The organism is Devosia sp. (genome assembly GCF_965229025.1).
Taxonomy (GTDB): Bacteria; Pseudomonadota; Alphaproteobacteria; order Rhizobiales; family Devosiaceae; genus Devosia_A.
In genome coordinates this window covers 344,905-460,247 of the sequence record NZ_OZ245853.1, presented here as the reverse complement: position 1 = coordinate 460,247, position 115,343 = coordinate 344,905, and the positions used below count along the sequence as shown (strand labels likewise).

Genomic DNA, 115,343 nt, shown 5'->3' with positions numbered 1-115,343 from the left:
CAGACCTGGCCACCCCGCGACCCCGCCAATCTGTTTCCACCCGAACTCTGGCGCCTCGATCCGGTCACCGGAACGCTCTGGCCCGGACCCGAGACCTATTGCTTCGATATCGATTTCCGCCACGCAGAAGGGCGCCGCGGCGACGTCAAATATGTGTGGGAACTCAACCGCCTGCAGCTACTGCAGCCACTTGCCGCGCATGCGCTGCTCACCGGCGACACCTCCAGCCTCACCGCCATCGAAGCCGCAATCGCCAGCTGGCACGCCGCCAACCCGCCCTATGGCGGTGTCGGCTGGGCCTCCGGCATCGAGGTCGCCCTCCGCGCCATAAGCCTACTCGTCGTCACCAGCCTCGTGGGCGACCGGTTCAGCGCTGAAACGCACCGCCGCATCAGCGAAGTCCTCGCCGCCAGCGCCTTCTGGCTCGCCCGGTACCCGTCCAACTTTTCGTCCGCCAACAATCACCTGGTTGCCGAACTGGGAGGCGAATTCCTCATCGCCGAAGCGCTGGGCCGGCCGAACGAGAGCTTCAGAGACGCGCTGATCGCCGAAATTGACCACCAGATCCTCCCTGATGGTAGCGGCGCCGAACAGACCCCCACCTACGCCGCCTTCACCGTCGAGCTGGCGCTCCTGGCTGCGGCAGTGGCTAAGACCCCTTTACCCGAACGCTTCAACGCCCGCCTCGCGGCCTTCGCTGAGCATGTTCACTGGCTCGGCGGCGCCGCTCCCACGCCGGCGCTGGGGGACAATGACGAAGGCCGCGTCCTCACTCTGCTCGAGCATGAGGCGGACTATCCCCGCTCGGTCGCCGCCGCCATTGCGGGGCACCTCAAGCTCGCGGCCCCCGTCACAACGCCAGACTTTCGCGGCCTCATCCTCGGCCGCCCGACGACTCACGCCGCGTCCCCTGAGGGCCTCCGCACCTTCCCCGCCGGTGGTCTGTCCGTCTGGCACGGCACCCTCGCCGATCACACCATCGACCTGAGCTTCGATCACGGCCCGCTCGGCTACCTCTCGATCGCCGCCCACGGTCACGCCGATGCGCTGGCAATCACCCTCGCCATCGACGGCCGGCCGGTGCTCGTCGATCCCGGCACCTATCTCTACGGCTCAGGCGGCGCCTGGCGCCGCTGGTTCCGCGGCACGCCCGCGCACAACACGCTGAACCTCGACGGACTGAACCAGAGCATCATCGCGGGCCCCTTCAACTGGTCGCACAAGGCGCAAGCGCAGTTGGATGGCGCCACCGCCGGCCCGAACTGGAGCCTCAGCGCCAGTCATGACGGCTACCTCCAGCGCTTCGGCGTCCGCCACCGCCGCACCATCTCGCGGAATGGTGACGCCCTCTCGATCGCCGACAGCCTCGACGGCGCCGCCCCCCGCCAGGCCGAAATCGTCTTCCAGCTCGCGCCCGATCTCACCACCAGCATGACCGGAGCGATCGTCACAGTCTTCCGCGACGCCCAGCCGGTGCTACACGTGCAATTCCCCTCATCCGACGTCACCATCAGTGCCGGCACGACCACGCCAGAGTCCGGCGGTTGGGTCTCCTCGCGTTTCGGCAGCAAGCATCCGGCCCAGCGGATTGCCTGGCACGGCCTCGTTGGCACCGCGCCGATATTCACCCTACTACGCCTCCCCGCGTCAGCCCCGCTTGACACCCCCCGCCCCGAAACCTAAGAAGACGCCGCGCCCCCAAAGCGCAGCCACCGGCTAAACCCTGCGGCACCCTTGGGGCGGAGTAGCTCAGTTGGTTAGAGCAGCGGAATCATAATCCGTTTGTCGGGGGTTCAACTCCCTCCTCCGCTACCATCGTACCCCTAGAAAACCTCCGGGATCAGCCCATTGGCCCCCCAATGGCGCCCATGGAGGACTCCTCGTCAAGCTCTTTGCGGTGCCTAGGACCGACCTCTAGCTGTGAACAGGGTGTGACGCGTGGTCAGTTCCCGAGGGGCGCCGAAGGGGCCGAGGGGGGAACCGGGGGCGTGGCGCTACGTGATGGGCTGAGAGAGATTTTTCTCGGTTTAGGCTGGCCACACACGGTGAGGTTGTCTGTTCTGTGAGGGCTTCGTCAGCGAACTGACCATCGTGGGCTGGCCCCACGCGTGTCCTACAAGCCTGCCCTGAGAACTCTGCTCGCCAGGCGAACTCAGTGTCTTCTGCATAGTGCAGCTGATTGATCCGAGGCGCGCGGCGGCGGCCGCCGCCGCTCCTTGGCGAACGCTGGCATTCCTTGCTGGGTTCAAGCACCCGCCCTAGCCGCATCCGTAACTACTTTTCGAAGGGTAGCGCACCAGCACAGAGCGACCCTGAACGACGCTGGTGCTCAGATGCCTTGGTCGATCTGGTCACTGGGTCGAAAAAGCTAAAATTCGGGAAAAGTGCCAACTTAAGGGGCACAACGCGTTACACAGCTCTGAAAACCGTTTCAGAGCTGCGTTACATTTGGTGTTTCGCCGTGGGTTGCCGAGACCTGCTTTTTGGGCAATCTGGAAGCGAGTGAGGCACTTTTGACGCCAAATGGGGCACTGTGCCTCAGTTGTGCGACGGCCTTTGCGTTCACTCGGCGGGCGGTCCTTGGCGGGCTCACGCCCCTATGTCGCGGCGATCAACCGTGAACCGTCCTGACAATGGCGCCATAACAGGGTGGTCGCGCTTCTCGATCTGAACCTCAAGCAAGGCGGTGTTCTCTAGGCCCTTCCCAGGATCAGATCCGCCGCGCGCTCGGCGATCATCACTACTGGAGAAGCGGTATTTCCCGAAACGATGCGTGGCATGACCGAGGCGTCGACGACGCGAAGGCCCTCCATTCCGTGCACCTTCAGGGTGCAGTCGACGACCGCACGCTCGTCTGTTCCCATGCGGCAAGTCCCTACCGGGTGAAAGATCGTCGTCGCGATGTCGCCGACCTTGGCCGCGAGAGCTTCGTCCGTCTGAAAGCCGGGCCCAGGCAACCATTCTTCCGGGGAATAGCGCTCGAGCGCTTGCGCGGTCATGATCCTTCGCGCCTGGCGGATCGAGGTCACGGCCACCCGGCGGTCTTCTTCGGTGCTCAGGTAGTTCAGGCGTATCTCGGGTTGTATCTCGGGCCGGCGGGTGGTGGCGTGCACATGGCCGACCGACGTTGGGCGAAGGTTGCATACCGACACCGTGATGGCAGAGAAAGGATGCAACGGATCGCCAAGACGGTCGGTGGACAACGGTTGGACGTGGTACTCAAGGTCAGGCGTTTCACGGTCCGGGCTTGATTTCGTGAACATCCCGAACTGGCTGGGTGCCATCGACATCGGGCCGCTGCGGCTAAGTGCATACTCCAGTGCAATGCGAGCCTTGCCACGGAAGCTTCCAACCAGGTCGTTCAGGGTGCTGGCGCCCCGCACCTTGAACACAGTCCGGATCTGCAGATGATCCTGCAGGTTTTCCCCGACACCTGGCAGCGAATGGACAGGTACCAGCCCAAGGTCAGCAATGCGGTCCGGCTGACCTATTCCGGAAAGCTCAAGCAGTTTTGGGCTGTTAATCGCTCCCGCCGCAAGGATGACCTCCGCCCCGGCAGAGGCTGCGTACGGCAGATTGTCCAAAAGCCATTCAACCCCGGTCGCACGTCGCCCTTCGCTGCGGATGCGCGTCACAAGCGCGTGCGTCACTACCCGCAGATTGCCACGTCGAAGTGCTGGGCGCAGAAAGCCCCGCGCGCTGCTCCAACGGACGCCACGGGCCTGATTCACGTCAAAGAACCCTGATCCCTCATTTGAGCCGTCGTTGAAGTCGTCGCGCGGCAGGATGCCGAACTGCTTTGCCCCCTCCTGCACTGCATTGAGGATGTCCCAGTTCAGCCGCTGGCGTTCGACCCGCCATTCGCCGCCCGCGCCGTGCATCGCGGACGCGCCGCCCCAGTGATCCTCGGATTTGCGGAAATAGGGCAGAACGTCGTCCCAGCCCCAGCCGATATTGCCCAGTTGGCGCCAGTGGTCATAGTCGGCGGCCTGGCCGCGCATGTAGATCATGCCGTTGACGGAGGTGCAGCCGCCCAGGACCTTGCCGCGCGGGTACGTGAGGCTTCGCCCGTTCAATCCGGGCTCGGCGGCCGTTTTCATCATCCAGTCGGTGCGCGGATTTCCAATGCAGTAAAGATACCCCACGGGAATCTGTACCCAGTGATAGCGATCCGATCCTCCTGCTTCGAGCAGCAGGACGCGAGTGCGTCCATCTGCGGTCAGCCGGTTGGCAAGCACGCAGCCGGCTGTTCCTGCGCCGATGATGATAAAGTCATAGCGCTCGTCGACTATCTTGCATCTCCCGCGAAAGACTCCATCGCCGCCGTCGGCCGCGACCAGGCGGCAAATCGGCGGTCGAGTGCATTGGGCAACAATAAACACTTCTGAGGAGACCGCGACAGCCTCTGGCGCTGTTGGATACGCTCAGCTGCTCGCCTGTTGGTCACGGGTTTTGAACCAATTGCTGTTACCAATACGCAATCTATGTCGCAGCCGGTCGGTGACGTCCGACCCACAGGGGAGCGCTAGAGACGCAATGAATGCACTGGCGGCGCGGGCAGCGCTCGAAGAGCACAAGCTCGCCGAAATCCGGTTTATCGGGGACTTGATGGGTAGCTACGTGCTGCTCAACGCCGCCAAGGTCGACGACCATATCCAGGTATTCGCCTGCCGCGCACGCAGCATCTCGTCGCGCGAGGCGGTGGTGAATGCCCCGGTTTCCGGCTCAGTTGGCGACCCGCTCACGGTGAATTTTCAGGGCATCGGGCTGCTTAAGGGAGAGATCGCCCGGCTGCTCGATGGTGGTTTTCTGATCCGGTTCTCGGCAAGTGAAGACCAGAGTAAGATGCTGGCGGCACGGATCGACTGGCTCAAGCAGCGCAAGCTCAAGACTGTGGTTGAGCGGCGCCGACACAAGCGCGTGTTGCCGCGCGAAACTCGCGCTACCCTGGTGCTGGGCGTGGGCAGCTATGTGAGCTGTATGCTGATCGACATGTCGCAATCTGGCGTCGCGGTATCAGCGGTGGAAACGCCGAGGATCGGAGCACTGGTCGCGGTCGGATCGGTCCCCGGGCAGGTGGTGCGGCACTTCGACTGCGGTTTCGCTGTGCAGTTTATCGAGGAACAAAGACTCGAAGAACTCGAAGCGCTCCTGACGCTCAAAACCGACCATCACCGCACCTTGGCGAAACAGGCGATCAGGAAGATCGAGGCCTAGCCTAATGTCCGTTGCTGGCAGGTCCAGAAGCGTCGTCGCCGTAAGGAGTTCGCGCGTCGGGCCCTGGAGGTTAGCTTTGTCGAAAAGCCGATAGCCCTCCTTCGCCGATTGGCAGTAGTCGAAGTAACGCGCTCAGGAGTGACGGTAGGCGGAACCTGTTCCGCGGTGCATCGCAAACGATGCGCTTACCCCGCCTAGCTGAACACTCGAAAGCGGCCATTGCCCCCTGCAGCGCGCGGCTCCAAACTACCGATTGGGCTGGGTCGCGCCCGGAAGAAATGGCAGTGCCATGCTTGTGACGGCCTCCCTGACAAGACGCATATCCACCTTTGCAGCCAGTTGGTCCGCGACGCCCAGATTGCCCGTCGGCGTAAGGGAACCAATTCGTGGATCACCAACAACAGCGAATTCCTGGGTACAGTTGGGGCAATAGGCAAGATCTCCGATTTTGACGTCGCAATGCACAGCAATGATAGGGCCACACGCCGGACATTCGTGCATCGGGATACCGTCGTGACTATGCCCCCTTATGGATTCGAACCGTCCTGCACGACCCATGCCCACAAACAGCAGCACCAGTTTTTCATCGAACTGTGTACCAGAGCCCTCCTCAAGAATTCCAAGGGCCCGCTCCAACTGCATAGGACTGCGGTAGGGCCTCGCGCTGGTTAGGGCGTCAAATGTGTCGCATATCCCGATGATGCGAGCATCCAATGGCAATGCGGATCCCTTCAGGCCCTGAGGATATCCCTTGCCATCCGGACGTTCGTGATGACTTGCGATAGCGCTTTCAACCAGTGAAGCGAATGGGTGCGCGGCAACCATGCGGAGGCCGACTATTGGATGGGTCTTGATAATGGCGAACTCTTCTTCAGAGAGACGATCTGGCTTTCGAAGGATGGCGTCCGGTGTACCGATCTTTCCGAGGTCGTGAAGAAACCCGCCCAGCGTGATCCTTGCAATCTCTGACCGGTCGAGACCGACAGCCGAAGCAAGCAGGTTGGCATAGCGAGAGACGCGCCAGAGATGGCCCCCTGTATAGGGGTCCTTGGCCTCGACTAACCAGGCCATCACCACGAGGCTCGTCATCAATGCCTGAGTGTGTCGCTCCTCAACACCATCAACTGGATTGGCGCGCTTCTTCCAAGATGACCAGATGCTCAATTTCTGCCTCACGCCTCGAATGGTGTCGCCTAAGGTAGAGCGCCGGGCGCTAAAAGGCGGTGAACGAGTTCAGTGCTTGCGCCGCTGATGAACCCGACAGCAGTGAACAAAAGTTCTGCATCTGCCACCGGGGCCATTGCGAGTGCGATTTCTCTCTCATGCTCACATCGTGCGCAGCCAGTCGCCGCATGCTGGCTGGAGTGGACTAAGTCTTTAGCTTGGCACCGCCCTTTTTCTCAAGAAGCGCTTCCAGTTCTGCGATACGCGCATCTCGCGAGGCAAGAGCGCGACTTACGTATTCGGCCTCGAAGCGCTGGGGGATGTGCTGGGGGCAGTTGGAGTCCCAGGCTTCGAGCTTAAAGATCATCACCTGATCGGGCCTGGCGCTGTAGTCCGCCGGCATGAGGCTCGCGAGAAGCGTGGGGTCGTCTTCCACGATCTCGGCGCGGCCCCAGAGCTTGATGCGCCGACGATGCGCATAGTCGATCAGGAAGATGAATGTTTTCGGGTTTTCCTCAAGGTTGCCCTGGGTGATGAATTGCCGGTTGCCCTTGAAATCGGCGAAGGCCAGGGTCTTTTCGTCCAGCACTTTGAGAAAGCCCGGAGGGCCGCCGCGGTGCTGGATATAGGGCTGGCCTTCGCTATTGGCCGTCGCGATGAAGAAGCTGCGCACTTCAGAGACAAAGGCTGCAAGGTCAGGGGGAATCGTCGTTTCCCAGCCGCCAGCCGCTTCCATTCTCGCGTAAGCGGTGCGCGAGCCTTTGCGGCTCTGGATGGTCTTGACGCTCGGCGTGAACGCGATGTCGCTTGAGGGGGCGGTTAGCATGCGCGCCTCACAAGCCAAGTTCTGCCAATCCGGGATGGTCATCCGGACGGCGGCCGAGCGGCCAGTGGAACATCCTTTGGCCTGGCGCGATTGCCAGATCGTTGATCGAGGCGATACGCCGGCTCATCAGGCCGCTGGGGTCGAACTCCCAGTTTTCATTACCGTAGCTGCGGAACCACTGTCCGGCCGCGTCTTGCCACTCGTAGGCAAAGCGGACGGCGATGCGATTATGCTCGAACGCCCAAACCTCCTTGGCCAGACGATACTCGGCCTCGCGCGCCCACTTCTGCGTCAGGAAGGCGATGATCGCCGGGCGGCCCATTACAAACTCCGCACGGTTCCGCCATGCGCTGTCTGGCGTATATGCCAGCGCGACGCGTTGCGGGTCGCGGCTGTTCCAAGCGTCTTCGGCCAGTCTGGCCTTCTGGGCAGCACTGACCGCCGTGAATGGCGGCAAAGGCGGGCGCACTTCATCTGTGTGGATCATGACTTGTCCTCCCTATGGGCAGGGGGAGAGGCGCCGCGAGGCGCCCCTCTCTATGCGATCGTCAGGCAGCGAGCATCACGGGCACGACGGGGAAATCGACTTCGGTCTGGAACACCTCGTTGATGTAGTTGGTGAGGGTGTTCAGCGCGACATGGGCGACGATCTCGACGATCTCGGCGTCAGAGTATCCGGCGGCGCGTACCAGGCTGAAGTCTGCGTCGGTGATCGCGCCGCGATCCTTGGCCACAGCGACGGCGAAGGCCACGGCTGCGTTTGCCTTGGGATCTTCGGACCGGCCGCTGCGATTGGCGATGAGCTCTGCGTCACTCAGCCTGGCGACGTTGCTGCCGATATAGGAGTGCGCGGCAAGGCAATAGCCGCAGCCATTGATCTGCGCGACGGCGAGGGCAATCCGCTCGCTGGTGGCAGCGTTCAGTGCGCCCTTCGCCAGCGCGCCGTTGAGGCCGAGATAGCCTTCAAGCGCGGCCGGGCTGGTGGCCGTGATGCGGAACAGGTTGGGGGCCGAGCCGATCTGCTTCTTGACGGCTTCGAGGAACGGCTGAGCCGCTGCGGGGGCTGCGGCAATGGTCGGCGGGGTAGGGATACGGGGCATTGGGGTGAACTCCTGAGGGCGCTTGGCACTTGCCGCGCTGACAGGTCGTAATCTGGTCGCTTCCTCTATTAATGATAATATGCCAACAATGGCACTTACTATTGCAACAATCGGGACAATGATATGGATCGCTTTGATGCGATGGCTGCCTTCATCGCGGTGACCGACCTCAACGGGTTTGCACCGGCGGCACGCAAGCTGGGGCTCTCGACATCGGCGGTCACGCGGCACGTTGCGGCGCTGGAGGACCGGCTGGGCGTGCGCCTCCTCAATCGCACCACGCGTGCGGTGAGCCTTACCGATGCGGGACTGCGCTACCTCGAACGAAGCCGGCGGATCCTTGCCGATCTCGATGATGCCGATCAGATGGCGGGGAGCGAGCAGGGCGAGCCCATGGGTCGATTGGTGGTGTCTGCCCCGCAGGTCTTTGGGCGACTGCACGTCGCGCCGCTGGTCTGCGCGTTCATGACCCGCCACCCCAGGATCACGGCCGAGCTGCTGCTTTCAGATCGCATGGTCAACCTGGTCGAAGACGGCGTCGACTTGGCCATACGCATCGGCAATCTCACCGACTCGAGCGATATTGCGCGCAAGGTCGGCGCGGTGCGGCGTGTCCTCGTTGCGTCGCCTGACTATCTCGCGGCTCAGGGCGTGCCCCAGTCGCCCGCGGAGCTGAGCGAGCATCACTTGATCGCCTTTACCGCGCTCGCACGGCCGGATCGCTGGAGTTTCTGGAATGGTGACACGCAGCATGAGGTGCAAGTGCGGCCGCGGCTGGTCACAAACAGTGCGGATGCCGCGATCTGGCACGCCTCGCAAGGCGGGGGACTGACGCTGGCGCTGAGCTATCAGGTCGCCGAGCAGGTGCGAGAGGGCAGACTGAGTGCGGTTCTGGAGGATTTCGAGCCTCAACCCTATCCCGTCCAGATCGTCTACCCGACCTCCCGCCTGCTCTCGCTCAAGGTCCGCGCGTTTCTGGAGCAGGCGGTGGCGACGCGAGACTGGAACTTCCTCGATCTCGCCACGGCTGCCTAGTTCCGCTACTCGGCGAAGTAGGGTTCGACTTCCACTGGACGGGCCTGGACACTGCGGTGGCAATGCAATGTCTTCGGTCAGCGATAGCTACTAGCGCATAGCGGTCTTCAGCGAGCGGCTGCTGCTGGCCCAAGGCGACCACAGGCGGAATAGTGTACCAGCTACGTTTCTGATGTTTGTCCCGACCAACTACGCACCAACAAATGATGCTGGTCCACGTATGATCAGGCAACCGCCCCTACAGGCACGGCACCTGTCATGATCGCCACGGCTTCCTGCATGCTGCTTGATTTGGGATTGAGCAGAGCGATCCGCCGCCCCAGCCGATGCACATGGATGCGATCAGCGACCTCGAACACATGCGGCATGTTGTGGGAGATCAGGATGATCGGGATGCCGCGGTTGCGCACTTCGAGGATCAACTCCAGAACCCGGCGGCTCTCCTTTACGCCAAGCGCGGCGGTAGGCTCGTCGAGGATTACCACTTTCGAGCCGAATGCAACGGCGCGCGCCACGGCAACGCCTTGGCGTTGACCGCCGGACAGAGTTTCCACAGACTGGCCGATGTTCTGGATGGTCATAAGTCCGAGTTCGCTCAGTTTTTCACGCGCGATCTTTTGCATCAGGCGCTTGTCCAGCTTTTTGAACACACTTCCATATAGACCGGGCTTGTGCAGCTCGCGCCCTAAAAACATGTTGTCGGCGATCGACAGCGCGGGAGACAATGCGAGGTTCTGGTACACAGTCTCGATACCAGCCTGGCGCGCCTCGATCGGGGAGCCAAACTGCACCTGCCGACCTTCGAGGCGGATTTCGCCGCCATCGAGGCGGATGGCACCTGAGAGGGCCTTGATCAACGAGGACTTGCCTGCGCCATTGTCGCCGATGACCGCGAGGATCTCACCCGGCAGGAGCTCGAAATCGGCGCCGTCGAGTGCCACCACGCGGCCATAGCGCTTGATCAGTCCCTTTGCCGACAGCACGGGCTCGATCATGTCGCAACCTTTCTAATCCATTGGTCCATGCCGACGGCGAGAATGATGAGCCAGCCGATAGCGAAGACTTGCCAGAGCACGTCGACCCCCGCGATCCTCAGGCCCGACTGGAACACACCGACGATCAACGCTCCAACCAACGGCCCGGCGATTGAGCCGCGACCACCGAACAGCGAAATGCCTCCAATCACTACCGCGGTGATTGAGGAAAGATTGGCGTCGTAAAAACTTTGCGGCGAGACCGAGCCCACGCGGCCAATTGAGGCCCAGGCGGCCAGCCCAGCGATCAGCCCGGCAACCACGTATACCGAGCGGATCACCCGATTGGTGCGGATACCGGCGAGCTCGGCGGCCTCCTTGTCGTCGCCGACGGCGTAGACGTGGCGACCCCAGGCGGTGTGGTTGAGCACATACCAGAGCAGTGCAAACAGCGTGACGGTCAGGAGCGAGCCGAAGGTGAATGTGGCGCCAGCGATATCGAAGCGCTCACCCCAGAATTTCAGGAGCGGAGCATACTTGTCGAGATCCTGGCTGCGAATCGACTGCGCGCCGGAAAAGAGCAGGTTGAGCGCGAAGAAGACGTTCCAGGTGCCAAGCGTGACAATGAAGGGCGGCATTCGCCACAGTGTGATCAACATGCCATTTAGCCAGCCACAGGCCAATCCAGCGGCAAAGCCTAGCACCACCGCCACAGGCGCTGGCAGGCCAAAGCTCACCGCCAGCTTGCCCGAAATCACCGACGCCAGCACCATGATGGCGGCGACCGACAGATCGATGCCGGCGGTCAGCACCACAAGGCTTTGCGCGGCGGCAAGCAGGCCGATGATCGACACCTGCTGAACCACCAAGGACAGGTTGTTGGCGGCGAAGAATTTATCTCCGGCGAACAGGCCAAAGGCAACGACACTGAGCAGCAGGATCAAGACCGGTACGATGGTAGGATAGTCGTGCAACAGATGGCGCAGCCGTTCGAGTGCGGTGGCTGGCGCACTGTCGAAATGTGCTGGTTCGACAGCCGGCGCGAGCGGTTGAGGCTCGCGCAGCGGTTCGGCGTATGACATCAATCCCTCCGGACTTGAAGAAAAGGGCGGCTCATGCCGCCCTTCCTGGACGAGTTTGCGCGGTTTGGCGCGGCAGGCCTAGCCCCAGCAGAGCTCAAGGCCTTTCTTGGTGTCGATCGAGTCGACGCCTGGTGCCGGCTTGTCGGTGACCAGCGTCACGCCGGTGTTGAAAAAGCTGAGGCCAGGAGTTGGCTCGGGCTTCTTACCGGTCTCGACAAAAGTCTTGATCGCCTCAACGCCGAGCGCCGCCATTTGCAGGGGGTATTGTTGGGCGGTGGCACCCAGTGAACCATCGGCGATGTTCTGGACGCCCGGGCAGCCACCATCGACCGAAACCATCAGGATGTCCTTCTCTTTGCCGGCGGCCTTGATGGCCTCCCAGGCACCGGCCGCAGCCGGTTCGTTGATGGTATAGACGAGGTTGATCCCGGGTTCCTTCTGAAGCAGCGATTCCATCGCTGTACGGCCGCCCTCTTCGGCAGCGCCGCTGGCCTCCTGACCGACAATGCGCGGATCGGTCTCGTCGCCATACTTGTTGGGATCGGCGAGGTCGATGCCAAAGCCCTGAAGGAAGCCCTGATTACGCAAAACATCAACGAGTGGCTGGGCCGGGCCGAAGTTCAGGGTAGCGATCTTGGCTGTGGCAGCGCCCTCACCCATGGCCGACTTGGCCCAAGCGCCCACCAGCTTGCCAGCGGTGAAATTGTCCGTGGCAAAGGTAGCATCGGCGGCATCGGCGGGTTCAAGCGGGGTGTCCAGAGCAATGACCAGGATGCCCTTCTTCTTGGCTTCTTCAACCAGTGGCGTCAGCGCCTTGGAATCGGAGGCATTGAGCAGGATGCCGTTGACGCCTTCGGTCATGCAGCTTTCCATGGCCGCGGCCTGCGTTTCGACATCGCCGATGACCTTGCCGGCATAGGTCGAGAGCTTGATCCCGAGCTCATTTGCTTTAGCGATAGCCCCTTCTTTCATCTTGACGAAAAATGGATTGATATCAGTTGCAGTGATCAGGCAGGCGCTGATATCGGCGGCCTGTGCCGGCGCGGTCGCGAGGCCCAGCGTGAGCAGAACGCCGAATGTCGGCGCTAAGTGAATTGGCTTCATAGTTTCCTCCCATGAGCGCCACCCGGCGGGCGGCGACGTTTCTCGCGTCGCGGTTGTGGCGACTGCGGATGCGTTTCGACGGTGCCGTGGCTCCCCCCGGCGATCTGTCGCGATCTTTATCTCACCGCCCTCCAAACTGAGTCAATAATTTTTTCCAGTGGATTTACTTAGTCGACCAGAGTCGCTCTCGAAGGCTCCGCAGACGCGTTTTCTTTGGTGGCGACTTTGCGGAGCGCGTCGTCACCCGGCGGAGACGGGTAAGCGCTATAGCCGCATCAGACGAGCAGCATACCCTGTATGGTTTTGGCCAGCGCCAAGCCGAGGGCCCGGTGTGCATCGCTGTCGAGATGGATGCCGTCTATTGCGCTAACTTCAATAATCTCGCCAGCATCGAAATACGGCAGGCCGTTTCGGTGTGCCATTTCGGCCAGCAGTGGCGGCAGTCTCCGCGACTTTTCTGCGCCTTCGAAGAACATGTCTGCCAGCCGCCCAATTTCCTGAATCGGCGGTGGGATGACCAATAGGACGGCCGGCTGGGCGCCGCTAGGTCCGGCGTCGCTTTTGCGGATGGCGTTGACCAAAATCTCAAACGAATCAACGATATCGCCAGTCGTGACGGAGAAACGATGTTTGAAGTCGTTGGTCCCGAGCATAACAATCACCAGATCTACCGGCATATGCGTTTCAAGGCAGATCGGCAGGGCCTTGAGGCCGTTCTTGTGGGGGCCGTCGATCGGATCGTCATGCACGGTGGTGCGGCCGGGGTGGCCTTCCTCTACCACGTTCCAGCTTTCGCCGAGCTGCCGCTGAAGCACACCTGGCCAGCGCCGGTCCGGCGCGTACCGGTGCCCGCCGCCGCGCGCCAGAGTGGGGACCACACCGTAGGTGTTGGAGTCACCAAAACACAGTATCGTCTGTCTCTTTGCCACTTTTCCCCCACTCCCCAAACAAGGTGCCTGCCCACGGCCGCACACCGACGGCTCGCTTACCACGCGGAGCCTCCATGCACTACCTAATTCCAGTGGACTTACGAAACGGTTGATTGACTGACGCTACGTTGCTATTGCTCAATGGCGTTCCGGACTCCGGGCGCCGGAGGACGGTTTGACCGGCAATAGTTACTACAGCCTTGAAAAGGATGCCGAGGCACGGAGCGGCGGCACAACGCAGGCGGAAACACGCGTCTACAACGAGCGGTTGATCCTGTCGCTGATCCGACGGCGCGGACAATTGTCAAAGGTCGAGTTGACACGTCTCACGGGACTGTCGGCACAGACCATCACCACCATCGTCAACCGGGCGGCGGACAACGGACTTCTGGTCCGACTGGAGCCTCTACGGGGTCGGCTGGGGCAACCTTCGGTGCCATATGCACTTGATCCGCAAGGGGTCTACTCTTTCGGGCTGAAGATCGACCGGCGCAGCGCCGATATGGCGCTGATCAACTTTCTCGGTGAGGTTGTGGCGTTTGATCGAACCACGTTCAACTACCCGACACCCGACGAAGTGATGACATTTGGGCGGGCGGCGATCGCGAAAATGCTACGCAAAAACCGAGATATAGCAACCAACCGCATTGCTGGATTGGGGATCGCCTCACCCTTCCACCTGTGGAACTGGAGCGAAGAGATCGGCGCACCGCCTGGCAGTCTCGCGGCTTGGAAGCAGATTGATATCCGGGCAGAGCTTGATCGCGAATACGAGTGGCCGGTCTACCTGTTCAACGACGCAATGGTTTCTGCAGGGGCGGAGCTGATGTTCGGCTCCGGTGCCGGGCGGGCTGATTTCCTCTACGCCTATATCGGTTATTTCATCGGCGGCGGGCTAGTACTCGACCACCACCTGTTCCCAGGCCGCAACAAGCGCGCGGGCTCGCTTGGTGACATGCCCGTGCCGGCACCCAAGGGATCCGGTACCGACACCGTCCCGCTGCTACAGACTGCGTCACTGTTCACGCTAGCCAAGAAGCTCAATGGTCACGGCGCAGATATTTGGGCCTCACCAGATGAATGGGGCGATCTAGGCCGACCTCTCGGAGAGTGGATCGATGAAGTATCGGACGGGCTCGCCTTCGCCATCAAGGGCGCGGTGGCGCTGATCGACGTCGATAACGTGGTGATTGACGGCGCCATCCCGGCTTCAGTGCGCAAGGATATTGCTCGGCAGACTCGGCTGAAGCTAGCGCGACTGCTCGCTGACCGCCCCGAGCCGTTTTCCGTGCTGGAGGGCACCTACGGTCATATGGGCCCCGCCATTGGCGGTGCCACGATCCCGCTCCTTGTCAACTATTCCAACGACAAGGACGTCCTGTTCAAAGACTAACTGCTTGGGGAGGTTTGGCGCGTTGGCGTTCCAATGCTCGGTAGCTTGCCATATCTCGTTGCCGTCGTCGGAGTGCGATGAGTTCGCTGCGATCAGGAACTTGATCGAACGCGTGACCGTCACGCCGGCTCCCGGAGCCTCGAGCCCTCTGGCCGAAGTCGCAGGCGATCTCGCACGCTTCCTGAGGACCTCTCAGGGCTCGTCGGGGGACTGGCGGCAACGGACATTCGATACCAAAAACTATATGCAAATCAATATGTTATAGTGGATTGGCCCGTAGGTGTTCCTTGAGGTCATTTGGAGTGGCAGCGGTGGACTGGGTGTCTTCGCGCTGGGTCCGAGTCGGCGCCAATTCAGGGTTGGTCTCCGTGACAAATGATGCGGCGAGATCTGCGAGGCGATTCACGTCACTGGCGGAGAACGCTCGGCCGGCCTGGTCAAAGACCAGCAGCGCGCCAGATTTCCTGCCGTCAATGATCACCGGCACACCGGCCGCGGCTCCAAATCCATTCTCCACCATGAACGGGTTCTCCATCAGCGCGCGCCAGGCTCCCGCGTCGGCTGCTGTCGCACCATTCTCAAGAATGTAGTCCCTCAACGGCGCAAGCTCATGCTGGCTGGCAGTCTTGTCGCCGTCCGAATCCGCCATCACCACCATGGCGATGGGGACCGTGAGTTCGGTGGAAACCTTGGTGGCAAAGTCCGCCAGCTGTGCGCTCGGCCGGGCCAGCCTATGCAACGGTTCGCTGGGGCCAGGCGTGTGGCCAGCTGAAAACTGTTCCGGCGCCTGCGACTTGATAAACTCCTGGACGCTGGCGATCGAATGGCAGAGCTGAGCAACCCCCTGCGGCGTTTCGATGGGCTCATCGCTTTCTGACAGCAGGCAGCCGACAACCGCGACTGCTGGCGAACGACGATGAATGTGCCGCGCCGCATTTTTCAGGTATGCCGCTGCCGCCGCATCCAGGTAGGCGATGCAAACCACATCGACATGGTCGAGTTCGAGCTGCCCTATCCCCTGGCGCCGCAATGATACCGGCGGCAGCAGCCGCACGGTCACACCCGAAGCCGACAGACTCTGGGCGATCATGCTGGCGGCCGCTCCATCCAGTTCCGTTCGCCCGCCGATGCAGAGCACCGACAGGGCAGCAGGATTTTCAGTGGTCTCAGGCCAGAGGTTGGCGAGTTCCTGGACTACTGCGTCCATGCTCTCTGCCACGAGCCTCCGCTCTGCCAGATCGCCGCCGTCACGCGCCCTGTCGGTCTCGGCAAACCGGAGGGCAGGAATGGCCACGCTGTCGTAGAACTCCTGCGGCGAGCCGCTCTTGTCGACATATTGCTCGGCGAGATCTATGGCCTCCTCGGCATTGCCGGAAACCAGGCGCTGGTAGAGCTGTTCATCAGGAGCCAGAACCGGCTCGCTTCCGAGCATGGTTTCGAGGAACGCCAGTTGCGGAACGTAGCGGCCCAGGACGACGAGGCACACCGTCAGCGGTGTCGCAAGGATAAGCCCGATCGGCCCCCAGAGCGTTGCCCAGAACATCGCAGCCACGAGCACTGCCAGTGCAGAGAGCCCGGTACTTGAACCGTAAAGTCGGGGTTCGACCGCGTTCGTGATGGTCATCTCGAGCGCCACGAACAGTCCGACGACGGCCACCAGCTTGCTCCACTGCGGATCAATAGCAAACGACAGCGCCAATGGGATGACCGCGGCGATGATGGTTCCGACGAACGGAATGTAACGGAACAACCCCGCCAGCAATCCCCACAGCAGCGCGTCGGGGATACCGATGAAGAACAGGCCCAGCCCGAACAATGTGCCATAGCTGGCGTTGACTACGAACTGCACCAAAAGATAGCGGCTGACCCTCCGGCCGGCATCAGTCATCGCCCGCGTCGTGGTCCGAAGATCACCGCTGCTGACGAGCTTGAGGAACCGGTCCCGGAAGTTCTCCCGCTCGACCAGCAGAAAGATGACAAACAGGGTGACGATGGCGCTGGTCGCAAGCGGACCCAGTACAGATCCGAGGAAGGCTTGGCCAAAGCCAAGCGGGCCTACCGCCGGATCGACGATCCGCACCGGCACGGGCGCCGTGGCGCCCTCAGGGTCGGGGAGCGCTGCGAGGATATTCTGCAGGGCGCCGACGACGCGTTCGACGACATCACCCGAAGTCGTCGATTTCTGCAGGGCCAACAACTTGTTGGCGACGACTTGCTGATATTTCGGGATTTCCGTGGCGAGGTGCGCAACCTCCGTCACCACCAGAAACGACAGGCCCGCAAGCACTGCGCCTGCAGTTGCGACAGTCATCAGCGCGGCCAGCACGTGCGGTACACCGATACGCTGCAGCGCCCTCACCACTGGCGACAGCGCGAACGTCAGCAGCACCGCGAGCACGAGGGGCACAAAGATGCTTGAGCCGAGGTACAGCGCTGCCACGGCGATGACGCCGACAAACAGGGTATTCATGCCACCTCCGGACGCGCGTCGCGACGGACGCCTGGAGCTTTGGCTGTCTCTCGAAATCATGACGTCGTGCCCTCGACCCATCGGACATGAATTCACGGGCTGGAAAATCCATGGATGGGCTAACGCGAGCTAACGCACACGCGCCGCAAAGGTTGCGCGGTACGTCTCGGTATTTGCCGCAGAGCTATCCTCGATCGCTGTATTGAACGCCGCGCCCAGAACGAGGATCTGCGCTGAATTATAGATCCATAACAGCAACACCACCGCCGCCGTGATGGAGCCGAATGTGGCCTGATAGTTCGCAAAGTTCTCGACATAAATGGAGAACACAACACCCGCCACAATCCACAACACGGACGCGAGGAGTGCACCCGGCCAGATGTAACGCCATCGCCTGGGGTGCCGGTCAGGTCCCCACCGAAACAGCGCAGAAATGACGAGGACCGAAAGAAACAGCAGAACCGGCCAGCGGAGCGCCAGAACCAGCCAGTCGCTCCCCGTCGGAAACGGGAGCAAGGCCGGCAGCCCAGCGATCGTAACCAGCGCCACCGTAAGGAACACTGCACCGCCCACGGTGAGCCCTATAGCCATCATGAGCGCCTTCAAGAAACTCCTTCGCTCCGGCTCCTCCCGGACGCGCGACATTGCATAGATCAAGGCGCTCACCCCGCGTGAACCGCTCCAAAGCGCCAGCAGCACTGAGATCAGGAGCCCGATGCCGAGCGTGGAGTTGGGCTGGGCGATGAGAATTCGAAGCTGTTCGTGGAGGACCGAGAGCACCGCTGACGGCAATACATACTGCAGCGCATCCAGCGTGGACTCCATGGTGCTTCGATCGGCAATCAGCCCGTAGGTGGTTGCGACGATGCCAATGGCGGGAAACAGCGACATGAAGCTGAAAAACGCCGTCCCCGCGCAGCGCAGGGAGGTGTCCGGGTCCGCAAACGCACGGAAGGTGGCCACGACCACGCGCCGCCATCTCCCAGGGGAAAACGACGAACCCTGAAGACGATCGCGCATTGGCCTGCACCTGTTGGTTGTGGTGGGTGTTAACCCGTGCCGGGCATTTCAGTTGCGTTCGAGGTGCGCCTTCCCCGTTCCGACGCAGTGACCCTGTCCTTGAGCCGGAGACGAATGCGATCTCGATGAGAACGTCGCTGCCGGATTGACAGCCGCGATGTCGGCAGCTTATTTGCAGTTTGTGCAAGCTATGTAGAAACTGCAAAGGTGCTGAATGCCCGCTTCTGTCCGCCTCGCCCCCCGGTATCGGACCATTCCGATGCTGAGCACCTTCGTGCTTCTCGCCGGCTGCTCCTCCCTCGGCATTCAGTACACACAGCCGGACACCAAGCTGCTGTCGTCATACGCCACCGCCGGCCAGTCGGGCACCGCGGTCACCGCTGAGACCAAGTGGTGGACAGCGTTTGGCGACAAATTGCTCAACCAGTTGATGGACGCAGGTCTCGCCCAGAACCTGACGGTCCTCCAGGCCATGGAGCGGGTGGAGGCAGCGCGCGCGACCGCACGGATCAACGGCGTCTCCTACCAGCCATCGCTGACCGGAACGGCATCGCTCACCGAGTCGGGCACCATTTCCGATGGCTCGAGCACCAATGTCACCAGCAAATCGGCCGGAATTGACGCCAGCTGGGAGTTGGATCTCTTCGGCGCCGGCAAGCGCAATCGCGAAAAGCAGGCGGCTAACGTCGAGGCCGCACAAGAGGTGGTCAACGGCGCGCGCCTCACCCTCATCGGGGACATCGCCAGCGCCTATGTGAACGTACGCACCTATCAGCGCCGCCTGGTCCTCGCCCGCGCCGCCCTCGAAACCCAGCGCGCCACGACCGACGTGGTGAAAAAGCAGCTCGACGCCGGCAGCGCCACCGAACTGGCGCTGTCGCAAGCCCAGGGCCAGCAGCAGAACACCGCCGCCGCCATCCCGAGCCTCGAAAGCGCGGTGCAGCAGTCGATCAACGCTCTCGCGGTCCTCCTGGGACAGGAACCCAAGGCCGTCGAAGGCCGCTTCGCCGCCACCGGACGCATCCCGCGCGCCAAGGGCGAAATCGGCAAGGGCGTCCCGGCCGACCTCATCCGTGTCCGCCCCGATATCCGCCAGGCCGAGCGCGAACTTGCTGCGGCCGTTGCCGATATCGGCATCAAGCAAGCCGATCTCTATCCCAGCCTGACCCTCAGCGGCGCGCTTTCGACCAATGGCACGACCGGCTCCTGGAACCTCGGACCGACCATCACCCTGCCGCTCTTCAATCGTGATCAGCTGAAGGCCAATGTCGATCTCGCCCAATCCACGGCCCGCGAACAATACCTCGCCTACCGTCAGACAGTGCTGGCTGCGGTGCGCGATGTCGAAGACGCGCTTGTCGCCTACAACCGGGAAAAATCGCGCCGCGCTGCCCTCTCCGCGAGCGTCCAGGCCTACAGCCGCGCCTCGGAGCTTTCCAAGAGCCTCTATGAGGGCGGCAGCGCCACCTACAGTGAATTGCTGACCGCGCAGGCCGCGCAGCAGTCGGCTGAGGACGCCCTCATCCAGTCGGAAGCAGCAGTGGCATCGGACTATATCGCCCTCGCCAAGGCGCTTGGCGGCGGGTGGTCGCTCTCAGCAAAGTAGGCCGCTTCACTTGACGCCGTACGCAAACTTTGCAGCTTATGCAAAAAAGTTAGGTGTGAGCATGGATCTAAGGCAACGGCGCAAACTGGAAACGACCAAACTAATTCGCGAAGCCGCCATAGGGCTGGCCCGAGACAACGGCGTGCAAACCGTAACAGTCGAGGCCATCTGCGAAGCAGCGGGCATCAGCCAGCGGACCTTCTTTAACTACTTCCCGTTCAAGGAAGCCGCCTTGGTACTCCCTCCTCCGCCCTTGCCCCCCGAGGCGGTGGCGCGCTTTGTGTCAGGAAACGCTGATCTGGTAGCGGACCTGATCGATCTCATGGTCGCCCAGGTCACCGAGATGAACGGCTCCCGCTGGATCGGCAAGCTGATGCGCGAGGTCACTCAGGCCTACCCGCTTCTGATCCCGCTGCAAATGGCCGAGTTCCATAAATTCGAGCTTCAGCTCCAGGCCCTCGTCGCAGGGCGGTTGCGGGTGAGCCCCGACAATGTCCGATGCCTGGCGCTCGCCGGGGCCGTTATAGGCGCGGTTCGCGCCACATTCGATCGCTGGCGCGACGACGATCAGGCTGACTTGCCTCTCCTGGTACGTGAGAGCCTTGAGAGCCTCGTCGAAACCATTCGCTTCCCCAGTCTGAAGAGCTAGTCGCCGGCGTGGCACTTCCCAATCACTCGCGGGTGCCCCTCCCGCCATTGCCCAGAGGTTGAAATGAACAGAATGATCGGCGCGGCCCTTGCGGTGGCCACCCTGACGGTGCTGACGCAATCGGCTCTCGCTCAGCCCGCGGGCGCCCCCCCACCCGGCATGAGCATGGGCGGCCCCGCCGCTGCAACCCCGGTGGGCATCGTCGTTCTGCAGCCGCAGTCGGTTCCCCTGACCACGACGCTGCCGGGACGCGTCACCGCGTCGGCAACGGCGCAGGTTCGTCCCCAGGTGGGCGGCATCATCACCGCGGTCGCGGTTAAAGAGGGGCAGCCGGTGAAAGCCGGTGACCTGCTCTTCACCATCGACGACAAGAATTATCAAGCGGAAGTCGCGGCCGCCGAAGCCAACCTCGCCAGCGCCAACGCGCAACTCCCCTCCGCCGAAGCCAAAGTCACCCGCTACGAAACCCTGGTCGGCTCGGGCGGCGTATCGCAGTCCGATCTCGATACCGCCAAGGTCGAACTGGCCCAGGCCAAGGCCTCCGTGCAAAGCGCCGAAGCCCAGCTCGCGGGCAAGCAGATCACGCTCGACCAGACCAAAATCACCGCACCCATCTCCGGCATGCTCGGCACATTGAATGCCGAAATCGGCTCGCTGGTCACCGCCAGCCAGGCCGATGCATTGGCAACCATCCGCACCGTCGATCCAAGCTACATCGAGCTTGTCGAGAGCTCCGTCAACATCCTCGCCCTGCGCTCTGATGGCGACGCGGACCCGGCAAAAACGCGGCCTCCCCTTCCCAAGGTCAACCTGACCCTGGAAGACGGCCGCCTTTATGACCAGGAAGGCACGATCTCGAGCTCTGATCTCGTCGTCAGCGAGACCACAGGCACCGTCACCATGCGCGCCACTATCCCCAACCCTGAACGCATTCTGCTGCCCGGCATGTTTGTGCGCGCCCACATCGCCATCGGCGAGCAGGAAAACGCCTTCCTCGTGCCGCAGCGCGCCGTGACCTTCAACTCGCGCGGTGAACCGACGGCGTACTTCGTGACCGCCGACAACAAGGCCGAGCAGCGCGTGCTGACCGCCACGCGCGACATGAACAATGCCTGGGTCGTCACTGCCGGTGTCACCGCTGGCGACAAGCTCATTGTCGATGGTCTGCAAAAGATCAGCGATGGCTCCGCCGTCGCGCCGCTCGAAGTCACGATCTCGGAAGACGGCGTCATCGCCCAGGACATGAGTGCGATCGCAGCGCCTGCTGCTGCTGCCGCTGACGCAATGGCACCCGCAGGTGCCACGGCGCCGGACGACGCTGCAGCTACCACCACGGAGACCGCGAAATGAGCGTGACTTCCGCTCCCGCCCCCGCCTCCTCGATTCCGACACGCAAGTCGATCGCCAGCTTCTTCATCGGCCGGCCGATCTTTGCCATCGTGCTGGCGATCGTCGTCTGCCTTGCTGGTGTGTATTCCATTTTCACCCTGCCGATCTCCCAGTATCCGGAGATCGCCCCTGTCACCATCAACATCAATGCCAGCTATCCTGGCGCCAGCGCCGAGGCAGTGCAGAACTCGGTGACAACGGTGATTGAAGATGCCATCACCGGCTTCTCCGATCTCCTCTATATGGAGAGCACCTCATCGAGCGGCTCGGCCAGCATCAGCCTGACCTTCGGGTCCGGCGTCGACGCCGACATCGTTCAGGTGCAGGTGCAGAACAAGCTGTCGCCCATTGAGGCCCAGCTACCCCAGACGGTTCAGGATGCCGGCGTGACGGTGACCCGCTCAGGTAGCTCCATCCTGATGGTCGGCAACATCGTCTCCAACGATGGCAAGATGACCTCGTCGCAGCTGTCCGACATCATGGCCAGCACCATCGAGCCGGCTGTTCGTCAGGTTGATGGTGTCGGCAGCATCCTGTCGTTCGGCTCGGGCTATGCCATGCGCATCTGGCTCGATCCGCTGGCGCTCGCCCAGTACAAGCTGACTCCATCTGACGTGACGGCTGCCATCAAGCAGCAGAACACCGAAGTCGCGGTCGGCGAAATCGGCGGCTCCCCAACCAGCAAGGGCCAGCAGTTGCGCGTGACGGTCAAAGCGCAAACCCAGCTGAAGACGGTTGCCGAGTTCGAGAACATCCGCCTGGTCTCGGCCGAAGATGGCTCCACCGTGCGCCTCAAGGACGTCGCAAGGGTGGAACTCGGCCTCGAATCCTATGGTTCGAGCTCAACCTTCAACGGCAAGCCCGCCGGCGGGTTCGGCGTGCAGATGTCGAGCGGCGCCAACGCCATCAACACCGCTCTGGGCGTACATGCTGCGCTCGATGCCCTCAAGGGCGCCCTGCCCGAAGGCGTGTCGATCGAATACTCGTACGAAACGACACTCTTCGTCGAACTGTCGATCGAAAAGGTGGTCTCCACCCTGGTCGAGGCCATTGTCCTCGTCTTCTTCGTGCTCCTGATCTTCCTCCAGAACTGGCGCGCGACGATCATTCCGATGATCGCCGTACCCGTCGTCATGCTCGGCACCTTCGGTGTACTGGCCGTGCTGGGCTATTCGATCAACACCCTCACCATGTTTGCCATGGTGCTGGCGATCGGCCTCCTCGTCGACGACGCCATCGTGGTGGTCGAAAACGTCGAACGCATCATGACCGAGGAAAAGCTCTCGGCTCGCGAAGCGACCGAGAAATCGATGGGTGAAATCACCGGGGCGCTGATCGGCATCGCCGCGGTGCTGACCGCCGTGTTCATCCCGATGGCCTTCTTTTCAGGCTCCGTCGGGGTGATCTACCGGCAGTTCTCGATCACCATCGCCAGCGCCATGATCCTGTCGGCTGCAGTTGCCATCATCCTCACCCCCGCGCTTTGCGTGTTGCTATTTCGCACCCACCATTCGGGCGAAACGCGGTTTCCTCCCTTCCGCTGGTTCAACAAGAGCTTTTCGGCCCTCACCAACGGCTATGTCGGCACCGTCGGCTTCGTCGTCGGTCGCCCGCTCCGCTTCCTCGTCGTCTTCGCAGCCCTGATCGCCGGCGCCTACTGGACCTACACCCAGTTGCCGACGTCCTTCATCCCCGAGGAAGACCAGGGCGTGCTGATGACCATCATCACCCTGCCCGACGGCGCCAACGCAGCGCGGACCCAGGCCGTGCTCGATATCGTCGATAACTACTACCTCACGCAGGAAAAGGACGCCGTGGAGAGCGTCTTCGCCACCGTCGGCTTCTCGCTCAGCGGCAGTGGCGAAAACAGCGCTATGGCCTTCGTCAAACTGCGCGATTTCGCCGAGCGCACCAAGCCCGAGCTCTCGGCCTCTGCCGTTTCCGGCCGTGCCTCGATGTACTTCTCCAAGGTCCGCGACGCGCAGATTTTCGCCCTGGCGCCTCCTGTCATCCAGGGGCTCGGCAGCTCGAACGGCTTCGAAATGGTGCTGCTCGACAACGCCAACAAGGGCGCCGACGCTCTCGGCCGGGCCAGCAACCAGTTAGTCGAAAACGCCGGTCAGGCAAAAGAGGTCGCCAATCTCCGCGGCAATGCCGGGGAGATGGAAAGCCGCCTGAAGATCGTCATCGATCAGGAAAAGGCAGGTGCTCTCGGCGTCGATCTCTCCGGCGCCAACACCCTGCTCGGCATTGCGCTGGCGGGCACCGAGGTCAACGACTTCGATCTCAATGGCGAACTGAAGCCGGTGATCGTAAAGGGCGACGCCGAGTACCGCATGCAGCCTGACGATCTCAAGGGCTGGTATGCCCGCAACAACAAGGGCGAAATGGTGCCCTTCTCCGCCTTCACCCAGACCGAATGGGTGCAGGGCTCGGCGTCGCTGTCGCGCTACAATGGCACGGCCTCGATCACCCTCAGCGGCTCCAATGCAACGGGCGTCAGCTCGGGTGTCGCCATGGACAAGATGGAGACGCTCGTCTCCGAACTCGACGGCGGCTACGGTACCGGCTGGACCGGCCTCTCCTACCAGGAGCGGCTCTCGGGCTCGCAGGCGCTGATACTCTACGCAGCATCGCTGATCGTCGTCTTCCTCTGCCTCGCCGCGCTTTACGAAAGCTGGACCATCCCCCTGTCGGTGCTCCTCGCGGTGCCGGTCGGCATCTTCGGCGCCATGCTGGCGGCCTACCTGTTCGGGCAATCGAACGACGTCTACTTCAAGGTAGGACTGCTGACGACCATGGGGCTCACGGCAAAGAACGCCATCCTCATCGTGGAGTTCGCCCGCGACCTCCGCGCAGCGGGGAGAACCTTGGTCGAGGCGGTGCTCGAAGCCGCCCGGGTCCGCCTGCGTCCCATCGCCATGACCTCGATCGCCTTCCTCCTCGGCGTGCTGCCGCTCGCCCTCGCCACTGGCGCAGGTTCAGGCGCGCAGAACTCGGTCGGCGTCGGCGTCGTCGGCGGCACCATCGCCGGCACCCTGATGGGCATCTTCTTCGTGCCCCTCTTCTTCGTCCTCGTCAGCGGCGGCTGGCCCCGCCGCAAAAAGAAAGTGGCCGCTTAGGCGGCCACAAACTGCAAAAGCTGATCGTTGGCGGCTGACCGGAACTTCCGGTCAGCCCTTAGCGCCGCCGGAACACCGGCGCGCGCTTTTCCTTGAACGCTGCCCGGCCTTCCTTGGCGTCGTCGGTTGCAAAGCAGATGGTCTGCAGATCGCGCTCGTAGCCGATCGCGTCGGCGATCGACATTTCCCAGGCCGCCCTCAAATTGAGCTTGGCCGTCTCGGCCGCGATCGGCGCCCGCGACGCAATCGTCCGCGCGATCCGCTTGGCCTCAGCGAGCAATTCCGCCTGCGGCACCACGCGGCTCACCAACCCCCAGCGCTCAGCCATTGCCGCATCGATCGCATCGCCTGTCATGATCATCATCGCCGCATTCGAAGGTCCGATGGCATGCGCTAGGTTCACTGCCATGCCACCGCCACCGATCCAGCCCAGCTTGACCTCCGGTGCCGCAAAGCTGGCATTCGTTGCCGCAATGCGGATATCGCACGTCATCGCCGTCTCGAGCCCGCCACCAAAGGCATAGCCGTTGACCGCCGCGATCGAGGGCTTCAAGAGCGCCCGGATCGCGTCGCAATAGTCCGGCCGGTTGCGAAACGCCCAGGGCGTTTCATAGCTGTCGAGCGTGCCGATATCGGAGCCCGCGCAGAACGCCTTCTCCCCTGCCCCGGTCAGGATCACGCAGCGGATGCCGTCGTCAGTGTTGAAGTCATTGACCGCCGCGACCAGCGCCCCCGCCATCTCCGGCGTTATCGCATTAAGCTTTTCGGGCCGGTTGATGGTGATGATGCCGACAAAACCGTCGCGTTCGACCTTGATGTTTTCTGTCATAGCGCCCCCTCCACCGCCTTCGGCGGTTCCCCTCCCCCGCTGCGCGGGTGAGGATCACCAGCGGCACGATCTCGCCTTGATCCTCCCCCGTTTACGGGGGAGGATGACCAGCGAAGCTGATGGAGCGGGCACTCAGCACTCGACTTGTGAGCCATCACACTTCCCCCTCCGCCACCGCGCCCGAAGCGATCAGCTTTTCGATCGTCGCCTCGTCGTACCCAGCTTCCCGCAACACGTCGCGCGAGTGCTCACCGGTAACAGGCGCGCCGCGCTCCACCACCGACGGCGTCTTCGAAAAACGGATCGGAAAGCCCGGCGTCTTCACGTGGCCTTCGGTAGGATGGTCATACTCGACGAACGTGCCGTTGTGCTTGATCTGCTCATCCTCCACGAGGTCAGCATAGCCATAGACCGGCCCGCACCAGATGTCGGCAGCGCGCAGCAGTTCCAGCCACTCGGCGCTGGTCTTGGTCTTCAGCCGCTCACGGGTCTTCGCAAAAATCTCGTCGCGCTTGGTCCAGGTTTCGACCTCGTCGTCCATGGTGAGAAAGCTCGGCTCACCAATCGTCGCCCCGAGATTCGCGAGCTTGGGAAACGCCACGATGATGAAGCCATCGGAGGTCGCGAACGCCCCGTAGGGTGCGCGGATATAAACATGCGCATGCGGCTCGGCCGACCGCGTCTGCGGCTTGTGGCCCACAGTAAACACCGAGAGTTCCTGCATCTGGATCGTGGTGATCGCGTCGAGCATGTTGACCTGCACCAACTGCCCCTCCCCGGTCCGCTCGCGGTGCAAGAGCGCTGCCAGTGCGCCCTCGAACGCGGTGTAAGCCGTAATCCCGTCGACCAGGTACTGCCCCGCCGCATTGGGCGGCTCGCCCGCGCGCCCCGCCGAGAGCATCGCGCCGGACATCCCCTGCAGCACCAGGTCCTGGCCCGGCCGGTTGAGATACGGCCCGTCCTCGCCATAGCCGGAGATCGACACGTAGATCAGCCTGGGGTTGATCTTGCTCAGCGTGTCGTAATCCACCCCAAGGCGCTTCGCCACGCCCGGCCTGTAGTTCTGCAGGAACACGTCGGCGGTCTTCACCAGCTCCAGCAGAACGGCCTTGCCATCGGGGTCCTTGAGGTCCACCGCGAGCGAGCGCTTGTTGCGATTGAGCGACAGGAACGACACATTGACCTTGTTGCCCCGCGCCCCGCCCGCCGCCGTGTGGCGCTGCCACTCACCGGTCACAGGCTCAACCTTCACCACATCGGCCCCCAGATCCCCCAGCCGCTGCGCCGCAAACGGCCCCGCCATGGCAATGGAACAATCAAGGACGCGATAGCCGGAAAGAATGCCCATATGGATTCAGTACCCTGTGTGAGAGTGGATGCGCCGTGGCACGATCTCGCGGTGATCCTCCCCTGCGAAGCGGGGGAGGGGGACCGCCGTAGGCGGTGGAGGGGGCGGCCACAAGCTCGACATCTCAGTGCATCACCCAGCCGCCATCGACATTGATGGTCTGGCCGGTAATGAACGATGCGGCGTCGGACGCCAGAAACATCAGGATATTGGCAATGTCGGCAGGCGCGCCGCGCCGCTGGATCGCCTGGTGATCGTAGATGCGCCGCTCATATGCAGCGAAATCAGCGTGGATCTTCTCGGCGTCAGTCGGAAACGCCCCCGGCGACACGGCATTGACTGTGATCCCATGCCGACCGAACTCGCGCGCCCATGAGCGCGTCAGCCCGAGTAGCGCGCCTTTCGACTGCACATAGGGCGTCAGGTCCGCCCAGCCGCCAGACAACGTCACCGAGGTGATGTTGATGATCCGCCCGCGCTCCGCCGCCTTCATGTGCGGCAGCGCCACCTGCACCGCAACGATCCCCGCATCGACATTGATGCGTTGCACCAGCTGCATCTCTTCGATCGTATAGGCCTCGAACGGCTTGCTCGGGTAAATCGCGGCATTGTTGATCACCACGTCGAACCCACCGACCTCCGCCGAGACCTGCTCCAGCCCGGCCCGCAGTCCCGTGAGGTCGGAAAGATCGAGCCGCGCCACCGTCAACCCGTCGAGCCCTGCAGCCGCCGCCTCGAGCGCCGCAATCTTCCGCTCGTCGATATCAACCGCCACCACCTTGGCGCCGGTCCTCAGCATGCGCACCGCGCTCTCCAGCCCTAACCCGCCGGCTGCCCCGGTATAGAGAATGGTCTTGCCCGCGATCGAGCCGAACTGGTCCGCGCTCATTGCCGCCCCGCAATCGGCAGATGGTTATTGGATAGCGCCGGATAGTCCGTCTCCGGCTGCCCAGACACCGCCCGGATCCTCGCCTCCGATGCAGCGATCGCCCCAGCCCCATCTAGCACCCGGAACACGGTATCGTATCGCCGCTCGTCACCGTGATTGAGCCAGATCATCTCGCCCCGGTCCCGCGCCGCCTGGTTGCCCAGCACATGGTGGGTCGAGGGTTCGATCCCCAGCGCATATTGCCCGGCCTGGAGGTTCTGCCACTCATACTGGCAGGGGAACTGGCTCTTCAGCGTCGTCACCTCAAGCCCCAGCCCGACCCGGTCATTGACCAGCGCCACCGGCACTTCGCCAGCCTTGCTCGCCGCCATCTCGTGCTGCCAGACCTGCTCATGAAAATCGAGCTTCGGCGCCGGGAGCTGCCGATAGCCGACGCCCTGCCTCTGGTACGCATCCCCGGCATGCGCCGCCCACACTACATCGGCGATCGGCGCGAGATAACGCGCGGCCTCGTCCAGCACCGGGTGCCCCACATTGATGTGGTAGCAGTACATGTGCGGCGTCTTGTAGAACCCGTGGTTCACCACCCGGTCCGTGAGCCGGATCTCGTTGCCCCCCACATCCGCCTCGATCCGGCGGATGAGGTGCAGATCCTCCCCAAACACGGCAGACTGCTGCACCACACCCTCGGCCCAGAGCGTGCAGGTGTCACCATTCCAGCTTTCGCCATAGCCCGTCAGTCGCGCCGGAATCGTCCCCACCCGCCCGTGCAGCGAGTGCTTCACCGTCTGCTTGGGGCTGTAGACGTAAGTCTCCGCCGAGACCTCGTTCATGAACAGGATGTGGTCGAGCCCGCAGGTCACCAGCAGCCCCGAGAACGATCGCGCCCAGGCGAGCCCGCCCTCGCCTTCATATTCATGCAGCCCCGGATTGCGGAACCCCGCCGGCGAGTGCCATCCGATGGCGCGGCCATTGTGCTCGCACTCGGCAATATCCATCGCCCGGTCAACCAGCACCGTGAACCTGAGGCCCGAGCCCGTGCGAAACTCCAGCATACGGATACCGCGCTCGACGCCGTCGCCCAGCGTCACCAGCCGCACCCCGGCAAACTGCGACAGCATCCCCGAGCGCTCTGCCACCTGCCGGCGCGTCAGGCTCTCTCCAAACAGCTCAACCACGCTGCGTCCTCCCTAAGTCCCGTCAGTCGAGATGGTACACTTCCGGCATCGTCGACCACCATTCCCCCTCGGCCGCCGTCTTCAGCGGCATCTGGCAGGGGGCGGTCAGGGCAAGCCAGCGCTTGGTCACCGCCAACTCGCCCAGAACCTTCATGTCCGCGGCATAGTCGGAACCGATATATTCCCAGTATCCGAACAGCAGGTTTTCCGGCTCACGCAGGTAAATCGAGTAATTGCGGATATTGGCGGCGCTCAGCGCCGCGTCCATATCGGGCCAGGGCTCGGCGTGCAGCCTCTTGTACTCGGCCAACTTCTCGGGCTTCACCCCGATGACCATTCCCATCCGCTGTGGCTTGCTGCTCATTCCTTGGTCCCCCCGGCCGTCATTCCGGTCACGAGGAACCGCTGCGAGAACAGAAACACGATCAGCACCGGCGCAATCGCAATCAGCGTCGCCAACGCCAACGCCGACAGCGAGATCGTCGTCGATCCCGCATTGGTCGGATTGAACGCCGGCACGTTCGACAACAGCTCCGCCAAGCCCACCTGGATCGGCGACTTCCGCCCAGGCAGCGTCACGTAAGGCAAAAAGTAGTTGTTCCAGTTGCCGGTGAAATTAAAGAACCCCACCAGCGCGATCACCGGGGTGGCGAGTGGCATGGCGATCTTCCAGAACACCTGGAACTCGTTGGCCCCATCGATCCGCGCCGCATCGAGCAGGTCGCGCGACACCGCCGTCGAAAAGTAGATGTAGGTAAGATAGACGCCGAACGGGAAGAACGAGAACGGCAGGATCACCGCCAGCGGGTTGCCGATCAGCTTCATGGCGCTGAGCTCGAGAAAGATCGGCAGCACCAGCGCCGTGCTCGGCACCAGCATCACGATCAGCGTCACCGCCAAGAGCGTCTTCCGCCCGCGGAACTCGGTCAGCGCCATGGCGTAGCCGGCCGGGATCGAGATCACCAGCGTGATCACCAGCGCCGCCCCGCAATAGAACGCCGAATTGCCAATCCAGGTCCACAGCAGCCCGTTCTGGAACGTCACAAGGCTGTTCCAGTTGGCCGCCAGCGTCGAGAGGTCACCGAAGGCGAACGGGTTCTCCAGCAGCAGCTGGCGGTCGGTCTTCGTCGGCGCGATCAAGAGCCAGATCAGCGGCACCAGAAAGAACAGGGCAAATATAGTGAGCAGCAGCACCGCAAAGACGCGGCCCAGCCACTCACCCGGGGTCATCGCCGCCTGCGGGCGCCCCAAAACGTTACTAGGCGCGCTCAAACAAACCACCACGGAAAACGAAGAACACACTCAAGGCCAGCGCCACCACCAGCAGCACCAGAGAGATCGCCGCCGAGCCGTTGAAGTCGCTCTGCTTGAAGGCATAGAGGAAGGCCAACTGGTTCAGCGAATAGTCCTGCGACACCACACCTCGGCTGGCCTGCGACAAGACGCGTGGCTCCACAAACAGCTGCGTGCCGCTCGCGAACGACAGGACGACCATATAAGCGATCCATTTGCGCATCAGCGGGATCTGGATTGACCACGCCGTCCGGATCGGCCCCGCACCATCGACGCGCGCCGCCTCCAGCACTTCGCGGCTGATATTGTTGAGCGCGCCGTACATGACGACGATCCAGCCGCCCGCACCCGTCCAGAACGCAATCATCGCGAGGACGAACGGCAGGCTGTCCGCCTGCACCGCCTGCACCAGCGAGTTCAGGCCTATCGCACGCAGCAGGAACGACACCGGGCTCACCGTCGGATCGAGCACAAACAGCCAGACCACGACGCTCGAAGCGCCAGCGAGCGCACCGGGGATGTAGTAGACAAACCGCATGCTGGTGGAGAGCCACTTGGCCCCGATTGAGTGGACGACCAGCGCCAGCAGCACCACGAGGATCACGAGGCTGACCAGCCACACCACGAGGTAGATGCCCACATGCTCCACTGCGGGCAGGAAGCGGTAATCCTTGAAGACCTTGATGAAATTATCAAAACCCACAAACGCACCGCGTTTGCTGAACGCCAGGTAGATCGCATAGATTGAGGGGAAGACGCCGAACACCAGGAGAAACAGCGTGTAGAGGCCGACAAACACCAGTCCGATCCGGCCCTGTGACCGCTCCACGCTGCGGCGGCTCGATCGTCCGCGGGCCGGAGTAGCAGAGATTTGCTCGATCGTGGTCACGCGGGGCAGCTCCAGGCACTACAATTGTTTACGAAAGCGAAGGCGGGAATATCCGGTCCACCGGCTGTCATCCCTGCGAAGGCAGGGACCCAAGTCACAGCCGGCACCAGAGGATAGCTGGGTCCCTGCTTTCGCAGGGATGACACCGAGGCAAGACTTCGCCCCGGCGTCCCCATCCAACCAGATCGGGGGCACAGGCTGCGCCCCGACATTCATCTCAGGCTAGAGGTCACTCGACCGTGTAGCCAACAACCTGAGCTTCGTTCTTCATTTCCTGCTGCCAGTCGGCCGCGAGGTCGTTCATGGTCTTGCCGGCAGCAAGGCCCGGCGTGATCACCTTTGCCCACGAGGTTTCAGGCGAGAAGTTCGGGTAGCCCCAGCCGTTCCAGACACTGCCCGCAGCGGTCGAAATCGCACCCGGGAAGTCGCCAGCATAGAACCCGCTGGCCGCCTGCGCTGCGAGCCACGTATCGGCAGCCGCCTTATAGGCCGGCAGGCCACCGGTACCCGCGGTCTTTTCGTCAGAAACGATGAACTTGAGGAAGGTCTTGACGTCTTCGGCGTTGGCCGTGTGGCTCGACGCGTACCAGACACCGCCGCCGACATTGCCCGTCACCGCATCGCCATCAGCCCACTTGAGCGGCGGCGCAGCGACCCAGTCACCGGCCTTGGCATTGACGCCACCCGGGTTCTGGAACAGGGCGCCCGAATACCATGCAGCGCCCGGAATGGCGACCAGCTTGCTGGCGCTCGCCACGAACGACGCGCCGAACAGGCTGTCGAGCGTCAGCGTCTTGTTGGCAACCATATGGTCGATCAGGTCGCTGACCTTCTTCGAATTGGGAGCCGAAGTGTCGGACTTGAAGGCATCGCCTTCGACCTGGAAGATCGGCGCCTGGCCGCTCCAGTAGTAGACATAGGGGCCTTCAAAGCTGTCGCCGATGGCGCCGAGGAAATAGCCCGGGTGCTCAGCCGCCAGCTTGTCGCCCAGCGCCTGATAGTCTTCCCAGGTGGTCGGAGCCGTGTAGCCGAAGCTGTCGAGCAGCGTCTTGTTGTACCAGAACAGCACCGGCGCGAGGTCGTTACGGAGGCCGTAGACCTTGCCGTCGATGGTCACCGGATCAAGCGCACCCGGCGTAAAGCCATCAAGGAACGCCTGGTCAAGGAAGCCGTCGTTCAGCACCTGCGCGAAAGCCTGGACGCCATTGGTCTCCTTGGAGGTCCATGCGGCGTCGTTGTTCTGGGTCGAAAACACCACGTCCGGCCAGCCTTCGCCAGCCTGATCGGCAAGGCCGATCTTGGTCTGGAAGGTACCCGAAGCGCCCGACGAACCATCGTCGACGACAAGGTTCACTTTGACGTCCGGATGCGCCGCCTGGAACGCCTCGACGGCGGGCTGGCGGGTGGCATCGGCCCAGACGGTGATTTCGCCGGCCATCGAAACAGCCGGGCTGGCAGCCATTAGGGCTGAAAGCGCGACCAGTGTGCTCTTCAATCTCATTTTGTCTCCTCCAGACAAGTGTGCAGAAGCAGCAGGCGTGCGCCCGCCACGATTTAGCGCGCGTTCTTGACGCGCGGGTTGAAAGGGGCATCGCCGAGTTCGGCTCTCGGCAGCAGTTTTGGCCGCGCCCACTCCCGGCGCGCCGTCTCGTTCAGCACCAGGCCGTGACCCGGCCGGTCGGGCGCATAAGCCCAACCGTCGGCAATACGGATTGGTTCGTCGACAAGGTGGTCGAAATTCTGGAACGAATACTCGAGCCACTGCACTTCAGGCAGCGCCGCCGCCATGTGCACGCCAATCTCGAGGAAGGTGTTCCCCAGCGAAACCGGAATGCCCATTTCGGCGGCGAGCCAGCCGATCCGCATCACATCCGTCACCTGGCCGTGCACGTTGAGAATGTCGGTGCCGCCCGCCTGCATCAGCTGGCGCTTGCCCGAGGCATCGAGATATTCGCCCGAATTGATCATCGTCCAGCTGCAGCTTTCGCGCAGCAGGCGCAGGCCCTCGAAATCGTTGCGCAGGATCGGGTCTTCCACCCAGAGCAGATCGTACCCTGCCCTGCGGATCACCTCGAGCTTGGTCACCGCCTCTTTGGCGCCCCAGGCTTCGTTGGCATCGATCATCAGCAGCGCGCCCGGCCGCACCGCCTTGGCCACCAGCTTCAGCCGGTTCAGATCCCACTCGAAGTCCTTGTGGCCCACCTTGATCTTGAAGGCCCGGTAGCCAATCGAGTCCGCATGACCGAAGAATTCGCTGAAGTCGTGGTCCGAGAGGTGGAAATCGAGCCCGCTCGCATAGGCCTCAACCTTGTCGCGGCGGCTGCCCAGGAGCTTATGCAGCGGCAGATCGACTTCCTTGGCCGCCAGATCCCACAGCGCCACCTGCAGCGCCTCATGGAAAGGCAGCGTATAGGCGCGCTGGTTGCCGCCGCGCGGCCGGCCCAACCGATGCGCCAGCGCCGCCGGCGGCTGACCTTCGATATTGGGCCAGACTTCGGAGACAAACACCCGCTCGATCTCGGCCAGATCGGGCAGCGGGAAAAACAAGGTCTGGATAAACCCCAAGCCGACCGCTCCGGTATCGGCAATCAGCTCGAGCGCCGCTACATTCGCGTCGTCCGCGCGCACCTGGCTGTCACCAATCACGCGCTCGCGGGCAAACTGGAAGCGGGTAATGCGGAACTCGACAATGCGCATGCTATCCGACCTAATAGACTAACCGTTGCGCCTGATATATCAGACGACGGGTGTAATAGACCAGAGACCGAAAGGCCGCAAGTGGCTACGCGCAACAGTTCGTCAGAAGTGCCGGAGTTGGTCCATAGCGGGCGGCTGAGCGATCTCGCCTATACCCGCATCCTCGAAACCCTGTTCGAGCGAAAGATCCCGGCCGGCGCCTTCGTCTCGCAGAACGATCTTGTGCAACTGCTCGGCATTCCTGTCGGCCCGCTGCGTGATGCGCTCAAGGTGCTCGAAACCGAGGGCGTCCTCACCATCCACCCGCGCTCCGGCATCCAGTTCGTCAAGCCGGGGCTGGAACTCACCCGCTCGACCTACCAGTTCCGCGGCATTCTCGAACGCGCCGCCGTCGCCATCTATTCTGAAACAGCCGACGATGCCGAACTCGCTGAAGTCGAACGCCGCCACCGTCAGGCCATGGCCGATCTCGACAGCGAGGGACTCACCGACCGGGTCCGGGCCGAACTTGAGCAGCTCGAACTGGTCCTCCACAACGGCATCATCGGCAGCCTCAACAACCCGCTGATCGAAACCAGCTACAAGCGCATGCACAATTACCTCAAGCTCGTGCGCCTCGACCGCAAGATCACCATTCCCCTCGCCCAGCGGTCGTTGCGCGAGCACATGGACATCATCGTCGCCTGCAAGGCCCGCGACCCCGAAAGGGCCGTCGCCGCCCTCTCCGCCCACTTTAACGCTGCCCTCCAGCGCCACATGGGCATGTTCTAACATCACCTTCGGCCTCTCAGTCGTCTCCCTCCCCCTTGTGGGGAGGGATCTAGGGTGAGGGTGAGGAGCCCCTGAACGGTCGGATTGCCCCCCAACACCCGCGCGCAGCCTGTTGCATTCAGCATTCGCCGATGACAAACAATTTGCAGTGACGCGGGCCGTTTGGCTGGCGGGCTCATCGGAGCCAGGCGGGGACTCACATGCGCAGGCCATTGACGACCAAGACCATCCGCAAGCGCCCGCCCATCGCCGGCGACGGCACCCAGCCGCAACTGCTGGCCGAACCGCGCCGCATGAAGATCCTCGAATGGCTACAGGAAGAAGGCAGCGCCCGCGTCCGCGACCTCTCCACCGCCTTCGCTGTCTCTGAAGCCACCATCCGCCAGGATCTCGAGCGCCTCGATACCGAAGGCCACATCACCCGCGAGCACGGCGGCGCATATCTCCGCTCGGTTCCCCAGCAGGTCCGCTCGATGTCGCTGCAGCATGTGCAGAACATGGACATCAAGCAAAAGATTGGCATGGCGGCTGCGGCGCTGGTCGCCGACCACGACACGTTGATCATCGATTCCGGCACCACCACCACCCAGTTCGCCGAAAACCTGCGCACCCGGAGCGACCTCAACATCATCACCAACGCGCTCAACATCGCGCTAATCCTCGGTGCCATCCCGACCAACACCGTCCACATGCCGGCCGGCCAATTCAAGGCCCCCACGCTGTCGCTCAGTGGCGAAAAATCCGCCGATTTCTTCGTCGGCATCTATGCCGAAAAGCTCTTCCTCGCCACCGCAGGCATCTCGTTCGAAGCGGGTCTCACCTACCCCGCGATCGGCGACATCTATGTCAAGCGCGCCATGGTCAAAGCCGCCTCTAAGGTCTACCTCCTCGCCGATTCCACCAAGATCGGCCGCGTCTCGTTCTCAGCCCTCGGCGGCGTCGAGATGGTGCATACCCTCATCACCGATGACGGCATCACCGACGCCGACCGCAGCGAATTCGAACGCCGCGGCGTCTCCGTGATCATCGCCGGCTGAGGCAGCCGCGCACCTCTCAGATGCTCGCTCAGAGCCAACCGGCGCGGGCCACTGCATTTTCAGCAGTCCACGCCCTCCCCCAATCGTCGTACCACGGCGTCTCACAACCCGTGAAATGCTAACATGCTAGTCCCCTTGACAGGCCATTCGGCGGGAAATAGCCTGAACTGGTCCTACAAATGCAGGACGAGGGGTTTCACAATCTTTGTCGAGGGGACAGTCCGGCGATGTCGGCTGAGGGCAATGTCGTGCGGCTGAGAGAGCCCATCACGCAGCAGAAGCGCCTGCGCATGCCCGATTCCGCGGTCGAAACGCTCGTCGGCCAGATCAAGCATCTCATCGACACCCGCAACCTCGGCGTCGGCGATCCGCTGCCCTCCGAGCGCGAACTGGGCGACATGTTCATGTCCAGCCGCACCACGGTGCGCGAGGCCATGCGCATCCTCAAGACCTATGGCGTCGTCGATGTCCGCCCCAAGGTCGGCGCCATCATCACAGACCGCCGCACCGACGCTGTCTTCGACCTCTACTCGTTCACCACGCTCGAATTGAGCCGCCAGACCTATGTCGATACCCAGGCGTTTCGTCGCCTTATCGAGGTCGGTTCGGTCGATACCCTGTTCGAGCGCTGCACAACTGCCGATATCGCCAATCTCCGCGCCATCAACACCCGCATGCGCGCCGAAACCATCGACCACGTCATCGCCCAGCTCGATTTCGGCTTTCATGCCGAACTCGTCGCCATCCTCGGCAACGAGCAGATTTCGCAGATCTACCGCATCATGAAGCCCGTCATGCTCAAGATCATGGAAAACGGGCTCGCGCAGCGCCACGCGCAACTGCCCAATTTCGACGAGCACGCTGCCATCGTCGATGCACTCGAGAGCCGCAACCGGCTCGCCTACCAGTATCGTGTCAGCCAGCACCTCGAGGCCGGCCTCGCAGTGTTCACGGAGTAGCCAATTTATGAAATTTGGCGCCACCCCAAGGGGCGCGCCGGATAGGGGCAAAGCCCCGAAAAAGAGCGGCAATCCCCGTTGAGGGACGGGGCCCGCTCTTACGGAGAGAGAAACCTTCAAGCATTCTCTGGGAGGAGAAAATGAAGTTGATCAAGACCGCTGGGCTGGCAATCGCCGCCCTGATGCTAACCACTGCCGGCGTGGCAATGGCTGACCCTGCCGTCGTGGCCGGTCCGGCTGCCGATCCCGCCTGCTATGTGCCGTGGGATGCCTCGACCGAGTTCCTGCAGTATCCCGCCAAGACTGGCCCGTTCCGCGTGGCGCTCGCCAACGGCTATATCGCCAACACCTGGCGCATCCAGATGATCCAGACGGCCAAGGCCTACGCCGCGCAGCCGGACGTTGCTGCAAAGCTCAAGGAATTCAAGGTCGTCTCCACCGGTGAAGACGTTGCCGCGCAGATCGCCGCGATCAACAACTTCATCGATTCCGGCTACGACGCCATCGTCGTCAACGCGCAGAACCCGACGGCTTTCGCCCCGGTCATCAAGCGCGCCAAGGAAGCTGGCGTCATCCTCGTGGCGTTCGACAACATCCTCGACACCAAGGACGCCATCAACGTCAACGTCGACCAGAAGGGCCTCGGCTCGCTCTGGGGCACCTGGCTGGTCAACCATATCCCCAATGGCGGCAAGGTGCTTGAAGTGCGCGGCGTCGCCGGCACTTCTGTCGATACCGATCGCCACAATGGCCTCCATGAAACGCTCGATGCGTCGGGCAAGAAGTGGGACGTCGTGGAAGTCGTCGGCAAGTGGGATGACGGCACTGCGCAGAAGGCCACGGCCGATGCCATTGCCGTGCACCAGAAGTTCGACGGCATCGCGGCCCAGGGCGGTGACACCGGCATCGTGCAGGCGATGATCGATGCCGGCCATCCGTTCGTCCCGTTCGGTGGCGAAACCGAGAACGGCTTCCGCAAGTTCTGCGGCGCCCACTCGGCTGATGGCCTCGTCTGCTCGTCGGCGGGCACCGGCCCGGCGCAGGTCGCCGTTGCCATCAAGACCGCCATCGATGCGCTCGAAGGCAAGGTCGTGCCCCAGTCGGTCAAGCTGCCGCTGGCCATCGTCGAAGATCCGGACTTCAAGGACGGCGTGAACTTCTACGCCGACCAGTCCGACAACTTCTTCGTCGGCAACTCCTTCCCCACCTGCGGCATCAACTTCACCGCCCAGGAAATCATGGGTCAGAGCAAGGACAACCTGTAACCGCTGGTTGCCTGAACGCCGCGGGGCGCCCTGGCCTCGCGGCGACACTCTCTGGTTTTAGGAAACGCATCATGGCGGACCACGTCCCCCTCTTCCAGATGGAAGGGATCTCCAAGCGCTACGGCGGTGTCCGGGCGCTCGAAAAAGCTGACCTCATCGTCGAGGCCGGACGCGTTCACGCCATCCTCGGCGAAAACGGCGCCGGCAAGTCGACTCTGATCAAGGCTATGTCCGGCGTCGTCGCGCCCGACGAGGGACGCATGCTGCTCGACGGCAAGCCCGTCGTTTTCGCCGATCCCGCCGCCGCCAACGCCGCCGGCATCGTCTGCATCTTCCAGGAACTCTCGCTGATCCCCGACCTCTCGGTCGCCGACAACATCATCGTCTCCAATCCCCCCACCCGCTTCGGCATGATCGATCGCCGCGCCCAGCGCCGTCTCGCCGAAGAAGCCCTGGCCCGCGCCGGTGGCGCCGACATTCATCCTTCCGCGCTGGTCAAGGACCTGCCGCTCAGCCGACGCCAGATCATCGAAATTGCCAAGGCCCTCGCCCGGAAACCGCGCGTCCTCATCCTCGATGAGGCGACCTCCGCGCTCACCGCCGCAGACGTCAAAACCGTGTTCGAGGTGCTGAAGCGCCTCCGCTCCGAAGGCATTGCGCTCCTCTACATCTCGCACCGCATGCACGAGATCGCCGAACTCGCCGACGATTGCACGGTGTTCCGCAACGGCCGGAAGATCGAGACCTTTGAGGCCGGCACCAAGACCGATGACCAGATCATCGAAATGATGATCGGCCGCGAATACCACCACGTCTTCCCGCCAAAACCCGCCCCGCAACCCGACACCGCCCACGCCGTGCTTGAAGTGCGCAACCTCACCTGGGCGCCACGCCTCTCCGGCGTTTCGTTGCAGGCGCGTGTCGGCGAAATCGTCGGCCTCGGCGGCCTCGACGGTCAGGGCCAGCGCGAGTTGCTCCTCGCCCTCTTCGGCGTCCTCCGCGGCGCCAGCGGCGATATCCTGATCGACGGCAAGCCGCGCAACATCAACTCGCCCCGCGCCGCCAAGGCCGATGACATCGGCATGGCGCTGATCCCCGAGGATCGGAAAACCGAGGGCCTGATGCTGCCCATGTCGGTGCGCGACAACCTGAGCTTTGCCGCGCTCGACCTGTTCTCGAAGGGCGGCATCGTCGATCAGGCGACCGAGAGCGGACGCATCGAGGATATGGTCAAACTCCTCGCCATCAAGACCGATGGCACCGCCGTGCCGGTCGGCTCGCTCTCGGGCGGCAACCAGCAGAAAGTGGTGATCGCCAAGTGGCTGATGCGCAATCCGCGCATCATCCTTCTCAACGATCCCACCCGCGGCATCGACGTCGGCACCAAGCAGGAGATCTATCTCCTCCTCCGCAAGCTCGCCGATGCCGGCGCCGCCATCGTCCTCTATTCGACCGACTATGACGAGTTGATCGGCTGCTGCGACAAGGTGCTGGTCATGTATGACGGCGCCATCAAGCGCACCCTCGTTGGCCCGGAAATCACCGAACGGGCGCTCATCGCCAGCGCCCTCAATCTCGATGTGACGGAGGCGGAGGCAACTCCGGCGATGGCATGAAAGACTCGGGCATGAAGAACTCGGGCATGAAAGACTGGCGCTTCTGGCTCGCCGAGCAACGCGGCACGCTCACCGCCTTCGCCATATTCGTGGTGATGTTCACCTTCTATGTGATGAACCACCCGGCAGGCTTCACACCCAATGTGGTCCAGACCGCCGCCAACAAGGGCGTACTGCTGGCACTCGTGGCCATGGCGCAGACTTTTGTAGTGCTCACCGCCGGCATCGACCTCTCGGTCGGCATGGTCTTCATCCTCTGTAACTGCCTCGCCTCCTATGTCGTCGTCGGCTCCCCGCTGATGGTGGTGGGTGGTGTGGTCGCAGTGATCCTCACCGGCGCCGTCTGCGGCGCCATCAATGCGGCCATCGTCATCGTTGGCCGCCTGCAGCCGATCGTTGCCACCATCGCCTCGGGCGCGGTGTTCTTCGGCGTCGCACTGTGGATCCGTCCCTTCCCCGGCTCCGATCCCGGCTTTGCCTCCGATTTCGCCGATGCGCTGACCGGCAAGGTCTTCGGCATCGTCCCCGCCAGCCTGATCTTCCTCGCCGTCGCGGTCCTGGTAATCTGGATCCCCTTCCGCCGCTCAGTGCTGGGCCGCACCGTCTATGCCTCGGGCTCGTCCGAGGTCGCCGCCTACATGTCCGGCATGCCGCTGAAGCGCGCCAAATTCCTCGCCTACGTCCTCTCGGGCGTCTTCGCGTCCTTCGCCGGGCTCTACCTCACCTTCTTCACCTATTCGGGCGAAGCCTCGGCGGCCAACGGCAACACCTATACGCTCTACTCCATCGCTGCCGTTGTCCTCGGCGGTGTGTCGCTCTTCGGTGGCCGCGGCAGCGCCGTCGGCGCCATCTTCGGCGCCCTCGCCTTCCGTGCCATCGGCGATCTGCTCTTCGTGTTCGAGATCGATCCGCTCTGGCAGCCGCTCTTCCAGGGCGTCGTCCTGCTGCTTGCCGTTTCCATCGGTTCGGCGCGCCTGTTCCAGGTGCGCAACCGGCTAGACCTCTTTGGTTGAGACCCCGATATGACCGACACCACCTCCATCGTCGCCCCGACAAAGCCACGCCACTGGCGCGACCGCATCGATCTGCCGGTCGCCACGGCTTTTGCCTGCATCATTCTCTTGCTGTTCCTCGGCAGCCTCTACTCGCCGAACTTTCTCTCGCCCGAGTATCTGCTGCAGCAGCTCAAGGTCGGCGCTTTCCTCGGCGTCATCGCCACCGGCATGATGCTGGTGATCCTCCTCGGCCAGATCGACCTCAGCGTCCCCTGGACGGTGACGCTCGGCGCCATGATGGCCTCCGCTGCCGTCTCCTGGGGCCCCATGGGTGAGCTCTTCGCCATCCCGTTCGGCGTCCTCTGCGGCGTGCTCGTCGGGCTGGTCAATGGTATCGGCGTCGCCTACCTCCGTATCCCCTCGATGATCATCACGCTCGCCGTTAACGCAGTCGCCCAAGGCCTGATGGTCGCCTATACCGGCGGCTTCGCCCCGCAGGATGCGGCCTCTGGCGCCATGAAATGGATCGCCGCGCAATCGACGCTGGGCGTGCCTCATGCCGTTCTCGTCTGGGCCATCGTCGGCGCCCTCGCGGTGTTTCTGTTGAGCCGCACCACCTTCGGCCGCTCGGTCTACGGCATCGGCAACAAGGAGGTCGCGGCCTACCTCTCGGGCGTGCCCACCCAACGCGTGGTGATGATCGCCTTCGCCCTCTGCGGCGGCCTCGCAGCCTTCGGTGGCGTACTGCTCGCGGGCTACGCCGGCAAGGCCGCACAATCGATGGGCGATGCTTACCTGCTGCCCGCCATCGCGGCGGTGGTGCTCGGCGGCACCTCGATCCTCGGCGGCCGCGGCAGCTACCTCGGCACCGTCGCAGGTGTCATCCTGATCACGCTGCTGCAGTCGATCCTCAGCGTCATGCAGATCGCCGAGTTCGGCCGCCAGATCATCTATGGCGGCGTCATCATCGTCATGCTGCTGCTCTACGGCCGCGCCCCGCGCGTCCGCAGCTAGCGACGGAATATACCCCGGCTGCTATTGCAGCTGGGGCTTCTTAAGGAAGCTGTTGCGGTCGGCGGATTTGATCCGCACCCAGGTGTCGCGCCCATCGCGCACCACCCGGATCGGCATTTCCGATCCGGCCGGCCCTGTGCTCCACACCTTGCGGTAAAAGTCCGCCAGCCCCTCGACCTCGCCATCTCGTACGTCGGAAATGACATCACCCTGCTTGAGGCCTGCCTTCTCGGCGGGTGCCCCTTGGGCCACGCTCATCACCACCACTTCGCCGTTGTTCTCAGCCGAAAATACCCCAAGCCACGGCCGCGGCGGGCGGTTCACCCCGCCCCGCGTCAGCATGTCGTTGAGAATGGGCCGCAACAGATCGATCGGCACGATCATGTTAATGTCGGCAACGCTGCCATTGCGCACCATCTGCAACCGCAGCGAACCGATACCGAGGAGCTTCCCGTCCTCCCCGATCAGCGCCGCTCCACCCCATGACGGGTGCGCCGGCGCGGTAAAGATCGCCTCATCGAGGAGATATTCCCAGTACCCGGCAAACTCCTGCTTGGCGACGATGCTGGCATCGATCATCCGCCCCGTGCCATCGGCGAACCGCACGTCATCGCCGAGCTTGGTCGCCGTGGAATTGCCGAGCTCCAGCGCCGGCAGGCCCAACTCGCCCATCGCCTGCACCAGCCCGAACCCGGTCTCCTGGTCGATGCCGATCGGATGCGCCGCGACGACGCGTCCATCATTCGTCGTCAGCCACACTTCCTCGGCTTCGGTGATCAGGTACCCGATGGTCAGCACCACGCCGCTGTCGCGGATCACCACGCCACTCCCCTCGCGCACCGTACCGAGCGTCTGCGCGGTAAAGGCGTCATCAGGGATATTGGCGCGAACCGCGACGACGGATCGCTGGGCGGGGTCGAGTTCCATGGGCATGTCCTGGTTTCGTGCTGCCGGCAGGGGGAAACCGGCGGGCCACTCCACCCAGAAATAGTCAGCCCCACGTCCGCCTGCAAGGGCAGCCGTGACGGCAAAGCACGCGCCCGCTTCAGCGGATGCGCTGCGCGTCAGCTCCAAACAGCAGCATAGAAGCGGGGTCGAACCGCGCCTGATACGTGTCGCCCGCCTTGATCTGCCGGTCATTATTGGTCGCGAGCGTCAACAACTCACCCGCCCCATAGCCCGCATAGGCATAGGTCTCGCCGCCCAGATGCTCGATCAATTCGATCTTCAGCTCCAGCATCGACGAACCCGAAATCTTGAAGTGCTCGGGCCGGATGCCAACCGTCACCGGCGTGCCATCGGCAACCTTCACGTTCGCCGGCAGCACCTGGTTGCCATAGTCAGGCAACCGCACCGCCCCGCCCTCGACCACACCCTTCAAAAAATTCATCTTCGGCGAGCCGATAAATCCGGCGACGAACAGATTATCCGGATCGTCATAGAGCTTAAGCGGCGTGCCCACCTGCTCGATCACCCCTTCGCGCAGCACCACGATCTTGTCGGCCAGCGTCATCGCCTCGACCTGATCATGCGTCACGTAAATGATCGTGGTCTGCAATTCCTTGTGCAGCCGCGCGATCTCGATCCGCATATGGACGCGCAATTCGGCATCGAGGTTGCTCAGTGGTTCGTCGAACAGGAACACCTCGGGGTTGCGCACGATCGCCCGCCCTATGGCGACGCGCTGCCGCTGCCCGCCCGACAATTCCTTCGGCCGGCGCTCCATCAGCGGCCCGAGCTCCAGGATCCGCGCCGCCTCATCGACCTGTTTTGCGATCTCGGGTTTCTTCACGCCCGCAAAGCGCAGCGCAAAGCCCATGTTCTCACGCACCGTCATGTGCGGATAGAGCGCATAGGTCTGGAACACCATCGCGATGCCGCGCTTGCTCGGATCGACATCGTTCATCCGCTTGCCGCCGATGGTGAGGTCGCCGCCCGTGATCGGCTCCAGCCCTGCGATCATCCGCAGCAACGTGGATTTGCCGCACCCCGACGGGCCGACAAACACCACAAACTCCTTGCTGGCGATCTCGAGGTCAACGCCCTTGATCACCTCCACCGAGCCATAGGACTTCTGGATATTCTTGAGTTCCAGGCCGCTCATCCTCGTCCCCCCTTGCCCGCCGTCAGCTCAAGCCGCGTCATGCCAAGCCGCGCGGCCGTCACCTCGACATTGATCTTGCCCGTCCCCGTCGCCTCGATCCAGAACCCGGTCGACCCGGCCCGCAGCGGCACCAGCGAGGGCCCGAGCAGCTTGCCGGCCCCGGTGACCGAAATTTGCACCGGCTCAGGATAGAACGGCAGCTTGTGCCCCGCCTGATCCAGCACCCGCACCATCACGCGCACGCTGTCATGGGTCGCCACAGCATCGGCGTCAGCCACGAGGTCCAGCGTTTCCGGCACCGGGTCACACGCAAAACGCACATCCTTGACCGGCTTGCCGTCGATATAGCCGACGATCTCGACGTCGTTCCATTCCATCCCCCACAGGCCCAGCTCCTCGTTGGAGAAGTCCTTGCGGGAAAACACCACCGGCGCATGCGGCAAGTGCGGGTAGTTCTCGCGATCCGGCCCCAGCCGCTTCGGCGGGTTATTGCCGTAGCGGATCTCGACCTCGTCGCAATTGGTCAGCACCATCAGCGGCAGCACGCCGCCGATATTGCGCTCGCCCCGCGCCCAGAACGTCACCGGCTCGAGGATCACGTCCTCTTCCGGCTCGCACTGGCTGGCATAGGCAAACGCCGCAAACTTCGGCTCGCGGAACATGTCCATCACGCCATGGTGGCAGATGCGGTCGCCCGAGCCGAAATCCTTGTGCGTGTTGTAGTCGAACGCGCACCAGCCGATCGCGCCGGCAATCTGCGGGTCGCCATAAGCTGCGTTCAGCACCTGCAGATGCCGCGTCACATGCTCGGCCTGCCGCTGCTCCTGGTCATTGCTCTTGGTCGGGTACATGTGCCCGCCGAACTCGGTGATCATATACGGCACCACCCGGTCGAGCCCGGTCACTTCCTGCTGCGGCCTGAGCGCCGTGCGCGGCCGGTTGCCGCCCAGTTCCTCGTTGCCGAGGATGAAGTCATTCATCGTGTAGACGTCTTCAAGCAGCTCGCTCTCGGTGATGTAACGCACCCCGCCGGTCGAACGCGTCGTGTCGAGCTGATGCGCCAGCTTGTTGGTCTCGACGTAGAAATCGTGGTCGTCGCGCGATTCATTGATCCGCACGCCCCAGATCACGATCGAAGGGTGGTTCCAGTCGCGCTCGATCATCCGGCGCACATTGTGCACCGCTTCGGCCTTCCACTCGTCCCCGCCGATATGCTGCCAGCCCGGGATTTCTTCGAACACCAGCAGCCCCAGCTCGTCGCAGCGATCGAGGAAATACGTGCTCTGCGGATAGTGCGACGTGCGCACCATGTTGAGCTTCAGCTCGTGCTTCAAAATTTCCGCATCGCGCTCCTGCGCCGCCTTGCCCAGCGCATAGCCGACATAGGGGAACGACTGGTGCCGGTTGAGCCCGCGCAGTTTCAGCACCTTGCCGTTGAGCTTGAAACCCTCGGTGGTGAACTCGGCCGTCCGGAACCCAAACCGGGTCGCCGTCGCATCGTGCCCATGCGGTGTGTCGAGTTCCACCACCAGCGTATAAAGCACCGGATTTTTGAGTTCCCACAGCGCCAGCCCTTCGAGCCCGCCCAGCGTCAACGCCACGCTGGTTCCCGCCGCGCCCGCCTTGGCGGTCCCCAGCACCTTGCCCGCCTTATCCTCGAGCCGTACCGTCACCGACCCGGAAACCGCCAGCCCCTGCGGATTTGCGAGATCGACCCGCACCTTCACGGACTTGGTCGCCGCCAGTGCATCCGGCGTTTCGATCTTCACATTGCCCACCGATACCGGCGCCGTCACCTTGATCCAGGCTTCGCGATAGATGCCCGCATAGGTCAGGTAGTCGATCCGCCCGCCAAATGGCGGGATCAGTGGGTTCTCGCTACCATCGATCACTACCGTGATGAGGTTGTCGCCAGCGCCCAGCTTACCGGTCAGCCGCGCTGCAAACGGCGTATAGCCATCCGCATGCGCCGCGATCTCGGCGCCGTTGAGGTAGACCTTCGCATTGGCCATCGCGCCATCAAACACCAGCGCCACTTCCTGGCCCGCCCAGGCCAGATCGGCCCGCAGCAGCTTCTGGTAGGTGAAGCTTTTCTGGTAGCTCGTCTCGTCAAAATACGAGAACGGCAGCTCCACCGCATTGTGCGGCAAGCGAACAGTCTCACCCTCCCGGAACGCAGAAATCAGGTCAGCGGAGGCAGTGGCATGGAAGGACCAGCCACCATTGAAATCGACGGGCGAAGACATATCGGAACCTTATTTCACAGAGCCGGTCAGTCCTTCGACGAACTGGCGCTGGAGAGCGAAGAAAATGATGAGGGTGGGTAGTGTGGCGAGAACCGTGCCGAACAGGATCATGCCGTAGTCGGGGGTGTACGATGACGTGAGCGCCGAGACGACGAGCGTGACGGTCTTGTTGTCGGCAGTGTTCAGCACGATCAGCGGCCAGAGATAATTGTTCCAGTTCGCGAGGAACACAATGATGGTCGCCGCCGCATAGGTGGAGCGCATCACGGGCAGGTAGATGTAGAGGAAGATCTGCCATTCCTTGAGGCCATCGACCCGGGCCGCGTCGCGGAGTTCTGTCGGGAACGCCTTGGTCGCCTGCCGAAAATAGAAGACGATGAAGATCGACGAGATGCCCGGCAGGATGACGGCCAGCCAGGTGTTGTTGAGGTGCGCCGACGAGATCATCACGAACAGCGGCACCATCAGCGCCGAGAACGGGATCGACAGCAGCAGCAGCATCAGGCCGAAGATGCGATCGCGAAAGCGCGACCGGAACATTTCGAATCCGTACCCGGCCAGGGAGGAGACGGCCAGGGTCAACGCCGTGGCAACCACCGAGATGAACGTCGAGTTGAAGAAGACGCGCGGCACGTCGATCGTCGCAAACAGGCTCGCGACGTTGGTGAGGAGATTGTCGCCAATGGTCGCCTTGCCGGTGACCACGTCGGCGGATTTGTTGGTGGCCCCGACGATCATCCAGTAAAACGGAAAGACCGACAAAAAGGCAGCAACGCTCAGCATCAGGTAGACCAGGCCGCGGCGGAAGAGGGCGAGCGGGTTCATGCCACTGGCCTGCGATCGCGAGCGATGAAGAACTGCAAGGCGCTGAGGATACCGACAAGCAGCACGATGACCCACGAGACCGTGGCGGAGTAGCCGAAGCTTGGCATGAACTTGAAGGTCAGGTTGTAGATATAGAGCGAAAGGGTGAGGGTCGCATCGGACGGACCGCCGGTACCACCTGTGAGGTTATACACTTCATCGAACAGTTGCAGCGTGCCGATGGTGGAGATCACGGTCGTGAACAGGATCACCGGCTTCAGCATCGGGATGGTGAGGTAGCGAAAGCGGGCCCAGGCGGGGACACCGTCGATGCGTGCCGCTTCATAGATCGAGCGGTCAATGTTCTGCAATGCCGCCAGATAGAACACCATGTTGTAGCCGGTCCAGCGCCAGGTGATGGCGAGGATGACCAGCACTTTCGCCCAGAACGGATCCTGCAACCAGGGGATCGGGTCGCTGATAACGTGAAGTGCGAGCAGGCCCTTGTTGACCACGCCATCGCTGGAGAACATCGACTTGAACAGAGTGGAATAGGCGATCAGCGAAGTGACGCAGGGCAAAAAGATCGCTGTACGGAACACGCCGCGGAAGCGCAGGCTCTGATCGTTGAGCGCAGCCGCAAACAGCAGCGCGAGCACGATCATGATGGGGACTTGCACGACCAGGAATATGAACGTGTTGGTCAATGCCCGGATAAACACCGGATCCTTGGTCAGGCGGACGATGTTGGCGAAGCCGCCGAAGCTGAAGTTCATGCCCTTGCCGACCTGGAAGCTCATCCAGAGCGACCAGATGATCGGATAGATCATGAAGATTCCGAGCAGGACGAGCGCGGGAGCGATGAATAGCCAGCCACTGATCTGTTCGCCGCGAGCGATGCGGGCCGGCTGGCCAAAGCGCAAAGGGCGCGGTCGGACGTGTTCGCCTGGACGTGTCTGGGCCACTGGCGGGCTCCCTGTTGCCTGAACCGACTGGATCACCCGGCGCCACATCCAATCGCGGGCGAGGCGGCGGTTGCGCCTCCTCAGGATAGTGTGGCGGCAGCAAGCCAAGGGCGCGGGTCTTAAATCCCCGCGCCCTCTTGAGGTTTACTGGATCTGCTGCTGGGCCTGGTCGTTGATGGCCTTCAGCGCGTCGTCGACACTGCCGCCCTTGGCAATGGTCGGGAGCTGGGCGAGAACCGCCTGGTCAACTTCGGCGGTGTAGGTGCCATACTCGATGCCAGGGATCTTGGCCTGCCAGTCGGAGAAGTTCTTCCAGACCGGCTGGTTGTTGAAGAAGGCGTCGGACGACTTGTAGGCATCGCCATCAACGGCCGGCATCCAGGCACTGAACGCGCCCTGACCGGTCAGGATGGTCTGGTAAAAGTCCTTGTCGCCGGCCCAGACCGTCTTGAGGAAATCGATCGCCTCATCCTTGGCTGGGGCCGAGGACAGCACGTACCAGCTTGAGCCGCCTTCGCTCGAGTAGTTGGTTGCGCCATCAACGCCCACAAGCTTCGGGATCGGAGCAACGCCCCACTTGCCCGCCTGGTCGGGCTGCGACTTGACTGTACCGGTCATCCACACACCGTCGATGGTGCCCGTGGTATCGCCCGACGTGAACGCACCGGTGTAATCGGTCCAGCCCGACACTGTCTTGACGATGTCGGCCTGCATGAGCTTGCCGTAGGTTTCAAGCGCCGCCTTGAGCGGAGCATTCTCGAGAATATCGAGCGATCCATCGGCCTTGAAATACCACTTGCCGGCAGACTGCATCATGATGCGGATGATGCCATCGCCGGTCGAGTCCCATGCGATCAGGTTATGACCGGTCTTGGCCTTCACGTCCTTGCCGATCGAGATCATCTTGTCCCAATCGATGCCCTGCAGGTCGGCGTCCTTGTAGCCGGCAGCCTCGAGGTAGTCGCTGCGATAGAAGAAACCGGTCACGCCGGAATCGAAGGGCAGCGAGTAGGACTTGCCGTCCAACGTGGCCGGCTTCACCTTGTACTGCGCGAACTGGGACATATCGATGCTGTCGCTGAGCGGCACGAAAGCGCCGGGGAACGACTGAAGATATTTCTGCGCCACATCGTCCTGGATCAGCACGATATCGGGCAGGCCATCCGTGGCGTTGGCCAGCAGCTGTGTCTGCAGCTTGTCGCGGATATCCTGCTGGCCCATGCTGTCGTCGATAGTGATGGTCACGTCAGGATGCGCGGCAGTGTAACGGGCGGCGGCGTTCTTCATCGCAGCGCCGTTGAAGTTGGTGTCCCAGCACCAGACTTTGACTTCACCAGCCATCGCTGCGGTGACGGTCAGAAGGCTGACGCCCGCAACGGCAACACCAAGGGCGCGGCGCAGAGCCGCAGATACGATTCTCATGGATTGTCCTCCCAGACACATGGCACGATTTAAGGTGCCTCCGGGGGAGAGTTCTAGCGACCCGGATCAGCGAGCGCAATATTTTCAGTAAATATTTATCTCGGTCACTCCCCGTCGGGGTGCCTTGTGCTGGCGCGCCATTTCAGCTGGCTGGCAAGCGTGATGTGTTTGGCGAGTTCACGCCCGCTTGCCCGCTCCATCAGCATCTCAACCGCCGTCTCGCCGATTTCCTCGGACGGCAGCCGCACGGTGGAAAGCGGCGGGTTGAGAAACTGTGCCACGGAAATATCGTTGAAGCTAGCCACCGCAATATCGCGGGGGATCGACAATCCCAGCTCGGCAATCGCGCGATATGCACCCACCGCCATATTGTCATTACATGTTATGATGGCGTCAGGCGGCGTCCTCTCTCTGAGGATCTGCAGGGTCAGCCGGTAGCCGCTCTCCTCGGTATTATTGTCAGTGCGGCACATGCGCTCGTCGAACAGGCCATGCTCGCTCATCCACTGCATATAAGCCCGCGCACGCTTTTCGGGCAGCGCCCGCTTCACCCCGTTATACACATCGTCCCAGCCCACAAAGCCGATCCGTTTGTACCCCATCGCGGTCAAAGCCTGCAGCAGTTTGCGGGTCGCCACGACCAGGTCGCTTTCAACACTGTCGACCTCGTCGTCCTTCGGCGCGAAATCCGCGAACACCAGGTTGCGGCTGTGCCGGCGCAACCAGGCGATCTCGTTGTCGTCCTGCCGGCCGATGGCAATTACCCCCGATACGCTTTGAAGCAGCGCCGCGTCTGGCATCTCGTTGGTGTGGTAAACCTTCAGCGTTTCGATCTTCAGTGCCGCACAGCGCCGCTCGATCCCCAGCCGCAACCCCACATAATAGGGGTCGACCAGTTCCTGGTCGGGGCTCAGAAAATGCACCAGCGCTACCCGGCTCAGTCCCTGCTGGCTCGCCCGGTTGCGCGCCCGCGGCGTCGCATAGTTCAGCGCCTCTGCGGTCTCGATGATCTTCTGCCGCTTCTTGGCGGTAATCGAAAGCGTCGCGTCAAAGTTCAACACGCGCGACACGGTCGCGCTCGACACGCCAACTGCAGTGGCGATCTCTTTGATTGTGACCATGGCCTGAAAACTCTTTCCTCAGTCACACGCCTGACCGCCCGGCCGGGCTTTGTCAATAATCCGTCCGTACCGCAGCGCTCCAGGCCGCGCCGACAGATTCACCTGTTCCCGCTCCGTTAACGGGTTGCTGGCATCTGGCAGCGTAAAATCTGCACCAGTTTTTGAGTGGGATCCGTCGCACATGTGGCAAGCCCTGATGGGCAACTTACTGGTCGTCGCCCTGGTCTTTGCCACCTGGGCGCACATCCAGCGTGCGATCGAGAACCGGCCCCGGCTCACCCGGCTGGCTGTTCTCGGCATCACCATGGGCTGCGGCGCCGCAATATCGATCCTGTTCGGGATCAGCACCCCCAGCGGCATCATCGTTGACCTGCGCACGCCCCTGCTTGCCATCGCCAGCTATTTCGGGGGGCCGGTCGGCGCCCTCACCAGTCTCGCCATTGCCGGCAGCTTCCGCCTCGCCATGGGTGGCGTTGGAACCGGCGGCGGCCTGATCGGAATGTGCATTACCTCGAGCCTGGGTCTCGGCGCCTACTACCTCTGCCACCGCGGCCGGCCCAACTGGTGGCGGGCGCTGATCTTTTCCGCCATCGTCGCCCCCACACCCATCCTCATTCTCATGTTCGCGCCAAAAGCCACCGCGTCACTCCTGCAGTTCGGGGTTCCGCTGTGGCTGCTCAACGTGGCGGTTACGTTCGGCGCGAGTTGCCTCAACCTGATCGAAATGCGCCAGGGCCACGAGCGGCGCCTCCTCCGTGCCGCCCTGCAGCAGGCGCCCGACTTCCTCTACGTCAAGAACACGCGCCACCAGTTCGTCGCCGTCAACGAGGCCGTCGCCTGCTTCAACGGCTTCCGCGAGGGTGCCGAAATGCTGGGCAAATCCGATCTCGACCTCACCACGCCCGAGCGCGCCGCGACCCTTATGGACCTTGAGCAGAAGGTCATGCGCTCCGGCCTCGAGATGCGGAACCTCGAAGAGAATCTGGTCGACGCCTCCGGCGACCAACACTGGTTCTCCACCTCGAAAACCCCGATCCGCGACGCCGATGGCGAAGTCATCGGCATCACCGGCGTTACCAAGGACATCTCGGAGTTCAAGCGTCTGGAAACCGAATTGATCGCCAGCCGCAACCAGCTCAGCTACGTGCTGACCGAAATGTCCGACGGCCTCGCCCTGTTCGACCAGAACGGCGTCCTGGTGTTCCACAACCAGCGCTACCACGAAGCCTTCCCGCTCACCGCCCACGTCCGCGTCCCTGGTACCCACATCCGCGACATCCTCCGCGCCGTCGTCGAAACCGGCGAACAGCGCGACATCCCGTTTGGCGGCGAGGACGCCTGGATCGACCGCACCGCGGCCACCTTGACCGTCGCCGGCGACCAGGAGGTCAACCTCTCCGATGGCCGCTGGATGCAGATCCGCTCCCGTCCCACCAGCGATGGCTGGGTCGTCGTCGTCATCTCGGACGTCACCACGATCAAGCAGGCCGAAGTCTCGCTGCTTGGCCTCACCGACGAACTCAAGCTCCTCGCCACCACCGATAGCCTAACCGGCCTCCTCAACCGCCGTGGCTTCGACGAAGCCCTGGATGTAGAGCTCGCCCGCAGCGCCCGCGATCACACCCCGATCAGCCTGCTGCTGGTCGATGTCGATCGCTTCAAGGCCTATAACGACCTCTACGGCCACCCCGCCGGCGACGAATGCCTCCGCCGCCTCAGCGCCTGCATCCGCGCCGTCGTTCGCCGCCCGGGCGATGACATCGCCCGTTATGGCGGCGAAGAGTTTGTCATCATTCTCCCCAATACCGGCGAAGACGGCGCCTTCACTGTCGCCGAGCAGTTGCGCACCAGCCTCCGCGACCTCGCCATCCCGCACGGCGCCAGCGAAAAGCAGGTCGTCACCGTCTCGATCGGCCTTGCCAGCTACACCGGCCACGAGACCCGCCGCCGCTCCAGCGAACTCATCGTCCGCGCCGACGAGGCCCTCTACACCGCCAAGGAAGCCGGCCGCGACCGCGCCACCGGCTGGCGCGCCAAGCACCCCATCAACGAGCGCCTCGCGGCCATCCGCTAGCCCACCGGCAGCGCCATCGCATCACCGCTGCGAATGTGTGGCCCGTATCTCCACCGGCGGAACCCCGAACTGCGCTTTGAACGCGCGGCTGAAAGCCGCTTCGGAATCGTAGCCGACCCGCCTTGCCACCTCGCCGACCCGTGCATTGGCCTGACCCAGCAGGCCATGCGCCAGCGTGAGCCGCCACCGGTTGTGGTAAGAGAGCGGCCCCTCCTTGACCAGCGACGAGAACCGTTCGGCAAAGCTCGACCTCGACATGCCAACCGCGCCAGCGAGATCGGCCACGCTCCATTTGCGGAACGGCTCATCGTGAATGGCCTTGAGGGCACGGCTGATGCGGGGGTCCGCCAGCGCTCCCAGCCAGCCTGTATCGTCCACGTTTCTGGTATGCGCCCAGGTCCGAATGACGCGGATGATCAGCACGTCGATGAGGCGGGAGATCATGACCGAAGAGCCCGGATGCACGGTCTGGGCTTCCATCATCATGAAATGGGCCAGCCCCTCGAGCCAGCCGCTGGTCTGGCCGCCCGATTTCGCAACGTGAATCACGGCGGGCAGCGCCGACACGACCCAGGGTACGGCTGAACTCTCGAAACGGAACGAACCGGCGATAACGCGGGTCTGCTCCCCATTGCCGCCATGGCGAAGTCCCAACCGCTCGGCGGTGAACTGCTCCTCCATAAGGTCGGCGGCGTTCGCCGGCATTGCCCCGCTGCCGTCACCGAGTACAAGTCCTACGCCCCGCGGCAGCATGACGAGGTCACCCGCAACGGCGACCACGGCCGGCCTGTCTGCCGCCTCCACGGTCAGGCGCCCCTCCAGCACGACAAAGAAATACGCCGATCCGGGCTCGAAGCGCAGCGCCCATGGATGGTTGAGGTCAGCGGAAAACACCAGTTCTCCCCGAAGCCTCACCAACTCAAGCATCTGGGACAGAAGATCCACCCGAGAGGCGAGCATGCGCTCAGCTCTGGACGATTGAGCATCCCTTACGAGGTTTCGATCATGGTCTTTCATAGCACCAAATCATAGATTCTGGGGGTCATCAGAGACGGAAAGAACAACTAAACCAAAGCTCTACAACAGGGCGTCAGATCTTTCTGGCGTACCAGAAAACACCGCCAAGGCTTTGCAGATTGTCCGAACTGATATCAACCGCGCTGACGCGCCGCAAATGGAGTCTCAAAATGAAAACCCTTCTTCTATCCGCCCTCATGTTCTCCACCGCCATCCTCGGCATTGCACCCGCCTTTGCCCAGTCGGCGCTGCCGGCAGGGACCATAAAGAACATCGTGCTGGTGCATGGCGCCTTCGTCGATGAAACCAGCTGGGATGGCGTCGCAAAAATTCTCACCGCCAAGGGATACACAGTCACCGCGGTCAAGAACCCGCTGACCTCGCTCGCCGACGACGTGGCCGCCACCAATGCCGTGCTCGACGCGCAGGACGGCCCGACGGTCCTGGTCGGCCACTCCTGGGGCGGCGTTGTGATCGGCGAAGCCGGCAACAACCCCAAGGTGGCGTCGCTGGTCTATGTCTCAGCCTTCGCACCGGACAAGGGCGAAAGCGTCTCGACGCTGGCCGCCAGTGGGCCTGCCACACCGGGCGTCAGGGCAATCCGGCCCGACGCCAAGGGCTACCTCACCATCGACCCCATCGTGTTCCCGAGCGTTGTGGCCGGCGACCTGCCAAAGGAAATCGGCGCGTATCTGGCGGCTCATCAGATGCCGATCAACCACACCGCCTTCGATGAACCCGCAACCGTCGCCGCCTGGCACGACAAGCCCAGCTGGTACGTCCTGAGCTCCCTCGATCAGGTTCTCGACCCGCATGCCCAGGCCTTCTTTGCCGAGCGGATCAAGGCCAAGGTGACGACAGTTGACGGCAGCCACGCCGCGCTGGCCTCGCATGCCGCAGAGGTCGCAGCTGTCATCGAAGCCGCAGCCGGGGCCAAATAGTCCCCAGATCAAACCACGCCGCCGCCGGCCCGTCCGGCGGCGTCTACAATCTTTCCTGAGCGAAGTAACCTTCAGGTCGTCGCCCACGAACTCACTTCCATAGGTAGCGCAACAAGCGCATGGAGTTCGGTTGTGAAGACATCACAGAAGCTTTCCGCTGGCCTTGTGCTGGCTCTCGGTCTTGCGGCTTCGGCAGCTCCCGTTGCGGCGGCCAGCCGGCAACCGGTCGTGGTCGAACTGTTCACCAGCCAGGGATGCTCGTCCTGTCCGCCAGCCAACGCCAACCTCATTGAACTGAGCAAGCATGACGACGTGCTGGTCCTGAGCTTTGCGGTGACCTACTGGGACTATCTTGGCTGGAAAGACTCCTTCGGCAAAGCCGAGTTCACCGACAGGCAGCGCATCTACGAACCGGCACTCGGCCAGTCTGGCCCCTACACCCCCCAGATGGTGGTCAACGGGGCAGCCACAGTGGTGGGCAACAATCTTGCTGAAATCGAAAGCCTCGTGGAGAGCGCCGCCCCACCCACCACCGTCGACGTGCAATTGCTGGATGGACGTGTGGACATAGGACAAGGAACCGCACCGGCAGGCGGTGCCGACGTCTGGCTCGTCTCCTACGATCCCGGAATCGTTCAGGTCCCGGTGGGGCGTGGCGAAAACAGCGGACGTACGCTGCCGCATACCCATGTCGTGCACACTCTTGACCACCTGGGTCAGTGGACCGGCGCTGCCGGCTCTTTCAACATCGGCAAGGCTGAAGCCGGGCTGCGAACTGCAGTGCTCATCCAGCAAAAGAACGGCGGAAAGATCCTCGCCGCCGTAACCGAATGACGCGTTCGGCTGCCTTGGTCGGTTTGGGAGAACGTCAGTGCAAATCGTAAATGGCTATGTGTGCGCAACCAGTTGTGATGTTGCAGCGGCCAAAAAGGGCCACGACCCAAAGAACCCCCATGACGATCCGATCAAGGCCGCAGCACTCGACGAGCAGAGAGCTCTGACGAGAGGCGCTCGGCCAGCCGTTCTGAAGTCGGCAAGCCTCGCATTGGCCAGTGGGTCTCGCGACACCACGCCAAACGTACCCGTTGGTCAATCCAGCGCCACACCCTCTGCGACCGGAAATTCGCTCGACATCTTCGCCTAGGCCCGCAACGGGATTTCCAGAGCCCGTGTCGCGCCCCCGGGTGCGTCACTTACTCTGTCGCATGCCTCCTCGCCCCAAGCTCGAGGCTGGCTGATACGCCAGTCGATCAGCGCGCGGTCGCGTCCAGACAGACATCACGAACATTTCCGCCGGTCAGGTGTCGAAACGGCGTGCCCCACCGCGACATGATCATTTCGAAATCCACATCCCCATGGCGAAACGGCTGCCTGGCCTCATCAGCTATGACGTAAGCTTCGGACCCATCGTATCGCCCGCCGGCCCCTCCAAGGCCTGGCTGATAGGCACCCTGCATTTTGAGAGCCTCGCCGCAATCAGCGAGGCCTTCGCCTCCGAAGTCGGGAAACAATGCGCCCAAGACAGGCGCATCTACGCCCCCGACACCTCCAAATTCCAGATGCTTCTGTTCGATGATCAGGCAATGTAGGCCCCAAAGGGCGCGGCGCTGCAGATACGAATGACCGAGGTGGTGGCCAACGGCCGCAAGATCATTGCGATGAGCCGCAGCCTCTACCCCAACCGCCATCCCCGCTCACTCAGTATCGAATGATGTTAGGATGTCGCCATAGCTACTGCCTGCATCAGGAGAGTATTGATGGGTGTCTGGCGTTCAGCAGCAGTGCTCTACCTCCTCGCCGGAGCGTTGGCGACGGTGCTCATGGTTGGCCTGTACGTGATAGTATTCGGCCCCCACCTGTGGAGCTGGAGCTATCTGCCTCAGATCGCGGGACGATGTGCTGTGCTGGTCGGCCCAGCAGTGCTTTTGGTAGCTTTGGCGGCTCTACGCGGCAGATATCACGCATGGCTCGACGGAACGGCGGCGATTACTCTTTCCGCAATTGCGATCTATCTCTGGGAGTCGCACCAGCCGTCCAGCCTGTATGCCTCGTCCCAGTTGATTGCGAGTCTGACAGGTGCCCTCAGCCTTGCGAGCACCATCCCGGCCTTCTGGCTCGCCTGCCTAACCTTGCGACATGCGCCCACCCTCAGGGCCGCAATTAATGGCACCGAATGAGGGTCGTCGCTCGGCGCGATGGTAGTTCTCCAAGGTTAGTGGCAACGCGAAGTTGGGTGACAACCCACAAGGGGACCCCACTACGAAGTTCGAACTTGACAGTATTTAGCCACATCAATCATTTCTAGCCTGTAGATTTTTCGCTAACTTGGTCGCTCGCAGAGAATTTCAAGTATGCCCGGTTTTCCGACAGGTATTGATCTAGGTACAACGCATTCTTTGATAGCCGTGCTAGGCGAGGGGGGAGCACCCGAACTGGTTAAAGGTGTCGACGGTTCAGTACTGACGCCTTCAGTCGTCGGTCTATCGGATTCCGGGACGTTGCTTGTTGGGGCAGCGGCCCACGCGCGGCGCCTGAGCCATCCGGACAAGACGCACAGCCTTTTCAAACGTCATATGGGAACTGGCAAGGAATTCGATCTCGGCCGGAAGCAATACTCCGCCAGCGACTTGGCAGCACTCGTGCTTCGAAGCCTCAAGTCCGACTTTCATGCCGCTTACCCGGGCGCGGAGATGGAGAGCCTGGTTGTTTCAGTACCCGCCTACTTTTCGTCCGTTCAGCGCGAAGCCACCATGTTGGCGGCTGAACTCGCTGGACTGCCGCGACCGCGGCTCATCAACGAACCGACGGCGGCAGCGCTCGCATACGGCCTGCAGGATCGACAAGGCGAAAGTACCTTCATGGTGCTCGATCTTGGTGGTGGCACCTTCGACGTATCGATCATCGAGATGTTCGAGGGCGTGATGGAAGTGCGCGCCAGTTCAGGTGATACCCGCCTGGGCGGAGAAGACTTCACTGCCATGATCGCTCTCGACATGGCAACTGGACTGGGGCTGGGTTGGCAAGACATCTCCCCCGGCGATCGGGCGACCTTCTCGATCGCTGCCGAAGCGATCAAGCGTCGGCTGTCCACAGCAGACACGGCGCAAGCCACCATCCCGATTGCGGGCGGCCAAGTCTATAGAATCGCACGAGGCGAGCTTGAGGCTTTGTGCGCCGACCTGCTTATAAAGCTGCGTCGACCTATCGATCGGTGTCTTTACGATTCCGGAATGTCCATCGACAAGATAGACCGCGTTCTGCTGGTCGGTGGCGCAACCCGGATGCCGATGATCCGCTCACTTGCGGCACGCACGACCCGTCAACTTCCGGAAGCTGGCATCGATCCTGACCAGGTTGTGGCGCTCGGGGCCGCGATCCAGGCTGGGCTCATCCAGCGGAACGCAGCTCTCAGCGATCTCGTCATGACGGACGTGGCGCCGTTTTCCCTTGGTATCAACAGCCGGGTCGCAACGGCTGGCGGCATCATAGACAATGGCTTCACCCCCATAATCGAGCGAAGCACTGTCCTCCCCGTGTCCCGCGTACAGCGGTTCAACACGATCGCCGATAGACAGGAGCGCATCGAGTTTGGCGTATTCCAGGGCGAGTCCCCGATTGCTTCGGAGAATGCCAGGATCGGATCCGTGGGGGTTTCCGTGCCTCCTTCGCCCGCCGGCCAGGAGTCAATCGATGTGCGTTTTTCCTATGATCCGAGTGGGCTGCTGCATGTTGGGGTAATGGTGGTATCCACTGGCGCTAAGACCGAAGTGATCATCGAGGGCAGCGCTGTGGCAATGCCAGCCGACAAACGACGGCGGCGCATCAAGGCGCTGGAATCTCTCATGGTTCATCCGAGAGAAGAGAGCGTGAACCTTGCTACGCTCGAGCGGTTGAAAACTTTGTATGCAATGTTGCTCGGGGAGGAGCGCACCAATTCGGCAGCACTGCTCGCCCACTTCGAAGCTGCTTTAGCCTCACAGGATCAGCGCCGCATTGAGCAGACTCGGGAGGAGGTAGAAGCTGCCGCCGCCCAGATCGAGCAGAACTATGTCAGGTGATGCTCCGTACTGGAAGGTTCTCGGGTTGATGCCCGGCGCGACCGAACGAGACGTAAGGCGCGCCTACGCCACACAGCTCAAGCAGATTGATGTTTCCAAGGACCCCGCGACTTTTGAGGTGCTCCGAGGCGCCTATGAACAGGCGCTTTTCATTGCTCGGTATGCGCAGCCCACCGTCTCTGCTACACCCGAGGAACCGATCGAGCCCCCCGCCGTCAGTGCCACCGATACCGCCCCTCTTCCGTTGCGGGAGGATGCAGCAAGTCCCTTTGTTACGATGCGCTCGCTGGTGGAAAACCGCGACTATGGGGCGGTCGCTTGGCGGGCGCTTCTCAATAACCCGCTTCTTGACGCTCCCGAGGTGAGTGCAAGGTTTGAACACGCTTTGGTGAAAGCGCTGAGCGAGAACGAGCTCAGCACCGAGTTCACGCTGTCAGCTGGTCCTGACTGGTACCGAATGATCGAAAGCCGCTACGCATGGGTTGCAGACGGGCTTCGATATGCGCGCCAATTTCCCCTGTATGCGGACCTCAGGCAGACGATCGTTGAAAGGCAGAGACCCCGCGTGGCGCCCCCACGCTTTGATCTGTCTAGCTTCATTCCTAACGGTAGAATTCTGTGGATCCTCGCCGTCCTACTCATGATCGCATCGCACCTCGGCCGGGTGTTCGTAAACTAGCCACCAGGGCGCGACCCGATAGGATCATGGCGACGTCTTGCCATTGGCTGCGACTAAATCCGCTCCACCACCATCATCGTCTCGCCCCACCCTGCTGCCACGCCCTCCGGCCGCGTGATCTTGACGCCCTCCAGCACCAGCCCGCTCACTCCATCGGCGAAAAACCCCGGCATCCCACCCGGATAATCCACCAGCCCGATCACCACGCCATCGGCGCCCTTGGTCCAGGCGTTGGCGCGGCCCGCCTGCCCGGCTGCGGGCGCGAGATCGGCGGGTGTGGGCCTCAGGTCATAGCGACGCGCCGTGCCGAGCTTCCCCGGCCGCTGCGCCAGCGCGATCCGGCTCATCCTCACCTTGGTGATACCCGCTTCGGCCGTCGAGATCAGGTTGATCGCACCTTCCATCACCCCGGTGACGTCCTCGACCACCAGCCCGGTCACCGCGCCCGCCGGCAGTTCCGCGCGCCGGTCCACCACCGTCACCGTCAGCGCCTCGCCCGAGCCCCAGAACCCATCCGCCGTCTCGTGGCACTCGACCGAAATGCGCGAAAACCGCACATCCGAAATCGCCCCGCCATCGCGTGAAAAAATCCCCAGCGCGCGGTTGGAATCGATCACCGCGCAATCCTCGAACACCACCCGGCGCACCTCGCCAAAGCTCTCCGTGCCGATCTTCAACGCGCAGCTCTGGCTCGAAACCGTGCAGTTTCGCACCGTGATATCGTCACAGGAGCCGATGCCCGCCGCGCGTCGCGTCGTCTTCAGACACACGCCATCGTCCGCAGTCTCAATATGAACCCGCTCGACCAGCACATTGTGGCAGCTGTCGATCACCAGCCCGTCGGTATTGGGCAGCCGCCGGTCATTGTTGACCTTCACCCCGCTCACCACCACCGCCGAACAGGCCACGAGATGCATCGTCCACATCGGGGAATCGGCGATGGTGATCCCCTCGAGCCGCACGCCCGCGCAATCCTCGAACACCAGCACCCGCGGCCGCAGCTTTGCGGGGATGAACGTATCCACCTCCGCGTCATCGCCCACGATATAGGCCCGCCCCGGCGCCCGGATTTCGCCCGCACCGGTCACCGCCACATCTCGCGCGCCCTGCGCCACCAGCATCGCCCGGTCCGATTGCTCTGCGATCACACTCACCACATTGGCCGAATATGCGTCATACCCCGCCGCAAACTCCAGCACCGCCCCGGCGCTCAGATTGAGCTCTACACCCGACAACAACCGCAGCCCGCCGCCTGCATGCGTGCCTGCCATCAGCACCACGCGGCCGCCACCCGCATCATGCGCCGCATCAATGGCGCGCTGGATCGCCGCCGTCGCGTCACCCGCCGCAGCGGCAATCTTCAGCTCGACCATTTCGGAGACTTTCAGTGCGGGTTGAGCGGGGCGAGGGCCACCCCGTCGGCGCCGGCAAATACATGGATGAACTCGAGCGGCGCCGTCACCGCCACCATCTGCCCGGCCTCGAAATTCATGTGCTCGGGGATATGCAGCACGCTCTCGGGCTCCGCCCTGTCCACCTTGCCATAGACATAGGTTTCCGTGCCGATGCTCTCGGCATAATCGACGCGGAACTGTGCCTTCGCGCCCTCCCCGCCAAGCCGCAGATGCTGCGGCCGGATACCGATCTCGACTTCGGCGCCATTTGCGAGGCCGCCAGCCGCGACCGGCAGATCAATAACCCCAAACCCCGGGACCTCCGCGCTGATCCCGCCCGCGCTCTGCGCCACCAGTTTGCCGGGATAAATGTTCATCCGCGGCGAGCCGATAAAGGTTGCGACAAACTTGTTGGCCGGCCGCCGGAACAGCGTCACGGGGTCGCCAAACTGCTCCACCCGCCCCGCATTCAGCACCGCGATGCGGTCGGCCATCGTCATCGCCTCGACCTGGTCATGCGTCACATAAATCATCGTGGCCTTGAGCCGCTGGTGAAGCCGGCTGATCTCCGCCCGGGTCTGTACGCGTAGCGCTGCATCGAGGTTGCTGAGCGGCTCATCGAACAGGAACACATCGGGGCTCCGCACGATCGCCCGCCCGATGGCGACGCGCTGCCGCTGCCCGCCGGAGAGCTCGCGCGGTCGCCGCTCGAGATAAGGCTCCATCGCGAGGATCCGCGCCGCCTCGCGCACCTTGGCGTCGATCTCGGCCTTGGGGAGCTTCAGGTTCTCGAGCCCGAACGACAGGTTCTTGGCTACCGTCATGTGCGGGTAGAGCGCGTAGGACTGGAACACCATGGCGATGCCGCGCTCGGCTGGCGACAGCGCCTGCACGTCACGCTCGCCGATCTTGATCCTGCCGCCGCTGGTCTGCTCAAGCCCGGCAATCATCCGCAACAGGGTGGATTTCCCGCAGCCCGATGGGCCGACAAACACCACGAACTCGCCATCGGCCACCTTGAGGTCGACACCTTTGATGACCTTGGTGTCGGCAAAGTTCTTAGTGACGCCTTCGAGTTCGAGCGATGCCATCTCGTGTTCCATCCTGTCCCGGCAGCACCCTGCCCTCGCGGTTCATAGTGCTGGCGATTGGTTCATTCGTCAATATGACGAACGAACTGCCGCATCACGACAGACTTTCAGCAGACTTCCACGACTTTCCAACAGCTGTTCATAACCCGATCAGCAGTCATTCATCGCCGTGGAAAGCCTGTGGTCAGCGCCGTCCGGCAGGCACGTCACGCTTGTTGGGCAGCTCGCGTGGGCCGAACAGCGAGTTGTGCAACTCCCCCAACGCAATCGCCGCCGCCCCCACCACCGTCGCCCTCGGACCTAGCAATCCGCACTCCAGCGGCACCGGCCGACGGGTGCAGGTGGGGAGGATCTTGCGGATCAGATCGACCAGTTCCGGCCGTCCACCGATATTGCCACCCATCACCACCTTGGCCGGATCGATCACCGCCGTCACCGTCGCCACCAGCAGCGCCGCCAGCCGCGCCGACTCCTCAATCGCGACAATCGCCGCCCGCTGGCCCACGTTGAACCGGTCGAAAATCTCCCGCACGGGCGTGCCTTGCGGACCGCCCGCCTGGTGGTAGCGCCCTGAAATCCCGCCCGCGCCCAGCGCATTTTCGAGCGCCCCGCGCTCGACGCTCAGTGGGCTGAACGGGTCTGAACCGAGCGGCAGATAACCCACCTCGCCCGCCGCCTGCGAGGCGCCGCGCAGCAGCTTTCCATCCACCAGAATGCCGAGGCCTACACCGGTTCCGATCGAGATAAACGCGAAATACCCCACATTGGGCTGCCGCGTTTCCCAGTATTCCCCGATCGCGCCAGCATTCACGTCGTTCTCGAAAGTCACTTTGCAATCAAGCACTTGCCTCAGCACGCTGGCGACGTCGATGGTTCCCATGTCATCAAGGTTTGGCGCCAGACTCAGCCGCCCCGTCGCCGGATCCATCACACCAGGAATGGCCACCGTCGCCTGCAGCAGCTTGTGCGTCTCAACGCAGGCATCCTGAAGGATCGCCGCCTTAAGCGCCCCGATCTGCTCAACCAGGTGCATGCCGCCGCGCGGGTCCGCGGGCGTCTCGCGATCCACCACGATCGCCCCGGCGATATTAGCCACCGTCGCGCGGATCGTGCTGCTGCCGAGGTCGATACCGAGCACACACCCGGCCGCCGCATCCACCTCGTACCGCACCGCCGATCGCCCGACGCCACCCGAGATCATACCGCTCTCGCGTACCCAGCCGCGCTCGGTGAGCACCCGGATTACTTCCGACATCGTCTGCTTCGAAAGTCCGGTGCTGCGTGACAGCCCCGCCCGCGACGCCGACCCATCGCGCAGCAAAATGTCCATCACCGCCTGCACCGACAGCTGCCTCAAGACCGGCGTTGGTGCAACCAGATCGTCCAAAATGGAGTCGGCCTCAATTGTTCGAGTATCAGCCTAACTGAGGAGATTTATCCCCCCTGTCAAGCGCACCACCCCGCGCACATCTATCCCCGCCTTGACAAACCTCGTTTGACGGCATTCATTCGTCATGTTCACGAACAAACGGCCACTCAAGGACCCCACGCAAGTGTCTGACCAGCAGCTTCTCGATGCCATTGATGAGGTGACGCGCCGGCCCGGACCATGGGCACCGGCAGCTCCCACCGCTTCCGACGAGAGCGCCCAGCACACCCGCATGGCGATCGAAACCCTCGCGGCGGCGGGCTGGATCGAGGATCGCGGCAACGGTCATTTCACCCTGTCGCGGACCCGCGGCCTGGTGATCGGTCTCGACCTCGGCGGCACCAAGCTCCGCGGCGCCATCGGCGATGCCGCGGGCACGATCAGCGACGAATACGATCTGCCCACCAGCAACAACGCGCCAGACAGCGCCCTCGCCCAGATCGCCGAAATGGCGGAGAGCCTCGCCGCCAGGGCCGGTGTCCCGCTTTCCGCCATCGAGCAGATCTCCGTGGGCGTCCCAGGCGCCGTCGCCCCTGATGGCCGCGTTACCGTCTCACCCAATGTCGCCTTCCATCAGAATACCCCGCTCGCCGACACGCTCATCAAAAAGCTCGGCGTCCCGGTCAGCGTCGACAATGACGGCAACCTCTCCGCCTATGGCGAATACATGCACGGCATCGGCAAGGAGCGCGGCGCCCGGTCTCTCGCGTTCCTCGCCCTCGGCACCGGCGTCGGCATGGGCCTGATCGTCGAGGGCCAGATGCTTCGCGGCGCGTCTGGCGCTGCTGGCGAAATCGGTCTGCTCCCCTTCGGCCCCGATCCCTTCGCCGCTGCCGCCGCCGAGCCCGACGGCGCCTTCGAGGCCGCCGTCGGCAGCGAGGCGATCCGGCGCGGCTATGCGGCGCGCCACCCGGGCACCGAGTTCGACGCCCGCGACGTCTTCGAGCGCGCCAATGCCGGCGACGCCGACGCTCAAGCCGTCATTGCTGAAGCCACGCGCGGCATCGCAGTCGGCGTTGCCTCCGTCATCGCCCTCCTCGATCCCGGCATCGTCGTCATCGGCGGCGGCATCGGAGCGCGTCCCGGCTTTGCCGAAGCGGTCGCCCGTCTCACAGCCCAGCTCTTTCCAACCGCCTGCGACATCGTCCCGAGCCGTCTCGGCGAGCGCGCCGGCGTCGTCGGCGCGCTCGCCCAGGCGCTGAACCTCTCCCGCCGCCGCCTCATCAGCCGGCATGAAACCGGCACGCTCCGAGGTGCAGCATGACGACCCCTTCGATCATGACTGCGAGCGCCGACGGCAGCGTGACCTCTGCCACCCCGGTCCTCCTCCCCATCATGGCGCCGCGCCTGCAGGGGGATTTCCACCCCGAGGGCACCATGGCGCTTTCCCTCTGGGGCGCCGGCAAGCTCGCCACTATTTCGCTTACCCCACTCTCCGGCCCCTTCGTTTACGGCCCTAACAGCGTCACCGGCGCCACCGACTCCGTGCATGTCGCCCAGTCCGCCCCCGCCATGGTCATCCGCGGCGTCCGCCTGCTGCGCGCCACCCCTGCCCCCCGCGCCTCGTGGTGGCAAAACCCTGCCAGCCACCTGCCCGCCTCGAAAGTCGAGCGCTCCGGCCAGCAGCGCATCGGCACCCTCGCCTGGGGCAATTTCATCGCCGAGCAGCGCGGCGACGATCTGGTCCTCACCGTCGGCACCAATCTCGCCGAAGCCCAGTCCGCTCTCACCCTCAGCGTCGATGCCATCATCGCCGAAGCCGCCGCCTACAGCCTCCGCTGCGACCGCCTGCCCGAGGCCGATCCGGTGCTGCGGTCCATGGTGATCCAGGGCACCCACGCCGCCCTCTCCTCCATCCGTCACGACCAGCACGGCGATTTCGCCGGCCTCGCCGCCGGCCAGTCCTACAGCGCCCCCGCCCGCACCTATTTCCGCGACGGCTACTGGACCCTGCAGCCGCTCCTCACCCTTGCGCCCGATGCGGTAAAAGCCGAACTCGCCCTCCTCGCCAAGGGCGTCCAGCCCGATGGCGAAGCGCCGTCCGGCGTCATCCTGTCCGGCCCGGCCCAGGCCGTCGCCTGGGACCATTTCCGCCGCAACGATCCGCGCTATTCCGAAGAACACAGCCGCGAGGGCGACTGGTGGAGCGACCACTTCGACAGCCCGCTCTTTTTCATCCTGATCCTCGGCGACTACGTGCGCGCCACCGGCGATCTCGACACCGCAAAACTCCACTGGTCCACCGTCGAAGCCATCCACGCCCGCTATCAGGGAGCCTCCGGCCCCGATGGCCTTCCCCGCAAGCCGCACCATGATCGCGACTGGGCCGACAACGTCTATCGCGGCGGCCTCGTCGCCTACGATCTCGGCCTCTGGGTCGGCGCCCTTGACGCAATCGCCGAACTCGGCGCCACCATCGACCCCGTTCGCGCAGCCGCCGCCCGCGCCGAAGCCAAAATCGCCCGTACCAACATCGATCCCGCTCTCTGGATCGAACCCGCCGGCAACTACGCCGATTTCATCAATCCCGATGGCTTCATCGAGGACCACCTGACCCTCGATAGCCTCACCCTGCTGCGTTACCACGCGGTGCCCGAGCCCCGCGCGCTCAGCATGCTGGAACGCGCCCGGCAGTGCCTCGAAGCCCGCCACAACACCGCCCAGCCCTATGGCGACTGGGGCGTGCTTTGCGCCTTCCCGCCCTTCAAGCGCGCCCGCGACATCCGCTCCAAGACAGCTTTTCCCTACCGCTACCACAACGGGTCCGACTGGCCCTATCTCGATGGCCTCTACGCCGAGGGGCGGCTGAGCCGTGGCCTTGGCGGCGCGCGCTACGCCCTCACCCGCTGGTGGGAAATGTGCCTCGCCAACGGCTGGGCCGGCGCCGTCGAATACTATTCGCCGCCCTATGGGCGGGGATCGCTGCTCCAGGGCTGGAGCGGCTTACCGGCACACGTGGCGGTCACCTACCGCGACGTTCTGCTCGGCGAGGTAGGTGAGCCCGCGTCAAACGCTCTCGTCCTGGACGAGGCACAAGGAGGACCACAATGAACTTCATCAAGCACACCACGCTAGCCTTGGTGGCGGCGGCGGCGCTCGCAACGCCCGTCATCGCCTCCGAGCTGCAACTGGGTTGGTATGTCGACGGCGACGAGCAGGAGCAGGCGCTCCGCGGACTGCTGAACGAGTACACCAAACTGCACCCCGAGACCACTTTCGACCTGCAGATTACCCCCTATGACGGCATGTCCGAGAAGTTCCGGCAGTATGCCGCTTCCGGCATCATGCCCGACGTGTCGCTGACGTCCTCGATGGAGCCGGTGGTGCGTCCCTTCCTCGTCGACTGGGCCGAGGTGAACGGCAAAGAGTGGATCGACCAGTTCGTCAAGGGCTGGGCCGACGGCGCCAAGCTTGGCGACAAGGTGATCGCCGCGCCGCTCGATGTTACCGCCGTGGGCATCTTCTACAACGCCGACGCCTTCGCCAAGGCCGGTGTCCCACTGCCCCAGCCCGGCGTCTCTTGGGACGAGGTCCTGCCGGTGCTGAAGGACGTCTCCGAAAAGGCGGGCGTTCGCTTCCCGCTGGTCTGGGACGTGTCGGCCCACCGCTATCTCACCTACCAGTTCCAGTACGGCAACCACATCTACTCCGAGGACGCGCCGATCAAGGTGGCCATGGACGATGCGAGCTGGGTCACGGTGCTCAAGCAGTTCGTCAAGATCACCGAGGACTATATGCCGCCGGGCCTGTGGTCCGGCTCGAGCTCGGACAAGCCCTACGACATGTTCATCAACCAGCAGGCCGTCGCCTACATGTCGGGCAGCTGGCAGATCGGCAGCTTCAATGACAACGCCACGTTCAAGTGGCAAGCTGGCCCGACCCCCAAAGGGACCGTGTCGTCGTCGAACGTGGGCGGCAACTACCTGGTCGCCTTCAACACTTCCAAGCACCTCGATGAAGCCAAGTCATTCGTGACCTGGATCACCTCCCCCGATGTTCAGGCCGAGTATGCCAAGGTCTTCGGCCTTCTCCCCGCCAACAAGCTGGCGCCTGCCGTTGCCTATTCCAGCCCGGATGCCGCCGCGGCGGTGAAGGGCTTCCAGGCCGACCTCGAAAACTCGCCGCGCTATGCCGCGACCGACCAGGCCTGGCCGGAAATGCAGGCCGGCGTCTGGGACGCGGTCAAGAACAGCGTCACCCAGGTCGTCGCTGGCCAGGTGACACCCGAGGAGGCTATTGCCAGCCTGCGCGCCGCCGCCGAAGCTGCCATCACGGCAGGGCAGTAACACCATGAGCACGGGCGATCGGAGGCAGTACAGGGAACCGGGCAGGCTGACGGGATTTCTTCGTCTCGTTGGTCAGGCCAGTTGGCCCTACCTTCTGCTGCTGCCGACGGTCGCCCTGCTCCTGGCATTCACGCTCTATCCGCTGCTGCAAGGTCTGTGGATGAGCCTGTTCCGTCGTGGCCTGGTGGTTGTGGCGCAAGTGCCGGAATCGACGCCGGTCTTCGTGGGGCTGGACAACTACCTCAAGCTGATGAGCGACAAGGACTTCGTCGTGTCACTTGTCCGCACCATCCTATTCGTAACGGTGGCGGTACCTCTGCAACTGGCGGCTGCACTCGGGCTGGCGCTGCTGTTGGCCCCGCAGTCGCGGTTCAACTCGGTTGTCCGCACCATCGTATTCTTTCCCTCGATGATCTCCGGCCTGATCATCGGCGTCATCTGGGCTTGGCTGTTTGCGCGTAACAGCGGCCTGGTCAACTATGGGCTGTCGCTCGTCGGCGTCCCAGCCGTGCCATGGCTGGAACAGGACCAGTTGGCGCAGGCAGCAGTCGTGGTGGCCTGGGTCTGGGGTGGCGCCGGCTTCAACATGATGATCCTGATCGCCGGCCTGACCGCGATCCCGAGGGACCTGTACGAGGCCGCCGCGATCGACGGCACCAGCCGCTGGCGGACCTTCACGCACATAACCCTGCCCCTGCTGCAGCCCTCCGTGGTCGTGGTGGTGGTGCTCGGCGTGATCGGCGCCTTCCAAGTCTACGAGATCGTGGTGTCGCTGACGACGGGGGGACCGGGACGCGCCACGGTGTTCCTTGTGCAGAACATCTACGAGACTGCGTTCAAGAAACCCAATCAGGCGGGGATCGCGGCGGCGCAGTCCGGCGTCCTGTTCCTCATCCTGATGGTGCTCACCATCATCCAACTGCGTATTGCGCGGAGACGCTGATGACCCTGCTTCGCTCGCCCGGACGCATCGCCGCCTTCGCCGCCGTCCTGATCGTGTTCATCCTGCCGCCGCTCTGGCTGCTGCTGTCGGCGCTGAAGCCGCAGGCGGAAATCTTCCAGTGGCCGCCCTCGCTCCTGCCCGAGCACTTCACGCTCGAGAACTTTGAGCGGACGATGAGCCGCGCCAATTTCGGCAACTACTTCCTCAACTCGGCCTTCGTGTCGGTCACTTCGGCGTCCCTCTCTGTCATCATGAGCGTGATGGCGGGCTATGCGCTCGCCAAGTTCCGCTTCAGGGGCGACACGCTCGTCTTCATGGTAATCATGTCTGCCGTCATGGTGCCGTTGCAGATCGTGCTGATCCCGGTGTTCCTGGTGCTGCGTGACCTGGGCCTGCTCAATACCCTCTGGGGCCTGATTATCGCTCCGGCGGCGACCCCTACCGGGGTATTCCTGATGCGGCAGTACATCACCAACATTCCCGACAACCTGCTCGAGGCGGCGCGCATCGAGGGAACGCCGGAGTGGCGCATCCTGCTGCGCATCGTCGTACCGTTATGCCTACCCGCCATTGGCACGCTGTTCGCCTTCAACCTTGTCTGGCGCTGGAACGACTACCTATGGCCGTTCCTGATCATCACCCAGCAGGAGCAGTGGACGGTGCAACTGGCCATCGCCAATTCCATCGGTCGGTTCTCGATCAACTGGCCGCGCCTGTTGTCGATGACCGTCCTTTCGGTCCTGCCGATGCTGGTGATCTTCATCGCCCTCCAGCGCACGCTGATGAACGGCCTGATGGCCGGGGCCACCAAGGAATAGCCGGCTCCGACTTTTGTTCAGCGTTCACACAAGCTTGACACTACTTTCAGGCCGCTGTTGCGTTTAACAGACATGCTGCGGCCCTAATTTCGAAGTCGGGTCAAAACCGTCAGCAGTCTCCTCGAACAGCGCTAGGTCAGCACATGGAACAGCGTTCCGACGCATTGGTAGTCTTCGGCGTCTCCGGCGACCTCGCGCACAAGATGATCCTGCCCTCGCTCTACCAGATGGTCCGGCGCGGTCATCTCAACGAGCCAATCATCGGCGTTGCCCTCGATGACTGGACGCACGAGCAACTTGTCGCCCGTGCTCGCGACGCCGTTACCCGGCAGTTCACCATCATCGACGAAGCAGTGTTCCAGCGTCTCGCCGGTCTCCTCCGCTACGTCAGCGGTAACTACAAGGAGCAGGCTACTTTCGACAAGCTCAAGGCCGCGCTCGGCACCAGCAAGTCGCCCCTCTATTACCTCGCCATCCCGCCCTCGCTGTTTGGAAGCGTCGCAGAAGGTCTGTCGCAGGCCGGCATCGCCACCGGCGCCCGGCTCATGGTCGAAAAGCCCTTCGGCCGCGATCTCGAGACCGCCCAGGCGCTCAACCGCGACCTCCACAAGGTGTTTGAGGAAGACGCCGTCTTCCGCATCGATCATTTCCTCGGCAAGGAAGCCATCCAGAACCTGCTCTACCTGCGCTTCGCCAATGCCTTCATCGAGCCGCTCTGGAACCGCACCTATGTCGAGAGCGTGCAGATCACCATGGCCGAGGATTTCGGCATCAAGGGCCGCGGTAAATTCTACGACGAAGTCGGTGCCATCCGCGATGTGATCCAGAACCACCTAGTCAATGTCCTGCTCCTCCTCGCCATGGAGCCACCGGTCACCAGCGCATCAGACGATCTCAGCGACGAGAAAGTCCAGGTGCTGAAGGCCATCCGCCCCCTCGGCCCCAGCGAAGTGGTGCGCGGCCAGTTCGAAGGCTATCTGCAGGAGCCGGGCGTCGCCCCCACCTCCCATGTCGAGACCTTCGCCGCCGTCCGCCTCTTCATCGACAACTGGCGCTGGAAGGACGTCCCCTTCTACATTCGCGCCGGCAAGTGCCTGCCGGTCCGCGCCACCGAAGTGGTCGTGCGCTTCCGCCGCCCGCCGGTCGCCATGTTCGATACCGTCGGCCCCGACGAGGCGAACTATGTGCGCTTTCGCCTCGGCCCGCAGGTGATGATCGGCATCGGTGCCCGCCGCAAGGCGCCCGGCAGCCAGATGATCGGCGAAGCCGTCGAACTCGCTGCCCTCGATGACACCACCGACGACATGCTCCCCTATGAGCGCCTCATCGGCGACGCCATGGATGGCCGCCGTCAGCTCTTTACCCGGCAGGACGCGGCCGAGCTCGCCTGGCGCATCGTTGAACCCATCCTCGACGACCCATCGACGCCCGAAACCTATGCGCCCGGGACCTGGGGCCCCGCCACCGCCATGGAGGGCTTTGCGCCTCCCGGCGGCTGGGTCGATCCCGCGGCCTGAGGAGAACCCCTGATGAGTGACGAAATTCTCGCGATCGACGTCGGCGGTTCCCACGTCAAGATCCGCTCGAGCGCCGGCGGCGATGAACGCCGCATTGACTCCGGCCCAACCATGACCGCCGCCGCCATGGCCGATGCTGTCGAAAAGCTCGCAGACGGCCTCGCCTACGAGCGGATCTCCATCGGCTATCCCGGCCCGGTCGTCCACAACCGCATTCTCGCCGATCCGCACAACCTTGGCGCCGGCTGGGTCGGCTTCGATTTCGCCGCCCGCTTTGGCAAACCGGTCAAGCTCTTTAACGACGCCCTCATGCAGGCCATCGGCAGTTACGACGGCGGCCGCATGCTCTTCCTCGGCCTCGGCACCGGTCTCGGCGCCGCCATGATCGTCGACAAGGTCGCCCAGCCCATGGAAATCGCTCACCTGCCCTACCGCAAGGGCCGGACCTTCGAAGACTATCTCGGCGAGGCCAGCCTCGAAAAGCGCGGCCTCGCCAAATGGCGCAAGCACGTCTTCGAAGTCACGGCCATGCTGGTCGCGGCGCTAGAGCCAGATTACGTCGTCATCGGCGGCGGCAATGTCGAACACCTCAACCAGCTGCCGCCAAAAGCCCGCCGCGGCGACAACGCCTACGCCTTCGATGGCGGCTTCCGCCTCTGGACCGATCCGGAGCTGCGGGTGTGACACCGATGGATCCGGTCACGCCCCAGCCCGCCGCCCCCCGCGATGGCGCGCTCGACCCCACTTGGTCGTCGAGCGACAAGGATATGGTCACCACCGCGCTCGGCACCTCGCGTGTCTGGGCCACCCTCGGCCACGGCATCCTCAACGAGGTCTACTGGCCCTCGACCGGCAGCCCGCAGATCCGCGACCTCGGTTTCATCGTCGCCGACAGCAAGGGCAACTGGCACGAGCTGAAGCGCGTCAACCGCTACCTCCTCTCGCTCCCCAAGCCATACATCCCCCTGCCACACATCGTTCATGACGGCGACGGCTACCGGCTCGAACTCGAAATCCTGCCCCATCCGCTGCGCGACGCCATCCTCATCAAATACGCCCTCACCGGCGATGACCTGAAGCTCTACGTCCTCCTCGCTCCCCACCTCAACGGCGAGCCCAACACCGCCACCGCCGGCGCTGACCTCGCCGCACGTGATGGCCGCGCCGCGCTCTGCCTCTGCGCCGACCAGGGCTTTTCCCGCACCAGCGCCGGCTTCGTTGGCGCCTCCGACGGCTGGCAGGATTTCGCCCGCAACAGCGCCATGACCTGGCAATACGCCACCGCCGGCGAAGGCAATGTCGCGCTGACCGGCGAACTCGCCGCCAGCAGCGGCACCCTGGCGCTCGGCTTCTCTGAATCTCCCGAAGGCGCCCACACCCTCGCCCGCTCCAGCCTCGCCGACGATTACGACGAAACCCGCGACCGGTTCGTTGCCCAATGGCAGGCCTGGGGCGATACGCTGCAGGTCCCCCAGACCGCCCCCGAGTTCCGCCAGATGGCCGAGCGCTCGGCTATGGTGATCAAGGTCCATGGCGACCGCACCTATGCCGGTGCCCTCGTCGCCAGCCTCTCCGTCCCCTGGGGCAGCAATCACAACGACGCCGGCGGCTACCACCTCGTGTGGACCCGCGATACCGTCGAGGCCGCCTTCGCCATGGTTCTCTGCGGCCAGTACGAAGATGCCGGCCGCACCCTAGATTACCTGATCGGCACCCAGAACGACGATGGCAGCTGGGCCCAGAACTACTTCCCCGACGGCCGCACCTACTGGCACGGCGGCCAGCTCGACGAAGTCGCGCTGCCCGTGCTGCTCGCCGCCAAGCTCAGGGAAGTCGGCCACCTCACCAGCGGCGCCGCGGTCTCGCACATGATCCGCACCGCCATCGGCTACATCGTCCGCAACGGCCCGATGACCGACCAGGACCGCTGGGAAGAAAACGCCGGCGCCAGCCCCTTCACCCTTACAGTCGCAATCTGCGCGCTGGTCGCCTCCGCCGATTACTTCCCACCCGCCGAACGCGACTATCTGCTCTCCCTCGCCGACTGCTGGAACGAGCGCATCGAATCCTGGACCTTCAGCACCGACGGCCACCTCGGCCGCGACCTCGCGCTGCCCGGTTACTACGTGCGCCTCTCCCCCCGTCCGTCCGAAGGCGGCCTCACCGGCCTCATCACCCGCCGCAATGTCCATCACGGTGAAACACCCGCCGGCGACCTCATCGGCCTCGAATTCCTCTATCTCGTCCGCGCCGGGCTGCGGCGCGCCGATGATCCGCGCATCCGCGACACCGTCCGCCTCGTCGATCAACTGCTGCGCGTCGAGACCCCCTCCGGCCCCTCCTACTATCGCTACAATGGCGACGGCTATGGCGAGCACGCCGACGGCACCCCGTTTGACGGCGTTGGCATCGGCCGCCCCTGGCCGCTGCTGACGGGCGAGCGCGGCAATTTCGAAGCCCTCGCCGGCGGCGATGCGTCGAACTACCTCGACGCCATGATCCGCATGGTCGGCCATGGTGGGCTGCTGCCCGAGCAGATCTGGGATGGCGCCCCCTTGCCCGACCATAACCTCTTTCCCGGCAAGCCCACCGGCAGCGCCATGCCGTTGGTCTGGGCTCATGCCGAGTTCATCAAGCTGCTTTCCCTCAGCCACACCGGCCGGCCCGCCGAACTCCTCACCGCCATCGAGAACCGCTATGGCGGAAAATCCCCCATCGCCACGTGCTGGCACTGGCGGGAAACCTCGCCTTTCACCTCCATCACGTCCGGCAAGTCACTTTCAATAGAAAGCTCTGCCTCCTTCACGCTCCACTTCGGCTTCGATGGCTGGCTTGACGCCACCGACCGCGTCTCCACCGCAAACGGGCTCGGGATCTACCAAGTCGTCCTCTCGCGCGACGACCTTGCCAACCGCAACGCGCTCGATTTCACCTTCCAGGCCGCCAATGGCACCTGGCAGGGCATCGACTTCCGCATCGAAATCCAGCGCGTCTGACCAGACCCCATCGCGTCGCGCCGGACCCACTTACTCGGACAAAGACCGCTACATGATCCGCATCGCTTCGCTTGACCGCCTGCTCGAAACCCTGCGCGAGACCATCTTCACTCCGACGGCAACCTCGGTGCCGCTGCGTTTCCGCGCCGCCGCCAATGCCGATCGCGCCGCCGCCATCGCCTCGGATCGCAGTGACTGGGTGCCGGTCGACCGCGATCTGGTCTGGGGCGAACCCGATGGCTACTACTGGTTCGGCGGCCGCGTCACCATCCCGCAAGAGCTCGCCGGCAAGGCGCTGTTCGCGCGCATCGAGGCGCAGTTCGGCTCCGTCATGGGCCGCAGCGACCCCCAGCTTCTGGTGCGGATCGACGGCAAGATCACCAATGGCGGCGATGGCAACCACCGCGAGTTCCCGCTCACCGCCTCCGCCGTCCCCGGCCAGAGCTTCGACATCCTCATTGAAGCCGGCACTATCGAAAACCGCCGCCAGCTCGGCTTCGCTATCGTCCTCTCGGTCCACGATCGCCTCGCCGAGGAAACCTACTACGACCTCAAGGTCCCCCTCGATGTCGCGCGCCTCTTGAAGCCCGACGATGCGCGCCGCACCCGGCTCCTCGCCCATATCGATGCTGCCCTGAAACTCATCGATCTCCGCCCCGGCAACCCTGAGCGCTTCGCAGACAGGCTCACCGCAGCCCGCGTCCGCGCCGACGCCCTCTATGCGGACGCCGATGCCGACGCCATGCCCACGATCGTTGCCACCGGGCACACCCATATCGACGTCGCCTGGCTCTGGCGCGTGCGCGAAACCCGCCAGAAAATGGCCCGCTCCATCGCCACCGCGCTCAACCTCATGGAGCAATATCCCGACTACCGCTTCATGTATAATCAGGGCCTGCTGCTCGATTATCTCGAACACGACTATCCCGAGTTGTTCGAGCGCATCAAAGCCAGCAAGGCTGCCGGCCAGTTCGAGATCGAGGGCGCCCTCTGGCTTGAACCCGACGTCAACATCTCCAGCGGCGAGTCCCTCGTCCGCCACATCCTCCACGGCGTGCGCTACCACCAGCAAAAGTTCGGCGTCACCCCGCGTATCGTCTGGCTGCCCGACACCTTCGGCTATTCCGCTGCCCTGCCGCAGCTGATGGCGCTGGCCGGGCTCGACATGTTCGTCACCCACAAGCTCAGCTGGAACGACACCAACCGTATGCCCTACGAAGTGTTCCACTGGCAGGGCATCGACGGCACCAAAGTGCCCGCCTACTTCCTCACCACCCAGAAATACGAATACGACGGCATCAACACCACCTATTGCCCCGATCTGGTCCCGAGCCACGTCCTCGGCACCTACAAGCGCTTCAGCCAGAAGGGCACGCTCGATGAGCTCTTCCTCGTTTACGGCCACGGCGATGGTGGCGGCGGACCGACCCGCGGCATGCTGGAAAACGTCCGCCGCATGGAGCGCGGCATCCCCGGTTGCCCCAAAGTCGTCCACGACAAGATGGGCCCGTTCTTCGCCCGCCTGAGCGAGCGCTTCCTCAAGGAGCCTGAGCGCTTCCCCACCTGGGTCGGCGAGCTCTATCTCGAATATCACCGCGGCACGCTCACCTCCGTCGCCAAGAATAAACGCGCCAACCGCCTCGCTGAAACCGCCCTGCGCGAACTCGAAACCCTAGCCGTGCTCGCCGCCAACACTGGCGCCCCCTACCCCGCCGCCGAACTCTGGGACCTGTGGCAGATCGTGCTGCTCAACCAGTTCCACGATATCCTCCCCGGCTCCTCTATCGGCGCCGTCTATGACGACAGCGACCGCGACTATCAGCGCTTCTTCGAGACCGCTGCAGCTCTGGCCGAACGCCTCGCCGCGCCCCTCGCCGCCGCCGGCCAGCACCTCGTCCTCAACGTCCTCGTCCGCCCCCGCTCCGGCCTCGTCGCCCTCCCCGCAGGTTTCGCAGCGGTCAGCGACGACACCGCCACCATCGCCGGACAGGTCGTCGTCCGCGCCGACGGCACCACCGACATCGTCGCCCCCATCGACGCCATCCCGGCGCTCGGCGGCCGCGCCGTCAGCCTCCTCACCGAAGCCCCAGCCCTCCCTGCGGCCAGCCAGTTCTCGATCTCCCCAACCCATCTCGAAAACGCCCGCCTCCGCGTCACCCTCGACGCCAAGGGCCGCATCACCTCGATCCTCGACAAGACGACTGGCCGCGACGCCATCCCGCTCGGCCAACTCGCCAACGCCTTCACCGCCCACCGCGATGTTCCCATCGATTTCGACGCTTGGGATATCGATGCCTCGATCGACGACCAGGTCTGGCCGATTGACCACCTGACCATCGCCGAAGTCGTTGAATCCGGCCCCTACCGCGCCGCCATCCGCCTCAGCTGGCGCTACGAGCACTCGACCATCACGCAGATCCTCGCGCTCGAAGCCGACGCGGCATGCCTCGATATCGATGGCTTCGTCGATTGGCACGAGCACCAGACGCTCTTGAAAACTGCGTTCCCGCTTGCCGTGCGCAGCGACCGGACTACGGCCGAAATTCAGTTCGGCCACGTCGCCCGCCCCACCCACCGCAACACCTCGTGGGATCAGGCGCGCTTTGAAACCAGCATGCAGCGCTGGGTTGATTTCTCCGAACCGGGCTTCGGCGTCGCGCTGCTCAACGACAGCAAGTACGGCTACGACGCTCTGGGCAATGTCGTGCGGCTGACCCTCATCAAGTCACCCATCTTCCCTTGGCCCGAAGCCGATCAGGGCGAGCATCGCTTCCGCTATGCCGTCCTTCTGCATGATGGCGATCCGGTCGCAGTGCACGAGGCTGCCGAAGACTTTAACCTCCCCCTCTGCCTCATCGCGGGCGGCAGCGCAACCGCCCCGACCAGTCCGTCACTCTTTGAGATCACCGGCAACGGCGTCACCGTCGAAGCCATCAAGCACGCCGAAGACGGCACCGGCATCATCGTCCGCCTATGGGAAGCCACCGGCCAGCGCCGCAGTGCAACGCTCACCTTCTCGACCCCCTGGCAAATCGCCGAAGCCGACCTACTCGAACAGCCCAAAAGCCGGCTAGCCGAGCGGACTACTCAGCTCGACCTCACCTTCACACCGTTCGAGATCAAAACTTTGAAGTTGCTAGCGTAATACCCCCAACCTCTCGATCGTCCCTTCCCCCCTCCGGGGACTTCGAGCCGTCCCGAAGGGCAAAAGGCGCCAGTGGCGCCTTTTGAGGAGAGAAGGCCATGAGAGCTACGCTCGAATGGCTGGTGCCCGAAGGGCGGATGAGGGGCTTCTGAGCGGCCCACCGGGACAAATCGGTCCAGTGGACCGATTTGAGCGAAGAAGGCCTTGAGGCCTATGGCCGAAAGGCACGCGACACCGGTGTCGCCCGCTCGAAGCAAAGCGACGAGCGACTGACGCCGAAGCGCCCTACCCGGCTCGCCGCTGGCTCAACTCGATCACCTCGGACTGCGCCATTTGCTTCCCCACCTTCAGCGCCTCATAGAGCGCCCCCGTAGCCAGCAACTGGTTGGCCCGCGCCACGCCTTCGCGCGCCTCGGGGCGGCTGGCGACCAGTGCCGCAGCCGCATCAAAATAGTCCCCGATCAACGTCACGAAGTCGTTCTTCAAATACATTTCCTGCAGCACATAGCGAAACCGCTGCAGCGGCTGGTCGTCTCCGGCCGCATCCAGCATCTCGTTGGCCCTCAGGATCGGCGCGTCACCGTCGATGTAGATGATGCAGGTCGATCGCGAATCCACCGTCATCCGCGTCGTGCCGATAAACACCGATTCACCTGGCTTCAGGGTCAGTTTCAAGGTCATCTGAGATAGTCCAGGAGGTTGAGGGACTGCACTTTGGCAAGCGCCGAGTAGGACGCTGACAGCTGCGTTTCGTAGCTGGAGAGCGTCACCGTGATCTGGGTGACATCGGCGTCCTTGAGGTCCGAAACTGCCGCAGACAGGAACGATTCGTAGTCCGATTGCCGCGATGTGGCCCGCTCCAGCGTGCCCGCATTGATCGATACTTTCGATTGCACGGCGATGGTCGCGTCCAGCGCGCTCAGCATCAGATCGTAGGACGACTGCAGCAGATCTGTATCCGTCGCGTCCGTCGCATTGGCGATCATGCCCAGCGCCCGGAATGCCTGCTCGAACGCCGAGTTGCCCGCCGTGACCCCGTAAGCGACGCTTTGGTCCCGCGAGATCTTCACCGTCGCGATGGCGTCATCGCCCTGGTAATAGTCCGTCGACACAGTGTCGGCATCCGGCACATACGCGTCGAGGTCGACCGGTGCCGTCGTCGTCCTGTCGCCGCCGAAAAGGTACCGGCCTTCGTAGCTGGTGTTGAGCAGCGAGGCGAGTTCATCCATGTAGCCGCCCGCGGCCGTCGAAAGTTCGGCTGCACTGGTAGCGTTGCTGTCCGCGCTCATCATCGAGGTCAGCTGGCTGCGGAACTCACTCATCATGTCTGTAATCGTCGACAGCGTGCTGTAGAGCACTTCAACGCGCCCCGAGGCCTCCTCGGTCGCATCGCCATAGCCCTTCGAAGCTTTCAGCGAGGCCTCGAGATCCAGTACCGTCCGGGTCGATGATCCGAGCCCGCCATAGTCCGTCGATATGACTCCGCTGGCCTCTTGCAGTTGCAGGTCGGCCATCCGCGCCTGCGTCAGCAGCGACGCATTCAACATTCTAGTGCCGGTGGCAAACGTCGCGACGCGCATCACCATGTCACGCCCCTCACGACTTCACCGCCGCGAGCAGCGCGTCGAACATGTCATTGAGGATCGAGAGTAGTTGCGCCGCCGTCGAATACTGCTGCTCCAGCTCGTTCAGCGCCGCAGTTTCCTCGTCGACATTGACGCCGGTAACCGATGACAGCGCATCGGAGCTGGTGTCATAGTCCGACTGCCGGTTTTCGAGCGTGCTGCTGGCGCTGCTGGCAGTTGTCGCCACCCTTGCAACAATCGCCGCCCCGTATTCGGCAAAGCTGGTGGTCTGCGCCCTCAGTCCGCCACTCGCCGCAAACGCGTGATCACCGCTCAACACGCTTTCGAGCGACTGCGCGAACGCACTGGAATTGCTCAGCGCGATATCGCCAGTCGCAATGTCATCGCTGGTGCTGAGCACCGCCGTCGAAAAACTGCCGCTCCCGCCGACGATATCGCTGCGCACCTTGATATTGGCCGCGCTGGTCCCAACCAGCAGGTCGTTGAGCCCGAAATAATCGGAGAACCCCTGCCCGCTGCTCCCCAGCGTGCTGTCGATATCGGCAACCGCCACGCCGTCGCCATTGCTCGCAGTAATCACCAGCTTGCCGCTGGCAACGCTCGCGCTCAGCCCCGAGATCGCGTTGATCGCACCGACCAGATCATCGACCGTATCGAGGTCATCGAGCTCCAGGTCGCTGTAGGATACGAGCGCCCCATCACTATCCGTGATCGCCAGCCGCAGCGTCCCGCTGGCATCGAGCGTGTCGCTCGCGCTCACCGCCACCGTCCCCGTCAAGCTCGACGGCGCCGGCACACTGCTCCCGGCATTGTACGCCGCATTGAGGCTGTCGATCAGCCCCGTCGCCAGCGTATCGAGGCTGTCCTGTACCGCCACCAGCACCGTGTCGCGCTGCTCGATCAGCCCCCCGATCGTGCCGGAATTGATCTCCGAGCTGATATCCTTGCCGTCGACAGTCACCCCCGCAAACACCGTATCCGCGCCGACCACCGCCGCTGGCGTATAGGTCAGCTTGTGCACCGTCCCGTCGACCAGCGTCGTTCCCGACGTCGTCGATACGCGCATCTCGCCATTGGCCCTGACGATGTAGGAAACATCGAGCTGAGTCGCGACCGTCTGTAAGGCCGTGTTCCGCTTGTCCTCGAGATCGGCAGTCGTCTGGCCCAAGGCCTTGGCCGCAACGATCTGCTCGTTGAGGTCCGAGATCGTTTGCAACGCCTCATTGGCAGTGTCGACCGCGTCTGCGATCCCCTCGTCCGCCTGCGCCCTCAAATCCTGCACAGTCGCGGAGGTCTCGCGCAGCTGGCTCGCCACCGCGTCGAGACTCTCGACTGCCAGTCCCTGCAGGGTGTCACTCTCCACTGTCCCCGACAGCGACGTCAGCGAAGTCAGCAGCGTCGAGATCGTATCGGATATCGAGGTGCCCGAGCCATCGCTGCTGGTCGTGCTGCCCAGCTGACTTTGCAGCGCATCGAGCTTGCCGTTAGTCGCGTTCGCCGCCCCAAGCTCCGAGGCAGCCGCGATCACATCGCGCAGCAGGAACTTGTCGACGTCGCTCTTGATCGCGGTGACCACCGTACCGGTGCCGGCCCCGCTGCTGGTCGTCGCCGCCTGGGTGGCTGTCTTTTTGGTGTACCCGTCCACATCCGCATTTGCGATGTTGGACGAGGTCACCTGCATCCGGACCTGCGTTGACGTCAACGCGCTGGTGGCAATGGACCGGATGGCGGAAAAGGACATCAGCCGGCGCCCTCAGGCCCAGTTCTTGCCGGCCGACTCGGCGAGCCGCCGCTGCCTGAGCGCATCAGCGCCATAAATCCCCGCCTGCCGCGGCTCATCGCGCAGCGCCCGCATGATCCCGTCGATCCGGCGGCGCGTCGCCCCCATCGCCATACGGATCCGCGAGGTGTTCTCGCCCATCATCGTCTTGAGCGTCTGCAGCCGGCTGACCAGCGTCGCGATATTGGCGGGGTCGGACGCCCCCATTGCCACTTCGCCGCTGCGGATGGCACCCATCCAGCCATCGAGTTCGTTGGCCAGCGCGGTCTTCCGCTCCACCGATTGCGCCAGCGAGGCCGGCATCCCCGACGACAGCAGGCTGTTTTCGGAAGCAATCACCGTCAGCAGTTCATCGAGCAGCGCAATGATCCGAACCATCTTGGCATCGGTGTCGGGTCGGGTGGCGGCAGTCTGCGGCAGGCTCATGAGCGTTTTCCCTTGGTCGTGCGATAGTGGGCATAGGCGGATACGGCGGTGATGCCGCGGGAGAGTGTGGCGAGTTCGGCGCTGACGGCATCGCGCTGTGACAGCAACCGCCCGGTAAGCGCCTGCAGTTCGGCTAACGCACCGAGCACCTGCGCCCTGGTCTCGACCGGCGCCGCCTTCAGCCGCGCCAGTTCGTTCCGGATTGTGTCGCTCATCGAACGGCCGACAGCAGCGTGTCGAACATCGACTTGGCCGTGGAAACGATCTGCGCCGCGCCCGAATAGGCCTGCTGCGCCGCCATCATCTTGGCGAACTCTTCGTTGGTGTCCGCCGTGCTGAGTTCGAGCTGGCTGCCGTAGATCGTCCCGGCCCCATTGGTCCCAGATATCCTCAGCGTCGCCCCGCCCGATTCCGAGGTCGCCTGGTAGATGCCGTTGCTCATCGCGCTGAGGCCGTCAGCGTTGGTGAATGTCGCCACCGGAATCTTGAAGATCGAGCGAGTCATGCCGTTGTCGTAAACGCCGCTGACCGTGCCATCGTCTGCGATCTCCACCCCGGTCAGCGTGCCCATGGCAACGCCGTCCTGCTTGGCCTCGAGGTCAACCGTCAGCGTATCGGTCCCCGCCGAATACTGGCTGAGGCCGCTGGCCGCACCGGCCGTGCCCAAATCGAGCGCCACCGAACTGCTGGCGGCGCCGGTCGTCCAGCTCCCGATCGTCAGCGTCGGCGAGGCCGGATCAGTGCTCGCCAGCGTGCCATCGGCATTGAATGTGATGGTGATCGGATCACTCGTGACGGTCCCCACCGTCTGCGTTGGATCCGACGCCAGCGTCGGGTCGGCAAAGCTTGCCGTCCAGGTGTTCTCGCCCGTCTTGGTCCACGTGACCTCCGACGTCGCAGCGGTACCCAGCGAGTCGTAGAGCTCCACCGAGCTGGTGAACGTCGCATTGGTCGCCGCATCTGCCGGCAGGTTGGCGATCATCGACATGGTGGTGGTTGGCGCCGCGATCGTCGAGATCGAGTCCACGTCCACCGGCTTCAGCCCGTTCGCCGTGGCGCTTCCGGTGATATTGCCGTCCGCATCCGTCGCCCAGCCGAGCAGGTAGTACCCATTGTTGGTCAGGTACCCGTCGCTGTCGACGCTGAACTCACCATTGCGGGTATAGTAGGCCGTATTGTCATCGGTTGCCCCCGAGACCGCGAAGAACCCGCTGCCCGAGATCGCCATGTTGGTCGAAACCGACGACGTCTCCAGCAGTCCCTGCCCCGAGACATTGGCGACACTGGAAACCGTCACCCCGCCCGCAGCCCCCGAACCTGAGGACATCGACCCGGCGAGCACGCTCGAAAAACTGGCTGAGGTCGTCTTGTAGCCAATCGTCGACGTGTTCGCGAGATTGTTGGAGACCATGGCGAGGGCCGAGCTTTGCGCATTGAGCGCTGAGACGGCCGAATTGATGGCGCTGGAAAGGGACATGGCGCTTGTCCTCAGACCGAAATGTCGAGGGCTGAGGCAATGCTGCTCAGCGTCGACGAAATGGTGGAGAGCGTCTCGCTGGTGTCGGCCTGCTGCTGGTAGCTGGCGAACGACACCATCTGGCTCATCACCTCACTGGTGTCAGTGGGGTTGAGCGGATCCTGGTTCTGCAACTGCTCGACCAGCAACTTCAGAAAGTCGTCGCTCGAAAAACTGCTGGAGCTGCTGGAGGAGGTTGAACTGGTGCTGGTCGTGCCGCTCGAGGCGACGGAAGTAATGCTCATGGCAAAGTCCCGGCATGTCCGGAACAGGCCAGAACTGGCCGGAAACCGGAGCTTTTGTTTCAATGGGCGTCACGTTTTGTGATGGTATTGAAACGGCCGGTGCCGGATTTTCAGGCGCAGGAAATCAGCTTTTGTCGGGTTTATTTGGCGGCTTGCGCAGGACGAAGTTGGCGATACGGTCCGCGAGGCCCCTGGGAGCCTTGATCCCGCTGGCGCTCGCCAGCAGCTCCTCGACCTGCCGGGCGGATTCGAACAGCTGGCGCGCCTCAGCCGATTGCGCCATCAGCGCCATCGCCGCCACCTGCTGCTGGGCCGGCCACTTGCCCAGGTCCGCACCATCGCGGTCGAGCGCGGCCTCGAACTCTTCAAGTGTCAGGATAGACATCCAGCCCCGCCCCTCGACACGGGAGGCGGCGGCCGGCCCGGTCACTATTTTTTCGGCGAGGGGCGCTCTTCGATGCTGATTTCCGCCATGCCGGCCGTCACCGCCCAGGCATTGCGCAATTCCAGGAGGCCCCGCCTGATCCGGTTATAATGCGCCGGCGCGTCCTTCTTCCCATAGGACGTGTGCAGCGCAATCATGTTTGTAACATAAGTTTGCTTGAGCGTAGCAGCAAGCGCACTTCCGTCCGCGCCGCCCACATCGAACCTGAGGTTCGCCGCTAGCCCCCTGAGGATCATCGAGGCGCGGGAAATGTTGATATAGGCCTCCTCGTGCCGCTTGGCTTCCGTGCCATCGATCGCCTGCCCGATGCGGCGCAACGCCTCGTCGTACAGCTTGACCACGGCCACCAGCGGATGAACCGTCGTCGCTGCGGTGCGGTAAGCGCCGATGGCATGCCTCATTGAATCACTCATGAAGAACTGTTCCAGGTATCGAGCAGGGTGGTAAGATAGTCCTGCATGGACTCTGCCTCTGAGATGGCGGCCTGCAGGGTTGCGTAGCGGTTGGTGAGGTTCGTCCGGTAGGTCTCGGCGCGCGACCGGATGTCGTCGCTTTTGTCCGTCAGATCGTCGTTGGTGTCACCGATATCGCTGATGATGGTGGTCAGCGTGCCGCTGGTCTCGTCGGTCGCCTCATCGGCAATGTTGTAGAGCAGTTCGGCGATGCCGGTCGTGAACGACACATCGACCGATTTGCTGCTCGATCCGGCATAAACGAAGGTAAACCCCTCATAACCGCTGCCCGTGGCGCCGATAATGCGGGTGCCGCTGATCGTGAACAGGGAGCTGTCCCCCCCTACCAATGCCGACGTGATCACCCCCGAGCTGTCGGTGACGATATCGAGTGTGAAGTCGTTGGGGACTTCAGTGCCGCGCGACAGCAGCAGCAGGCTCGCAGACGAGCTCTCCATCTGAAAGCTGAGCAGCGACTGGATCTCGTCGAGGCTGGAGAGCAGCGCGTCGTCCAGCGTGTCCTCGTCGAGTTCGAGATTGTTGGTGGAATCAAATGACAGCCCCAAGAGGGCCATGGTGTTGCTGCCGATCGACTCGCTGATGGCTGCAGTGACAGCAGCCGAGATCGTCCGCAGTGTCGAGTCACCGAACAGCACAGTGGTGTCGGCATTGTCGTCGCTTGGCAGTTGCTGCTCGGCATAGGCGAAGTCGCGATAGGCATTGTAGGCATCTACCAGCGCCACAATGGCGTCCTTGACCGAACTGAGATCGGTCCCGATCTCGACCGTGATTGAAGTGTCGTCGGGCGTCACCTGATAGAGGTGCAGTGTCACCCCTTCGATCACGTCGTCGATGTCGTTGGTGGTGCGCGTCACCGCGATGCCGTCGATCGAAAAGATCGCGTCCTGCGGCTCCTGCAGCACATCGGCAAAGTCACCGGCCTCGTCAGTGATCCCCAGTTCCGTCAGCAGGTCGTCACCGGACACCGCCTCGGCCACAATCGTGGTGCCGGTCGATGTCCCCGACAGCACCAGCTGATAGCTCGAACTCGATACCTTCAGCACACTCGCCTGCACCCCGGTGGCGTCGGACTGCGCATTGATCGCCTCGGCGACTTCCGCAAGCGTCATATCGCTGGTGATTTCGATTTCGGTCATCGTGTCCGTAGAGGTCCCCAGCGAAATGACGCCGTCATAGCCGAGGTCACTGGTCTTGCTCGACTGGCCCGCGCTGGTCACCTTGTGGGCGGTCGCGAGTTGGGTGATCGCCAGATCATAGCTCCCCATCGTCGCTCCGCTCTCGACGGTGGCAGACACCGAGCTCGAGGCATCGACATCTCCATTGGCCGTCAGATAGGCCGTCCGCGCGTTGAATACGTCGGTGCTGGCCTGCGACGATCCCGAAGGGGCCCGCAGCGCCTGCGCGGCCGTCTGCACGTCCGCCAAGAGGTCCGACAGGCTCTGGAAGGCAGCAGACTTCGCTTCGTTCTCGGTGATCTTGAGGTCAATCGAGTCGGCTTTGCTCAGCTTGGCCTGCACCGCCTCCTCGATCAGGCCGTCCCAGTCGATGTCCGACGTGGAACTGGTCGATCCCGAACTGGTGGTGCTCGACGTGCTGGTCGAGGACGAGAGCAATGATGCCGTGCTGCTGACGGATGATGTCATCTGGATCTCCGGCGGCGGCGAGCCGCTTTGGTCGGCTCGCCGCCAGCGCTCACTTCAACAGCCGTTACTGCAGCAGCTTGAGCAGGTCCTGCGGCATCTGGCTGGCCTGGGCAGCCGCAGCCACGGCGGCCTGGGTCTTGACCTTGGCCGATGCCAGCGCCGCCGATTCCGACGCCACGTCAGTATCGATGATGGCCGAGTTCGCAGCCGACAGGTTTTCAATGCTGGTGTCGATCTGCTCGGAACGGAAGCCAAAGCGTGATTCAAGGGCGCCGATGGAAGCCCGGGCGTTCGAGACACTGTCGATTGCCGTATCCAGTGCGTCGAGCGCGTCCTGGGCATCAGACTGTGTGCCCGTGGTCAGGCCGTCGATGCCAAGCGAAGCTGAATCGAGCGAGGTCAGGGTCAGGGTGATGACGTCGTCCGCGCTGGAGCCAACCATGACGTCCACGCCGGTGGCATTGTACTGGTCGGACGTGCCGTCGAGCAGGCTCTCGCCGTTATAACGTGTGCCCGTCGCAATGCCGTCAACTTCGTCGATGAGCTGGCTGAATTCGGCATCGATGTAGGTACGCTCGGTATCGGTCACCGTTCCGGACGATGCCTGCGAGGCCAGCGACTTCATGCGCTGCAGGATGTCCGAAATGTTGGACGCGCCGCCATCGGCGGTCTGCAGCACGGAGATACCGTGCGAGGCATTGGTCGCCGCCTGCGTCAGCGCCGTCACGTCCGACGAAATACGCGTCGAAATCGCGAGGCCGGCGGCGTCGTCAGACGCCTGCGTGATGCGCGAACCGCTGGCGAGCTTGCTCAGCGACGAGGTCTGCGCGGCCGAATTGATGTTGAGGTAACGAACCGCGGAATTGGCGGCGATGTTTGTCGAAATGACGGGCATGCGATCTCACTCCTTGAGACATCCGGAACTCACCCGACTTCGCAGGTGAGAGACGCAACAACGGGTCGCATCTGTCGGTTGAACGGCCGTCCCCGTTCAGTCAGGCGAATTTTATATTCGCCTTGAGGAGCTTATACTTAAATCTTCATAAACGAATCGCGGATCTCAGCTTCCGCGGTCATCAGAATCCGGCGAAGCTGCTGGCGTCCGCGCTTCAAAAGCGACTCCACCGCCATCACCGTCGTCTCCATGATCTCGGCGATCTCGGGGTTCGACAGGTCATCGTGGTACGAAAGGATCAGCGCAATGCGCTGCTGGTCCGGCAACTGCCCCATCGCCTGCTCGAGCATCAGGTTGACTTCGCCGGTGTGGATCGAGCTCACAGCATCCGGCTTGCCGTCCGCCATTTCCGGCGCAGCATCGATATCGGAGGTGCGCGGCCGCCGGCAGAGATCGAGGCAGCGGTTGGTCACCACGCGATAGAGCCAGGTCGAAAAGCGCGCCCGCCCTTCCTGCCAGCTCCCGCGATTGCTCCAGACCTTCAGCATCACGTCCTGCACCACATCCTCGGCGTCGGTGGGGTTGCGCAGGATCCGCAGCGCCAGGGCATAGGCCTTGTCGACATGCCGCTCGACCAGGCTGCGGAACGCCCGCTCGTCGCCCTCGCCAATTCGGCGCAGCAGGCTGTCGTCTTCATTGAGAGGACGGGTCGGAACTGGCGCGCCCGATACCACCACCGGATCATCGGTCACAGGCAGCTGGGCCGCAATTGCCATGTCGTCTCTCCCCAGTTCGAACCCATGTCCGGCACAGTCGCCAACACCGGGTCTTGCGGATTGAACGGACGACAGCGCTAATTCAGGCGCGAAAAACATATATTTTTCCGTATCTTAGCTAGGCAAAAGCTGCCTCGCATACGGCAAATACTGCCCATTGAATCCCCGTAAATTCCCGCGCATTCTGCACCAGGATAAAGCCTCGAAGAACGCGGGATGCGGTCTGCATCCCGTTGATTCGCCAAGGATTTACCATTCGTTAGTAACGCGCCCTGCGCGTTGCGCCGCGCAGATTTTTGCAACCCAATGTCTCTGAGTTGCCCTCTGGCAATGCTGAGACCTATTGGCATTGTTCAGCAACTCAGCGCCCGACTATTGACAGGTACAGCAACATACCCGCCTTGCACCGGCCACAAAACTGGCCCGTACGAGACCCAGCGGCCCTGTAAATCCGGAAATGAAAAAGCCGGTCGCCGTCACCTCTAAGGATGACGCACCGGCACTGAGACCCCCGACTCAGGAAGCGTGAAGCGCCTCAGGCGCTTCGATGCTGGCGACCTTGAATGTTCAGGCCTTGGGCTGGGCCGATGAGCGTGACGCCCAGGCCAGCGTCACCCCAAACAGGGTGAACGCAATGATCACGGCGCTTACGAACAACACGGCTTCTGGCGGCATCGGAATCTCCTTGGCTTGACGCCAGGGAAATCACCACCGCCCCAGAGATCCCGCATTGATCCAGATCAACCGCATCAGATCACTCACCATGCCGCCTGAACGGCACCCCCAGCGCCGCCGGCGCGCCGCTCCGCTGCGCAAACCCGGCCAGCACCACAATCGTCAGCACATAGGGCAGCATGATCAGGAACTGCAGCGGCACCCCGATCGGCAGCAACTGCGCCCGCAATTGCAGCGCCTCGGCCGCGCCAAACAACAGCGCCGCCGCCACGATCCCAAACGGATGCCGCCGGCCCAAAATCAGGATTGCCAGCGCGATATAGCCGCGCCCCGCGGTCATGTTGTCGAGAAACAGCCCGGTCGCGCTGGTCGATAGAAACGCTCCACCGAGCCCGGCCAGCGCCCCACTCACCATCACCGCGCCATAGCGGATGCCGATGACGTTAAGCCCCAGCGTCTCCGCCGCCACCGGATGCTCGCCCACCGCCTTGATCGACAGCCCCAGCGTCGAGCGATGCATCACCAGCCACGCCACCACCACCAGCCCCACCGTCAGGTACGTCAGCGGATCATGCTCGAACAGCAGCGGTCCGATGATCGGCACCTGCCCCAGCGCGCCGAAATCGATCGGCTGGAACGGCGTGATCCTTGGCGGCGCCGTCCCCGACCCGAAAGCGAGCCGGAAAAAGAACGCCGACACCCCGAGCATCAGGAGGTTGAACGCAATCCCCACCACCACCTGGTTGGCACCCACCGTCACCGCGTACCAGGCCAGCCCAAGCCCAGCCAACGCACCAACGATCATGGCCGAAGCCACGCCTAACCACAGATTTCCGGTGGCGTAAGCGACGATGAAACCGACAAAACAGCCGATCAGCATCATCCCCTCGAGCCCGATATTGAGCACCCCGGATTTCTCCGAAAACATCCCGCCCAGCGCCACCAAGAGGATCGGCACGCTGAGCCGTACGCTCGCCGCGAGAAAACCCGCCAGCACCGGATCGGAGATCGCCGCCAGCACCTGCTCCATCACACCGCTCCCGCAGGCTTGGCCCGGCGCGGCAAGGCGTTCTGCGCAATGAGAAAAAGCACCACCAGCGCCTGGATCACCGTCGTGAGCGCACTCGGCACCCCCGCCGCCGATTCCATCGTCGTCGAGCCAATCTGCAGCGCCGCAAACAACACCGCCGCCGCCAGCACCCCAATCGGATTGGTCTGGCCCAGGAGCGCCACGATGATCGCGGTGTACCCAAACCCCGGCGACAGGTTCTCGATCATCCGCCGATGCACCCCCGCCACCTCCGAAAACCCCGCAACCCCCGACAGCGCGCCGCAGACGAGGAACCCGGTCCACACCATGCGCCGCACGTTGATCCCTGCATTCAGCGCTGCCCGCGCATTCTGCCCCACCGCCCTGAGCCGGAACCCCTCCACCGCCCGCCACAGATAAACCTGCGCCAACGCCGCAACGACCACGACGATCAATATCCCCGCATGGAGCCGCGACCCCGGCATCACCACCGGCAACCGCCCCTCCGCCCCCAGCCGCACTGTCTGCGCCAGCGGCGAAGCCGGATCCTGCAGCGGCCCATGCAGCAGGTACCCGACGAAATAGATCGCGATATAGTTGAGCATGATCGTCGTGATCAGCTCATCCGCCCGGAACCGCTGCTTCAGCACCCCGGCAATCGCCGACCACAATGCTCCAGCCACCGCCGCAGCCACCGCCATCGCCGGCAGCACCAGCGCCTGCGGCGCCCCGGCGAGTTGCGTTCCCGCCCATGCCGCCGCGATCCCGCCGATATAGAGCTGCCCCTCCGCCCCGACATTGAACACGCCCGCCCGGAACGCCAGCGCGATGCCGATCCCGCACAGCGCCAGTGGCACCGTCCGAATCGCCGTCTCCGCCAGCCCGTTGCTGCTCCCCAGCGACGCCTCGAACAGGCTCGAATACGCCTTCACCGGGTCGAGCCCGATCAGCGCAATCAGCCCCGCCCCTGCCGCAAACGCCAGTAGCACCGCCACCAGCCCGGAGAGCACTGAACGCGGCAGCAGGTACCGCTCGACGAACGCCATCGCCGCTTCCGCCCCGTTCATGCTGCCCCCGCCATCAGCAGCCCCAGCCGCTCAACCGTCACATCGGCGCGCGCCAGCACCCCCACCACCGCGCCCTTGAACATCACGACAATCCGGTCCGACAGCGCCATGATCTCGTCGAGCTCCGTCGAAATCAGCAGAACCCCTGCGCCTGCCTCCCGCCGCGCCAGCAACTGGCTCTGGAGGAATGCCGTCGCCCCGATATCGAGCCCACGCGTCGGCTGCACCGCGACAATCAGCTTCGGATCGCGCGACAGCGCGCGCCCCAGCACCACCTTCTGCTGGTTCCCACCCGAGAGACTGCCGATCGGCTGGCCAACCCGCTCGAGCCGCACGTCGAAGTCCTTCACCAGCCGCTCTGCATGCCGCGCAATCGCTGCCCGGCTCTGCAGCCCGAACCGCTGGAACCGCGGCGCCCCGACTTCCTCCGCGACGAAATTATCCGCCACCGCCATCTGCTCGAAAATCGCCGTCCGGTGCCGGTCCTCGGGAATATGCGCCAACCCCGCCGCGATGCGCTCGGCGATGGGCCGTCCCGCCATTTCCCGCCCGCCGATCCGGATCGAGCCCACCTCGACCGGCAGCAGTCCGACAACCGCTTCCGCCAGTTCCTGCTGGCCGTTGCCGTCCACCCCGGCCACCCCGACGATCTCGCCCTCCGCCACGCTGACGTTGACATCGTTGAGCCGCAGCACCCCGCGCGCGTCATGGCTCGTGAGCCCTGTCGCCTCCAGCACCGCGGGCGCCGCCGGTCGTGCCACCGCCGAAAGCCGCGGCAGCGTCACGTCATCGCCCACCATCAGCTGCGCGATCTGCCGCTCATTGGTCTCGCGCGTCACCAGCGTCCCCGCCACCTTGCCGCGCCGCAGCACGGTGATCCGGTCGGTCAGCGCCATCACTTCGTGCAATTTGTGGCTGATGAAAACGATCGCCGTCCCCGCCTCGGCGAGCGACCGCAGCACCGGAAACAGCGCGGCACTTTCCTGCGGTGTCAGCACCGCCGTCGGCTCGTCCAGCACCAGGATGCGCGCCCCGCGATAGAGCGCCTTGACGATCTCCACGCGCTGCTGCCCCGCCACTGACAATTCGCCTGCCAGCGCATCACCGCGAACCGCCAGCCCATGCCGCGCGCCCAGCGCCTCGACGGCCCTTGCTACCTCGCCCATCTTCGGAAACCAGCGGCGCACCTCTGGCAGGCCGAGCGACACATTCTCGGCGACGGTCAGTGTCTCCACCAGCATGAAGTGCTGGTGCACCATGCCGATGCCCAGCCGCCGCGCCATCTGCGGATCGGTGATCACCGTCGGCTTGCCGTCGATGCGGATCTCTCCCGCCTGCGGCTGCAACAGCCCTGCAAGCACGCGCATCAGCGTCGTCTTGCCGGCGCCGTTCTCACCCAGGAGCGCATGGATCTCGCCCGGCGCTACACTAAAGCTCACCGCATCATTGGCCACGACGGCGCCGAACTGCACGCGAATATCACGCATTTCGACAGCCGCCGCAGCCAGCGGCGTCACACTAACGCTCATCGACAACCAGTCTTATTCGACGGCAGTCGTGTCGAGCGGCACTTCAAACGTCCCGGCCTTGATCGCCGCTATCTTGTCCTCGACCGCCTTGATCACCGCCGGGTCAACATTGCTGTCGAGCCCGTGGAAATCAGCCAGTTGCACCGATCCGGCCGAAACACCCATCGACCAGTTCTCGCTCTTCCAGGTCTTGTCGATCACCGCCTGGCCAACCGCCGTCACCAGCGGTCCCAGATCCCAGGTCACGCTCGTCAGGACGTTCTTTGGCCCAAGGAAATTCTGGTCTGTCATGGCGCCCAGCGCGAAGACGTTCTTGGCCAGCGCTGCGTCGATCACGCCCACGCCCTGTGCGCTCAGCACGTCAGCGCCCTGCTCGACCTGGGCAATCGCGGCTTCCTTCGCCTTGGGCGGATCAAACCAGCTGCCGATAAACGTATGCAGCACCTTGATCTCGGGCTTCACTTCTTTGGCGCCCGCTTCATAGGCGTGCAGGTTCGCCAGCATGTTCGGCGCCGGCATGCCGCCGACCCAACCAATCGCCGCCGTCTTGCTCGTCCCTGCCGCCAGCATCCCGGCGAGATAGGCGCCCTGATAGTCGGGGTTCGAATAGGTCCCGAGGTTAGGCGCGAGGCTCGCCGCCGTGCCTGCCATGAAGATGGTGTTCGGGTAGTCCTCGGCCGCGTTGAGCGCCGCGTCGCCAAACGAGAAGCTATGCGCAAAAATCAGCCCATAGCCGCGATCAGCGAAGTCGCGCAGCAGGCGCTCGGCGTCCGCATCGGTCACATTTTCCACGTAGGAGACTTCGGCGCCCAGTGCCTTGGCTGCCGTCTGGAGGCCGTTATAGCCGACCGAATTCCAGTCATTGTCGGTGATCGGGCCGGGCAGGATCATCGCGATCTTCAAGGTCGCTGCCAGTGCCGGCAGCGCCAATGCGAACAACGTCGATACAAAAGTCACCAGCATTGCCAATGGCTTGAGCCACCGCCGCAGCGGCAGGCCGGATTTGTCCTGATGGACCATTCAAACGCTCCTGTGGGAATTTTTCGGGTCATTGGCGCGTCCGTCGCTTGGTGCGATGCGCGCTGCGGGAACAATGATAGAGCAGCCGGGCCCCCGGTCAATGCCCATACTTTAGGCTGAACCATGCACTGCACCTATTTGATGCGAACTGGCAACTACGATTTCTGAATTCCATTTGACTTAATATCGAAAGGCTGCCTAGTCTCCGTTCGAACGCGGGGATTGCTGTGGCTCTGAAGGGCGCAAATCAGGAGTTTGGGCGGCCGTACAATCGCAGGATTGTGCTGGAATCCATCCGCCGCGACGCTCCCACCACCCGGGGCCGCATTGCCCAATCGGTTGGCCTCACCGTGCAGACCGTCTCCACCATCATCCGCGAACTCGAAGAGCAGGGCTTCATCCTCTCGGTGCGCGAAGAGCCCAAGGGCCGCGGCCTGCCACCGACCACCTTGCGGATCAATCCTGATGGCGGCTTCGCCGTCGGCGTCCATCTGACCCCGCTCGGCATCGATGTCGCGCTGGTCAATCTCGGCGGCGACATCGTCGGCAGCATCCACCGCGACGCGCCCAATTGTACGCCGGACACGGCCTTCGCGCTGATCAGCTCCATGGTCCCCGAACTGGCGGCGCTTCGGCCCGGCGGACGTATGCTCGGCGTCGGCCTCGCGCTTCCCGGCCCGTTCGATGTCGATTCCATGAGCTTTGTCGGCCCCACCACCATGGCCGGCTGGGGCAATGTCCCCTTGCGGGAGCGGCTGACTGAGGCAACGGGCCTGCCCGCCTTTTACGAAACCGATATGGCCGCCGCCGCGCTCGGCGAACGTCTTTACGGCCTCGGGGCTGCATTCTCCGACTTCTACTATCTCTATCTCACCGTCGGTCTCGGCGGCGCCATGGTGCATGACGGTGCCGTGCAGCGCGGCGCTTGGGGAAATGCCGGTGAAATTGGCCACATTCCACTGGTCCTCAACGGCGAGCCCTGCCCCTGCGGCAATCGCGGCTGCCTCGAGCGCTACATCTCGCTCGAAGCCTATAACCGCCGTCCCGCTGGCATAAGCGAATCCGCCTGGGTCGACAGTGTCGCCCCGATCTTCCGGGCTGCCATCACCACGGTTGAAAACCTCTTCGACCCCGAGGCCATCATCCTGGGTGGCCTCGCCGCGCCGTCACTCATCGAGGCCCTGGTCGGCGTCACGGCGCACTTGCCCAATTCCGTCTCCGCCCGGCGTGACCGCAAGGCCCCGCGCGTCGTCGTTTCCAACGGGGGCCAGCACACTGTGCTGCGCGGCGCTGCAGCTCTGGCCGTCTCTGGCGTCCTCTCGCCCCGCTTCGGCACTATGTTCCCCCCCGAGCGCGACCCGCTCGATCGACCCTCACTCCCAAACAAGGGCCTCGCCGCATGACCGAACCGCTGCTGGTGCTCGAAGACATCAAGAAGAACTACGGCGCCATCGAAGCGCTGAAGGGCATCTCCTTCACCATCGGCAAGGGCGAAGTCGTCGCACTTTTAGGCGATAACGGGGCCGGTAAGTCGACGCTGGTCAAGATCATCGCCGGCGGCCTCGAGCCCACCTCCGGCCGCATGCTGTTCGAAGGTAAGGATTTCCTCGCCAAGTCGCCTTCAGAGGCCAAAGAGGCGGGCATCGAGACCGTCTACCAGGACCTCTCGCTCGCCACCAATGTCGATGTCGTCGCCAACTTCTTCATGGGCCGCGAAATCACCAAAAGCTTCTTCGGCATTCCGGTGCTCGATGAAAAGGCCATGGAAGACATAGTGGCCAAGGCGCTCGCCAGCGCCGGCACACGTATTCCGTCGCTTCGCACCAAGGTCGAGCACCTGTCGGGCGGCCAGCGTCAGGCGATCGAACTCAACCGCTTCGTCCACTGGGGCGGCAAGCTCGTCCTTCTCGACGAACCCTTTGCCGCACTCGGCGTCGAACAGACCCGCCGCGGCCTCGATATGATCCGCCATGTCGCCAATCAGGGCATCGGCGTCGTCATCATCACCCACATCATGCAACAGGCCTTCCAGGTCGCCGACCGGATCGTGGTGATCCGCCAGGGCGTCGTGGCGGGCAATGTTGCAACCAAGGATACAAGCCCCGATGCGGTGATCAATATGATCACCGGAGAAAGTCTAGCCGGTGCCGGACCGGCAGCCTGACGGGGCGATAACAGGGTCCGGCGTTACAGGAGCGAATGATATGAAGCGAATACTTCTTGCCATGTTCGGTGTCCTGGCAGCGGCGCTAGCCCTGCTGTCACCGGCCTTCGCCCAATCCAAGGGCAAGGTCTACTATATGGTCCCTACCTTGCTCGACGAGTTCCAGACCGGCTCGGTCTCGGCGCTGGAAATGTTCCTCAAGCAGGTCGGCTACGAAATGGTCACCCTGAACGCGGACAACAAGACCGACGTCCAGCAGTCCCAGATGAACGACGTCATCGCCTTGAAGCCCTCGGCCATCATTCTCGCGGCCGTCGATTTCAACGCCCTGAAGCCTTCCATTGAAGCCGCCATGGCCGCTGGCATCCCGGTCGTCGAGTTTGACCGCCAGATCACCACGACGCCGTCGGCGTTCACCTCGGTGGCCGGCACCATCGAGATCGGCTACGTCGCCGCCGAACAAGCCCAGAAGCTCCTCACCGCCAAGAATGGTTCGGTCAAGGGCAAGGTTCTCCAGATCCTCGGCGATCCGGGCGACCCCTATACCCTCGACATCCAGAAGGGCTTTGAAGAGAAGATGGCGGCCTTCCCGGACGTCAAGATCATCTCCCTCCCTGCCATGCAGTGGGAAGCCAGCAACGCCGGCACCATCGCGTCCGACCAGCTGGTCGCCAATCCCGATATCGACCTGATCTTCTCGCACGCCGCCCACCTCTCGGTGGCTGTAGTCGCCGCGCTGGAATCGGCCGGCAAGAAGCCGGGCGACATCATGCTGATGAGCTCGAACGGCGCTCCGGTCGGTCTCGACCTGATCCGCAAGGGCTGGCTCAATGTCGAAGTCGAGCAGCCGCTCTACGCCCAGGCTGCTGCCGTCGCCATGTTCATGGACAAGATCGTTGCCAAGTCCGAAATCAAGGCCGGTCCCTATGACGTCCTTGGCCTGCCCTCGACCGTGACCATCGAAGCCTGGGGCCCCAACATCAAGGTCCCCGGCGCCGCAATCGACAAGTCGAACGTGGATGACCCCAAGTTCTGGGGCAACCTGAAGCCGCCGACCGATACGGTCAAATCCGTCGAATAACGAACACGGGACGGGGCGTCACTTTCGCACCGTCTCGGAGCCCCTTGCGGGGAAGGGTGAGGGGCGGCCCCCCTGTGGACGCAGTAACTGTGCCTGCTCCTCACCTGACTATTTTCCAGGCCCAGACACTGGGGATGAGTTCCTCCCTTCCCGGGTTCGGGCGTCGGCTGCCGCTCTGCGTGAGAAGCGCAGGCCCACGAAGTCTCCTCTCCCCGCCGGGGAGAGGCTACCCCACCCAAATCCCTGTCCCTCGAAGGGCAAGGCAAGGGGCCCGTCCCCGCCAACACTCAGACACATCGGACCCCGCCATGAAGCCCCGCAATCGCCAAGCCCTTGAGTTTGTGCTCGATAATCTCGTCTGGTTCATGCTCGTGTTCGTGTTGATCGTCTTTTCGATCTTCATTCCCAACTTCTTCCAGCCCGGCATCTTTGCCAACATCATCGAAGCCTCGAGCGTGCTCGGCATCATGTCGATTGGCCTCGCGCTGGTGATTATCGCAGGCCACATGGACTTGTCGGTCGAGTCGACGGCGGCGCTCAGCGCCATGGCAGTCGGCGTGGTGTTTTGCTCGTCCGGCATCGGCCTCAATGTGCAGTTGCAGCCTGAGTGGCTGGCCGTCCCTGTATCGCTTGCCCTGTCTATGGCCGTGGGCGCCGCCATCGGCGGCTTCAACGGCCTGCTCGTCGTCAAACTGAAGATGAACGCCTTCATCGTCACACTTGCGTCCTACATCTGGGTGCGCGGCATCGTCCTCGCGGTATCGGGCGGCAGGTCCGCCCAGGATCTCGCCCCCGCAATCCGCTGGTTCGGCATCCAGCGCCTCGGCATTGATGTTCCAGGCTTCAACTTCTCGGTCCCCCTCACCGCTTGGCTGGCGATTGCCTGCTTCGTCGTCTTCTCCTTCATCATGGCCAAGACGCGGTTCGGCCGGCATCTGCTGATGATCGGCGGTAACGAGAACGCCACCTTCCGCGCCGGCATCAAGGTCAACCGCATCCTGATCATCGCCTTCATCCTCGCCGGCGCCATCGCCGCCCTCGCCGGCTGGGTCCTTGCCATCCGCACCTCGGGCGCCACCGCAAATCTCGGCACCGGCCTGCTGTTCAACGCCTTCGCGGCAGTGGTGATCGGCGGCGTCAGCCTGAAGGGCGGCGTCGGCGCCCTGCCCGGCGTCTATGCCGGTGTGCTGCTGCTCTCGGCCATCAACACCGCCATCAACCTGATGGGCCTGCCTGCCACCTCCACCCAGGTGATCCATGGCCTCCTGGTGCTTGCCGCCGTCCTCCTCGACACCCTGAAACAGACCATTCGGCAGAAGCTCGCATGACCACCACCAGCAACAGACCCGGCCGCCTCGAAAACCAGGTCGCCCTCATCATCGGCGCCGCCCGCGGCATCGGCCGCGGCATCGCCGAGCGCTTCCTCGAAGAGGGCTGCAAGGTCGTCATCGCCGACACCGAAATCGAAGCCGGCGAAGCCACCGCCCGCGAACTCGGCATCCCCTTCATTGCCACCGACATCTCGAAAATGGCCGATGCCGAGGCCGCCGTCGCCCTGGCGCTCAAGCACTATGGCCGGCTCGACATCATGGTACAGAACGCCGGCATCTATCCCTGGCAGCTGATCGAAGCGACGACGCCCGAAGACTGGGATCGCGTCATGGGCGTCAACCTCCGCGGCGCCTTCATCTCCGCCCGCGCCGCACTCGTCCCCATGAAGCAGCAGGGTTCGGGCCGCATCCTCTTCACCTCGTCGATCACCGGGCCTCACGTCACCAGCCCCGGCCACGGCCACTACTCAGCCTCGAAGGCCGGCATCAACGGCTTCATCCGCGCCGCAGCACTCGAGTTCGCTGGCTATGGCGTCACCGTCAACGGCGTCGAGCCCGGCAATATCCTCACCGAGGGCATCCAGTTGCACCGCTCCGAAGCCTTCATCAAGGGCATGGCCGACGCCATCCCGCTCGCCCGCCTCGGCTCCCCCCGCGACGTCGCCAACGCCTTCCTCTTCCTCGCCTCCGAAGACGCCAGCTACATCACCGGCACCACAATCATCGTCGACGGCGGCCAACTCCTCCCCGAAGGCGCCGACTTCCGCATTTTGCCGGAGTAGGCACTAGTCGCGCTGTCCCCTCTCCCCTCCGGGGACTTCGAGCCGTCCCGCCAGGGCAAATCGGTCCAGTGGACCGATTTGAGGGGAGCAGGCCATGAGAGCTATGCTCGAATGGCAGGGGTGGCGAGCGCAGCGAGACGGTGAGGGGCCGGTTGCATCGAATGCTCGGATCAAGCTGCAGACCCGCCAGCCCCTAAAACCCCTTCACCATAAACGTCGTGTGCCGCGGCAGGCTCTCGTCCGCCAGCACCGAGAACCCGAGCTTGTCGTAGAACGCCTGCGCCCCGCGGTTCTTCGGGCTCACCTGCAGATGCATCCCCGGCGCCCCGGCTTCGGCCAGCCGCGCCATCAGGTAGGTCAGCCCCCGATGCCCGATCCGCCGTCCCCGCGCCTCCGGCAACAGGTCGATATGCCCATGCGCCGGATACGGGTGTAGCACCGGCGGATAGACGAACTCCGGATGATGGATCGCGTACCGCGCCCAGTCGCTGCCCCGCCACCGGCTCTCGTCCGGCCCCGGGTCACCGAGCCGCGTCGCCAGCGGCGGCAACCAGTCGCGCCCGACTTCAGCGTAAAATTCCGCCGTATCCAGCGCCCCGAGAATATACCCGCACACACCCTCCGGCCCCTGCACAACGAAAGCAAAGTCCGGCGCAAACACCTGATACGGCACCGCATAGATCAAACCCAGAAGGCTCGGATCATCCTCCCGCCCGCTCGCATCCTTGCCGGAATCCCCGGTCCTCAGGCACACCAGTTTCAGCGCCGCATCGTCGGAGGTCTTGGCGCGGCGCAGGAAATACCCGTCGCCGAAATCAAGCACCATGGTGGAACCGGCCCTCGGCATCGCGCTTCAATAACTCCTGCACGCCAACCGTGAATCCGTGGCGATAGAAGTTATAGACCCGTTGTTTCGCCGGAAACAGGGCATCCGCAGCCGGCCGCTCATTAAGCCAGCCGAGATAAGCCACGAGATGCGTCACCTCCTCGCGCGCCTCCCACAGGTACTGGTTGAACGCATAGAACAGGTCGCGGTTCTCAAGCTCCGTCATCTGCTCGAACAACGCTCGGATCCGGTCCCTGAGCCCCACGATCGCCGCATACCCCGCCTGCCACTCCGGCCTGCGCGTATCGGGCCGATGCTCCGCCATCAGCCCCTTCGCCGTCGCCAGCAGCCCCTCCACCTCCGGCCCGCACCGGAACGGCTGGTAGCAGAGCTCAGCCAGCAACCGGATATGCTCCTCGGACACGGTCGCATTCGACGACGCCAGCCGGAACCGCTCCCGCCACGCGCCCAGCGCTTCCGATAGCGCCGCAGCTTCATCATAGCCCCCGCCCGCCAGCGCCCCCGTCGTCCGCACCGCCACGAAGTTCGCCTCGAACTCATTGTTCGGGTTCGTGATCAGCCCGTCGATCAGCGGCAATATGTCGTCACCGCGCCCGCCCAGCGGCCCGGCATAAACCCGTCTGATATCGTAGTCATTGGCGTGGAAATTATCCCAGATCACCGGCTTCCGGCGCAGTACCCCGCCAATCTCGCGCAGCGAGTCCGCGCTGATCGTCTCAGACACGATATCCGGCCCGGTCCAGAACACCCCGATCTCCGGCGCCAGCTTTTGCCCGATCTCCTGGAGATAGCCCGAGCCCGCCACATCGTGCCCGACAAACGCCGCGCAATATTCCGTGGGGCAGAACAGCATCATCCCGTCCGGCGCCTTGCTCCTTAGATACCGGAACGCCGCATTGGCGAACGCCGCCTGCGCCGCCGCCAGCGTGCCGAACGCCGCCACATCCTCATCCCGCATGGTGCGCGGGATGTCGTCAAACAGCAGCACATAGTGCCGCACGCCCAGTCCCAGAAGCTGGTCGATCCGCCGTGCCAACGCGTCAACGTCGCTTGCGTCCGAGTAGACGACGTCGAGACTAGGTGCGATGGCCACAAAGAACTGCTGCTTGCGCACGGCCGCCGCATCGACCAGCTTCTGGAGTTCTGCGGCTTCCGCCGCGGTGTAGGTTTCGCGCCAGCGGGCACGGATCTTGATGTCGTCCTTCGGGCCGTAGACGAACGTATTCATCCCCGCCGCGCCGATCCAGTCGAGCATTTCGACGCGCTGCGCCCCACTCCACGCGCGCCCGTAAAACCCCTCGATCACGCCACTCAAAAACATCTGGCCTCAATCCATCGCGGTGGCCGAAAGCCCCGCGATCACGTGTTTCTGCAAGATGAAATACAGCACCAGGATCGGCACCGTGGTGATCGCCAGCGCCGCAAACACCAGTGCATAATCGGTGCTGTGGTAGCCATAGAACCGCACCAGCCCCACCGGCAGCGTCCGCTTATCCTCGTCGACAATGAACAGCAGCGCAAACAGCAACTCGTTCCAGATGTTGATGGTGTTGATCACGATCATCGTCAGCATCGCCGGCCACACCATCGGCACGGAAATCCGCCAGAAGATCTGCCAGGTATTGGCCCCGTCGATCCGCGCCGCCTCTTCCATGTCCGGCCGCACGCCGTTGAAATAGCTGCGCATCAAAAACACCGTCAGCGACAGCGACCACGCCGCCCCAGGCAGGATCAGAGCCCATGGCGTGTTGAGGATTCCCATGTCCCGCAACTGCGTGAACAGCGGGATCGCCACCGTCGGCGGCGGCAGCAGCAGCCCGATCAGCATCAGCCGGTAGCAGAGCCGCCGGAACGGAAACTCGAGCCGCGTGAACGCGAATGCCGCTGCCGTCGCCGTCCCCACGCACAGCGTCACCCCAATCACCGTCACAAAGATCGAGTTGAGGTAAAGCCCGCCCATCCCACCGGTGACCCACGCCTCGACGAGGTTCTCCCATCGCCACGTAGATGGCAGCGCGAAGGGCTGCTTGAAGATCTCACGGTTGGATTTGAACGCCGACAGCACCATCCAGATCGTGGGGTAGAACATGATCGCGACCACAACCGCAGCCACCCCAAGCTGCACCCATTCGCCCGTGCTGCGGCGCGTCTCAGTAGCGGCTGACATTGGCCCGCTCCGAAAACCGCAGGTAAACCAAGGAGATCGCGATCACCACCAGTGTCAGGATCACCGTCATGGCGATGCCATAGCTCAGCTGGTTCTGGTCAAACGCCTTCTTCATGATCCAGGTCGCCGGCACCTCGGTCGCCGAATAGGGCCCGCCATTGGTCATGGTGAAGAACAGGTCGAACCCGGCAAATCCTCCGGTAATCGCCAGCAGCAGCGCCACGAGGATATTCTGGCGCAGCAGCGGCAGCGTGATGTGGAAGAACATCGTGACCGGCCCTGCCCCATCGAGCCGCGCCGCCTCGTAGATGTTCTTCGGGATACGCCGCAGCGCGGCAAAAAAGATCACCATGTAAAAGCCGGAATACTTCCAGCCCGAAACAATCATGATTGCGATCAGCGCCGTCCCCGGCTGGCTGAGCCAGGGCTGCGCCAGGTCACCCGCGCCAAGAGCTCTCAGCACCGAGTTGAGCAGCCCCGATCGATAGTCCAGCACGAACGCCCACAACACGCCCGCCGCCGACATGCTCAGCACCACCGGCGAAAAGAAGAACCCGCGCATCAGCGCAAAGCCTTTACGGTCCGAGTTCAGCAGCACCGCCATCACCAGCCCGAAGCTGACCTCGAACACGAACGTGCCGAGGATGTAGAGCACCACGTGCACATAGCTCATCAAGTGCTCGGGGTCGGTGAACGCCCGCTGGAAATTGGCGAGCCCGACAAACACCGGCTTGGTGAACCCATCCCACTGGGTGAACGCATAGAAAAACGCCGATCCCATCGGCAGCAGCACAAACACCCCAAACAGCACCATCGCCGGCGCCACAAACAACAAATTCACCGCCCCCGAAGCAATCGGCGCCGAACGGTCCTCAAGGGGAGCTGGACTACCGGCCATCGAGGAAACCGCAGGGGTGATACTTGGCCTTTTGCACGGGGTACGCCGCTTGTTGCCTTCTCCCCTTGTGGGAGAAGGTGGCGCGCAGCGCCGGATGAGGGGTTCGCGACACCTTGGTGTCGCGCGATCCGAACGAAGTGAGGAGCGGCCAGCATACGCTGAGAGAACCCCTCATCCGCCCTTCGGGCACCTTCTCCCACAAGGGGAGAAGGCAAGGAGTGCGCAACCGCCCCTCCCCCATCCCCCTAGTTCGCCTTGGCAATCTGCGCGACATTGTCATCAAGCCAAACCAGCGCATCCTTGGGCGACTTCTCGCCCGTCGCGACCATCGCTGCGGCCTGATAATACGCCTCGGCCACCGGCACCGGATAGGTCGTGTCGGGGGGCGGCACCATCGTCGGCGCGTTGGCCAGCATGGCCGCCATCGCCTTGGTCTGGTCGTCGAGCTTCGCCGCTTCGTTCACCCCCTTGATCGGGCTGAGCGAACCGGACTCGGCGCGCTTCACCTGGTTATCGAACGAGGTGTAGAACTTGAGGAACTTGATCGCCTCGGCCTTGTGCTGGCTCTTGGCATCCACCACCCAGCCCGTCACCGTGCCGATCACGCTGTCCTTCAGCGGATGGTCAGGGTCGATCACCGGCGTATCGAACTCGCCATACTGGAAGTCGGCATCCGCCAGTTCCTTGGCCGTACCGATCAGCCACGAGCCGATCGGGTGCATCACCGCTGCGCCTTCGAGGAACGTCGCCATCGCCGGGTCAGCGCCGAGCCCCGCCATGTCCTTGTTGAACGCACCGATATCATGCAGCTGCTGGATATAGCCCAGCGCCTTCTCGAACCCTGGCGTCGAGAACTTGCCGGTCTGGCTGAACGCCGCCTTGTACTCGTCGGGCGGCACCACCTTGGCGGCAATATGCGAGGCCCAGTTGCCGAAAGGCCAGAACTCCTGATTGCCCTCGATGATCGGCGTTTCGCCCGCTGCCACAAGCGTCTTGATGACTGTGACGAACTCGTCCCAGGTCTTGGGCGGCGTCAGGTTGTTCTCGGCAAAGATCGTCTTGTTGTACCAGATCGTGTTGGTCACATCGAGCGAGGTCGGGATCATATAGACCTTGCCCTCGAACATCGTTCCCGCCCCTGCCGTCCACACCGACGGGACGAACGTGTCGCCCCAGCCGTCGGTCGCCAGCGCGTCGGTGAGGTCGACCGCATAGCCCGCCTGCGCATCGCGCGCCACCGGGAACCCAGCCCACTGGAAATAGATGTCGGGCACATCGGCGCCCTGCAACTGGGTGATCAGCCCGGTGTCCGAATAGGTATCGTCGTCGAACGGGATCTGCTTGACCTTGATGTCCGGGTTCGCCGCCTCAAAGGCCGCAACAATCTCGTCCAGCACCACCTTTTCGGCGCCGCCGGTCGTGGCGTGGGTAATCCGCAGTTCTGTCTGCGCCATTGCCGTCGTCGTCAGCAGCGCGGTTCCAAGCGCAAATAGCGCCAAACGCAGGCCCTTCATCGATCGCACCCCTTTGTCTCATTTCGAACTGGTACGTTATTGGTTTAGTCAGATTTGTCCAGCGACTTGCGAAGCATTGGAAACTATTTTTCCAGCCCCTTGCCAACGCCATGCCAAAATCATACCAGTTTCAAAACGGCCGAACCGTCGAGCGAGGATAAATTGGACCTGTACGCCACCCTGCGCGAGCAAATTGACCGCCAGCATGGACCGTTGGGCGAACGCCTGCGCAACGCCTTGGCCGCCACTCTCGATGCGGGTCTCATCAATCCGGGCGAGTCGCTCCCGTCCGAGCGCGAAATGTCCGAAAAACTCGAAATGTCGCGCTCGACCATCCGCCAGGGCATCAAGGATCTGGCCCAGATGGGGCTGGTCACCACCCGCCCCGGCGCCGGCACCGTCGTTGTCGGCCGCATCCCCAAGGCGCTGTCGCGCCTTTCCGGCTTTACTGAAGATATGCAGCTGCGCGGCCTCATCGCCAGCTCGCGCGTCCTCGAATGTTCCATCGCCCCGGTTACCGCCGAAGCCGCATTCCGCACCGGCATGCCGCTTGGCACCCCCGTCATGACGCTGGCCCGTCTCCGGCTCGCCGGTGGCGAAGCGCTTTCTTACGAGCGCGCCGTTGTGCCGGTGTCCGCCGTCGGGGAAGACTATGACGGCTCGGGTTCGCTCTACGAACGGATGGATGCCCGCAACGCCCGCCCCCGCCGCATTCTCCAGAGTCTTGAGGCCACAGAAGCGAGCCCCGAGATCGCCATGCAACTCGGCATTCGCACCGGCGCGGCCGTGCTCGAGATTTCCCAGGTCGGCTACAGCGAAACCGGTATCGTCGTGGAAGACGCTGTCAGTTGGTATCGCGGCGATCGCTACAAATATGTCGGCGAAATCAAGGGCTGATGACATGACCCTGCTGCGCCGCCGCTATCGCGATCAGTTGGTCGAGCTTCTCGATCAGATGCTCGCCACCGAGTCGGCAGCCTTTGACGCCGCGCGCGACGCGGTCGCCGGTGCACTCGCCGCCGACCACCTGGTCTATGTCGCCGGCAGCGGCCATTCTCACCTTTTGGCTGAAGAGGCCTTCTATCGCGCCGGCGGCATCGCCCCGGCCCAGGCCATCCTCGAACCCGACCTCATGCTGCATCTGGGCGCCCAGCGCTCCACGCTCATCGAGCGTGAAACCGGCCGCGCCGAAAAGGTCATCGCCAACTATCCCGTCGAGGCCGGCGACGTCGTCTTCATCGCCTCCAATTCCGGCCGCAACGCCTACCCCATCGAGATGGCCCTCGCCGCCAAGGCACGCGGCGCCACCACCATCGCGATCACCTCGCTGCAGCACGCCCGCGCGATCACCTCGCGCCACGCCTCAGGCAAGCTCCTCTACCAGGTCACCGACATCGTCCTCGATAATTGCGGGGAATATGGCGACGCCGCCATCCCGATCGCCGGCCGCAACGTCAAGATGGGCCCCACCTCCACCATCGCCGGCGTGTTCATCATCAACACGGTGATCGGCGAAGCGGTCGAACAGCTGGCGGCACGTGGCATCAACATCGATGTCTACCAGAGCGCCAACATGCAAGGCACCGAAGCCCAGTCCGAAGCCATGATCGCCCGCTGGCAACCCCGCATCCGCGGCCTCTAGCGCGCGTCTGCGCCTTCTTGAGCGCCGACCTATCAGTCGTCTCCCTCCCCCTTGAGGGGAGGGATCAAGGGTGGGGGTCGTCCGGATGTCACCGCGGCTGGCCTCATTGCTAGGCTGATCGACACTCTACCCCACCGGCGGATACACATGCTCCCCACCCCGCCAATCCGACACCGAGTAGCACCCCTCACCCGTCGCCCTGATATTCGCCGCCGCAATCGGCGCCTTCCCATGCCCACCTGGAATATCCAGAACATAGGTCGGCTGGCAGAGCCCTGACACTCTGCCGCGCAGCCCCTGCACCAGCGCCTGCCCTTCAGCAATCGTCACCCGGAAATGCTCGGTCCCCGGCGCAAGGTCCGGATGGTGCAGGTAATACGGCCGCACCCGGCTCTCCACCAATCCGCGCATCAGCGCCGCGAGCACGTCCGGATCATCGTTGATGCCTTTGAGCAGCACCGTCTGCCCCAGCAGCACCACGCCCGCATACGCCAACCGACCCAGCGCCGCCCGCGCCGCCTCGGTCAGTTCCCGCGCATGGTTGGCGTGCACCGCGAGGTACGTCATCTTGCCACTCGCTTTCAGCGCCGCGATGAGCTTCCCATCAACCCGCTCCGGCTCCACCACCGGAACCCGCGTGTGGAACCGCACGATCTTCACGTGTGCGATCCCGGCCAGCCGGACCATCATCTCCTCAAGCCGCCGCGCCGACAGCACCAGCGGGTCGCCGCCGGTGAGGATCACCTCCCAGATCTCGGGATGGTTCGCGATATAGGCAAACGCGGCGTCCATCGCATCCGGCGCCAGCGTCCCCAGCCCCTCCGGCCCCACCATCTCGCGCCGGAAACAGAACCGGCAGTAGACCGGGCAGACATGGACGGCTTTGAGCAGCACCCGGTCCGGGTACCGATGCACGATCCCCTCGACCGGCGAATGCGTCAGGTCCCCAATCGGGTCCGCCCGCTCATCGGCGGTCGTCGTCAGTTCCCTGAGGTCCGGCACGAACTGCCGCGCAATCGGGTCGTTCGGGTTATCCCGGTCGATCAGCCCCGCCATCGCCGGCGTCACCGCGATCGCGTAGCGCTTGCCCACCGTCTCGGCCTCGCCGACCCGCGCTTCAGCCAGCAACCCAGCGTCAACAAGATCGCGTGCCGATCTCAATGTCCGGTCCAGCTTCATTGCTCGCCTCCCACCACCGGCACCCACAGCACGTCCTCGATGCGCCTTGCGTTCACCGCCAGCATCACCAGCCGGTCGAACCCCAGCGCCACCCCGCTCGTCTCCCCCATCAGCGGCAATGCCGACAGCAGATCTTCGTCGAGCGGGTAGGTTTCGCCGTAGAGCCGTTGTTTTTCGTTCATCTCAAGGGTGAATCTGTGGCGCTGTTCGTCCGCATCGGTCAACTCGCCAAAGCCGTTGGCCAGTTCCACCCCGCACGCATAGAGCTCAAACCGCTCCGCAACCCGCCAGTCATCCGCCGCCCGCCGCGCCAGCGCCGCCTCGGCCGCAGGATACCGGTCCAGCACCGTCACCCGGCCAAGCCCCAGATTTGGCTCGACTTTTTCCACCAGCACCCGGCTGAACAGATAGCTCCAGGTATACTCCACCGGCACTACCAGCCCCACCGCCCGCATCGCCCCCGCCAGCGCGTCGGCGTCAGTGTTTCCATCCACATCCATCGTCTGGAACAGATCAATTCCCGCATATTTTTCAAAGGCTTGCACAACGCTAAACCGCTCCGCCTCCGCAAACGGATCCGCCTCGCGCCCCCGGAACTGCAGCGTCTTGACCCCTGCCGTCTCCGCCGCGATCCGCAGCATTGCGAGGCAATCGGCGATCACCGCCCCATACCCCTCCCCCGCCCGGTACCATTCGAGCATAGTGAACTCCGGATGGTGCAGCGCACTCCGCTCCCGGTTCCGCCAGACATGCCCGAGGCTCGCGATCCGCGTCTCTCCCGCCGCCAGCAGCTTTTTCATGGAAAACTCAGGAGATGTATGGAGATAGAGCGTCTCCCCCACCCCATCATTGCCGATCGCTACGGTCGAAAACGCATGCAGATGCGTCTCATTTCCCGGCGAGCGCTGCAGCCCCGGCGGGTCGACCATCAGAAATTCGTGCTCGGCCAAGTACCCCCTCAGCGCCGCCTCGATCCGGTTCCGCGCCAGCAAAGCCGGCCGCCGGTCGGCATGCACCGACGGCGTCCACCACTGAGAAACCGGCGGCAACAGGGGCTTTGAGATCAACAGGCAGGACTTTCGCGCTCGGGACTGGCGGTTTTGCCGGAATTAGGGTATCGGGCGGCACCGAAACAGTAATACCTGCGTCCGGCTCGGCCAAGTCGCCTTGTCCTCTAGGCCGACGCCACCGCTTGAACAAGGAAGAAGTAATGGTCAAGGTCATCGCGTCCTCGCTCCGCAAAGGCCACGTCGTCGAGCAGGACGGCAATCTGCATGTCGTGCTCACCGCTGAAAACGTGCACCCTGGCAAGGGCAACTCGGTCACCAACGTCAACATGCGCCGCATGTCCGACGGCGTGAAGGTCATCGGCCGCTGGCGCACGGTGGAAATGGTCGAAAAGGCCGACGTCGACGAGCGCGAGTACCAGTTCCTCTACCAGGACGGCGAAGGTTTCCACTTCATGGACCCGGCCTCCTACGAGCAGCTCGCCGTCTCCGAAGACGTCATCGGTGAACAGGGCGCCTTCCTCGCCGACGGCATGCTGGTCTATCTCAAGACCTTCGAAGGCAATGCAATCGCCATCGAATTGCCGGCCCGCGTCACCCTCGAAATCGTCGAGACCGAACCCGTGGTGAAGGGACAGACCGCCTCGTCCTCGTTCAAGACCGCCAAGCTCTCGAACGGCGTCAAGACCATGGTCCCGCCCCATATCGGGGTCGGCACCCGCGTCGTCGTCATGACCGAAGACGCCAGCTACGTCGAACGCGCCAAGGACTGATGTCCGGGCCGCCTCTGGCGGCAAAATCGCTCCAGTGGAGCGATTTTAGGACGTCAGACCCGGAGCGCTACGCCCGCAGGGCAGGCTCATAACACCACCAAAATCCCGGCTCCGGCCGGGATTTTCATTTCATCTCTTCCATCAGCCGCTTCACCTCCCGCAGGTCGTCTTCGAAACGCTCCTGCTCGGCCGCCGCCAGCTGCCGGTCGGGGATACGCAGCAGATAAGACGGATGCACCGTGGCGAAGATCCGCGCGCCATCCGCCAGCACGGTGAGCTTGCTCCGCGCCAACCCCAGCGTAACCCGGCTCCCCATCAGGCTCGACACCGCCATCGCCCCCATGGCAACGACCAGTTCAGGCTTGATAAACTCCCGCTCCAGCCCCAGCCAGAACTTGCACGCCTGCACTTCGCCGGCGTTAGGCCGCTGATGCAGCCGCTTCCTGCCACGGGGCACGAACTTGAAGTGCTTGACCGCATTGGTCACATAGACCCGCTCGCGCTCGATCCCCACGAGCCGCAGCGCGGCATCGAACACCTGCCCGGCCGGCCCGACAAAGGGCTTTCCCGCCAGATCCTCCTGGTCCCCCGGCTGCTCGCCGACAAACATCACCTCCGCCGTTTCCGGCCCCTCGCCGAACACCGGTTGCGTAGCGTTCTCGTAAAGCGCGCACCGCTTGCAGCCATCGATCGCCTGCCGAGCCGCATCCACCGTGCCGATCTCCTCCCCGGAGACAGCTGGCGCCAACCTCTCCATCTTCCGCAGATGCCGCGACGGCGGGATGCTCGCCTGCCGCTCGATCATAGCCTCCTCCGCCTCCCTGGCGCCTCTGATCAGCGATGGAATGAGTTCTGCCTCGGGCAGATTGCGCCAGTACTTCACCGGCATTTCCGATTTCATCATCGCCACTTTGAGGCGCGCGGGGTTGAAGATGGAGGCGAAGTAGCTTCGCCATACTGGCTCCATAGCGTCCTCCGCGGGCACGTCCGCCTTCTCCCCGCCCGGCCCGAACTCAACCGTCTCGCCGTTCCAGTACGCCGAACGATATGGCGTGATGATCGCCCACATCATGCCGGTAAAGCGCCGCACAAAGAACGGTGTCACCCGCTCCAGCACATAGTGTTCCGGCTCGAACCACGCGGCGAAACGCTCGAGACCCGAGTCGTCGACAATGGATTTGAAACGCACAAACGCCGTCATCTTGTGCGCATCGCGCCGCACCGCCGAGACCAGCCGATCCAGGCGACCGACATCCGGGTCAGAGCGCGCTTGAAGCAATGTCCGGTCCTTCATCAGCCGCCACAACAGCCGGTAGAGCAGCGCAAAGCGCTCGGGATCCGAGTGACAGATCGCCGCCTCACCCAGCTCGAGGAACTTCTCCGGCACCGTCCCGACCTTCCGCCCGGTGACCAAAACCGGAGACTCTTCTGCGCCGAACAGGTCCCCCGCCCCGTTCGGCTCAACCCAGACCACGTCCTCTGGCGCCATGGCCTCGAGCAGCAACCCACGCGCCGCCGCCCGCCATTCCGCGAAATCGTTGAGCGATGAGAGGTGGATCGACCTCAAAACAGCTCGCCTTGCACCGGCTTCGGCGTCATCTGGCCCCGAAGGCCTGCAGAATCCGTCAGCCCGCCCGGTGTCCAGTCCGCCGCCTCGACAAACGGCCTCACCTTTTCAATCGAACCGCACATCCGGCCGAGGTCCGAAAGCCGCAACTTGTGGTGTCGGCGCGTCGTCAGGATCCGGTCCACCACCTTCACCCCCAGCCCGGGCACCCTCAGCAGCACCTCGCGCTCCGCCCGGTTGACATCGACCGGGAACTTGCCGCGGTTGCCCAGCGCCCAGGCAAGTTTAGGATCCAACTGCAAGTCGAGCAGCCCGTCCCGTCCTCCGGAAACGATCTCCTCCGCGTCAAAGCCGTAAAAGCGCAGCAACCAGTCCGCCTGGTACAGCCGATGCTCACGCAATAGCGGTGGCGGCGCCAGCGGCAGCCGCGAACTCGAGTCAGGGATTGGCGAAAAGGCCGAGTAGTACACCCGCTTCAACCCATAGCCCGAATAGAGGCTGGCGCTCCGCTCTAGGATCGTGGCATCTGTCGCCGCGTCGGCGCCGATGATCATCTGCGTCGATTGCCCAGCCGGCGCCAGAACGGTGGGCTTTGGCTTGCCCAAAACCTTCCCGTCCGGCCGGCTCTCCTCGCGCTTGTGCGCGATATGGGCCATTGCCGTGCGGATGGAACTCGATTTCTTCTCCGGCGCCAGCGCCTCTAAACTGACATCGGTGGGCAGTTCGATATTGGTCGACAACCGGTCCGCATAGCGCGCTGCTTCAGCCAGCAGTTCAGGCGCGGCGTTGGGGATCACCTTGAGGTGGATATAGCCGCCGAACTTCCGCCCCTCGCGCAGCCCGCGCGCCACCCGCACCATCTCCTCCATTGTGTAGTCCGGCGAGCGGATGATCCCGGACGACAGGAACAGGCCCTCGATATAGTTGCGCTTGTAAAAATCCAGCGTCAGCGCCACCACCTCCTCAACCGAAAAGCGGGCGCGCTGCACGTTCGACGACGACCGGTTCACGCAGTAGATGCAGTCGTAGACGCAGAAATTGGTCAGCAGAATCTTCAACAGCGAGATGCACCGCCCATCCGGCGCATAAGAGTGGCAGATGCCGCTCCCCTCGGTTGAACCAATCCCGCCCGTTTCAGCACTCGAACGTTTCACCGTGCCGCTCGAGGCGCACGAGGCATCGTATTTCGCGGCATCCGACAGCACGGCAAGTTTACGGGAGAGGCTAAGCTGGGTCATTTTGTTCACTCTATGTTCTAGTGTGGTAACCCCGAAGCGCCAATGCCGCCAATGCAAAAAGATGTGCTGGAGACGTCGCGGCCCGAAAAGTGATCGGGAACGCGCGCTTTCCCATCGAAGGCCGATCGTTCGTTATTCGGCAACGATGCGTCGGCTTCATGCTTCTATCGCCCGCCCGCTTTCCCACCTATTTGAACGGTCAGCACTTTCACCAAGGAGGTCAGCATGACCCTCGAACTTAAAGGCATCCACCACCTGACGGCCATCACCGCCCAGGCCGCCAAGAACGTCCAGTTCTACACCCAGACCATGGGCATGCGGCTGATCAAGAAGACCGTCAACCAGGACGATACCAGCGCCTACCACCTGTTCTACGGCGACGGCATCGCGTCGCCCGGCGCTGACCTCACCTTCTTTGATTGGCCCGCTTCCCCTGAGCGCCGTGGCACCCATGCGGTGAACCGCACCGGCCTCCGCGTTGCCACCGAGGCCGATCTCAACTGGTGGAAAGCGCACCTCGTCGACAAGGGCGTCACGTCTGCCAACATCAAGGAACGCGCCGGTCACCTCTCGCTCGATTTCGAGGACTTCGAGGGCCAGCGCTTCCGCCTCGTCGCCGATCCCAAGTCCGCCGCCGCCCACCCGTGGGACCGCAGCCCCATCCCCACCGAACACCAGATCATCGGTCTTGGGCCCATCACCCTGTCGGTGCCCGATCTGCGCCGCACTGCGGATGTGCTCGAAAAGGTGATGAACATGCGTGAAGTGCGCTCCTATCCGGCGCGCGAAAAGCATGGCGCTATCCACGTCTTCGAAATGGGCGAAGGCGGCGCCGCTGCCGAGCTTCACGTCGAGGTCAATCCCGATCTGCCGCAGGCGCGCCAGGGCGCCGGTGCTGTCCACCACGTCGCCTTCCGCACGCCCAACAAGGAAGAGTTCGACGAATGGGTGCGCCGCACCGCGGGCTTTGGCATCCGCTCCAGCGGCGAAGTCGAGCGCTTCTATTTCACTTCGCTCTACTTCCGCGAGCCCAACGGCATCCTGTTCGAAATTGCCACCGACGGCCCCGGCTTCACCGCTGACGAGCCGCTCGAAACCCTCGGCGAACGGCTCTCCCTCCCACCCTTCCTCGAAGGCAAGCGGGCCGAGATCGAAGCCGGCCTGAAGCCGCTCTAACCACGTACACAAACGCAGTCGAGCGCGGTTCCGACAGCAGCGGAACCGCGCTCTGAAGCGCCGTGGGGGGCTAGCGGCGCCTGTTCGCTAGAGCGTTTCCAGGAAAAGCGGTAACGGTTTTCTGGTTCGGAAACGCGACAATAGAAAGTCCTGGACGCCGCTTACTGGGGCGTCACACTTGTGACGCTCGGCGTGACCAGAACCTTGGCCATGTCGATCAACTGCATGAACTCGGCACGGTAGCCCTTGTCATCAGCGCCACGCGCACCCTGCGCGAGCTTGCGGATATCGTCCCAGCTCATCTCGCCATAATTCGAACCCTTGAGCTTCTGCCCGAAAGCCGCCACCGCCGCGGCAAACCGCGCATCGTCTGAGGCCGCACTGAGGTCCTTGACCGCGAGGTCCGCTCCGATCGGCTGCTCGATCAGTTTGCTGGTCGTCCCGTCCGGCAGCTTGTAGCGCATCTTGAGGAAGCCGATTTCCGTGCCGTTTCCGGCCGCCGTCGTTTCCGCATCGCCATAACGGAGCGGATCGTTGAGTTCGCCGCCCGATCCAACCGGCGTAATCTCGTACAGCGCCGTCACGGTCGTTCCCGCCCCGATATCGCCGGCATCGACCTTGTCGTTGTTGAAATCCTCGCGGTTCAGCGCTCGGGTTTCATAGCCGATCAGCCGGTACTCGCTCACCACCGCAGGGTTGAACTCGACCTGGATCTTCACGTCCTTGGCGATAGTATCCAGAGTGCCGCCGGCATCCTCGACCAACACCTTCTGGGCTTCCTTGAAGCTGTCGATATAGCTGGCATTGCCGTTCCCGTTCTGGGCCAGCGCCTGCATCGTGTCGTCACCCAGATTGCCCTGGCCAAAGCCCAGCACCGACAGGAACACGCCGTCGTCGCGCTTCCCCTTGATGAAAGTCTTGAGCGCTTCTGGGTCCTCAATGCCGACATTGAAATCGCCATCGGTCGCAAGGATCACCCGGTTGACGCCATCGGTCACCTTGTTCTGCTCAGCCAACCGATAGGCCAGTTCGATCCCCTCGGCGCCTGCGGTCGATCCGCCAGCGGCGAGATTGTCCAGCGCGCCGATGATCTTGGCTTTCTCCGTCGCCCTGGTCGGCTCCAGCACCACGCCGGCCGACCCCGCATAAGTGACGATCGAAATCGTGTCATTGGCACCCAGTTGATCCACCAGCAGTGCAAATGCCCGCTTCAGCAGCGGCAGCTTGTCCGGCTCATCCATCGACCCCGAGGTGTCGATCAGGAACACCAGGTTCGAGGCCTTATCCTCGGTGACCGGCGGCACGTAGCCCTTGATTCCGATCTGGACGATCTCGGTCTTGCCATTCCAGGGCGTCGGATACACAGAAACCGTCGACTTGAACGGGGTCGTAGCATCCGTCGGCGCCGGGTAGGCATAGTCGAAATAGTTGATCAGCTCCTCGATGCGAACCGCATCAGGCTCCGGCACCCAGCCATCGGTCAGCGCCCGGCGCACATAAGAATAGGCGGCCGTATCGACATCGATCGAGAACGTCGAGACCGGCTCGTTCTTGACGATCTTGACCGGCGACTCGACAAAACTGGTGAACTCATCGCCGCTCGGCACCGTGTTCGCCACGGCCCCATCCATCGGCGCCGGCCTCACCAATGCTTCGGCTTCGCCCGATGGCGCAAATTCGGCCATCACGCTCTCATTCGGCTGGCCCGCAGTAAGCGTACGCTGCAGAAGTTTTGGCTCCACCGTCCCGCTCAGCGGGGCTGCAGGCACAGCCGTTCCAGCAGCGCCAATCGCTACTTCGGTGTCAGCTACCACCGGCGCGTCCATCATCGGAGCCGCCTCGGTGGTCTCAGTTTTCAGCGCATCATCCGACTTCGCCACTTGCTGCGGTGCAATTTTCGCATCTGCAGATGCAGGCTTGTCGGCATCCACCGTCACCGCCACGGGCGGAGCCCCGATCGGGGTAATCGCGGTGGATGTGTAAAGTTGATAGCCAAGCGGCAGCAACAGCAGCGCCACCGCTGCCGTACCAAGGCCATAAGAGAGACGGGTAGTCATGGTCCAGTTCCTTCCCAGATTGGAGAACATGGACCTCAGACGCTGGCTCAGCGCATTTCCTTGGGCAGGGGCGCGTGCATTCTGCTGGTCAATGTCAAACGCCAGCATGGCCGCCTCGATCGCACGATGGCGCGCTGCCTCGGATGGGGCGGGCATGGCGCTCTGCTTCAGCGCCTTGAAATCATCGTCGTTCATGTCATTGCTCATAGCAGCCCCCTCAGGGTCTTCTTTGCTTCGTGGACATGCCAGGAAACCGTAGCCTCCTTGCATCCCATGATCACGCCTGCCTCGGCGTGGCTCATCCCCTCCGCGTAAATCAGCAGCACTGCATCCCGTTGCTGTTCGGGAAGCTGCCGTACCGCATTCCAAAGTTCCTTTGCCGCGGCCGAGTCTTCCTGGTCGGGCAGATATTCGTCTGGCGTCACCTCGGCATAGCGGTCGATATGCCGCCCGCGCCGGCTGCGCGCCCGCTGCATGTCGCGCACCGCATTCAGCGTCACGCGATAGAGCCAGCTGGTGAACGCACTGCGCCCATCAAAGCTCTTGAGGATGGAGGCAAGCTTCACGCACACGTCCTGCGCGATGTCCTCGGCATCCGACACCTTGCCGCTCCACTTGCATGCGGTGCGGAAAATGAAGTCGTAGTGCCGCTCCACCAGTTGCGAAAATGCCAGGCGATCGCCGCCCACCGCCCGCGCAATCAGCGTCTCGTCGGCAACCTGTTTGGGCAGCGCCCCTGTGTCGTAAAACTGCGGCATCAAAGCGTGGGACCGTGGCACCGAAATGGGCTTTCAGCTGGCATCATAGGCGTAGGACGCCCCCCACGGTGCCCTCCTTGGGGGCTTTCAAAGATTTTTTCTTTGAGTGCCAGCCCGAGCGGCGCTATGCCGGTGCAATGGACGAAAAACCTGACAGCCCAAAACCTGACAGCCCGTGGCGCCTTAATCCCGCACGGATCCTCATCCTCATCCTGGGGGCGCTGGTGCTTGTGTACGTCGTTTCTTCTGTAATGGGCGGCCTCGGCAACTACGAACTGCTCAAGCAGGCTGCAACCGAGGCAAAGCCGCCAAGCTAGGACTGCAATTCCACCGCGGATCAAACGCAGCAAGAGGCTAAAGACAGATTTGCCCCAACCAGCATCTGGAGCAGACCATCCCTCGCTGAGTTTTGCGCGTCCTGAGCGATATTTACTCGCCTCGGCCCCCGAAATTGTCAATGAACGGATCGGACGATTATTCATCCGCCGGAATGCTGGGTTCCGTGCTCAAGACTTTGGACCGACAAGGCTCAGAGAAACTCTGCGAGTTGCCTCCAAGATCCTGAACGATGCCCGGAACTTCCCGTCGAACAGACTCCCCAACTGGTGGATCGGAGTTGGCACAGCGTTGGGCTTTGCTCGTGAGCTGAACTTTTTGCCCGGCGACACGGATGTGGATGTCCGCATCGGACTGGAGTTCACAAACAATCGTGCCGCTTTTGACGCGGTTGTAGTCTTGGTCCGTCTGTTCGCGCAAAACGGCTTCCGCCTAATGCGCGAAACCTACCTGGACGGACGCCCAATGCAGACGGCGTTCGCTCACCGCGAGAACGACAATACCATCTTTGACATCTACTACTTCTATTCCGGCGTCAGCGAAGGCCGGTATGTCAACGCCAACGACTTTGGCTACCGCCGCAAACCGCGCCATCTCATCGACAACAAGAAATCCCTGAGCTGGCCCGGCTACGCCACGCTGAAAGTCAACGTCCCCCAGCCGGTTGAAGACTATCTGGCCTGGCGCTTCGGCCCCGAATGGCGAACGCCAAAGAAGAACTGGGAACTTGGCCCCGTCGATAACGCCTGTATCGAGCCCCTGCCGCAGGTGACTGTCCTCACCTACGGCACCTGGGACCTCTTCCATCAG

At 63.3% G+C, this 115,343-nt stretch carries 100 protein-coding genes and 1 tRNA gene (2 of these 101 only partly in view); 43 read left to right on the top strand and 58 right to left on the bottom strand.

Features of this window, described 5'->3' with window-relative positions; genetic code table 11:
* Both ACO06J_RS02230 and ACO06J_RS02225 read left to right on the top strand, forming a co-directional pair.
* Positions 1-1,683 carry the 3' portion of a heparinase II/III family protein gene (locus ACO06J_RS02230; RefSeq protein ID WP_421759067.1) on the top strand. The gene continues 252 nt to the left of window position 1, outside the view, so the window shows 1,683 of its 1,935 coding nt (coding positions 253-1,935); the start codon falls outside the window, past its left edge; the stop codon is at positions 1,681-1,683.
* A 55-nt stretch (positions 1,684-1,738) separates the two neighbouring features.
* Positions 1,739-1,815 (top strand) — tRNA-Met (locus tag ACO06J_RS02225).
* An 878-nt stretch (positions 1,816-2,693) separates the two neighbouring features.
* Here ACO06J_RS02225 and ACO06J_RS02220 read toward each other — a convergent pair.
* Positions 2,694-4,292, bottom strand: a complete 1,599-nt coding sequence (locus tag ACO06J_RS02220) for a GMC family oxidoreductase (protein ID WP_421762431.1) — start codon at positions 4,290-4,292, stop codon at positions 2,694-2,696.
* A gap of 244 nt (positions 4,293-4,536) precedes the next feature.
* Between ACO06J_RS02220 and ACO06J_RS02215 the strand changes: the two genes are divergently transcribed.
* Entirely contained in the window at positions 4,537-5,217 is a 681-nt protein-coding gene (locus tag ACO06J_RS02215) for a PilZ domain-containing protein (protein WP_421759066.1), read from the top strand.
* A gap of 246 nt (positions 5,218-5,463) precedes the next feature.
* On the opposite strand, the gene ACO06J_RS02210 is transcribed toward ACO06J_RS02215, so the two are convergent.
* From ACO06J_RS02210 to ACO06J_RS02195, 4 genes are all read right to left on the bottom strand, one after another.
* Positions 5,464-6,381: an HD domain-containing phosphohydrolase gene (locus tag ACO06J_RS02210; RefSeq protein ID WP_421759065.1), complete on the bottom strand. Its 918-nt coding sequence runs from the start codon at positions 6,379-6,381 to the stop codon at positions 5,464-5,466.
* Positions 6,382-6,586: 205 nt separating this feature from the next.
* Entirely contained in the window at positions 6,587-7,207 is a 621-nt protein-coding gene (locus ACO06J_RS02205; protein ID WP_421759064.1) for a pyridoxamine 5'-phosphate oxidase family protein, read from the bottom strand.
* Positions 7,208-7,214: 7 nt separating this feature from the next.
* Positions 7,215-7,694, bottom strand: a complete 480-nt coding sequence (locus tag ACO06J_RS02200; RefSeq protein ID WP_421759063.1) for a DUF1348 family protein — start codon at positions 7,692-7,694, stop codon at positions 7,215-7,217.
* Between the two features lie 61 nt (positions 7,695-7,755).
* A complete protein-coding gene (locus ACO06J_RS02195; protein WP_421759062.1) occupies positions 7,756-8,307 on the bottom strand; it encodes a carboxymuconolactone decarboxylase family protein in 552 nt (183 codons plus the stop codon).
* Between the two features lie 123 nt (positions 8,308-8,430).
* Here ACO06J_RS02195 and ACO06J_RS02190 point away from each other — a divergent pair, with 123 nt between their 5' ends.
* Positions 8,431-9,342, top strand: coding sequence for a LysR substrate-binding domain-containing protein (locus tag ACO06J_RS02190; protein WP_421759061.1), 912 nt, complete (start codon positions 8,431-8,433; stop codon positions 9,340-9,342).
* Between the two features lie 224 nt (positions 9,343-9,566).
* Here the strand turns inward: ACO06J_RS02190 and ACO06J_RS02185 are convergent, their stop codons facing one another.
* From ACO06J_RS02185 to ACO06J_RS02170, 4 genes are all read right to left on the bottom strand, one after another.
* Positions 9,567-10,337 (bottom strand): ATP-binding cassette domain-containing protein, encoded by a 771-nt coding sequence (locus ACO06J_RS02185; protein ID WP_421759060.1) that lies wholly within the window; start codon positions 10,335-10,337, stop codon positions 9,567-9,569.
* A complete protein-coding gene (locus tag ACO06J_RS02180) occupies positions 10,334-11,398 on the bottom strand; it encodes an ABC transporter permease (protein ID WP_421759059.1) in 1,065 nt (354 codons plus the stop codon). Before ACO06J_RS02180 ends, ACO06J_RS02185 begins: the two co-directional genes overlap by 4 nt.
* A gap of 78 nt (positions 11,399-11,476) precedes the next feature.
* Positions 11,477-12,502 carry a substrate-binding domain-containing protein gene (locus ACO06J_RS02175; protein ID WP_421759058.1) on the bottom strand — a complete coding sequence of 342 codons (1,026 nt, stop codon included), beginning with the start codon at positions 12,500-12,502 and terminating at the stop codon, positions 11,477-11,479.
* A gap of 275 nt (positions 12,503-12,777) precedes the next feature.
* Positions 12,778-13,431, bottom strand: coding sequence for an SGNH/GDSL hydrolase family protein (locus ACO06J_RS02170; RefSeq protein WP_421759057.1), 654 nt, complete (start codon positions 13,429-13,431; stop codon positions 12,778-12,780).
* 175 nt (positions 13,432-13,606) lie between these two features.
* Here ACO06J_RS02170 and ACO06J_RS02165 point away from each other — a divergent pair, with 175 nt between their 5' ends.
* The gene (locus tag ACO06J_RS02165; protein WP_421759056.1) at positions 13,607-14,824 is read left to right on the top strand and encodes an ROK family transcriptional regulator; all 1,218 of its coding nucleotides are present in this window, start codon (positions 13,607-13,609) and stop codon (positions 14,822-14,824) included.
* A gap of 259 nt (positions 14,825-15,083) precedes the next feature.
* Here the strand turns inward: ACO06J_RS02165 and ACO06J_RS02160 are convergent, their stop codons facing one another.
* Both ACO06J_RS02160 and ACO06J_RS02155 read right to left on the bottom strand, forming a co-directional pair.
* The gene (locus ACO06J_RS02160) at positions 15,084-17,294 is read right to left on the bottom strand and encodes an AI-2E family transporter (RefSeq protein ID WP_421759055.1); all 2,211 of its coding nucleotides are present in this window, start codon (positions 17,292-17,294) and stop codon (positions 15,084-15,086) included.
* A 129-nt stretch (positions 17,295-17,423) separates the two neighbouring features.
* Positions 17,424-18,257 carry a YihY/virulence factor BrkB family protein gene (locus tag ACO06J_RS02155; RefSeq protein ID WP_421759054.1) on the bottom strand — a complete coding sequence of 278 codons (834 nt, stop codon included), beginning with the start codon at positions 18,255-18,257 and terminating at the stop codon, positions 17,424-17,426.
* Between the two features lie 316 nt (positions 18,258-18,573).
* Between ACO06J_RS02155 and ACO06J_RS02150 the strand changes: the two genes are divergently transcribed.
* The 4 genes from ACO06J_RS02150 to ACO06J_RS02135 all read left to right on the top strand — a co-directional run bounded on the left by ACO06J_RS02150 (position 18,574) and on the right by ACO06J_RS02135 (position 25,080).
* The gene (locus ACO06J_RS02150; protein WP_421759053.1) at positions 18,574-19,920 is read left to right on the top strand and encodes an efflux transporter outer membrane subunit; all 1,347 of its coding nucleotides are present in this window, start codon (positions 18,574-18,576) and stop codon (positions 19,918-19,920) included.
* A gap of 61 nt (positions 19,921-19,981) precedes the next feature.
* Positions 19,982-20,569, top strand: coding sequence for a TetR family transcriptional regulator (locus ACO06J_RS02145; RefSeq protein WP_421762430.1), 588 nt, complete (start codon positions 19,982-19,984; stop codon positions 20,567-20,569).
* A 63-nt stretch (positions 20,570-20,632) separates the two neighbouring features.
* Complete coding sequence (locus ACO06J_RS02140; RefSeq protein WP_421759052.1) at positions 20,633-21,919, top strand: efflux RND transporter periplasmic adaptor subunit; 1,287 nt, start codon at positions 20,633-20,635, stop codon at positions 21,917-21,919.
* Positions 21,920-21,969: 50 nt separating this feature from the next.
* Positions 21,970-25,080, top strand: a complete 3,111-nt coding sequence (locus ACO06J_RS02135; protein WP_421762429.1) for an efflux RND transporter permease subunit — start codon at positions 21,970-21,972, stop codon at positions 25,078-25,080.
* A gap of 58 nt (positions 25,081-25,138) precedes the next feature.
* Here the strand turns inward: ACO06J_RS02135 and ACO06J_RS02130 are convergent, their stop codons facing one another.
* The 9 genes from ACO06J_RS02130 to ACO06J_RS02090 all read right to left on the bottom strand — a co-directional run bounded on the left by ACO06J_RS02130 (position 25,139) and on the right by ACO06J_RS02090 (position 34,203).
* Positions 25,139-25,909: an enoyl-CoA hydratase/isomerase family protein gene (locus ACO06J_RS02130; protein WP_421759051.1), complete on the bottom strand. Its 771-nt coding sequence runs from the start codon at positions 25,907-25,909 to the stop codon at positions 25,139-25,141.
* A 154-nt stretch (positions 25,910-26,063) separates the two neighbouring features.
* Entirely contained in the window at positions 26,064-27,257 is a 1,194-nt protein-coding gene (locus ACO06J_RS02125) for a CaiB/BaiF CoA transferase family protein (protein ID WP_421759050.1), read from the bottom strand.
* Positions 27,258-27,381: 124 nt separating this feature from the next.
* Entirely contained in the window at positions 27,382-28,146 is a 765-nt protein-coding gene (locus tag ACO06J_RS02120) for an SDR family NAD(P)-dependent oxidoreductase (protein WP_421759049.1), read from the bottom strand.
* Complete coding sequence (locus ACO06J_RS02115) at positions 28,143-29,324, bottom strand: aldose 1-epimerase family protein (RefSeq protein ID WP_421759048.1); 1,182 nt, start codon at positions 29,322-29,324, stop codon at positions 28,143-28,145. The genes ACO06J_RS02120 and ACO06J_RS02115 overlap by 4 nt, the downstream gene beginning before the upstream one ends.
* Before the next feature lie 22 nt (positions 29,325-29,346).
* Positions 29,347-29,688, bottom strand: coding sequence for an L-rhamnose mutarotase (locus ACO06J_RS02110; RefSeq protein ID WP_421759047.1), 342 nt, complete (start codon positions 29,686-29,688; stop codon positions 29,347-29,349).
* Positions 29,685-30,596, bottom strand: coding sequence for a carbohydrate ABC transporter permease (locus tag ACO06J_RS02105; RefSeq protein WP_421759046.1), 912 nt, complete (start codon positions 30,594-30,596; stop codon positions 29,685-29,687). Before ACO06J_RS02105 ends, ACO06J_RS02110 begins: the two co-directional genes overlap by 4 nt.
* Complete coding sequence (locus ACO06J_RS02100) at positions 30,583-31,506, bottom strand: carbohydrate ABC transporter permease (protein WP_421759045.1); 924 nt, start codon at positions 31,504-31,506, stop codon at positions 30,583-30,585. Before ACO06J_RS02100 ends, ACO06J_RS02105 begins: the two co-directional genes overlap by 14 nt.
* A gap of 229 nt (positions 31,507-31,735) precedes the next feature.
* On the bottom strand, positions 31,736-33,007 hold the full coding sequence (locus tag ACO06J_RS02095) for an ABC transporter substrate-binding protein (RefSeq protein WP_421759044.1): 1,272 nt from the start codon (positions 33,005-33,007) through the stop codon (positions 31,736-31,738).
* 53 nt (positions 33,008-33,060) lie between these two features.
* A complete protein-coding gene (locus ACO06J_RS02090; RefSeq protein ID WP_421759043.1) occupies positions 33,061-34,203 on the bottom strand; it encodes a mandelate racemase/muconate lactonizing enzyme family protein in 1,143 nt (380 codons plus the stop codon).
* Positions 34,204-34,284: 81 nt separating this feature from the next.
* Here ACO06J_RS02090 and ACO06J_RS02085 point away from each other — a divergent pair, with 81 nt between their 5' ends.
* The 7 genes from ACO06J_RS02085 (at position 34,285) to ACO06J_RS02055 (ending at position 41,860) form a co-directional block, all read left to right on the top strand.
* Entirely contained in the window at positions 34,285-34,974 is a 690-nt protein-coding gene (locus ACO06J_RS02085; RefSeq protein WP_421759042.1) for a GntR family transcriptional regulator, read from the top strand.
* Positions 34,975-35,174: 200 nt separating this feature from the next.
* Positions 35,175-36,011: a DeoR/GlpR family DNA-binding transcription regulator gene (locus ACO06J_RS02080; protein ID WP_421759041.1), complete on the top strand. Its 837-nt coding sequence runs from the start codon at positions 35,175-35,177 to the stop codon at positions 36,009-36,011.
* A gap of 227 nt (positions 36,012-36,238) precedes the next feature.
* Complete coding sequence (locus ACO06J_RS02075) at positions 36,239-36,970, top strand: FadR/GntR family transcriptional regulator (RefSeq protein ID WP_421759040.1); 732 nt, start codon at positions 36,239-36,241, stop codon at positions 36,968-36,970.
* 140 nt (positions 36,971-37,110) lie between these two features.
* Entirely contained in the window at positions 37,111-38,235 is a 1,125-nt protein-coding gene (locus ACO06J_RS02070) for a sugar ABC transporter substrate-binding protein (protein WP_421759039.1), read from the top strand.
* Between the two features lie 71 nt (positions 38,236-38,306).
* A complete protein-coding gene (locus ACO06J_RS02065) occupies positions 38,307-39,851 on the top strand; it encodes a sugar ABC transporter ATP-binding protein (RefSeq protein WP_421759038.1) in 1,545 nt (514 codons plus the stop codon).
* Between the two features lie 26 nt (positions 39,852-39,877).
* Positions 39,878-40,864 carry an ABC transporter permease gene (locus ACO06J_RS02060; RefSeq protein ID WP_421762428.1) on the top strand — a complete coding sequence of 329 codons (987 nt, stop codon included), beginning with the start codon at positions 39,878-39,880 and terminating at the stop codon, positions 40,862-40,864.
* Positions 40,865-40,873: 9 nt separating this feature from the next.
* Complete coding sequence (locus ACO06J_RS02055) at positions 40,874-41,860, top strand: ABC transporter permease (RefSeq protein ID WP_421759037.1); 987 nt, start codon at positions 40,874-40,876, stop codon at positions 41,858-41,860.
* 21 nt (positions 41,861-41,881) lie between these two features.
* On the opposite strand, the gene ACO06J_RS02050 is transcribed toward ACO06J_RS02055, so the two are convergent.
* From ACO06J_RS02050 to ACO06J_RS02020, 7 genes are all read right to left on the bottom strand, one after another.
* A complete protein-coding gene (locus ACO06J_RS02050; RefSeq protein ID WP_421759036.1) occupies positions 41,882-42,787 on the bottom strand; it encodes a S1C family serine protease in 906 nt (301 codons plus the stop codon).
* 118 nt (positions 42,788-42,905) lie between these two features.
* Positions 42,906-43,964: an ABC transporter ATP-binding protein gene (locus ACO06J_RS02045; RefSeq protein WP_421759035.1), complete on the bottom strand. Its 1,059-nt coding sequence runs from the start codon at positions 43,962-43,964 to the stop codon at positions 42,906-42,908.
* On the bottom strand, positions 43,961-46,210 hold the full coding sequence (locus ACO06J_RS02040) for a glycoside hydrolase family 2 TIM barrel-domain containing protein (RefSeq protein ID WP_421759034.1): 2,250 nt from the start codon (positions 46,208-46,210) through the stop codon (positions 43,961-43,963). Before ACO06J_RS02040 ends, ACO06J_RS02045 begins: the two co-directional genes overlap by 4 nt.
* Positions 46,211-46,219: 9 nt before the next feature.
* Complete coding sequence (locus ACO06J_RS02035) at positions 46,220-47,035, bottom strand: carbohydrate ABC transporter permease (RefSeq protein WP_421759033.1); 816 nt, start codon at positions 47,033-47,035, stop codon at positions 46,220-46,222.
* The gene (locus ACO06J_RS02030) at positions 47,032-47,913 is read right to left on the bottom strand and encodes a carbohydrate ABC transporter permease (protein WP_421762427.1); all 882 of its coding nucleotides are present in this window, start codon (positions 47,911-47,913) and stop codon (positions 47,032-47,034) included. Before ACO06J_RS02030 ends, ACO06J_RS02035 begins: the two co-directional genes overlap by 4 nt.
* Positions 47,914-48,123: 210 nt before the next feature.
* Positions 48,124-49,401 (bottom strand): ABC transporter substrate-binding protein, encoded by a 1,278-nt coding sequence (locus ACO06J_RS02025; protein WP_421759032.1) that lies wholly within the window; start codon positions 49,399-49,401, stop codon positions 48,124-48,126.
* A gap of 104 nt (positions 49,402-49,505) precedes the next feature.
* Positions 49,506-50,522 carry a LacI family DNA-binding transcriptional regulator gene (locus ACO06J_RS02020; protein WP_421759031.1) on the bottom strand — a complete coding sequence of 339 codons (1,017 nt, stop codon included), beginning with the start codon at positions 50,520-50,522 and terminating at the stop codon, positions 49,506-49,508.
* Positions 50,523-50,703: 181 nt separating this feature from the next.
* Between ACO06J_RS02020 and ACO06J_RS02015 the strand changes: the two genes are divergently transcribed.
* The gene (locus ACO06J_RS02015; RefSeq protein ID WP_421759030.1) at positions 50,704-52,596 is read left to right on the top strand and encodes a diguanylate cyclase; all 1,893 of its coding nucleotides are present in this window, start codon (positions 50,704-50,706) and stop codon (positions 52,594-52,596) included.
* Positions 52,597-52,617: 21 nt separating this feature from the next.
* On the opposite strand, the gene ACO06J_RS02010 is transcribed toward ACO06J_RS02015, so the two are convergent.
* Positions 52,618-53,613, bottom strand: a complete 996-nt coding sequence (locus ACO06J_RS02010) for an AraC family transcriptional regulator (protein ID WP_421759029.1) — start codon at positions 53,611-53,613, stop codon at positions 52,618-52,620.
* A 170-nt stretch (positions 53,614-53,783) separates the two neighbouring features.
* Between ACO06J_RS02010 and ACO06J_RS02005 the strand changes: the two genes are divergently transcribed.
* From ACO06J_RS02005 to ACO06J_RS01980, 6 genes are all read left to right on the top strand, one after another.
* Entirely contained in the window at positions 53,784-54,554 is a 771-nt protein-coding gene (locus ACO06J_RS02005; protein WP_421759028.1) for an alpha/beta hydrolase, read from the top strand.
* 132 nt (positions 54,555-54,686) lie between these two features.
* On the top strand, positions 54,687-55,388 hold the full coding sequence (locus tag ACO06J_RS02000) for a DUF1223 domain-containing protein (RefSeq protein WP_421759027.1): 702 nt from the start codon (positions 54,687-54,689) through the stop codon (positions 55,386-55,388).
* Between the two features lie 467 nt (positions 55,389-55,855).
* Complete coding sequence (locus ACO06J_RS01995) at positions 55,856-56,143, top strand: EthD family reductase (protein WP_421759026.1); 288 nt, start codon at positions 55,856-55,858, stop codon at positions 56,141-56,143.
* 168 nt (positions 56,144-56,311) lie between these two features.
* The gene (locus ACO06J_RS01990; protein ID WP_421759025.1) at positions 56,312-56,731 is read left to right on the top strand and encodes a hypothetical protein; all 420 of its coding nucleotides are present in this window, start codon (positions 56,312-56,314) and stop codon (positions 56,729-56,731) included.
* 174 nt (positions 56,732-56,905) lie between these two features.
* A complete protein-coding gene (locus ACO06J_RS01985; protein WP_421759024.1) occupies positions 56,906-58,612 on the top strand; it encodes an Hsp70 family protein in 1,707 nt (568 codons plus the stop codon).
* Positions 58,602-59,291 (top strand): hypothetical protein, encoded by a 690-nt coding sequence (locus tag ACO06J_RS01980; RefSeq protein ID WP_421759023.1) that lies wholly within the window; start codon positions 58,602-58,604, stop codon positions 59,289-59,291. The genes ACO06J_RS01985 and ACO06J_RS01980 overlap by 11 nt, the downstream gene beginning before the upstream one ends.
* A 53-nt stretch (positions 59,292-59,344) precedes the next feature.
* Here ACO06J_RS01980 and ACO06J_RS01975 read toward each other — a convergent pair whose 3' ends face one another.
* The 3 genes from ACO06J_RS01975 to ACO06J_RS01965 all read right to left on the bottom strand — a co-directional run bounded on the left by ACO06J_RS01975 (position 59,345) and on the right by ACO06J_RS01965 (position 63,106).
* Entirely contained in the window at positions 59,345-60,664 is a 1,320-nt protein-coding gene (locus ACO06J_RS01975) for a glycoside hydrolase family 28 protein (protein ID WP_421759022.1), read from the bottom strand.
* An 11-nt stretch (positions 60,665-60,675) separates the two neighbouring features.
* Entirely contained in the window at positions 60,676-61,776 is a 1,101-nt protein-coding gene (locus tag ACO06J_RS01970; RefSeq protein ID WP_421759021.1) for an ABC transporter ATP-binding protein, read from the bottom strand.
* 184 nt (positions 61,777-61,960) lie between these two features.
* Complete coding sequence (locus ACO06J_RS01965) at positions 61,961-63,106, bottom strand: ROK family protein (protein ID WP_421759020.1); 1,146 nt, start codon at positions 63,104-63,106, stop codon at positions 61,961-61,963.
* Between the two features lie 223 nt (positions 63,107-63,329).
* Here ACO06J_RS01965 and ACO06J_RS01960 point away from each other — a divergent pair, with 223 nt between their 5' ends.
* From ACO06J_RS01960 to ACO06J_RS01920, 9 genes are all read left to right on the top strand, one after another.
* The gene (locus ACO06J_RS01960) at positions 63,330-64,469 is read left to right on the top strand and encodes an ROK family protein (protein WP_421759019.1); all 1,140 of its coding nucleotides are present in this window, start codon (positions 63,330-63,332) and stop codon (positions 64,467-64,469) included.
* Between the two features lie 11 nt (positions 64,470-64,480).
* Positions 64,481-66,256, top strand: a complete 1,776-nt coding sequence (locus tag ACO06J_RS01955; RefSeq protein ID WP_421762426.1) for a glycogen debranching protein — start codon at positions 64,481-64,483, stop codon at positions 66,254-66,256.
* On the top strand, positions 66,253-67,491 hold the full coding sequence (locus tag ACO06J_RS01950) for an ABC transporter substrate-binding protein (RefSeq protein WP_421759018.1): 1,239 nt from the start codon (positions 66,253-66,255) through the stop codon (positions 67,489-67,491). Before ACO06J_RS01955 ends, ACO06J_RS01950 begins: the two co-directional genes overlap by 4 nt.
* Positions 67,492-67,495: 4 nt before the next feature.
* Entirely contained in the window at positions 67,496-68,434 is a 939-nt protein-coding gene (locus ACO06J_RS01945) for a carbohydrate ABC transporter permease (protein WP_421759017.1), read from the top strand.
* The gene (locus ACO06J_RS01940) at positions 68,434-69,252 is read left to right on the top strand and encodes a carbohydrate ABC transporter permease (RefSeq protein WP_421759016.1); all 819 of its coding nucleotides are present in this window, start codon (positions 68,434-68,436) and stop codon (positions 69,250-69,252) included. Before ACO06J_RS01945 ends, ACO06J_RS01940 begins: the two co-directional genes overlap by 1 nt.
* Positions 69,253-69,395: 143 nt before the next feature.
* A complete protein-coding gene (gene zwf, locus ACO06J_RS01935; RefSeq protein WP_421759015.1) occupies positions 69,396-70,769 on the top strand; it encodes a glucose-6-phosphate dehydrogenase in 1,374 nt (457 codons plus the stop codon).
* A 12-nt stretch (positions 70,770-70,781) separates the two neighbouring features.
* Complete coding sequence (locus ACO06J_RS01930) at positions 70,782-71,453, top strand: ROK family protein (protein ID WP_421759014.1); 672 nt, start codon at positions 70,782-70,784, stop codon at positions 71,451-71,453.
* Between the two features lie 5 nt (positions 71,454-71,458).
* A complete protein-coding gene (locus ACO06J_RS01925) occupies positions 71,459-73,765 on the top strand; it encodes a glycoside hydrolase family 15 protein (protein WP_421762425.1) in 2,307 nt (768 codons plus the stop codon).
* Between the two features lie 52 nt (positions 73,766-73,817).
* Positions 73,818-76,910 carry an alpha-mannosidase gene (locus ACO06J_RS01920; protein WP_421759013.1) on the top strand — a complete coding sequence of 1,031 codons (3,093 nt, stop codon included), beginning with the start codon at positions 73,818-73,820 and terminating at the stop codon, positions 76,908-76,910.
* A 285-nt stretch (positions 76,911-77,195) separates the two neighbouring features.
* Here ACO06J_RS01920 and ACO06J_RS01915 read toward each other — a convergent pair whose 3' ends face one another.
* The 16 genes from ACO06J_RS01915 to ACO06J_RS01840 all read right to left on the bottom strand — a co-directional run bounded on the left by ACO06J_RS01915 (position 77,196) and on the right by ACO06J_RS01840 (position 92,016).
* On the bottom strand, positions 77,196-77,591 hold the full coding sequence (locus ACO06J_RS01915) for a flagellar biosynthesis repressor FlbT (protein WP_421759012.1): 396 nt from the start codon (positions 77,589-77,591) through the stop codon (positions 77,196-77,198).
* Positions 77,588-78,496 (bottom strand): flagellin, encoded by a 909-nt coding sequence (locus ACO06J_RS01910; RefSeq protein WP_421759011.1) that lies wholly within the window; start codon positions 78,494-78,496, stop codon positions 77,588-77,590. Before ACO06J_RS01910 ends, ACO06J_RS01915 begins: the two co-directional genes overlap by 4 nt.
* 10 nt (positions 78,497-78,506) lie before the next feature.
* Positions 78,507-80,237 (bottom strand): flagellar hook-associated protein FlgK, encoded by a 1,731-nt coding sequence (gene flgK, locus ACO06J_RS01905; protein ID WP_421759010.1) that lies wholly within the window; start codon positions 80,235-80,237, stop codon positions 78,507-78,509.
* Between the two features lie 12 nt (positions 80,238-80,249).
* On the bottom strand, positions 80,250-80,702 hold the full coding sequence (locus ACO06J_RS01900) for a hypothetical protein (RefSeq protein WP_421759009.1): 453 nt from the start codon (positions 80,700-80,702) through the stop codon (positions 80,250-80,252).
* Complete coding sequence (locus ACO06J_RS01895; protein WP_421759008.1) at positions 80,699-80,917, bottom strand: hypothetical protein; 219 nt, start codon at positions 80,915-80,917, stop codon at positions 80,699-80,701. The genes ACO06J_RS01900 and ACO06J_RS01895 overlap by 4 nt, the downstream gene beginning before the upstream one ends.
* On the bottom strand, positions 80,914-82,179 hold the full coding sequence (gene flgE / locus ACO06J_RS01890; RefSeq protein ID WP_421759007.1) for a flagellar hook protein FlgE: 1,266 nt from the start codon (positions 82,177-82,179) through the stop codon (positions 80,914-80,916). The genes ACO06J_RS01895 and flgE overlap by 4 nt, the downstream gene beginning before the upstream one ends.
* Positions 82,180-82,190: 11 nt before the next feature.
* Entirely contained in the window at positions 82,191-82,463 is a 273-nt protein-coding gene (locus ACO06J_RS01885; protein ID WP_421759006.1) for a flagellar hook capping FlgD N-terminal domain-containing protein, read from the bottom strand.
* Positions 82,464-82,587: 124 nt separating this feature from the next.
* Positions 82,588-82,848, bottom strand: coding sequence for a hypothetical protein (locus ACO06J_RS01880; RefSeq protein WP_421759005.1), 261 nt, complete (start codon positions 82,846-82,848; stop codon positions 82,588-82,590).
* Between the two features lie 44 nt (positions 82,849-82,892).
* Positions 82,893-83,321 carry a flagellar export chaperone FliS gene (gene fliS / locus ACO06J_RS01875; RefSeq protein ID WP_421759004.1) on the bottom strand — a complete coding sequence of 143 codons (429 nt, stop codon included), beginning with the start codon at positions 83,319-83,321 and terminating at the stop codon, positions 82,893-82,895.
* Positions 83,318-85,024 carry a flagellar filament capping protein FliD gene (gene fliD / locus ACO06J_RS01870; protein ID WP_421759003.1) on the bottom strand — a complete coding sequence of 569 codons (1,707 nt, stop codon included), beginning with the start codon at positions 85,022-85,024 and terminating at the stop codon, positions 83,318-83,320. Before fliD ends, fliS begins: the two co-directional genes overlap by 4 nt.
* A gap of 64 nt (positions 85,025-85,088) precedes the next feature.
* Entirely contained in the window at positions 85,089-85,919 is an 831-nt protein-coding gene (locus ACO06J_RS01865; RefSeq protein ID WP_421759002.1) for a flagellin, read from the bottom strand.
* Between the two features lie 137 nt (positions 85,920-86,056).
* Complete coding sequence (locus ACO06J_RS01860; RefSeq protein WP_421759001.1) at positions 86,057-86,695, bottom strand: RNA polymerase sigma factor; 639 nt, start codon at positions 86,693-86,695, stop codon at positions 86,057-86,059.
* Between the two features lie 754 nt (positions 86,696-87,449).
* Positions 87,450-88,400 (bottom strand): ABC transporter permease, encoded by a 951-nt coding sequence (locus tag ACO06J_RS01855; protein ID WP_421759000.1) that lies wholly within the window; start codon positions 88,398-88,400, stop codon positions 87,450-87,452.
* Positions 88,400-89,467, bottom strand: coding sequence for an ABC transporter permease (locus ACO06J_RS01850; protein ID WP_421758999.1), 1,068 nt, complete (start codon positions 89,465-89,467; stop codon positions 88,400-88,402). Before ACO06J_RS01850 ends, ACO06J_RS01855 begins: the two co-directional genes overlap by 1 nt.
* On the bottom strand, positions 89,464-90,996 hold the full coding sequence (locus ACO06J_RS01845) for an ABC transporter ATP-binding protein (RefSeq protein WP_421758998.1): 1,533 nt from the start codon (positions 90,994-90,996) through the stop codon (positions 89,464-89,466). The genes ACO06J_RS01850 and ACO06J_RS01845 overlap by 4 nt, the downstream gene beginning before the upstream one ends.
* A gap of 12 nt (positions 90,997-91,008) precedes the next feature.
* Entirely contained in the window at positions 91,009-92,016 is a 1,008-nt protein-coding gene (locus ACO06J_RS01840) for a BMP family protein (RefSeq protein ID WP_421758997.1), read from the bottom strand.
* 227 nt (positions 92,017-92,243) lie between these two features.
* Here ACO06J_RS01840 and ACO06J_RS01835 point away from each other — a divergent pair, with 227 nt between their 5' ends.
* The 5 genes from ACO06J_RS01835 to ACO06J_RS01815 all read left to right on the top strand — a co-directional run bounded on the left by ACO06J_RS01835 (position 92,244) and on the right by ACO06J_RS01815 (position 97,374).
* A complete protein-coding gene (locus tag ACO06J_RS01835) occupies positions 92,244-93,419 on the top strand; it encodes an ROK family transcriptional regulator (RefSeq protein ID WP_421758996.1) in 1,176 nt (391 codons plus the stop codon).
* Positions 93,416-94,180, top strand: coding sequence for an ATP-binding cassette domain-containing protein (locus ACO06J_RS01830; RefSeq protein WP_421758995.1), 765 nt, complete (start codon positions 93,416-93,418; stop codon positions 94,178-94,180). Before ACO06J_RS01835 ends, ACO06J_RS01830 begins: the two co-directional genes overlap by 4 nt.
* Before the next feature lie 40 nt (positions 94,181-94,220).
* On the top strand, positions 94,221-95,261 hold the full coding sequence (locus ACO06J_RS01825) for a sugar ABC transporter substrate-binding protein (protein ID WP_421758994.1): 1,041 nt from the start codon (positions 94,221-94,223) through the stop codon (positions 95,259-95,261).
* A 308-nt stretch (positions 95,262-95,569) separates the two neighbouring features.
* Entirely contained in the window at positions 95,570-96,589 is a 1,020-nt protein-coding gene (locus ACO06J_RS01820; protein WP_421758993.1) for an ABC transporter permease, read from the top strand.
* Complete coding sequence (locus ACO06J_RS01815; protein ID WP_421758992.1) at positions 96,586-97,374, top strand: SDR family oxidoreductase; 789 nt, start codon at positions 96,586-96,588, stop codon at positions 97,372-97,374. Before ACO06J_RS01820 ends, ACO06J_RS01815 begins: the two co-directional genes overlap by 4 nt.
* A gap of 193 nt (positions 97,375-97,567) precedes the next feature.
* Here ACO06J_RS01815 and ACO06J_RS01810 read toward each other — a convergent pair whose 3' ends face one another.
* The 5 genes from ACO06J_RS01810 to ACO06J_RS01790 all read right to left on the bottom strand — a co-directional run bounded on the left by ACO06J_RS01810 (position 97,568) and on the right by ACO06J_RS01790 (position 102,800).
* Entirely contained in the window at positions 97,568-98,221 is a 654-nt protein-coding gene (locus ACO06J_RS01810; protein ID WP_421758991.1) for a GNAT family N-acetyltransferase, read from the bottom strand.
* Positions 98,190-99,542 (bottom strand): beta-N-acetylglucosaminidase domain-containing protein, encoded by a 1,353-nt coding sequence (locus ACO06J_RS01805; RefSeq protein ID WP_421758990.1) that lies wholly within the window; start codon positions 99,540-99,542, stop codon positions 98,190-98,192. Before ACO06J_RS01805 ends, ACO06J_RS01810 begins: the two co-directional genes overlap by 32 nt.
* A gap of 6 nt (positions 99,543-99,548) precedes the next feature.
* Positions 99,549-100,388, bottom strand: a complete 840-nt coding sequence (locus ACO06J_RS01800) for a carbohydrate ABC transporter permease (RefSeq protein WP_421758989.1) — start codon at positions 100,386-100,388, stop codon at positions 99,549-99,551.
* On the bottom strand, positions 100,372-101,286 hold the full coding sequence (locus ACO06J_RS01795; RefSeq protein WP_421758988.1) for a carbohydrate ABC transporter permease: 915 nt from the start codon (positions 101,284-101,286) through the stop codon (positions 100,372-100,374). The genes ACO06J_RS01800 and ACO06J_RS01795 overlap by 17 nt, the downstream gene beginning before the upstream one ends.
* 245 nt (positions 101,287-101,531) lie before the next feature.
* On the bottom strand, positions 101,532-102,800 hold the full coding sequence (locus ACO06J_RS01790; RefSeq protein WP_421758987.1) for an ABC transporter substrate-binding protein: 1,269 nt from the start codon (positions 102,798-102,800) through the stop codon (positions 101,532-101,534).
* A gap of 162 nt (positions 102,801-102,962) precedes the next feature.
* On the opposite strand from ACO06J_RS01790, the gene ACO06J_RS01785 reads away from it, so the two are divergent.
* Both ACO06J_RS01785 and ACO06J_RS01780 read left to right on the top strand, forming a co-directional pair.
* Complete coding sequence (locus tag ACO06J_RS01785) at positions 102,963-103,697, top strand: GntR family transcriptional regulator (protein ID WP_421758986.1); 735 nt, start codon at positions 102,963-102,965, stop codon at positions 103,695-103,697.
* Positions 103,698-103,701: 4 nt separating this feature from the next.
* The gene (locus tag ACO06J_RS01780) at positions 103,702-104,442 is read left to right on the top strand and encodes a sugar isomerase domain-containing protein (RefSeq protein ID WP_421758985.1); all 741 of its coding nucleotides are present in this window, start codon (positions 103,702-103,704) and stop codon (positions 104,440-104,442) included.
* Positions 104,443-104,568: 126 nt separating this feature from the next.
* Here ACO06J_RS01780 and ACO06J_RS01775 read toward each other — a convergent pair whose 3' ends face one another.
* Together ACO06J_RS01775 and epmA are read right to left on the bottom strand one after the other, a co-directional pair.
* On the bottom strand, positions 104,569-105,621 hold the full coding sequence (locus tag ACO06J_RS01775; RefSeq protein WP_421758984.1) for a lysine-2,3-aminomutase-like protein: 1,053 nt from the start codon (positions 105,619-105,621) through the stop codon (positions 104,569-104,571).
* Entirely contained in the window at positions 105,618-106,670 is a 1,053-nt protein-coding gene (gene epmA / locus ACO06J_RS01770) for an EF-P lysine aminoacylase EpmA (RefSeq protein WP_421758983.1), read from the bottom strand. The genes ACO06J_RS01775 and epmA overlap by 4 nt, the downstream gene beginning before the upstream one ends.
* A gap of 161 nt (positions 106,671-106,831) precedes the next feature.
* Here epmA and efp point away from each other — a divergent pair, with 161 nt between their 5' ends.
* Positions 106,832-107,401 carry an elongation factor P gene (efp, locus tag ACO06J_RS01765; RefSeq protein WP_421758982.1) on the top strand — a complete coding sequence of 190 codons (570 nt, stop codon included), beginning with the start codon at positions 106,832-106,834 and terminating at the stop codon, positions 107,399-107,401.
* A gap of 124 nt (positions 107,402-107,525) precedes the next feature.
* On the opposite strand, the gene ACO06J_RS01760 is transcribed toward efp, so the two are convergent.
* A complete protein-coding gene (locus tag ACO06J_RS01760; protein WP_421758981.1) occupies positions 107,526-108,968 on the bottom strand; it encodes a UdgX family uracil-DNA binding protein in 1,443 nt (480 codons plus the stop codon).
* The gene (locus ACO06J_RS01755; protein WP_421758980.1) at positions 108,965-110,206 is read right to left on the bottom strand and encodes a putative DNA modification/repair radical SAM protein; all 1,242 of its coding nucleotides are present in this window, start codon (positions 110,204-110,206) and stop codon (positions 108,965-108,967) included. The genes ACO06J_RS01760 and ACO06J_RS01755 overlap by 4 nt, the downstream gene beginning before the upstream one ends.
* Positions 110,207-110,431: 225 nt before the next feature.
* Between ACO06J_RS01755 and ACO06J_RS01750 the strand changes: the two genes are divergently transcribed.
* Complete coding sequence (locus ACO06J_RS01750; RefSeq protein WP_421758979.1) at positions 110,432-111,382, top strand: ring-cleaving dioxygenase; 951 nt, start codon at positions 110,432-110,434, stop codon at positions 111,380-111,382.
* 161 nt (positions 111,383-111,543) lie between these two features.
* Here the strand turns inward: ACO06J_RS01750 and ACO06J_RS01745 are convergent, their stop codons facing one another.
* Positions 111,544-113,634, bottom strand: a complete 2,091-nt coding sequence (locus tag ACO06J_RS01745; RefSeq protein ID WP_421758978.1) for a vWA domain-containing protein — start codon at positions 113,632-113,634, stop codon at positions 111,544-111,546.
* Positions 113,635-113,642: 8 nt separating this feature from the next.
* On the bottom strand, positions 113,643-114,197 hold the full coding sequence (locus ACO06J_RS01740) for an RNA polymerase sigma factor (RefSeq protein ID WP_421758977.1): 555 nt from the start codon (positions 114,195-114,197) through the stop codon (positions 113,643-113,645).
* A gap of 77 nt (positions 114,198-114,274) precedes the next feature.
* Here ACO06J_RS01740 and ACO06J_RS01735 point away from each other — a divergent pair, with 77 nt between their 5' ends.
* Positions 114,275-114,514, top strand: a complete 240-nt coding sequence (locus ACO06J_RS01735; RefSeq protein WP_421758976.1) for a hypothetical protein — start codon at positions 114,275-114,277, stop codon at positions 114,512-114,514.
* 310 nt (positions 114,515-114,824) lie between these two features.
* Positions 114,825-115,343, top strand: partial view of an adenylyltransferase/cytidyltransferase family protein gene (locus ACO06J_RS01730; RefSeq protein ID WP_421758975.1) — the 5' portion only. It continues 369 nt past the right edge of the window; the window shows 519 of its 888 coding nt (coding positions 1-519); the start codon lies at positions 114,825-114,827; the stop codon falls past the right edge of the window.

Excerpts from the sequence above, each read along its gene's own strand:
- ACO06J_RS02215 (WP_421759066.1), top strand. The coding sequence starts at position 4,537 with ATGAATGCACTGGCGGCGCGGGCAGCGCTCGAAGAGCACAAGCTCGCC.
- ACO06J_RS02205 (WP_421759064.1), bottom strand. The coding sequence starts at position 7,207 with ATGCTAACCGCCCCCTCAAGCGACATCGCGTTCACGCCGAGCGTCAAG.
- ACO06J_RS02200 (WP_421759063.1), bottom strand. The coding sequence starts at position 7,694 with ATGATCCACACAGATGAAGTGCGCCCGCCTTTGCCGCCATTCACGGCG.
- ACO06J_RS02195 (WP_421759062.1), bottom strand. The coding sequence starts at position 8,307 with ATGCCCCGTATCCCTACCCCGCCGACCATTGCCGCAGCCCCCGCAGCG.
- ACO06J_RS02190 (WP_421759061.1), top strand. The coding sequence starts at position 8,431 with ATGGATCGCTTTGATGCGATGGCTGCCTTCATCGCGGTGACCGACCTC.
- ACO06J_RS02185 (WP_421759060.1), bottom strand. The coding sequence starts at position 10,337 with ATGATCGAGCCCGTGCTGTCGGCAAAGGGACTGATCAAGCGCTATGGC.
- ACO06J_RS02180 (WP_421759059.1), bottom strand. The coding sequence starts at position 11,398 with ATGTCATACGCCGAACCGCTGCGCGAGCCTCAACCGCTCGCGCCGGCT.
- ACO06J_RS02175 (WP_421759058.1), bottom strand. The coding sequence starts at position 12,502 with ATGAAGCCAATTCACTTAGCGCCGACATTCGGCGTTCTGCTCACGCTG.
- ACO06J_RS02160 (WP_421759055.1), bottom strand. The coding sequence starts at position 17,294 with ATGAATACCCTGTTTGTCGGCGTCATCGCCGTGGCAGCGCTGTACCTC.
- ACO06J_RS02150 (WP_421759053.1), top strand. The coding sequence starts at position 18,574 with ATGCTGAGCACCTTCGTGCTTCTCGCCGGCTGCTCCTCCCTCGGCATT.
- ACO06J_RS02145 (WP_421762430.1), top strand. The coding sequence starts at position 19,982 with ATGGATCTAAGGCAACGGCGCAAACTGGAAACGACCAAACTAATTCGC.
- ACO06J_RS02140 (WP_421759052.1), top strand. The coding sequence starts at position 20,633 with ATGAACAGAATGATCGGCGCGGCCCTTGCGGTGGCCACCCTGACGGTG.
- ACO06J_RS02130 (WP_421759051.1), bottom strand. The coding sequence starts at position 25,909 with ATGACAGAAAACATCAAGGTCGAACGCGACGGTTTTGTCGGCATCATC.
- ACO06J_RS02125 (WP_421759050.1), bottom strand. The coding sequence starts at position 27,257 with ATGGGCATTCTTTCCGGCTATCGCGTCCTTGATTGTTCCATTGCCATG.
- ACO06J_RS02120 (WP_421759049.1), bottom strand. The coding sequence starts at position 28,146 with ATGAGCGCGGACCAGTTCGGCTCGATCGCGGGCAAGACCATTCTCTAT.
- ACO06J_RS02110 (WP_421759047.1), bottom strand. The coding sequence starts at position 29,688 with ATGAGCAGCAAGCCACAGCGGATGGGAATGGTCATCGGGGTGAAGCCC.
- ACO06J_RS02095 (WP_421759044.1), bottom strand. The coding sequence starts at position 33,007 with ATGAGATTGAAGAGCACACTGGTCGCGCTTTCAGCCCTAATGGCTGCC.
- ACO06J_RS02090 (WP_421759043.1), bottom strand. The coding sequence starts at position 34,203 with ATGCGCATTGTCGAGTTCCGCATTACCCGCTTCCAGTTTGCCCGCGAG.
- ACO06J_RS02080 (WP_421759041.1), top strand. The coding sequence starts at position 35,175 with ATGCGCAGGCCATTGACGACCAAGACCATCCGCAAGCGCCCGCCCATC.
- ACO06J_RS02075 (WP_421759040.1), top strand. The coding sequence starts at position 36,239 with ATGTCGGCTGAGGGCAATGTCGTGCGGCTGAGAGAGCCCATCACGCAG.
- ACO06J_RS02070 (WP_421759039.1), top strand. The coding sequence starts at position 37,111 with ATGAAGTTGATCAAGACCGCTGGGCTGGCAATCGCCGCCCTGATGCTA.
- ACO06J_RS02065 (WP_421759038.1), top strand. The coding sequence starts at position 38,307 with ATGGCGGACCACGTCCCCCTCTTCCAGATGGAAGGGATCTCCAAGCGC.
- ACO06J_RS02060 (WP_421762428.1), top strand. The coding sequence starts at position 39,878 with ATGAAAGACTGGCGCTTCTGGCTCGCCGAGCAACGCGGCACGCTCACC.
- ACO06J_RS02055 (WP_421759037.1), top strand. The coding sequence starts at position 40,874 with ATGACCGACACCACCTCCATCGTCGCCCCGACAAAGCCACGCCACTGG.
- ACO06J_RS02050 (WP_421759036.1), bottom strand. The coding sequence starts at position 42,787 with ATGGAACTCGACCCCGCCCAGCGATCCGTCGTCGCGGTTCGCGCCAAT.
- ACO06J_RS02045 (WP_421759035.1), bottom strand. The coding sequence starts at position 43,964 with ATGAGCGGCCTGGAACTCAAGAATATCCAGAAGTCCTATGGCTCGGTG.
- ACO06J_RS02040 (WP_421759034.1), bottom strand. The coding sequence starts at position 46,210 with ATGTCTTCGCCCGTCGATTTCAATGGTGGCTGGTCCTTCCATGCCACT.
- ACO06J_RS02035 (WP_421759033.1), bottom strand. The coding sequence starts at position 47,035 with ATGAACCCGCTCGCCCTCTTCCGCCGCGGCCTGGTCTACCTGATGCTG.
- ACO06J_RS02025 (WP_421759032.1), bottom strand. The coding sequence starts at position 49,401 with ATGAGAATCGTATCTGCGGCTCTGCGCCGCGCCCTTGGTGTTGCCGTT.
- ACO06J_RS02020 (WP_421759031.1), bottom strand. The coding sequence starts at position 50,522 with ATGGTCACAATCAAAGAGATCGCCACTGCAGTTGGCGTGTCGAGCGCG.
- ACO06J_RS02015 (WP_421759030.1), top strand. The coding sequence starts at position 50,704 with ATGTGGCAAGCCCTGATGGGCAACTTACTGGTCGTCGCCCTGGTCTTT.
- ACO06J_RS02010 (WP_421759029.1), bottom strand. The coding sequence starts at position 53,613 with ATGAAAGACCATGATCGAAACCTCGTAAGGGATGCTCAATCGTCCAGA.
- ACO06J_RS02005 (WP_421759028.1), top strand. The coding sequence starts at position 53,784 with ATGAAAACCCTTCTTCTATCCGCCCTCATGTTCTCCACCGCCATCCTC.
- ACO06J_RS01990 (WP_421759025.1), top strand. The coding sequence starts at position 56,312 with ATGGGTGTCTGGCGTTCAGCAGCAGTGCTCTACCTCCTCGCCGGAGCG.
- ACO06J_RS01985 (WP_421759024.1), top strand. The coding sequence starts at position 56,906 with ATGCCCGGTTTTCCGACAGGTATTGATCTAGGTACAACGCATTCTTTG.
- ACO06J_RS01980 (WP_421759023.1), top strand. The coding sequence starts at position 58,602 with ATGTCAGGTGATGCTCCGTACTGGAAGGTTCTCGGGTTGATGCCCGGC.
- ACO06J_RS01975 (WP_421759022.1), bottom strand. The coding sequence starts at position 60,664 with ATGGTCGAGCTGAAGATTGCCGCTGCGGCGGGTGACGCGACGGCGGCG.
- ACO06J_RS01970 (WP_421759021.1), bottom strand. The coding sequence starts at position 61,776 with ATGGCATCGCTCGAACTCGAAGGCGTCACTAAGAACTTTGCCGACACC.
- ACO06J_RS01965 (WP_421759020.1), bottom strand. The coding sequence starts at position 63,106 with ATGGACATTTTGCTGCGCGATGGGTCGGCGTCGCGGGCGGGGCTGTCA.
- ACO06J_RS01950 (WP_421759018.1), top strand. The coding sequence starts at position 66,253 with ATGAACTTCATCAAGCACACCACGCTAGCCTTGGTGGCGGCGGCGGCG.
- ACO06J_RS01945 (WP_421759017.1), top strand. The coding sequence starts at position 67,496 with ATGAGCACGGGCGATCGGAGGCAGTACAGGGAACCGGGCAGGCTGACG.
- ACO06J_RS01940 (WP_421759016.1), top strand. The coding sequence starts at position 68,434 with ATGACCCTGCTTCGCTCGCCCGGACGCATCGCCGCCTTCGCCGCCGTC.
- zwf (WP_421759015.1), top strand. The coding sequence starts at position 69,396 with ATGGAACAGCGTTCCGACGCATTGGTAGTCTTCGGCGTCTCCGGCGAC.
- ACO06J_RS01930 (WP_421759014.1), top strand. The coding sequence starts at position 70,782 with ATGAGTGACGAAATTCTCGCGATCGACGTCGGCGGTTCCCACGTCAAG.
- ACO06J_RS01925 (WP_421762425.1), top strand. The coding sequence starts at position 71,459 with ATGGATCCGGTCACGCCCCAGCCCGCCGCCCCCCGCGATGGCGCGCTC.
- ACO06J_RS01920 (WP_421759013.1), top strand. The coding sequence starts at position 73,818 with ATGATCCGCATCGCTTCGCTTGACCGCCTGCTCGAAACCCTGCGCGAG.
- ACO06J_RS01915 (WP_421759012.1), bottom strand. The coding sequence starts at position 77,591 with ATGACCTTGAAACTGACCCTGAAGCCAGGTGAATCGGTGTTTATCGGC.
- ACO06J_RS01910 (WP_421759011.1), bottom strand. The coding sequence starts at position 78,496 with ATGGTGATGCGCGTCGCGACGTTTGCCACCGGCACTAGAATGTTGAAT.
- flgK (WP_421759010.1), bottom strand. The coding sequence starts at position 80,237 with ATGTCCTTTTCCGCCATCCGGTCCATTGCCACCAGCGCGTTGACGTCA.
- ACO06J_RS01900 (WP_421759009.1), bottom strand. The coding sequence starts at position 80,702 with ATGAGCCTGCCGCAGACTGCCGCCACCCGACCCGACACCGATGCCAAG.
- ACO06J_RS01895 (WP_421759008.1), bottom strand. The coding sequence starts at position 80,917 with ATGAGCGACACAATCCGGAACGAACTGGCGCGGCTGAAGGCGGCGCCG.
- flgE (WP_421759007.1), bottom strand. The coding sequence starts at position 82,179 with ATGTCCCTTTCCAGCGCCATCAATTCGGCCGTCTCAGCGCTCAATGCG.
- ACO06J_RS01885 (WP_421759006.1), bottom strand. The coding sequence starts at position 82,463 with ATGAGCATTACTTCCGTCGCCTCGAGCGGCACGACCAGCACCAGTTCA.
- ACO06J_RS01880 (WP_421759005.1), bottom strand. The coding sequence starts at position 82,848 with ATGTCTATCCTGACACTTGAAGAGTTCGAGGCCGCGCTCGACCGCGAT.
- fliS (WP_421759004.1), bottom strand. The coding sequence starts at position 83,321 with ATGAGTGATTCAATGAGGCATGCCATCGGCGCTTACCGCACCGCAGCG.
- fliD (WP_421759003.1), bottom strand. The coding sequence starts at position 85,024 with ATGACATCATCCGTCAGCAGCACGGCATCATTGCTCTCGTCCTCGACC.
- ACO06J_RS01865 (WP_421759002.1), bottom strand. The coding sequence starts at position 85,919 with ATGCCCGTCATTTCGACAAACATCGCCGCCAATTCCGCGGTTCGTTAC.
- ACO06J_RS01860 (WP_421759001.1), bottom strand. The coding sequence starts at position 86,695 with ATGGCAATTGCGGCCCAGCTGCCTGTGACCGATGATCCGGTGGTGGTA.
- ACO06J_RS01855 (WP_421759000.1), bottom strand. The coding sequence starts at position 88,400 with ATGGAGCAGGTGCTGGCGGCGATCTCCGATCCGGTGCTGGCGGGTTTT.
- ACO06J_RS01850 (WP_421758999.1), bottom strand. The coding sequence starts at position 89,467 with ATGAACGGGGCGGAAGCGGCGATGGCGTTCGTCGAGCGGTACCTGCTG.
- ACO06J_RS01845 (WP_421758998.1), bottom strand. The coding sequence starts at position 90,996 with ATGAGCGTTAGTGTGACGCCGCTGGCTGCGGCGGCTGTCGAAATGCGT.
- ACO06J_RS01840 (WP_421758997.1), bottom strand. The coding sequence starts at position 92,016 with ATGGTCCATCAGGACAAATCCGGCCTGCCGCTGCGGCGGTGGCTCAAG.
- ACO06J_RS01830 (WP_421758995.1), top strand. The coding sequence starts at position 93,416 with ATGACCGAACCGCTGCTGGTGCTCGAAGACATCAAGAAGAACTACGGC.
- ACO06J_RS01825 (WP_421758994.1), top strand. The coding sequence starts at position 94,221 with ATGAAGCGAATACTTCTTGCCATGTTCGGTGTCCTGGCAGCGGCGCTA.
- ACO06J_RS01820 (WP_421758993.1), top strand. The coding sequence starts at position 95,570 with ATGAAGCCCCGCAATCGCCAAGCCCTTGAGTTTGTGCTCGATAATCTC.
- ACO06J_RS01815 (WP_421758992.1), top strand. The coding sequence starts at position 96,586 with ATGACCACCACCAGCAACAGACCCGGCCGCCTCGAAAACCAGGTCGCC.
- ACO06J_RS01810 (WP_421758991.1), bottom strand. The coding sequence starts at position 98,221 with ATGCCGAGGGCCGGTTCCACCATGGTGCTTGATTTCGGCGACGGGTAT.
- ACO06J_RS01805 (WP_421758990.1), bottom strand. The coding sequence starts at position 99,542 with ATGTTTTTGAGTGGCGTGATCGAGGGGTTTTACGGGCGCGCGTGGAGT.
- ACO06J_RS01800 (WP_421758989.1), bottom strand. The coding sequence starts at position 100,388 with ATGTCAGCCGCTACTGAGACGCGCCGCAGCACGGGCGAATGGGTGCAG.
- ACO06J_RS01795 (WP_421758988.1), bottom strand. The coding sequence starts at position 101,286 with ATGGCCGGTAGTCCAGCTCCCCTTGAGGACCGTTCGGCGCCGATTGCT.
- ACO06J_RS01790 (WP_421758987.1), bottom strand. The coding sequence starts at position 102,800 with ATGAAGGGCCTGCGTTTGGCGCTATTTGCGCTTGGAACCGCGCTGCTG.
- ACO06J_RS01780 (WP_421758985.1), top strand. The coding sequence starts at position 103,702 with ATGACCCTGCTGCGCCGCCGCTATCGCGATCAGTTGGTCGAGCTTCTC.
- ACO06J_RS01775 (WP_421758984.1), bottom strand. The coding sequence starts at position 105,621 with ATGAAGCTGGACCGGACATTGAGATCGGCACGCGATCTTGTTGACGCT.
- efp (WP_421758982.1), top strand. The coding sequence starts at position 106,832 with ATGGTCAAGGTCATCGCGTCCTCGCTCCGCAAAGGCCACGTCGTCGAG.
- ACO06J_RS01755 (WP_421758980.1), bottom strand. The coding sequence starts at position 110,206 with ATGACCCAGCTTAGCCTCTCCCGTAAACTTGCCGTGCTGTCGGATGCC.
- ACO06J_RS01750 (WP_421758979.1), top strand. The coding sequence starts at position 110,432 with ATGACCCTCGAACTTAAAGGCATCCACCACCTGACGGCCATCACCGCC.
- ACO06J_RS01745 (WP_421758978.1), bottom strand. The coding sequence starts at position 113,634 with ATGAACGACGATGATTTCAAGGCGCTGAAGCAGAGCGCCATGCCCGCC.
- ACO06J_RS01740 (WP_421758977.1), bottom strand. The coding sequence starts at position 114,197 with ATGCCGCAGTTTTACGACACAGGGGCGCTGCCCAAACAGGTTGCCGAC.